Here is a 112,953-nt window from a genome sequence, read left to right on the forward strand (position 1 = left end):
CGAAGTGATCAAGGCCTTCGAGCACGCCTCGAACCGCAAGGTCGATTATGTTGTGGCCGGGCGCCGGCCGGGCGACGTCGCCGCCTGCTATGCCGATCCCTCGCACGCCAACGCCCTGCTGGGCTGGTCGGCGGAGAAGAACCTGCGCGAGATGTGCCAGGACATGTGGCACTGGCAAGCGAAGAATCCGAACGGGTATGCCGAATGAGCGGCTCCGGCGACGCCCCCTTGCCGCAGTGAGAATGAACGCACGGCCATGACAAAGGTCTCCGTCGTCATTCCGGTCTTCAATCGCCAGGAGAAGACGGCGCGAGCCGTGGCGTCGGTGCTGGCGCAGGATGTCGCCGAACTCGAGGTCGTCGTCGTCGACGACGGCTCGGAAACACCCTTCACACTGGCGGAGGCGGACGATCGGGTGCGTATCATCCGGCACCCCGAGAACCGCGGTGCCGCCGCGGCCCGCAACACGGCGATCCGCGAGGCCGCCGGTGAGTGGCTCGCCTTTCTCGACTCCGACGATGTCTGGCTGCCGGGCAAGCTCGCGCGCCAGCTCGACTTCGCCGAGGCGGATGCGGCCGGCAACGGGGCCAGGCCGCCTGCCTGCTATGCAACCGGCTTCGTGCTCGGCAATCCCGCCACCGGCAAGCGGCGGAGATTGATCCCGATTGAAAGCGGATCGGCGAGCGATTTCGCGGCGGCCTGCTGGTTCTGTCCCGGCTCGACCATGCTGATGCATCGCGACACAGCGCGTGCCATCGGCCCGATCGACACGACGCTGCCGCGCCTGGAAGACCTCGACTGGTTCCTGCGCTTCGGCCTGATCGGCGGCCGGCTGAAGGTCGCCCCCTTCATCGGCGCCGACATCGAGGTCGGCCACAAGCCCGATCCGGCGAAACTGGAGATCGCGGCCGCCGCCCTGCGCCGCAAATGGCTGGCCCCGGGCCGGGGAGAGCGGCTGCCGGCCGGTGCGGGGCGCAAGCTCGCGGCCTATCTGCAGCTCGAGCAGGCCTCCGCCCGGCTCGCCGCCGGCCATTATGCCGGCTTCGCCTGGCATCTGGTGCGGTCCATCCTTCTCGCGCCCCGCGCCCGGCTTCATCTGCGCCCGTGGTGGAGAGAAAGCCGACCGGGGCTAAGCCTGGACCCATCGATCCGACGCGACAGGTTCAGGCGGTGACGTTGCAGGCAACAAACGGTTCCCTCGATATAAACGCGACTTGTCAGCGCTCGACCATGCCAGTCTCCCTTGAAGATATCGTTGCTCAGCTGAATCCGGCCAGTTTCCGCGCGGCGTAGCTTCTCACCACAGGCAGGAAGCCGAGAGCACCGATCGCCCGGTTGCGGAGCCAGCGTGACGCCGGATCGGACAGCGTCGCGACGCGAGTGAGCCGGTCCGTCGTCGCGAGCACCTCGGCCGCGGCAGACCGGCGTGCGGCGGCATAACCGTCCAGTGCGGCATCCGAACCATTGCGAATGGCTTCGGCCAATGCCTGGCTCAGTGCGGCTGCATCGCGCAGGCCGAGATTCATACCCTGTCCGCCCGCCGGACTGTGAACGTGCGCAGCGTCACCGACGAGGAGGACGGAGCCGTCCCGGAAACGGTCGGCAAGCTTGTGGTGAACCTGAAAGCGGGAACCCCACAGGATTTCACGCACCCCCGCTCCCGACCGCGGACCGCGGGTATCGATCACCTTCTGGACGTCCGAGACCGTTGGAACCGACGGCGCGTCCGGCAGTTGCGCGACGACGCGGTGGCGATCACCCGACATGGGTGCAACGACCAACGTTCCGGCCTCGGAGAAGAACAGCGTGACCTCGTCCTTGGCAATTGGCCAGTCCATTCTGACGTCAGCGAGCAGGAACGATCCGTATGTCTCGCCCGGGAAGCCTATCCCGGCCTGGGTACGAACGGTGCTCTTCTCGCCGTCGGCACCGACGATATAGCGCGCCTCGATCACCAATTCACCGTGCGGGCCCACGCATCCGGCCCGGATCCGCCCGCCGGTGATCTCGATGCCTTGAAGGCGAACCGGACGCTCTACAACGTGCCCCAGCGCGGCGAGACGATCGATGAGGATCCGCTCGCTTTCGTCTTGCGGAATCATGAGCGCATAAGGCGTGGGCGAGGGGAGACCGGTGAAGTCGACATGCAGCAAGACGGAGTCGCGGTCGCGCATTCTGAAATTGGGAACCTTGATCCCCTGCGCGATGAGGCGGCCTTCGACCTGCAGTCCGCGCAGGCTTTCCAGGGTCGCCGCATGGATAACCGCCGCGCGCGAGGTGTTCTGCGCCTCAGGCAGTGCATCGACGATACGGAAATCGATGCCTCTCTGCGCCAGGCCTATGGCGGTGGCGAGCCCTGCCGGGCCCGCACCGACCACGAGGACGTCGGTGATGACAGCCATTGCGAACACTCCTTCAAGCATGTAAACAGATGTTTACTTAAGCCAGGCCCAGCCGCAAGTCAACAGTTGTTTACATCGGAGCGACGACAATGATCAGAGATGCGCAGGCGACGCGGAAACGGCTGGTCGGCGCGGCGCGCAAGGCGTTTTCGGAGCACGGCTACGAGGGGACGACGGTTCGCGAGATAGCAGCCGACGCGAAGGTGAATCCTGCCCTCATCAACCGCTATTTCGGAGGCAAGGAACAGCTTTTCGCGGAGGCGGTATCGATCGATCTGGCGTTTCCGGACCTTTCCAGGACCAAGCGGGACGAGTTCGGCAGAACTCTGATCGCCCATTTCTTCCGCCGCTGGGAGGGCGGCCATGACGATGACCTTCTACGTGTCCTGATCCGGACCGCCGCAACCAATCAGGAAGCGGCGTCGCGGGTGAGGGCGATCCTTGCCGAGCAGGTGAGCGCCATGGTCGAGCGGGTCGCCGGGCCGGCTCGCGCACGAGAGCGCGCATGTCTGATCGCGACCCAGATCCTGGGGCTGGCCTATGCGCGCTACGTACTCGGCATCTCGGACGCAGACGTACCGCATTCGACCATGGTGGACATGGTCGGCGGGACCATTCAGCGTTATCTCGTCGACCCGCTGCCGTAAGCAGAGGCTGCCGCGTCCGTCGGCTTGGGCGGCTCGGCGAGGGCGGACCGCTTTCAATTCAGATTGTCCGTTGCCGGTCGTGAGGTTCGGGCCGATGTTGCGACATCGGGTAGTCCAGGTCTGCCGATTGTGAAGGCGCAGCGTCGGGCCCCAAGCGATAAGCACGACCTCGCCTAGTCGACAATTCGTGCCTCCCACCGGCCATCGGTGACGGCAGCGCGAACAAGCTCCACCATCAGCTTTCCCACCATTTCGAGGGCGTAGGTAGCCGGGCGGTCGGCCATCTCGCAGATGTAGAGGGTGCGCGAAAGCTCCGGCTCGACGATTGGCCGATAGTGCAGCAGCCCGCTTTCGATATGCTCGTACATGAACAGCTTCGTGCCGATCGCGCAGCCCAGCCCGGCGGCCAGGGAGGCGCCTATCGCGTGCACGGAGTTCATCTGCAGCTTGGCGCGCCCCTCGAGCTTCTTGAGCAGGTTCGTGTCGTCCATAAGCGCACGTGCGGAAATTCCCTGGCGGAGCAGGATCATCGGCAGGTCGAGAATGTCGGCGAAACGAACCGGAGCATCGCTGTCGCCGATGATCTCCCGGGTGCCGACCAGCACCATCTGTTCTTCCAGCACCGCCTGCGTCTTCAGCCGAGGGTCGGCCGGCGGATTGTAGACGAGCGCGAGGTCGACTTCCGAAGCCATCAGGTGCAGCAGCGTCGATCCCGAAAGGCTCTCCGACAGAGACAGGCGCACCTTGGGATAGTCGTCGACGATACGGCGGCACAGGTCGACGCCGATCGCCTTCACGGCCGAGTAGGCCATACCCACCGACACGTCGCCCGACAGTTCGTCCCCGGCTTCGCGGATGTCCTTCTGTGCCGCGGACATCGCCTTGAGGATGGCCTTGGCATGCCCGTAGAGCCGCTCGCCGGCTGCGGTGGGACGAAGCCCCCGCGATTTGCGCACGAAGAGATCGGTGCCGAACTCTGATTCCAGATTGGCGAGATGATGGCTCAGCGCCGATACCGCGACGCGGCAGGTCTCCGCCGCGTTCGATAAGGTACCCTGCTCGTAGATGGCCGCGAAATAGCGCAGCTGCCGCGAATCCATGTCACGCGACCTTTCTGGATTTTCGAATGTTCGCTTAGAAACTTTATAATTTTCCGACCTCTCGGGCAACGCTAGGCTAGGGGCCATCGTGGAGGCGTGAATGGAACGGGACTTCCAGCCCCTGGAGGGTGTCAGAGTGGTCGAGATGACCCACATGATCATGGGTCCATCCTGCGGCATGTTCCTCGGCATGCTCGGCGCCGAAGTGATCAAAGTCGAGCCGCCGGAGGGCGACAAGACCCGCAATCTGACCGGAATGGGACGCCCGTTCTTCCCGCTCTTCAATCGCGGCAAGAAATCCGTCCAGCTCGATCTGAAGTCGGACAGTGGCCGCAAGGCGCTCGACGCGCTGCTGGCGACCGCCGATGTGTTCATCGACAACTTCCGCGATGCATCCCTGGCGAGAATGGGTGCCGATCCTAACGAACTGCGTCGCCAATATCCCAGGCTCGTGCTGGCCTCGCACAAGGGGTTCCTGTCGGGCCCCTATCAGGACCGCACGGCGCTCGACGAAGTCGTGCAGATGATGACGGGCCTGGCCTACATGACAGGGCCGACGGGACGTCCGCTGCGCGTCGGCTCCTCGGCCAACGACATCATGGGTGGGCTGTTCGGCGCGCTCTCGGTCGTGGCCGCCCTGATGGAGCGCAAGGAAACCGGCAAGGGCCGCAGCCTTCGGATCGGCCTGTTCGAAAACTGCCTGCTGCTCGTAGCCCAGCATATGGTGCAGTTCGAACTGGAGGGCGTGAACCCGCCCCCGATGCCCGAACGGACATTTTCGTGGCCGGTCTACGACATCTTCGACACCGCCGACGGAAAGCAGATGTTCGTCGGGGCAGTGACCGAGAGCCAGTGGGCAGCGCTGTGCCGATTGCTGGAACTGGACGACCTTCTCGCCGACCCAGCGCTGCAGACGCGGATGGACCAGATCAATGCCCGCGATCGCACCATACCGGTCGTGGCCGCAGCAATCTCCATGCGCCTCTCCGCCGAGCTCTCGGAGAACTTCGAGGCGCTTGGCATCCCCTATTCGCCAATCGCGAAGCCCTCGGACATGTACTCCGATCCCCATGTCATGCGACCGGGTGGACTGGCGGCGTCGCGAATGCCCGACGGACAGACCTTTCGCGCGCCGTCGCTCCCCGTCGATGTCGACGGCATGATGATGAATGCGGCAGGCGATGTCCCCGCGCTCGGGGCGGACACGACCTCGGTGCTGTCGGCGCTCGGGCTTGACGCGGAAGCGATCGGCAAGGCGCGGGGAACGGTGAGGAACGCAGCATGAGCCGCCTCGGGACCGCATATCCGCCGGACCGGGTGAGCCTGCGCGAAGTTGGCCTGCGCGACGGGTTGCAACTCGTCAAGTCCTGGCCGACCACGGAAGAAAAGCGGGACTGGCTCGTTCGCGAACATGCGGCCGGTGCAAGGCATTTCGAAGTGGGTTCGTTCCTGCCGGCGAGCCGGATGCCGCAATTCGCAGACGTTCGGGCGATGATCGAGGCGGTCGGCACGCTTGACGGCGCGCGTTCGGCCGCCCTCGCGCTGAACGAGCGTGGCGCAGCCGATGCGTTGGAAACGCAGGTCGACGAGATCGTCTGCGTCATTTCGGCGACCGAGGAGCACAGTCAGGCAAACATGCGCCGCTCGCGCGATGATGCGATCGGGCTCGTCCGCTCGGTTGCGAGAATGCGTGACGAGCGCGGCCACGGCGCCCTCATCAATGCCGGCATTGCCATGGCCTTCGGATGCTCGATCGCCGGAAGGGTGGAGCCCGATGAAGTCCTCCGCCTTGCTGAAGCGTGCATGTCTGCCGGAGCCGATGTGATCGGGATCGCCGACACGGTCGGGTTTGCCGGCCCCCGGCAGGTCACACGGCTGGCGAGCGGGATGCGCGTTCTCGTGGGCGACGGCGGGTTCATCATCCATCTCCACGATACGCGCGGCATGGGTATCGCCAACGCTTCCGCCGCGCTCGACGCGGGCTGCCGCATCCTCGACGGATCGCTGGGCGGGCTGGGCGGCTGCCCGTTCGCGCCGGGCGCGACAGGCAACGTCGTGTTCGAGGATCTGGTCTATCTGTGCGAGACGAAGGGCTTCGCCACCGGTATCGATCTTCCCGCGCTGGCAGCGGTTCGAAGCGTGGCGGAGAAGGCGATGCCCGGCGAAAGCTTCTATGGAGGAATTGCGCGCGCCGGCCCGCCTGCGACGCTTGACTGGCGGGCCTGAGCGAGGCCGGAGACCCCGTTCCGACATCCGAACATCATCTTTAGGGAGGAGTACAAATGAAACAAACGACACGATTGCTGGCTGCGGCCCTGCTGCTCTCCGCTTCCGCGGTCGGCATGGCCAACGCGCAAACCGCGATGCGCTGCAGCCACCAACTGCCGCCGGCCCACCACATCGCCAAGGTCGTCGACCAGTGGGCGGCGGAGGTCGAAAAACTGTCCGAGGGCGAGCTCGACGTACAGGTGTTTGGTGCCGACAGCCTCGTCAAGGCCAATGACAACATTCTTGCCGTCGCCAAGGGCGACATCGAATGTGCGTTCTCGTTGAACTTCCAGTGGGGCAAGACCCTGCCGCTGATGAACGTTACCGTGGGGCCGTACACCATGTCCTCGATCGAGGCCTGGAAGAAATGGCCGACATCGGAAGCGGCCGCCTTCCTGGAGGAGAAGCTTCTCGAGAAGGGCGTGAAGAACGTCGCCTGGATGTTCCAGACCAATGTCAGCGTGTTCACCTCGAAGGGCAAGGCGCTGGTCACTCCCGAAGACTTCCGTGGCATCAAGATGCGTGGCATCGGGCCGGCCTTCGATCGCGGCCTGACCGCAATGGGCGCGACGACGGTCTCGATGCCGGGCAGCGAAGTGTATCAGGCATTGGCGACAGGCGTCGTCGATGCGGCGATCACCGATGTCGCGGCCGCCTATTCGCGCAAATATTACGAGGTGCAGGACCACATGACCGTGGTCCCGGTGCTTGCCGCCTATCTGCACGGCTACGTCAATCCGTCCTGGTACGACGGTCTGAGCGACAAGTCCAAGGCGGCGCTCGATCAGGCCGGCAAGTCGGCCGCCCAGTGGGCGCTGGATGCCTCGGTCCAGGCGTCTGCCGACGCTCCGAAGCAGTTGGAGGAGAAAGGCGTAAAGGTGCATACCGCCACCGACGCGGAAAACGCGGCATTCAAGGCGGCGATGCAGCCGGCCTTTGCCGAGGGCTTCGCGGAAGAGACCGGCGACGACGGCAAGACTCTGCTCGGTCTCATCGAGAAGATCCAGTAGGCCGCGATGTCCGGCGAACCGGCAACGCACGAGGAGGCTCGGCGCGTCTCCTCGCTTCTGCAAGGAGGCGCGAAGGTTCTCTCCCGCATCGGCGGGGCCCTGAGCGCCGCCTTGATCCTCATCGTTCTGGCGGTCACCTTTGTGAGCGTGTTCAACCGCTACGTTCTCGGCAAGCCGATCATGGGGGTTGACGAGGGCACCGGCTTCCTGGTCGTGGCCATAGTCATGTTTGGCGCGGCGGAGGCTTTGCGGCGAGGCGACCATATCCGCATCGACCTGCTTTTCGACCATGCCGGACCGCGCATGCGCTGGCACCTGGAGTTGTGGTCGCTGGCCAGCGTGATCCTCTTTTCCGCCCTCCTCCTGGTTGCGGCGTGGCATACGGTCCTGTTCTCGCGGGCTTTCGGCGCCTATTCGACGGGGTACCTGTCGGTGCCGATGTGGATTCCACAATCGACAATGGTCGTCGGTGCGCTGCTGCTTATCGTGGCCGCGCTCGCCGCCTTGCTCGAGCACATTACGGGGCGGCGGACTTGACGATCCTGCTCATCCTCCTTTCCCTCGTCATCCTGCTTCTGACAGGCATGCCGATCTTCGCCGCGCTCGGCCTTTCGTCGGTCGCTGTCCTGCTCATCTTCGAGGGCAAGATCGATTCGATCGCGGACACTGTCTTTGCCAGCCTGAACAATTCGCTGCTCGCGACGATCCCCATGTTCGCCTTCATGGCGCATGTGATGGTCAAGGCGGAGGTCGTCGACGACCTCTATGACATGGCCAACAAGCTGGTGGGTCACGTGAAGGGAGGCCTGGGCTTCGCCACCATCCTGTCCTGCACGATCTTCTCGACGATCTCCGGCTCCTCGGTTGCCACGGCGCTGACGATCGGTTCAACGGCGATCCCCCAGATGCGACGCTTCGGGTATCGACCGCGAGAGACCTACGGGATCATCGCAGCCGGCGGTACCCTTGGCATTCTCATCCCGCCTTCCGGCCCGATGATCCTCTATGCGATCGTTACGGACGCATCCATCGGCGCTCTCTTTCTCGCCGGCATGATCCCCGGCCTGATAATGGCCTTCGTCTTCGCAGTCTTCTCCTGGATGCAGGCCAACAGGCACGGCGAAACGCAGACGCAGGCGTGGCCCGGAACGCGCGCGGTGGCACGGGCGCTGCTCAATTCGTTCTGGGCGGTAGCGATGCCCCCGATCATTCTGGGCGGCATCTATCTCGGCATCTTCACGGCGGCCGAAGCCGCCGCGGTCGGTGCCGTCTATGCGCTGGCGGTCGCCCTGATCGTCTATCGCAACGTATCGATTGCCGATCTGTGGGACTGCACCTGGCAGACGATGCGCACCAGCGCCATGCTGTTCATGATCATTGCGGGCGCAGGGCTCTTCGGCCATGCGGTGACGATCATCCGCCTGCCGGCGGAGATCATGGAGACGGTCACCGCCCTCGGCCTCTCCCAGACGGGCTTTATCCTCGTCGTCATGATCGCCATATTCGTGCTCGGCATGTTCCTGGAGACGATCGCGATCATCCTCATCACGACACCGATCATCCTGCCGGCGATGCTGGCACTCGATATCAATCCTATCTGGTACGGCGTCCTGCTCATGATCAATCTCGAGCTGGCGCTGATCACGCCGCCTGTCGGCATGAACCTGTTCGTCATCAAGGGCATAGCCAACGCGCCGCTGGCCGATATCATTCGCGGGTCGGCTCCCTACGTCGCGCTTCTGATAGGCGGGCTCATCCTGTTCTGGGCGTTCCCGCAGCTTTCGCTGTGGCTGCCGACCAGCGCGGGGTTCGGGCGATAGGTCTCGATGGCCCACGATGCCGGCGGAACCCGACTGGCCCACAGCAACGCTCCGGAACGACTGGTCGTGGCGCCAGGCGCCCCTGCCAAGGCCACGCTCTTCAGCTCCCGTGCGACGCTCTGGCACAATCGACCAGGACTTGTAATTGCCCCTGGCTTGCTCCAAATGAGCGTCCTGTCGTGCCGGAACGGGATATGTCGGCACGAAGGAACTGCGCGAAATGCGGGCCGCCCCTGGCCGTTTCGCCCCTGGATAGATCAAAATGTCTTCGCTCGACACCGCCGCGAAAGCGTCGGCGACCCCTTGGCGCGACGAGGTCCGCGCAACGCTCGTGCTGGCCTGGCCAATGGTCCTCACCAACCTCGCCCAGACGGCCATGACCGCGACCGACGTGCTCGTCATGGGACGGCTCGGGGCGGAGGCGCTCGCCGCCGGTGCGCTCGGGTCGAACCTCTATTTCGGGCCGATGATCTTCGGCCTCGGGCTGATGCTGGCAACCTCGCCGATGATCGCGACCGAGCTGGGCCGCCGGCGCCATTCCGTACGCGACGTGCGCCGCACCGTGCGCCAGGGTCTTTGGATCGCCCTCTGCGTCACCGTCCCGATCTGGCTTCTGCTGTGGCAGACCGAAACGATCCTGACGGCCATGGGCCAGGAGCCGGCGCTGGCGGCCATGGCCGGCACCTATGTCCACTGGCTGCAATGGGGACTGCTGCCCTATTACGGCTATATCGTCCTGCGCTCCTTCATCTCCGCCCTGCAGCGGCCCGGCTGGGCGCTGGTGGTGGCCTTCGGCGCGGTCGTCTTCAATGCCCTTGGCAACTGGGTGCTGGTGTTCGGCAATCTCGGCGCGCCGGCCATGGGCATCGCAGGCTCGGGCCTGGCGACCGCGCTGGCGAATCTGCTGATGTTCGCAGGCCTGACCGCGGTCGTTCTTTGCGACCGGCGTTTCCGGCGCTACCGGCTGTTCGGCCGTTTCTGGCGCACCGATTGGCCGCGTTTCCGGGGCCTGTTCCGGCTCGGCCTGCCGATCGCGGGCATACTGGCCTTCGAAGTGATGGTGTTCAACGCCGCGGCGCTGCTGATGGGCCTGATTGACGCCGCGTCGCTGGCCGCCCATGCCATCGCCATCCAGATCGCCTCGATCAGCTTCATGGTGCCTCTGGGGCTCAACCAGGCGGTGACGGTCCGCGTCGGGCTCGCCTACGGCGCACAGGACCGTGCCGGCGTCAACCGCGCCGGCTGGACCGCCTACGGCATGGGCGTCGGTTTCATGATGCTGACCGCGCTGGTCATGCTCGCATGGCCGCAGTCGCTGATCGGCGCCTTCATCGACACCCACGATCCGGCCAACGCAACGGTGGTCGCGCTCGCGGTCAGCTTCCTCGTCTTCGCCGCCCTGTTCCAGGTGGCCGACGGCGCGCAAGCGGTGGCGGCAGGCATGCTGCGCGGCCTGCACGACACCACCGTGCCGATGCTTTATGCGGCAGCCGGCTTTTGGGGCGTCGGCATGCCGCTCGGGGCGATGCTCGCCTTCCACTATGGCATGCGCGGCGTCGGCATCTGGATCGGCCTGTCGGTCGGGCTGATCGTGGTGGCGGTGCTCCTGCTGCTCCGCTGGCTGCGTCGCGACCGCATTTTGGCCAGGGCGCCTAAGGGATCGAGGCTCCTGACCGCACATTGACGGCAGCGAAACGTCCGGTTGCTGGCCAACAGGCCCTCAACCCGTCTATATTCCCGAGCGATCGTCATCGGTGCGAGCGGCGTCGATGAACTGCGCAGGCTGCGGCTACGAGCTTCAGAACGGCTTTGCCTTCTGCCCCCGTTGCGGGAGACGGCAATCGCAGTCCTGCGCCGCCTGCGGCTTCGTCTGCGCGCCTGATTTCTCCTTCTGCCCTAAATGCGGATCGCGGATCGGCGGCGAAGCCGCGACTGAACAGTCCCCCGTGCAGGCGCCGGAACAGTCCTCGAAGATGGCGGGCGCGGCTCTCCTGCGCCGCGAAACCGAGGGGTCCGACGGCGAGGCCGACCGTCGCACGGTCACCGTCCTGTTCGCCGATCTCAGCGGCTTCACCGCCATGAGCGAGCGCCTCGACCCCGAAATCATGCAGAGCCTGCAGAACCAGCTCTTCGAGGAACTGACCGATGCCGTGCAGGCCTTCGGAGGCTTCGTCGACAAATTCCTCGGCGACGCCCTGCTCGCTTTGTTCGGCGCGCCTGCCGCACATGAGGACGATCCCGAACGGGCGCTGCGGGCAGCACTCGACATGATGCGCCGGGCCGCGCGGGTCGGCGAGCGGCTCGACCTTGCCGCCGATGGTCCCCTGCGGCTGCATGTCGGCGTCAACACCGGACAGGTCGTGACCGGCGCATTCGGTGCGGGCGGGGCAAAATCCTATTCGGTCACCGGCGACACCGTGAACGTGGCGCAGCGGCTCCAGGCGCTGGCCGCGGCGGGTGAGATCCTGGTCGGTCCCCTCACCCACCGCCTCACCCGGCACGCCTTCTCCTATGCGGCGCTCGGCGATGTCGCCTTGCGCGGCAAGTCCGGCCGCGTGCCGGTGCATCGGCTGCTGGCACCGCTCGCGGCGCCGCGCGCGGCCCGTGGGCTCGAGGCGCTGGGGCTCACCGCGACGCTGGTCGGGCGCAACGCCGAGCTGTCGCGCCTGCTCGACACGCTCGGCATGGCCTGCGACGGCGCGGCGCAGCTCGTTCAGCTCGTCGGCGAAGCCGGCGTCGGCAAGTCGCGCCTCGTCGAGGAGTTCGTCGCGCGCATCAACGACGATGATCGCTTCGCGGCAGTGGCGGTTCGCCAGGCCACCTGTTCGCCCCTTGGAGAGCAGTCCTATGGCGCCCTGGCCGCGATCCTGCGCAGCGCCTATGGCATCGGAGATCAGGATTCCGCCGAAGAGACGCGTACGAAGCTTGTCGCCGCGCTCACCGATCTCGGGATTGCTCAGGACGAGGCCGCCCGCATGACACCGCTCTTCCTGCATGTTTGCGGCCTCGGCGATCCCACCGGGGCGCTGCGCCATGTCGAGCCGGATCAGCTCCGGCGCCAGATCCTGCATGCGATCCGCACCATCTTCGAGCGGCGCCTGGAACTGTCGCCGCTGCTGATCATTGTCGAGGACCTGCACTGGGCGGATACCGTTTCGATCGAGGCACTCCGTTTCGTGATGGATCGCCTCGAACGCCGACGGTTGATGCTCCTTGTCACGCACCGCCCGACGCTCGACATGGAGCAGCTCGATTCGGGACGGATCAGCCACTCGACCTTGCGCCTGGCGCCGCTCGGGACCGACGCCTCCCAGGCACTCGTAGACGCGCTGCTCGGCGGGAGTCGGAACAGCTCTTCTGCGGGGCTGCGCCGACGCATTCTCGAGCGCGCCGGCGGCAACCCCCTGTTCATCGAGGAGATCGTTCGCAGCCTGGTGGAGGACGGCTTGATCGTGCGCGACGGCCCGGCCTGGCGCGTCACGGCCGACGAAGCGACGGCAGCCATCCCGGCCAGCATCGAGACGATGTTGCTCGCCCGCATCGACCGGCTGCCGCAGGCGGTGCGCAGGCTCGCGCAGCAGGCGGCCGTCATCGGTCCGCGCTTCGACGCCGGCCTGCTCGCCGCCATCTCGCCCGGCACGGCCGATGTCGAGTTCGGCCTGGACCTTCTGTGCGATGCGGAGGTCATCCAGGAGAGCGAGGGTGCCGGGCCGCTCGAGGCCCGATCCTACCGGTTCACCCAGGCCATGCTGCAGGACGTGATCTATCAGAACCTTCTGCGGCAGCGCCGCACCGAACTGCACGAACGCATAGGGGCTGCCCTGGAGCGCATCTGCGGCGACGACCCGGCCCGGCTCGACGATCTTACCCGGCTCGGCCATCATTTCAGCCACGGCGTCGCCAAGGCGAAGGGGGCGTCCTATCTGGCCGCGGCGGGTGACCGGGCCCGGGCCATCCACGCCAATGACGACGCGCTGCGCCTCTTCAATCAGGCGCTCCGCGTACTGCCGGAAGGGGGCGCCCATCGGTCGCAGCGGCTTGCCCTGTGCGAGCGGATCGCCGACCTATGCGGGCCCGCGGGCAAGCGGGATGCCGCCCATGACCACTACCGGTCGGTGCTCGAGGCATTGACCGCCGATGGCGACCGGGTCGGAGCGGCCCGGGTGATCCGCAAGATCGGCAGCCTGTTGTGGGACGCCGGCAAACGCGACCAGGCGGCGGCGCGCTATGCCGAGGCCGCGGCGCTGCTCGACGGCATGAATGCGCCGATCGAACAGGCGCATCTCCTCCAGGAGCGCGGGCGACTGGCGTTCCGGCTCGGCGACCATCGCGCCGCCGCTCGCTATGCGAAGCAGGCGCTCGATGTCGTCCAGTCCCTGCCGGAAGACACGCCGGCGGGGATCCGGCTCGAGGCCGAGCGCGCGAGAGCCGAGGCCCTCAACACGAGGGGGGCCGCGCTTGCACGGCTCGGGCGTACGGACGAAGCCCTGAGGGATGTCGAAGACAGCGTGGCGGTGGCCGAGACGGCCGGCCTGCTGCGCGCCGCCTGCCGCGGCTACACCAATCTCGGCGTTCTCTACAGCGCGATCGACCCGGCAAAGGCGATCGACGTCTGCCGTCGCGGCCTCGACGTCGCCCGCCGTATCGGCGATCTCGGCATCCAGGCGCGGCTGCTCGCCAATCTGGCGGTCGCCTCCTGCACCTTCACCGATCGATGCGCCGACGAAGGCGCTCCGGCCGCGCAAGAGGCGATCGAGATCGACCGCGCGCTCGATCAGCGCGAGCACCTGGCCGTGCCGCTGATCGCGCTCGGACAGATCCACCAATGCCACGGCCAGCCGGATCTGGCGTCGCGTTGCTACAACGAGGCTCTCGAACTGGCCCGGGAAACCGGCGAGCCTCAGCTCCTGGTTCCATGCTATGATGGCCTTGCGACGCTCAACCTCGATCTGGATGAGCTGGACGAGGCGGAACGCTATTTCGGCCTGGCGCAGGATGTTTGCGCCAAGCACGGTATCGATCCCGGATCGTTCGTCGTGCTGCCGTTTCTCGACTAAAGCATGTCTCCCGAAAGTGGGAACCGGTTTTCGGGACAAAGACATGCGCAAGAACAAGGACCTAAAGCGCGTAAAGCGAATCTGAAAGATCGCGACGCGCTTCAGGGCGGCCGACACGCCGACAAGTCGGCGCTGCCACCCTGTCTGTTTGTTTGATCGAGCATCGGATCTTCCCGAAACCGGCATCCACTTTCGGGGCCGATGCTCCAGCCACGGAGGAACTGGGCATGTCCGAATCTCCTGCCGACAAGCCGCTGCAGCCGGGAGACCGCGCGCCCGACATCGTGCTCGACGCCATCACGCGCGACGGCAAGATCGCGCTGGCCGACTATCGCGGGCAGAAACCCGTGCTCGTCGGACTGTTTCGCGGACTGCATTGTCCGTTCTGCCGGCGCCACATCGCGGCCATGGCGCAGCTCGGGTCGAGCCTGCGCGAGAAGGGCGTGGAGACGCTTACGGTCGTCAACACGCCGATCGAGCGGGCCCGTCTCTATTTCCGCTTCCATCCGCACCCGAATCTCGTGGCTGCCGCCGATCCCGAGCGCCTCTCGCATCGCGCCTTCGGCCTGCCCAATCTCGAATTCACGGAGAACGAGGACGACTGGCCGTACAAGGTCAGCATGGCGCGAGCCGCTGCGCTGCCGGTCAGCATGCCTGGCGAACTGCCCGAGACCATGGGTTCTTTCGACGCCGCGGCAGCGCTCGACAAGAAGGACGGCTACGAGGTCATGGAAGCCGACGAAAAGATGATAGCGACCGGCCTGGGCCAACTCGTCGGCGAATTCCTTCTCGACCGCGACGGCGTCGTGCGCTGGTGCTTCACCGAGGTTCCCGACGGCGGCCGCCGGATGTTCCAGGCTCCGGGAGCGCAGGAGCTTATGTCGGCTGCGGCGCTGGTGTAGCGCCCCGCTGTCAGGCTCGACGGCGAAGACGGGCAGCGATGAGCGTGCCGACGGACCGATGCATTCGGGAATTCCTGCGACGGCCCCCCGGCCGCACAACAGCAGAAGATATGCGGGGACGCGCAACCGGGTCGATCGGCTTTCCTCGGCGTCAGCGATCCGCGGCCAGCTTCGTCAAACCGTGGCCGCGAAACGCAGGAGTTCGTCGTGGAACGACGCGCCCCGTTTGTGGAAGTCGATACAATGGCCGGCCCCGATGAAGACGCCGGTCTCGACCCCGGGGGCGTGCGAATAAAGCCCCGCGAACGCTTCACGATCGGCAATGTCCCAAAGCTTCTCGAACTCGGCAAGCTTGTAATAGACCGGCACGGTGACCCCCTTCAGAATCCCCGGCGCGCGGCCGCCCCATTCGAAGGCAATGTCGATTGCTTCAGCCCGAGGCATGCTCGTGTTCGCGGCATGGCTGGCGCCAGGCATGGTCGCGTCCAGCGTATCCGGCGGGCCGAACATAAGCTGATCCTTCATCTCCGTCGGCAGTTCGACGGAATACTGCTGAGGCAGAGCGGCGAACCCCTCGGCAAGGTGCCGAGGCAGATGCTGCGCGAACCCGGTCCCGGCGATACCCTTCAGCGTCCAGCTCGGCTGGCTTGCGGCGATGGTCGAGGCAATCACTCCGCCCATCGAATGCCCTATCAGCACGATGCCCTCAGCCGGCAGGCCGAGTCCGAGCAGCAATTCGGGCAAGACGGCCGAGATCCGGGTCGCATTGCGGTCGAGCATCGCGGGCCCGTCGTCCAGGGGCCGGGTCGTCCCGTAGCCGGGGCGATCCAGCGCGACGATGTCGAACCCGGCGGCCATCGACCGGTCGATCAGCGACGACCCGGGAATATCGAAATACGCACTATTGTATGTTCCGCCGTGAATGGCGATCAACAGACTCTGCTGCCGAGCGGAGCCGGCGGATGCGCGGCCGACGATCCCTGAGACGGACCTTCCTGCGTCGGCACCTCGAAGTGCTGTTTCACGACTTCCTCCCTTCAAGTTACGCTTCCTGCGCAGTGTCTCGCGTGCGAGGGGACCGTCCGACACCGGACTGCCCCGGCGCCAGGGCCTGATTGCCGCCTTGGCCTTCCGGCGTTGTCCGGAGCGTCGCACGATCCTTGTCTCAGAGCGGCCTGTTCGTTCCGATCACGCGAACCTCGTCCCGCCCCCATTCGGCGATCTCGCCGTTGAGCCCGCCTGTGAAAATGCCGTACCAGACAGCCGGCTTCATCATCATCGCCTTCCGGGAGAAGGTGAGCTGGGTGGGTGCCTGGATCGTCCAGTAACCCTTCAACGGGCCCGAAATCGTGACCTCGGGATTGTCGCGCTGAGTTTCGACCATCGGCCGAAACTCAGGTACGTCGATAACATGAACCTCGATCATCAGGCGCTCTCCCTGTAGGCATCGACCAGCTTGGCCTTGCGGCGCCAAACTGTGTCGATGTCCGGCATCAGGCGACCGGCCTCGCGGGATTCGGTCTCGATTTCCAGCGCGGCCTGAATCGTCAACCTCGCATCGACCTCGTCGATCAGCTCGGTTTCCCTCAGCCGCCGGGTGATCTCGACCGGGTAGCCGTTGGGATCGGTGAAGTAGATCGACTCGAGGATCTCGTGTTTCGTATAGGGCGAAACCTTGATGCCACGGTTTTCGAGCGTCTCCTTCCACTGGATGAGCTGGTCCTCGGTTTCCACCGCCCAGGCCGTATGGGTCGCGAAGTAGAAGTGATGCTCTTCGGGCACGTATCTCTCGGGCCGCTCGCTGCCGATGTAATAGAAGAACGCGATCGTTGCGCCCTTTCCGGCATCGAAGAAGAAATGCAGGAAGTCATGATGGCCCGGCGGTCCCCAACCGCGCGCGCTGATCGCGTGAACGAGCGGCAGGCCGAGGATGTCGCGATAGAACTCCACCGTCTCGTTCAGCTTCCATGTCGGCCGCGCGGTGTGGTCGACGCCGTGAAGCACAAGCTGCACACCATCCTCGGAAGCATGTCGGGTTCCCGTCAGGTCACCGGTGCCGACGCCCATCGCATCATTGAAACTCCTTGCGGACGACGCGTCGTCACGGGTTCCCAGTTTTTCTGACATTCCGTGTCTCCCTTTGCGAGTGGATCTTACCGATCTTTATTGATAGTATCTCAATTTAATCCGATTGCCAAGGAAATTGTGAGTATGGCAATAAAATGCAGATGAACGCAGTTCGTGAAAAAAGGCGCGGCCGCGGCCGGCCCCGGTCCAACGGTGACGCAGGCGAAGGGCTGGTAAACCGCCAGATGATCGTTGACCTGGCATACGACCAGGCGCGAACCCAATCGATCGACAATGTTTCGTTCGTTCAGATGGCCCGGGAACTGGGCGTGAAGCCTGGCGCGCTGCATTACCACATCGGCACCAAGGACGATCTCGCCTCTGCCATCCTAAATCGCTTCTACAAGGGCCTTCTTGCCCGACTCGATGAGTTACCAAGCAACCTCGGATGGCGGGAGCATCTGACACTATTTGCCCGCACGCTTATGAATTGCCAACGTGGCCATGTCGGCGCGGCAGAGCACATTCAACGGCATGCGAGGTTCCGAGTGTTCCAGAAAGTACGCGATGGTGAGACGGATTATGGGGCGCGGTATCTCGACCGGATCTTCTCGATGCTCCGCGACGCAGGCTTCGATGCAGAAACTGCCGCAGTGTTCTATCACACGCTGGCACTTCATTGCTTATCAGCTGCCACGTCAGCGAATACGCGACTCGAGCCCGCAGCCCATGAGAGTTTTCTCACGGAAAGGGCCAACGCCTATCGCCCGGGCGAGATGCCCGGGCTGGAGTTCGGGCTGCGCGCCTTTGCCCGGGTGCGCGCTGACGATGCCTTCGAGCTTGGGCTCAAGGCGCTCCTCGATCATTTCGAACCACTGCGCCGATCATAGCCGCGACGGTAGCCAAGTGGCCAGCAGCGGAAACGCCCATACCAGGACGAGCGTCAGAACGATCAGCCCGATGAATGGCCAGGACGCGGCATAGATATCTCTGAGACCTATTTCGCGCGGACTGGAGGCGCTAAGCGCGAAGAGTGCATAGCCGAATGGCGGGGTGATCGCTCCGAGCGTAAGGTTCAACAGGAACAGTGTCCAGAACACCAGGGGATCGAAGCCGAAAGTGTCCAAGAGTGGTTTGTAGATCGGAATCAGGATCAGCATGAGCGCGATCTGATCAAGGAACATGCAAAGAACAAAGGGGATAAGCATCAGCACTGCAAGCACTGCCACCGCCGGGAAGTCGAGCGCGGTGAAGACAGCGACGAGATCATTCGTCAGGCCGGAGAACGCCATGAGCTGCGTCAGAATCTTCGATGCCGCCATGATCAGAAGGATCATCGAGGACATCAGAATCGAGCCCTTGAGCGCCTCGATCAACATTGAAGTGGAGAGCTTGCGGTAGACCGCAGCAACGGCGAGAGCACCAAAGACACCACAAGCTGCCGACTCGTTTGGCGTGGCAACGCCGAGCAGGATCAATCCGAGGACCGCGAAAATCACGATTGAGAACGGTAGAAGCGACAGGATCGCCTTCCACATCGGACCACGCGGCTTGTCACTTGTACGCGTGATGTCGCGCGACGGATCGCGCCAGAGAAGCACCTGAACGTAGAGGAAGAACAGCCCACCCGCGACTATTCCGGGCAACACGCCGGCGGCGAGCAGGGCCGAGATCGAAGTCCCGGATAGCATCCCGATCAAGACCACGAGGAAGCTTGGTGGAATGATCGGAGCCAGGCAGGCACCTCCAAGTACGAGGCCCGACAAGAGCTTCTTGTCGCCGCCGCGTTCGATCCCCTCGGCCATAACGGTTCGGCCAAGCATTGCCGCGACAGCAATGGCGGAACCTGAGAGCGCCCCAAGCAGGACCGAGATGAGGACTATGATGACATATTGTCTCCCACGGATGCGGCCGACAATGTCATCAACCGAGTCGAACAGGATGGTAATACAGCCGGAGCGAAACAAGAGCTCGCCGAGCAGGATGAAAAGCGGCACGGTAACGAGTTCGGAAGTGGTGACGGTATCAAGGATCGAGGCCGAGAAGATCGACAGCATCTGCGGCCCCATGAGCATCAGCGCCGCAAGGATGTTGAAGCCGAAGAAGGCCGCAAAGACGGGTACCCCGAGAAAGAAAAGGGTGAGAAGGAGAACGCCAGCCGCCGAGATTGGCATGTTCAGAATCCTTCCGGGTCGGGGTGAGGGACGGCGAGGTCGGCGGGCCTACCGCCCAGAACTTCGCAAAGTATTCGCAGGACGTGCACGCTGGACGATGCAAATCCGTAGAAAACGAAAGCGAGAAGCCACCAACGCGGAATTGGGTATCCAGCTGCCGTCCACGTGCCGGCTCGATAGGCAGCGATGAGCGATTGCCAGACGACCCAGCTCATGGTGGCGAGGATTGCCAGCGTCAGAACAAGGGCCACACTGGCGAGAAGCCGCTGAGCGGCGGGCGCCGTAAGGTAAGTCGCCAGGATGTCCATGGCGACGTGTTGGCCGCGTCGGGTCACGGCGGGTGCGGTGACAAAGACCGAAGCGGCGAGCAAATAGCCGGCCCAATCCGGCACCCAACCAATCGGCGCAGACAGAAAGTAGCGCGACATGGTGGCGACGAAAGAAAGAAAGGCAACGGCGGCGAGCGCCGCAACGCCCAACCAGAGGCCAATCTCGCTGGAGCGATCGTGAGCTTTCCCGATCAATGAGAGCATTGCTTTCCTCCCCTTGCACCGCCGGACAGCACGACACCGCCCGGCGGCCGCGCAGATCTACTTGGTCAGCAGGTCCGCTTGCTCAATGGCGGCGCGAAGTTGCTCCGCGGCCGCCGCGTCCCGGCTTGCAGCGAAGCTCCACGAACCTTCGACGATCGCCTTGGAAAGCTTGGAAGCAGCTTCGTCGTCCAGCGCGAGTTGTTCCATGCCTGCGCCGGCCACCTTTTCCTGCTCTTCGGCGATAAGCTTGTCGTAGATCCGCGGGGTCTCATCCTCGAGAATTTTCGCTTGCTCGAGAAAGGTCTGACGGATGTCCTCGGATAGACCATCCCAGAAAGCCTGATTGGCGAGGATCACATGCGGAGAGGTTACCCCGGCGTCGAAATATCGATTCGTGACCTCCGGAAAACCATAGCCGGTCGCGCCCGCGGCAGGGAAAATAGCTCCGTCGACGACGCCCCGTTCGAGGGCGCTGAACATTTCCGGCGGGGGCAACACTACTGGTGTACCACCGATTGCCGTGATGTAGGGGTGCTGCGGCGGCAGGGCGCGGATCTGCATGCCGCCAAGGTCACCCGCCTCGGACAGCCCGTGCTTGAGAAACATCCAGTATCCATGGGCAAGCGGTACCGAAATGGCATAGAGGCCAAGTTTGCCGTAAGTCTCACGGACTATCTCCATAGCGCCGCTGGAACGGAAACGCTCGGGATCGGGCCGGATGCTTTCCAAACCTGTCAGCAAGGTTGCCGCACCGGTGTGGAAGCCGGGATACGTACAAAGCACCTGAAACAAACCATTCTGCGTGGGCTCGAGCTGTTCCAGCGGCGGGATGGTCTCGGGGCCTGACATCTGAACGACGATCACGCCCCCGGAGGCTTCGGTCAGGAGTTGCGCATAGCGGTCACAAATCACGACTGAACCCGGATAGCGCTCATCCCAGGTCTTCAGCATGCGCACCGTGGTTTCAGCCGATGCCATGTTGGCGATGGAGATGAGTGCGGTGCAGGCAAGCAGCTTTGCAAGGTTCTTCATTTGGGCTCCTCCCGTTGTTTGCGCCGATCGTCGGCGCCTTTGATTTGCTTTGAATTCAGACGGCCGGCTGTAGTGCGGGCGCAAGGATTGCCCCGGCGGCAGGGGCTACCGGCTCGAGGTTCAATTCGGTCAGCATCGCCCGGACTGTGCACGCGGCAGCCGAGGTGACCGGGATACCGAGGCGCGCCTCGACGGGTGCCAGCGCCGGCAGCGACGGCATCTGCACACAGCAGGACAGCACCACCGCGTCGACGCCGTTCGTATCGAGTCGCTTGACGTCCTCGACAAGGGCCATCGGGTCGCGGGCGGCGACCTCGAGATTGTCCTCGATCTCCAGCGCCAGGCTGTCATGGATCTCGAAGCCCTCGCTTGCGATGTAGTCAGTGACGCGGTTGGCCAGCGGCTTCGTGTAGGGCATCAGCAGGCTGACGCGCCTGGCGCGAAGTTCCTTCAGCCCCTCCACCAACGCACCGGCCGAGGACACGACTGGAATCTCCTTGCCCTCTTTCGCGATAGCGCCCTCCAGATTGGATTTCGACACGCGGTGATAGCCAAGGCCCTGGCTCATGATTGCGACGAGACATGTATACCCCATCACGTCCACGTCGGCGTCGGCGAGCTCCCGCGCACAGCGCAGCGAATCCCGGTCCATCGCCGTGAGCTCCTCTTGCGTCACTTTCTTCATACGCATGCGGCTCGAGTGGAAGGTGAACCTCTCCCGTCGGATCGTCTCGCGTGCTCGCAGCATTGCAGGGATCTCGGTTTCCATCGTGATGTTCGATGAGGGCACGATCTGGCCCACGCGATAGGCGCGCATCAGCTTTCCTCCTTCTGCGCAGGATGTGCCGCGGCGTATTCGGCCACCCGCTTCTTGAGACCCTGCGGCAGCGCTACTGCGGCGCGTGTCTGAAGGCTGACAGTCACGGGCGAGATCCGTGCAAGGAACGCCAGAGGACCCTGGGGCTTGCCCTCGGCCTCCAGCTTGTGGGCGCGGATCTGCAGATCGAACGTATGGGTGCGGATCTCGCCCACTCGCACCTCCATGTCGAATTGGCTGTCGAGTGGCAGACGCTCGCGGAAGTCGATCTCGACGCCCCGCACCGGGAAATCGACCGCGAGTTCGTCCTTGAACACGTGGATCGGCCCGCCAAGCATCAGGCTGACGAAGGCTTCGTGCGCCGAGACGACATAGTCGAGAAAGCGCGGCGTGTAGACGACGCCGGCCGGGTCGCAGTCGCCCCAGCGAACCACGCGCCTGAGCACCAGCGGCTCGTCCGATATGACTTCCTCGGTCGGCGGAAAGAACGCGTAGGGGATGGTCATTGCTCTATCCCTTCTCGTTCGGCCTCGCAGGCTGCCATGAAATCCGGGTGGTCGGCCGCGACACGGGTGGCATCGACACGGCTGGTGCGCGTGAGATAGGTGAAGGCGAAGCCATGCGGCGATCTGGCTTCGGCCATGTGCCGCCCCATCTCCTCGTACCAGGTGTAGCTTTCGCGCGCAGCGCCGATCAGGATGTCGGCCGCTGGTTTTCGGGCGGCAACATAGGCGGCGAGCGCTGCCTCGGTGTCATCTTCCTGCTTGAGCGCCTTCACCAGCGCGATCGAATCCTCCATCGCGATGCGGGTGCCGGAGCCGATCGAGAAATGCGCGCGCCGGACGGCGTCACCGATCAGCACGCGATGGCCGAAGGTCCAGTTGTCGTTCCAGACCGGCTGGAAGTTCCGCCATTCGGACTTGTTCGAGATCAACGACTGGCCTTGAAGATCCTCGGCGTAGAGGTCCTCGACGAATGCCTGGCGCTCATCGTCGGCCATATCTGCAAATCCGCAGCCGTCCCAGGCGGCCCGGTCGCATTCCATCACGAAGGTGCACATCCGGTCGGTGTAGGGATAGTAATGGGCACAGAAGGCACCGCCGCCGGCGTTGCGGAAGCTGAGCGTCGGCCGGTCATGCAGCCGCTCGGCGCCATACCAGGCGAAAGCGTTGGAGAGCTGGCTGCCATATGTGCCGAACTCGGCCTCGTGGGCGCGCCTCAGCGTGGAATTCGCCCCGTCCGCCCCGATTACGAGGTCGGCGTCTTCCAGCACGCGGGGATCGTTGATCTCGTCGTGATGTGTGACGTTCACGCCCGCTTCGGCGCAGATGTCTTGCAGCATATTCAGGAGCGTCAGCCGCTCGACCGCGCCGCCGTAGGCCGGCCCCTCGATCAAGACACGCTTGCCGTTCAGGATGATCTCCTGGTTGCCCAGAACCTTGGTGATTGCCTGAAGCCGGTCGAAGCTCTCGCCATCCGCCGCCTGAAGCCGCGCGAGACCAGCGCCCGCCAAGACCACGCCGAAACCGAAGGTCGCGTCGGGCGCGTTGCGTTCGTGGACGTTTATCTCGATGTCGCCCAGTTGCTTGCGCGCCAGATAGGCGAAATAGAGTCCCGACGGCCCGCCGCCAAGAATATTGATCTTCATGCCAGTGCTCCTTGCCGATGGGTGCGGTTCAGCCGTTTGCCGCAGCTTCCTCGGCCATGAGAGTGTCCGCGATCCGCTGTCTGAGCGCGCCCTTGTCGAGCTTGCCGACCTTGGTAAGCGGCAGCGCGTCGATGCGCTCTATCCGCTCGGGCCACTTGAAGATCGCGAGGCCCGCGTCCTTGAGGAACGCGCCCAGTTCCTTGACATCCGGCAGCGTCGCGCCCGGCCGCGCTACGGCGTAGAGGCAGATGCGCTCGCCATGGGTGGGCGACGGCATACCGACGACGGCGACGTCGCTGAAGGCCGGATGTGCCATCAGGGCGCGTTCGACCTCCTCGCAATTCACCTTTTCGCCCGCGCGGTCGATCACGTCCTTGAGGCGACCTTCGAACGAGTAGAATCTTACGCCGTCGATCAGATGGCACATCATCAGATCCCCCGAACGGTAGAAGCCGTCCGAGGTAAAGGTCTCGCCGTTGCGCTCGGGAGCGTTGTAGTACCCGCGGATCGTGTAGGGGCCGAAGACGGCCAACTCGCCGATCTCGCCCACCGGAACCTCGTCCTCGGCGCCAGGCTTGAGCAGCCGTACCTGGTCGTGCTCCGAGATCGGCGTCCCGCATGTCTCGAACCGCACGAAGTCGCTGTCGCCCTCGCGGGTAAACATGATCGTCCCTTCAGTCATTCCGAAGATGTGATGACCAGGCACGCCCATGTCCTTGCTGACGATCTCGGCGGCGTCGGTGGAGAAAATCTCGCGCAGATTGCCCGTCGGGATCCGGCCTTCGGCGATCTCGGCTTTCATCCGCATGACGATGGGCTTTGCCGCGCCCATGACCGTGGGCGACAGCGCGTTGTGCACATCGCGCATCGCGTCCTGATCGACGCGCGGCGTGGCGATCACAGTGCCGCCCGACATGATGAACGGGCCCCACCCGCAGCCCATGTTGAGGTTGTGTGCAAACGGCATCGGCACGAAGAGACGATCCTCGGCCGTCCAGCCTTTGAAGGCCATGACCTGACGCATGTTGTAGAGGTACTCTGCGTGGATCCGGGGAATGATCTTGGGCACCCCCGTCGTGCCGCCTGACAACTGGAAGGTCGCGACTTGCCAGGGATCTTGGGGAACCTTGGAGAGCCTGCGCCGGGCGTCTTCCAGATCGCTTGCCATCAGATCGGCAAGAGACAGGGCACCCCTGCCCGCTTCCCCCCGGGTCGAGACGATCAACTCCAGCCCCCGCACCTCGCCCTGCATCTTCTTTGCGAAGGCGTGGAAGTCGAACTTGGCAGCGTCGCTTTCGATGAAGTGCGCTTTCGCGCCACCGAAAGAGCCGAGGTAGCCGATTTCGGCTTCGCGGTGAGCCGCGAGCGTGCAGATGGGAATGATCCCGGCCTTCCAGCAGGCAAGAAACGAGATCAGCGTTTCCGGTGTGTTGGTCAGTTGGAACACCACGCGGTCGAGGGGCGCAAGCCCCAGACCCAGGAGACCAGCCGCAACCTTGTCGGTGGTCTCATCCAGCTCGCGATAGCTGATATGGCCCTCGAGCCAGATGATCGCGTCGCGGTCCGGGTGGGCCTGGGCGGCGGTACGGAAACCGTCGCCAAGCGATTCCAAGCTCAGCGCCCCTGCGTCGTACCAGCGTTCCAGATCCGCCGGATCGGGATAGACCACGCCTTCGATGGGATGTTTGGGCGCGAATGTCATGCTCTCCTCCCTCTGACCTCGTCAGGTCAACAGCCTGTCTTTGAGCCAGCTACGGATCGCCTTTCCCGCCAGCTCCTGACCGCTCGGTTCGCCCGCGGCGATGGGCTGGCCGTGATGGGTGCCGCGCACCACCGCGAGGTCTTTGTCGGTTGCGGCGAAGGCGCCGAAGATTTCCTCCAACTCCTCGGGGAATACACAGGCGTCGGCGGTATAGCGGATCACGAAAGTCGGCTGCTCGATGGTCGGGGCGCAGCGCAGAACGCCCGCCTTCGAAGTGAGACCGGACCATGTAGAAAGCCAGCTTTCGGGCGTGCAGACCTTGCCGAAGCCGACGCCGTTCATGTTCGTCTTGAACGGGTCGCGGCCCCAGAGCGAACCGAAACTCCTGTCTGTCGGGTCGATCGCGAGATCCCAGTTCCTGAGGTCGGCGTCGGTTCGCGGCACCTCGAACACCTGCTGCCAGCCGGCTGTCAGCCGGGTGATCTCGTCCGAGTAGCCAGCCCTTTCGGCCTTGCGCGCCGCCATGCGTACTCGGACCATTTCGCGGGCTTTCGCGTCGATCCGCTCGACTCGCGCCCGCTGTGCCGCGCGGTAGCGGGCGACGAATTCCGGCGCGTAGCGCGCGCCTTCCGGCGCATAACCGTTGGCTGCCGCGAACGGAAAGAGTGAAGAATCGAGCGACAGGGGGTCGTCTTCATCCGTGACAGAGGGGTCGAGAGAATTCATCAGAAGCAATCCCTGCCCCGGATGCGGCGCCACGAAAATCATGAGATCAGGGCGCGCCATTGGAGCGTCGGCAAGTTTCACCGGCCGCCCAGCAGGCGTCTTTGTTTCACGGTCGGCAGAGGCCAGGTTCGCTTGTTCGGCATAGTAGGCGTAGAGTCCGCCGCCGCCGGAATTTCCGACCAGCGCGATCTGGTCGTAGCCAGCGTCCCTGAGGAACGCCGTTCCCGCATCCACGTCGAGCACCGCCAGTTCGTGCTCCAGACGCAGGTCGTTGCCCGCGCTTCTGGAACCCTGGACCCAGACGGCGGCTCCGGCTTCCAGAAGCTCCGGCACGAGGTAGTGGGTCGCCAGAATCTCCCGCGGATGCATCAGACAGCAAACTGCCCTCTCTCCGCCACGGCGGTAGAGATAGCCCGTGGCGTTGGCCCCATCGACGGTCGTCAGCGTGTGCACGGTGGCAACGAGGTCTGCGGGAAGACGATCCTCGTTCCATTGCGCGCCCCGCAGGCCGGCCAGGGGTTGGAAAGCTTGTTCGGGCATATCACTGATCCTGTTCGCATCTCTATGAATCCACATATTTGACACCATGTCAATATAAATTGATACGGTGTCATTTTCTAAGATAGCGATTGGATATCAAATGCTTGATCTGCTACTGCGTTTATCGGGCTGTAGCCAGACGACCGCTTTCCCGGCAATGTTCGGCTGGTGCCACGAGGTCGCCCTGATCATCGGCGCGACGGTACAGTGACGGTGGCCCTTGTCCGGCACCGCCAGAGCCGCATGATGTTCTTGCGGACCTGTCCGCGCGAGACGCAGGAGATAATGTTCGAAGCCCACGACCGGTCTTCGCCGTCTTCGGTAGCGCCGCTTCAAACGATGTCTGACATGGGCAGCAGAAGCGAGGCTTCAGCGCTCGGTGAGCGCCGATATGTCCCAAGGCTGCCGAAAGCCCGGCGCGATCACACCTTCAGATCGGCCAGATAGGTGTTCTCGGCAGCCGAGGCTCGATAGGCTTCCGGCTCGATCCTGGCGAGGAGGAGCGCCTCGTTTCGGGCACCGGCCTTGGCGAGCAGGTTGCCGTCGGGCGCCGCAATGCCCGAAAGGCCGGCATAGGCGAAACGCTCGTCTGTGCCGCAATGGTTCACATAGGCGACGAATATCTGGTTCTCGAAGGCCCTGACCGGGATCATCTTCTGGGCGATCAGGGCGGCATGGTCGCTGGCCGGCAGTGCCGTCGGCACGAGCACAGCCTGGGCCCCGGCCTGCGCAAGACGCCTTACATTCTCCGGGAATTCGACGTCGTAGCAGATCAGCAGGCCGAGTTTCAGGCCGCCATGCTCTATGATGCCGGCGCTCGGCTTCTCCGGCCGGAACAGTGCGCGCTCGTAGTCGCCATAGAGATGCGACTTGCGGTAGACGACCGCCAGGCTGGCGCCATCGACGAAAAGCGCGCTGTTGTAGACCGCATTTCCGCCGCGCTCGGCAAAACCGGTCACGATCGCGACGCCGGCGGCGCGGGCGATCGCCCCCAGGCGCCCCGCCATCGGCCCGTCAGCCGGTTCGGCCAGGTCGAGGATGGCCTCGCCCGAACCGTAGCCCGTCACGGCGAGTTCCGGAGCGACGAGGATCGAAGCGCCTTTTTCCGCCGCCTCGGCAGCGGCTTTTTCGATGCGCGCGAGATTGGCGGCCGGATCGCCGGCCGCCGCCTGCATCTGGAGGGCCGCGATGCGCATCAGTTGCCGTCCGACGACATCGCACCCAACAGCCGCCTGATGTCGCCGAATCTGGCGATGAGGCCGAAGACGAGCGCGGCGATTGCGACGAAGAACACCGATACCGACGCCATGGTCGGCGTATAGCCGTAGCGCAGCGCGTTGAAGATTTTGATCGGCAGCGTCTCCATGGTGAAGCCGACCGTCATATAGGCGATGATATATTCGTTGAGCGACAGCACGAAAGCGAAGGCGTAGCCGGAAACCAGGTAGGGCAGGATCAACGGCAGGACCACCGTGCGCATCACGGTGCGGTCGTCGGCGCCCATGGTCGACGCCGCCTCGACCAGCGACCGGTCGATGGAGGCAAAGCCGAGCGACAAGGTGACCAGCGGCAGCGTCACGAAAAAGATCGAATGGCTGATCGCCGCCGTCCAGGGCTGACCGTAGAAACCGGTCGTCGCCCAGAAGCTCAGGAAGCCAAGGGCGGTGATGACGGGCGGAAGGATGAAGGGAGCGAGCCCCAGGACCTGGAAGACATTGGCCCAGGGCGCGATGCGCCGCCACATGAACCAGGCCAGCGGCAGGGCGATGGCGACGGCGATCGCGGCGGCCGTCAGCGCCAGGAGCAGCGACGCGATCAAGGCGCTCCGCCATTCGGGATTCTGGAAGATCTGACCGTACCAGGCGAGGGAGAAGCCTTTCGGTGGGAAGGCCAGATCCTGCTTCTCGTTCACCGAGACGCCGAGCACGACGATGATGGGTGCGGCCAGGAACAGCCCGACGGCGGTGAAATAGAGGCGGCGGAAGAAGCTCGGGCTCATGCGGCGTGCTCCCTGCGTCCGATGAGGAGGGTGAGGCCGACCAGCCCCAGCGAGATCAGCACCAGGAACACCGCCATCGCCGCCGCGAAGGGCATGTTGGACTGGTAGATCGCCTGATCGGTTATGAGCACGGACAGGGTCCAATGCTGCGGCCTGCCCAGGATCTGCGGCAACAGATAGGAGCCAAGCGCGAAGACGAACACCATGATGAGCGTGGCGACGATGGTGTTGCGCAGCGCCGGCACGACGACGTTGACGAAGGCCCGCGGGGGCGAGGATCCGAGCGTGCGGGCCGCCTCCAGCAAGGTCGGGTCGAGGCGCACCAGGGCGGGATAGAGGACGAGGATCGTATAGGGCAATGCCTGGTAGACCATGCCGGTCAGAACCGCGCCGAAGCCCGGCAGCAGCGCCTTCGGCTCCGACATCAGCCCGAGCGCGACGAACAGATTGGTGATCCCTGCCGTGCGCGAGAACAGCGTCGACCAGGCGAAGCCGATGATGACCTCGGACAGCGACAGGATCGACAAGAGCCCGACCAGCCACACGGTCTGCACGCGGCGCGACTGCTTCGTCAGGAGATAGGTGAAGGGAAAGGCTATGACCACGCAGGCGACCGCGACGGCGATCGCCAGCATCAGCGAGAAGGCCAGCACGCCGCCGAAGAAGGTGGACAGGAAGCGGGCGTAGTTGTCGAAAACGAAGTCGGGCGTGTAGAAACCCGACGGATTGCGCTTGAAGAAACTGACCGCGATCATGATCGAGAACGGGACCACGAAGAAGACGGTCAGCATCAGCCCCGGGAAGACCAGCGGCGTGTAGTCGGCAAGCGCCTTGGGGACCTCGCGTCTCATTGCTTCAGCACCACGCAGCTTTCGGTCGGAAGCTGCACGCCGACCGTCTGCCCGGCGACCACCTCGGGGCGCTCGCGCGGGGTCGAAACAGCAATGATCGTCGTGCCCGCGGCATCGACGAAGGTCTCGATGGTACCGCCGAGGTCGCGCACGAAGGTGACGGTCCCGTCGATGGTGCCCTGGCCGGGGGCGGTGATGCGGATGTCTTCCGGCCGGATCGAGACGGACGCCCTGGCAAGTCCAGCCGGCATCGCCAGGCCGGGAACGACGCGGCCGAGCACGGAGGCGCGGCCGGCGCCATCCGCCTCGACGTCGAGCAGGTTGGTCGAGCCGATGAAGTCGGCGACGAAGGTGTCGGCGGGCTTGCGGTAGATCTCGATCGGCGCGGCCGCCTGACGTATCCTGCCCTGGCCCATGACGACGACGAGGTCGGCCATGGTCATGGCCTCACGCTGGTCGTGGGTGACCACGATCGTGGTGATCCCCAGCTTCTGCTGCAGTTGGCGCAGTTCGACCTGCATGGACTCGCGCAGCTTGGCGTCCAGCGCCGAGAGCGGTTCGTCGAGAAGGAAAAGCTTCGGCGAGATCGCCAATGCCCGGGCAATCGCAACGCGCTGGCGCTGCCCGCCCGAGAGCTTAGCCACGGGCCGGTCGGCGAAACCGGGCAGATGGATCATCCTGAGGAGTTCCTCCACGCGCTTCGCCTGCTCGTCACGCGACGCGCGGCGGATGCGCAGCGGATAGGAGATGTTGTCGCCGACCGAGAGATGGGGAAACAGCGCCAGTGACTGGAACACCATGCCGAGATCGCGCTTGTGGGTGGGAACCGGCGTGATGTCCCGGCCGTCGAGAACGACCGTGCCCGCCGTCGGCTCCTCGAGCCCGGCGATCATTCTCAGAAGGGTGGTCTTGCCGCAGCCCGAGGGGCCGAGCAGGCATACGAAGGTGCCGTGAGGTACCGCAAGGTCGACATGATCGACCGCATTGAAGGTTCCGAACTGCTTGGTAACGGCGCTTAGCGTCAGTCCCGACATGTCTCATCCGCCTGATCAAAAGCGTTGCACACGGCCGCCGGGCCGGCCCCGGCGGCGTTCAAGGATGCGCGTCTGTCGATCCCGTCAGCCGACGATAAGCTCGGTCCACTTCTGATTGATCCAGTCCGCCTTGCTCGTATAGAGGTCATAGCGAGGAATGATCGGCGGGATCTCCGAGGAAACGGACGCGAATTCCTCGGCGCTGAGGTCGAGCACGTCGCGTTTCAGGGTCGGAGCGGTGCCGACATTGCGCGACATCAGGGCCTGCACCGCCGGCTGGCTCATATAGTCGATGAAGACATGCGCCTCATCGATTTTCTTCGACGCCCGCGACAGGACCCAGTTGCCGGAATCCTGTATGCCGCCCTCCTTGGGGAAGGTCGAACGGACCGGCTGGCCGTCCTTGGCGGCAAGGCCGGTGACGTCGTGGTAATACTGGCCCATCGGGATCTCGCCCGACTTCAGCGCCTGCTCGAACTGCGCCTCGTCACGATACCAGAGACGGACATTCGGCTTGACTTCCGCCAGCTTCTCGAAGGCCTTCAGGAGGCCCTCCTCGGTGTCGAGCGCGTTGGTGCCGCCCATGAAGGTCGTCGCGGTCACTTCGAGCAGGAACGAATTCGAGGCGAGCGCGAGCAGGCCGAGCCTGTCGGCATTGGCCGGATCCCAGAGTGCGGCCCAGGAGTCCGGTGCGGTCGGAAAGACGTCGGTGTTGGTCACGAGCGTGATGTACCATGCCACCGCCCCGATGCCGGCCACGCGGCCATCGGGATATTTGTTGACGAACTGCGGCAGCAGGCTGTCGAAATGCTTGAATTTCGACGTGTCGAGCGGCGTCCACAATTCGGTCGCCTGCCCCTTGAGCGTCGAGGTCTGCGACATCATCGACAGGTCGGCCGGCGCCTGCCCGGCCTTGGCGGCCTGCTCCAGTTGGACCAGCCAGGCCTCGCCGGTCGGTTCGGCCACCGATTCCACGGCGATGCCGGTGGCCTTGGTGAATTCCGGGAAGATGTGCTTGTCGAAGGAGTCCTTGAAGTAGCCGCCATAGACGCCCACCTTCAGCGACTTGTCCTGCGCACGCAGCACCGACGGCATGGCGAGCACGCCGGCGGTCGCCAGACCGGCGCCGAGCACCGTCCGGCGGCTGATCCTGCTATCGATGATCCTGTTCATCTATTTCTCCTCTGACTGATGCCGGACGCCCGGCAGTTCCCGTGCTTCGTTTTTTCTTTTTCTTGGACGTGACGTCAGCCGCGTTCGCCGTTCACGAAGCGGCTGAAGACCATCAGGCTCAAAATCTCGAAAAGCACCTGGGCGCCGGCATGGGCCGTATTCGTCGTGGCATCATACTGCGGAGCGACCTCGACGACATCCCCTCCGACGAGGTTGACGCCCTTCAGGCCGCGCAGGATCTCCAGGGCCTCGCGCGTGGTGAGTCCGCCGACTTCGGGCGTGCCGGTTCCAGGCGCGAAGGCCGGATCGAGGCTGTCGATGTCGAAGGACAGGTAGGTCGGCCCGTCTCCGACGACGCGCCTGGCCTTCTCGACGACGGCCGCGATGCCGAGGCCGGAAATCTCCTCGGCATGGATCACGGTCATGCCGGACTCGTAGCTGAATTCCCACAGATATTCCGACGAGCCCCTGATACCGATCTGGATGGTGCGGCTGGGGTCGAGGACGCCGTCCAGCACGGCGTTGCGGAACGGTCCACCGTGGTGGAACTTCGTCTGATCGAACGACCCGGCGGTGTCGCAATGGGCGTCGATATGGATCATGCCGACCGGCCGCTGCCTGCCGACGGCCTTGAGGATCGGATGGGTGATCGAGTGGTCTCCGCCGACCGAAAGCGGCACGACGTCGGCCTCGACGATCTGGGCGATGCGCCGCTCGATGTCGTCATGGCTCTGTTCGAGGCGGAAACGGCTGGCGAACGGCACGTCGCCTATGTCGGCGACCCGCAGATCGTGGGTCGGCGCGCAGTCGAGAACGTGATTGTAGGGGCCGATACGCTCGATGGCGCGCAGGGCGCGCGGGCCGAAGCGCGAGCCGTTGCGGTTGGTCACACCGAGATCCATCGGCACGCCGACGATAGCGGCCTGGAGATCGCCGAAATCGGGCTTGTCGGCATCGACGGCCAGATACGGCGCCGACAGGAAGGTGGGGACACCGGAATAGGGCGCCAGGCGGGTTCCGCTCTTGGAGAAGATCTTGTCCGCGACACGACGGAACCTGGGGTCGAAAACCTCTCCGCCATGGGCTTCGCCGAATTTGCGGCGCAGATCGTCGAGCTTGCGGGGATCCCATGTCATGCTTCGAACCCTCCCGATGCCGAGCAGCGATCGCAGATTCATGCCGCAGCGATATTGAAAAGACAATTGATATTGTTATAGGGTTATCTGTGAGGAAATCTCACAAATAGTAACAATGGCGAGACGCCTGCCGCCGCTCAATCCACTGCGCGCCTTCGAGGCCACCGCCCGTCATGGATCGCTGTCCAAGGCGGCGGCCGAGCTGAACGTCACACATGGCGCGGTGAGCCACCAGATCAAGGCGCTGGAGGCCTCGCTCGACGTCCAGCTGTTCGAGCGCCATGGGCAGAGGGTGAAGCTCAGCCCGCACGGCGCCGAACTGCTGCCGGCCGTGTCGAGCGCCTTCGACGGGATCGCGGCCGCCACCGCGCGCCTGCGCCGGCCGGTGAGTTCCGGCGCCTTGACCATCACTTGCGTGCCGGCGCTGCTCTCCTTCTGGCTGATCCCGCGGCTCGGCTCCTTCACGGCCCTTTATCCGGGCATCCAGCTGACGCTCAACGCGTCCAACGATCCCGGCGACATCAGATCCGCCGACGTCGATGTCTGCGTGCTCTATGGCAACGGGAGCTGGACCGACTGCTGGCTGAAGAAATGGTCCGAGCTGGAGCTCTTCCCGGTCGTCAGTCCGACGCTGATCAACAACCGGCCGATCCGAACGGTGCGCGACCTCGCCGGCCAGACGATCCTGCATGGCGACGACGGGCGCGAATGGCACACCTGGCTGGCTGCAGCCGACGCGCTCGATCTCGGCCGGTTCCAGGAACATCATTTCGCCGATGCGCGCCTGTCGGTCGAGGCCGCCGTGCACGGCAACGGGGTGGCGCTGGGCGACACCGTGACGGCCAGCACCTTGCTGGCGCGCGGCCAGCTTGTGTCCCCGTTCAACCTCTCCGTGCCTGCCGTAGACGATTTCTATGTGGTGTGCCGCAGCGACCTGCGCTCCGTGCCGGTGGTAAAGGCCTTCATCGACTGGATCTTCGCCGAAAAAGAGGTGGCGGCCGGCACGATCGAAGCACCGCTGGCGGGCCAGATCGCCATCCGCAAGAAGCGCGCGCCCACGCCGCGCAAGCAGACGCCACGCCTGGAATAGGCGGGCTGGTACGGTCGGACTTCCGCCGCGCAAGACGTTGCCCTGGAAACCGATGAAACGCTCCACCATCCGCAATTCACACATCTGTTTCACATGACGTGCGTTCCAAAAGCCGTTCCGATTTTCCGGCCGATGCGCTAACTGGCAGGAAGCTGCAAGAGGAGACAGCCGGTGACGCCCTTTACCTTCAATACGACTCCATCGATCGTCTTCGAACCCGAAGCTTCCGCGCGGCTCGGCGCTCTGGCCGGGAGGCGCCTCGGACCCTCGATCCTGTTCGTCACCGACCCCGGGCTTCGGCGGCTGGGCCTGTGCGAACCCGCACTCGCCTCGCTGGAGGCGGAAGGCGGGAAGCCGGCGGTGTTCGACGCCGTCGAAGCGGATCCCTCGCGGGCAACGCTGATGAAGGCGGTGGAGGCCGGTCGTGCGGCGGGCGCAACCGGCGTCGTCGGCTTCGGCGGCGGCTCGTCGCTCGACGTGGCGAAGCTCGCAGCCCTGCTCCTCGGTTCCGGCGAGGATCTCGACCAGGCCTGGGGCGTCGCCCAGGCCAAGGGCCCCCGGCTGCCGTTGGTGCTGGTGCCGACCACGGCGGGGACAGGCTCGGAGGTGACGCCGGTCTCCATCATCACCGTCGGCGATGACGAGAAGCGCGGCGTCTCCAGCCCGGTCATCCTGCCCGACATCGCCGTGCTCGATGCAGCCCTCACGCTCGGCCTGCCGCCTGCGATCACTGCCGCGACCGGCGTCGACGCCATGGTCCACGCGATCGAGGCCTATGCCTCGCGGAGCCCCAACAACAACCCGTTGTCGAAAATGCTCGCCCGCCAGGCCCTGCGGCTGCTTGGCGCCAACATCGAGAAGGCCGTCTTCGAAGGCGGCGACATCGAGGCGCGCGGCGCCATGCTGCTGGGCTCGATGCTCGCCGGCCAGGCCTTCGCCAATTCGCCGGTGGCCGCGGTGCATGCGCTCGCCTATCCGATCGGCGGCACGTTCCACGTCCCCCACGGGCTTTCCAACGCGCTTGTGCTGCCGCATGTGCTGCGCTTCAACGCGCCCGACGCGGCGCATCTCTATGCCGAGATCGCGGCCGACGCCTTCCCGCATCTGTCGCGGGAAGACGGCGACCAGGGGCGCTGCGCCGCCTTCATCGAGGAACTCGCTGGCCTTTCGAAGCGGCTCGGCATGCAGACGCGCCTTGCCGAGGTCGGCATCGGCGCCGACGATCTCGCCGGCATGGCGGCCGACGCGATGAAGCAGACGCGGCTCCTCGTCAACAATCCGCGTCCGGTGACGGAGACAGACGCGCTCGCCATCTACAAGGCCGCGCTTTGATGAGCAGGCCCGAACCGTCGCCCAGAAGCGCCTATCGAACCTTCCGCACGATCACCACGCGCTGGATGGACAACGATATCTACGGCCACATGAACAATGTGGTGCATTATTCGCTGTTCGATACGGCGGTTAATGGCTGGCTCATCGAACGAAACGCGCTCGATATCCATGCCGGCGACCAGATCGGCCTCGTGGTCGAGACCGGCTGCCGCTATTTTTCCGAGCTCGCCTTCCCCGATGTGGTGACCGCCGGACTGCGTGTGGCGAAGCTCGGCAGTTCCTCGGTGCGATACGAGGTCGGGCTGTTCCGCAACGCCGAGGAGCAGGCCGCCGCCGAAGGGTTCTTCATCCATGTCTATGTCGACCGGCAGAGCCGCCGGCCAAAGCCGCTCGCCCCCCGGCTGAGACAGGTACTGGAGGAGATAGCATAGAGCACCGCCTGTCAGCCTGGACGCGCAAAGGACGCTCTATCGCTGTCAATATCCCGGATCCGGCCGCGCCTTTTCCCTCGGAAGTGCCCAAAAGCTGACTTAAAGTGGCGGCAGCTTCGCTGCCGTTTCGCAAGGGGACTGCCATGCGCCACCTATTTTTGGGGGCATTCGCGACCCTCATTCTTTCGATTCCGGCCGGTCCGTCATTGGCTCAGGACACTGCCGCCCCGACCGTATCGGAGTCCCCGGCTGCTCCGGCCGACGCCGGAGGCGGTTTCTTCGTCGTGCAGGGCATTGCCGAAGGCGACCTGCTCAACATCCGGGAGGCCGCCTCGGCCACGGGCAAGCTCGTCGGCCGCCTGCCGAACGGCGCGGCGCTGCACAATCACGGCTGCAGTGAAACCAACGGCGTGAAGTGGTGCAAGGTGGAATCGGCCGAGGATGCCTCGGTGGCCGGTTGGGCTCCCGCCCGCTACCTGGTTGACGTGCCCATGGCAGACGTCGGCGCGGCCGACACCGGCACGGAGGTGGGTCCAACCGAAACACCCGAGCAGCAGGCGGCAGTGACATCTATGCCCGCCGAAGTTCCACCGCTCGCCCCGGATGGCGCGACGACCGAGATCCCCTGCTCACGCTACTACGGCAAGCCGATGAGCATGTGCGCGGCTATCGTGCAACGCGGCAGCGATGGCGAGGCGACCGTGACGGTGACCTGGCCCGACGGCGGCGAGCGCGTCATAAGCTTCCGGAACGGCCGCGCCGACACCTCCGATGCAGAGGAGCCGTTGAGCTGGACCCGCGAGGCCGATCTCAACATGATCCGCATCGGCAAGGCCGAACGTTTCGAGATACCGGACGCGCTTCCCTTCGGAGGGTGAGACCCGACACAACCCTCCCCGCAGCCTGATGAGAAGGTCGCTGGAAACGGTCATTCAATTGCATTACATTCGGTGTCGAGAAAGACATGACGATGGTTTCAAACGCACTGATCCAGACACGCATCGACGCCGATATAAAGGACCGCGCGACGGCTGTGCTCGAGAACATGGGCCTCACGGTCTCCGATGCTGTCCGCATTCTGCTGACACGTACCGCGAACGAAGGCGCCTTGCCGCTCGAACTCGTCACCAACAGCGAGGCCCATGATGCCTGGTTCCGCGCAAAGGTCCTGCAGGCGCTTGAGGATGCGCGGCCGGACGTGGACGACGACGAAGCGGAGACGCAGTTTGTGGCCCGACGGCTGGCCGCTTTGGGCAAGACCGGCAAACAGTGAAGCTTGTCTGGGCACAATTTGCCGTTACGGATCGCGTCAGAATCTTCGGCCACATCGAAGCCGACAATGCGAGGGCAGCGGTTCGAGTAGACGAGCAAATCGCTCGTGCGGTGAGGCGCCTGCTCGATTTTCCCGAAAGCGGACGTCCCGGCCGGGTCGCAGGAACACGCGAGATGGTTGTACCTCGCACGCCCTACATCGCTGCCTATGTCGTGACGTCCGACAGGATTCGCATCTTGCGTGTCCTCCACGGAGCACAGATCTGGCCGGACGAGATTGCCGACGACACCGATTTTCCGTGATGCCCCATCACGCCAAGCCGGACATTTCATCGCGCCAGCATAAATCGCCGTTGCGCCTTGCGCCCGGATTCGGTGCTATAGGCGGGCGGCGGACGGACGGGCCGCGACGGTGAAAGGCATATCATGGCGAAAACCGACATTGCGCGGCGGGTCTACAACCACACCTGGAAGCTCGATCCGATCGTGCGCAGCCTGCTCGACACCGATTTCTACAAGCTGTTGATGCTGCAGATGATCTGGGGCCTCTACCCCAAGGTCGACGCCACCTTTTCGCTGATCAACCGCACCACCTCGGTGCGACTGGCGGACGAGATCGACGAAGGCGAGTTGCGCGCCCAGCTCGACCATGCCCAAACGCTGCGTTTCTCCAAGAAGGAGATGATCTGGCTTGCCGGCAACACCTTCTACGGGCGCAAGCAGATCTTCGAGCCGGAGTTCCTGACCTGGCTCGCAAATTTCCAGCTTCCCGAATACGAGCTGAGGAAACGGGACGGCCAGTACGAGCTCGAATTCAGCGGGCCCTGGATGTACACGACGCTCTGGGAGATCCCGGCGCTCGCCATCATCAACGAACTGCGCTCGCGCTCCGCGATGAAGGCCTTCGGTCCGTTCGCGCTCGATGTGCTTTACGCGCGCGCCAAGGCCAGGATGTGGGCCAAGACCGAGCGGCTCAAGGCACTGCCGGGCATCAAGATCTCGGATTTCGGCACGCGCCGCCGCCACAGCTTCCTGTGGCAGCGATGGTGCGTCGAAGCGCTCAAGGAAGGCATCGGCGACGCCTTCACCGGCACCAGCAACGTGCTGCTCGCCATGGACACCGACCTCGAAGCGCTCGGCACCAATGCGCATGAGCTGCCAATGGTGCTCGCGGCGCTGGCGAGGACCGACGAGGAACTGATCCAGTCGCCCTACAAGGTGCTGCAGGACTGGCAGCGCTATTACGGCGGAAACCTGCTGATCGTGCTGCCTGATGCTTTCGGCACGGCAGCCTTCCTGCGCAACGCACCCGACTGGGTGGCGCAGTGGACCGGCTTCCGCCCGGACAGCGCGCCGCCGATCGAGGGCGGCGAGCGCATCATCGACTGGTGGCGCAAGCGCGGCTACGACCCCAAGCAGAAGCTGCTGATCTTCTCCGACGGGCTCGACGTCGAAACCATCATCGACACCTACCGCCATTTCCGCGGCAAGGTACGCATGGGCTTCGGCTGGGGCACCAACCTGACCAATGATTTCGAGGATTGCGCGCCGGTCGATACTGACGGGCTCAAAGCCATCTCGCTGGTCTGCAAGGTGACCAGCGCCAATGGCCGGCCGGCCGTGAAGCTCTCCGACAACCCGGCCAAGGCCACAGGGGACAAACGCGAGATCAAGCGCTATCTGAAGCTGTTCGGCGAGGAGGATCGGGTCGAGCACGCGGTCTATGTCTGACGACGGACGGCGTCGCCGGAGTACGGTGGGCCGGCTGCTGTTCCCGGCGGCCGCCATGCTGGGCGGCCTCGGCGGCAAAGCCTCGGCGCATGTGTCGGACCGTGGTTTCGTCATGCTCCTGCCGACCGGGCACTATTTCGCCGGCGGCGCGCTCGCCGTCGCGGCGAGTTTCCTGGCGCTGGTGCTGCTGCCGCCGGACGCGGTCGAGCGGCAGGCCGAAAGGCGGCTCACGCTCTTCACCGGCCTGGCGCCGCGGGGACGAACGGCCGTCAGCCTGTTTTCCTTCGCCGTCTTCGTGACGCTCATCCTGGCGGGTTGGTGGGGAAGCCGCGATCCGCTCTCCAATCCCCTGCCGCTCACCGTCTGGACCCTGCTCTGGGTCGGGCTCACCATCGTCCAGGGCGTGCTCGGCAATGCCTGGTCATGGCTCAACCCGTGGTACGGACCATATCGCATCGTCCTGCGGCTTCTTGGCCGCCGCGACGGTGCGCCTTTTCTGCCCCTGCCCGCGGCGATCGGGTACTGGCCGGCCGTCCTGCTGTTCCTCGCCTTCGCCTGGTTCGAGCTGATCGATCCGGCCCCTGACGACCCGGCTCGCCTGGCTGACGTCGCCACCGTCTATTTCACGGCGAACCTGCTCGCGATGCTGGCATTCGGCCATGCGAACTGGAGCCGTCATGGCGAATGCCTTTCCGCCTTCTTCAGCCTGATCGCCCGCTTCTCGGTGACGGAATGGTCCGACAAGGACGGGCGGTCGTGGTTCGCGCTCTGCCTGCCCGGCGCCAAGCTCAATTACGCTGCGCCCCTGACGCTCAGTGGCATCCTGTTCCTGCTCCTCACCTTGGCGTCGGTGTCCTTCGACGGCCTGTCGCGCACCTTCCTGTGGCTCGGTGCCAACGGCATCAATCCGCTCGAATTCCCCGGCCGCACAGCGATGACCGGCATCAATACGGCCGGCCTGCTGCTCAGTTTCGCAACACTGTCCGCCGTCTTCCTGGCGACAGTGGCGCTGGGCGAATGGCTGGCGCGCGGCAAGCACCGGCTGGTCGTGGCGGCCGGCCTGCTCGTCTGGTCGATCGTGCCTATCGCGCTCGCATACCATTTCGCGCACTATCTGACCGTGCTCCTGATCAACGGCCAATATGCGATGGTCGCCCTGTCGGACCCTTTCGCCCGAGGCTGGAACCTGTTCGGCACCGCCCAGATGCAGATATTCACCGGCGTCACCATGGGACCCGAGGCGGCGAGGCTGATCTGGAACCTGCAGGCCGGCGCGATCGTGCTGGGGCATATGCTGGCCGTCCTGGCGGCGCATATGATGGCGTACCGCCTGCACCCGGAAGGGCGGATCGCGACGATAAGCCAACTGCCTCTGACGCTGCTGATGATGGGCTACACGGTGTTCGGACTATGGCTTCTATCGACGCCGACCGGAGCATGACGAGAGCCCCTGTTCGGTTGCAAGGCAGCCCTGACTTCAGTTCCTATTGCCATGCAAAAGTTTGATGGTCTAGCTTGCACGGAACGAAACTCCAGCCCGGACAGGCGGCATGCGGCTGGACCGGGACCATGTTCGATAAGGGGTACAGGGATGAACGATCAGAGCCCATCCAGGAAAAGCCTGCTCACAAGAAAACTGTCGCGACGCACCGCGCTCAAGGGCCTCGGCGCGTCAGCCGGCCTCGCGCTGGCGCCCGGCTTCGTGCGCTATTCCCAGGCGCAGAGCTCGGCACCCATCAAGATCGGTTTCCAGGCTCATCGCACAGGCATCGGCGCCTCTTATGGACGCTGGTACGAAAAGACCACCAACGCCGCCGTCAAGCTGATCAACGAGGCCGGCGGCATCAACGGCCGGCCAGTCGAGATCATCGTCGAGGACGATGGCACCGACCCCAAGCGCGGCGCGGAGGTGGTCGGCAAGTTCGCCACCCAGCACAAGACCGACGTCGCCTACGGCACCCTCTTCTCGCATGTCGTGATCGGTTCCGCGCCGGTCGCCGGCGAATTCAAGCTGCCCTACTATGTCGTCAGCGAGGGCCATCATGTGGCCTCCACCAAGCTGAACCGCTACTGCTTCCAGCCCGGCATCACCGACGTGAAGAGCCAGGTGATCTCGATGGCACCGTGGATCGCCGCCAATGTCGGCAAGAAGGTCACGATGATCTTCCCCGACTTCGCCTTCGGCCACGACCACCGCGACTACCTGCCGCCGGCGCTGAAGGCCCAGGGCGCCGACGTGATCGGCCAGATCGCCATCCCGCCGACGGAAACCTCCTTCACGCGCTATTTTCCGCAGATCCCGGCCGAAACCGAGGTGCTCTATCACGTGATGGTTGGACCCGCGGTGCTGACCTTCGTGAAGGAGCTCGGCGAATTCTACGGATCGAACCGGCCGCAACTCTTCGGCTTCATCGATTCCCTCGAGGCCGTCGACATCAACAGCCCGGGCCTCGAATTCCTCGACGGCAGCCATTTCTGGGAAGGTTCGCCGCGCTATTCCCAGCCCGACGACACCGAAGCGCAAAAAGCCTATCGCGCCGCGGTCGGCATCGACGACAACGGCGCCGCGATCGGCGACCCCAAGGACGTCTCGACCGCGGCTCACATGTTCGGCTGCTGGGAGACGCTCTACGTCATCAAGAAGGCGATGGAGGATGCCGGCTACAGGGGACCGGAGGACCGCGCGAAGCTCGTCGAGGCGACCGAGGCGCTCACCGCCTTCGCCTCGGGACCGGAGCATCCGCAGGGCGACAAGATCTTCAACGGCAAGATCCATCAGTGTTTCGGCCACCAGAACATCTCCAAGGTCGAAGGCGGCAAGCTGGTGGTCGTCCATCGAACGTCGATCCAGGACGGCATGTACGAGCCGGAAGGCGACTACACGACGCAGCCGCTGTGAGCCGGCTGGACCCGGCGGGCCTGTAAGGGACCGAACGACGACGGATGGCCTTTGGTCCCCACCTCCTGCTCGCCGCACTGGAAGGGCTCGTCACCTCGGCGGTGCTGGCGCTGATGGCGCTCGGCCTGTCGCTGGTCTTCGGCGTCATGCGGGTCGTCAACGTCGCCCATGGAGAGTTCTTCATGCTGGGCGCCGTGCTCGCCTGGTGGGCGTCCTCCCTCGCCACGGGCCATCCGGCGTTGGGCTTCCTGCTGGCGCTCGTCATAAGCCCCCTGGTCGTGGGCGCGATCGCGCTTTTTGCCGAACGGCTGGTGCTGAGGCGTCTCGACTACAATCCCGAGGCCACCATCGTGGCCACCATTGGCCTGCTCTACATCATCCAGCAGCTCGCCCTGACCTTCTACGGCCCGGATGCGCGGCCGGTCCAGGCACCGTTCAGCTATCGGGTGCTGTTCCCGTGGTTCGGCTATTCCGGCTACAAGCTGTCGATCATCGCCGTTTCGGCGCTGCTGCTCACGGCAACCTGGTTCGTGCTGACGCGCACCCGCCTGGGGCTCGTGATGCGCGCCACCCAGTATGACCGCGAGACGGCGCAGGCCTTCGGCATCCCGGTGGACAAGGTCTATGCCGGCGTCTTCGCGCTGGGCGCAATGCTCGCGGCGGTCGCCGCCGTGCTGATCGTGCCGATCAGCCAGGCCCACTATCTGATGGGACTGGATCCGCTTCTCCTGTCCTTCATCGTCGTGATCATCGGCGGGCTGGGTTCGCTGCGCGGCACCGTCGTCGCCGCCGTCCTGATCGGTTTGAGCGATGGCATCATCTCGGCCTTCTTCCAGCCGACACTGGCCAAGATGATCGCCACGCTGCTCGTCGCGCTGGTGCTCGTCTTCCGGCCGACCGGCCTGTTCGGAACGGCGGTGCGATGAGCGACAGACGCATCGTCGCGCTGCATGCAGGCGTCATTCTCCTGCTTTTTCTGCTGCAGTTCGTCCTGCCCGACTATCACCATGGCGTGCTCGCCCGCGTCATGGTGCTGGCGGTCTTCGCGATGGGCTACAATCTTCTTTTCGGCTATGCGGGGCTGCTCAGCCTCGGCCACGCGATGTTCTTCTCCGCCGGCCTCTACGGGGCCGGCCTGCCGCTCTATCATTTGGGTTGGGGCACCGCGACGGCCTTCGCCTCGGGCGTCGCCGCGGGGGCGGCGCTGGCGCTGCTGATCGGCTTGCTCGCCTTGAGGACAACCGGCGTCGCCTTCATGATCGTGACCATGATGTTCGCCCAGGTACTTTATCTGACGACCTTCTATTTCGGCTCATGGACCCGCGGCGACGAGGGGCTGGTGCTGCCGCAGCAGCAACGGGTGTTCAGCCTGGGCGCCACGCATTTCGACTTGACCGACCCGACGGTCCGGTATTTCACGGCGCTTCTTTTGTTCTCGGTCGTGCTTGTCGCCCTGCTCGCTGTGGTTCGCGCCCCTGTCGGGCGCGTGCTGGTGGCGATCCGCGAGAACGAGGAGCGGACGCGGATGCTCGGCTACGACACCTTCGCCAACAAGCTGATCGCCGTGGTCTTGTCGGGGACCGTCTGCGCGGCAGCTGGTGCGATCTATGCGCTGCTCTTCGGCTATGTCGGCGCGACCTTCGCCTCGGTGCAATATTCGATCCTGCCGCTGCTGTGGGTATTGCTCGGCGGGGCCGCCACGACCCTCGGCCCGCTCGTCGGCACGCTGTTCATGTATTACGTCGTCGACATCACCAGCGGTTTCACGACCGCATGGCTGCTGGTCGTCGGCGTCGCGCTTATCCTGCTTGTACTGTTCTTCCCGAAGGGCCTGTTGGGCACGATGCGCGAGAAATGGCTGCCATGGCTGCCGTGACGCCCCTGCTCGCGACGCGGGAACTGAGGCGCAGCTTCGGCGGGCTGCGTGCCGTCGACGGCGTCGACTTCAGCCTCGCCGCCGGCGAGATCCGCGCCATCATCGGGCCGAACGGCGCCGGCAAGACCACCTTCGTCAGCCTGATCTGCGGGCGCATCGAGCCGAGTTCGGGCTCGGTCGTCTTCGACGGCGAGGACATCACCACGCTTCCCGCGCATCGGCGGGTGCGGCGCGGCATCGCCTACACGTTCCAAGTCACCAGTATCTTCTCCCATCTGACCGCCTTCGACAATGTGGCGCTTGCCGTCGAACGACGGCTGCTCGACCGGCGGGGCGAGCGCCCCGGGGCAAAGGCGCTGCGCGCCGGCGTGATGGAGGCGCTCGAGCGGACCGGCCTTGCCGGACGCGCCGGGCACGTCGCGGGCAATCTGTCCTACGGCCACCAGCGCCTGCTCGAAGTGGCGATGGGCCTCGCCCTGCGGCCACGGCTGCTGATCCTCGACGAGCCGACGCAGGGGCTCTCCGACGGGGAGATCGACAATTTCATCGGACTGGTGCGCGAAATCGCCCGGGATGCGACGGTGCTGCTGATCGAGCACAACATGCCGGTGGTGATGGCGCTCGCCGGGCGCATCACCGTGCTGAATGCCGGCAGGGTGCTGGCGGAAGGCACGCCGGAGGCGATCCGCGCGGATGTCGCGGTCCAAGAGGCCTATCTCGGGACGGGAGCGCATGGCTGAGGCGCTCGCCATCTCCGGCCTGATCTGCAGCTACGGCGCCGTGCGCGTCTTGCATGGCGTGGATCTCGTCCTGCGCAAAGGCGAAGTGCTTTGCCTGCTCGGCCGCAACGGTGCCGGCAAGACCACCTTGCTCAAGGCGATCATGGGCCTGGTGCCGGCCGACGCGGGTTCGATCCGCCTCGGCGATCGCGAGTTGACGGCATTGCCGGCGCATCAGGTGCCGAAATCAGGCGTCGCCTATGTCCCGCAGGGCCGCCGGCTCTTCGCGGAACTGACCGTCGCCGAGAACATCGAGATCGGCCTGATGGCGCGGGGCACCGGCAAGGCGACGCGCGACGCGGTGCTCGACCTCTTCCCGGTGCTGCGCGAAAGGCTCGGCCAGCGCTCCGGCACGCTGTCGGGCGGCGAGCAGCAGATGCTCGCCATGGCGCGCGCGCTCTCTATCGAACCGCAGGTGCTGCTTCTCGACGAGCCGACCGAAGGATTGATGCCCTCGATGATCGACCGGATCCGCGAGGCGGTGGCGGAACTGCGCAGGCGCGGCGTCTCGACCATTCTCGTCGAGCAGCGCGTCGACGCGGTCCTGCCCGTCGCCGACCGCGTCGCCTTCATCGAGAACGGCCGCAACCGCGAGACCGTCGAGGTCGCAGCCCTGCGCGCCGACCCCGGCATGGTCCGGCGCTATGTCGGCGTGGGCTGATCGGCGGCTTCACCCACCGAAGAAGATGAAGCTCGCTATGAGGAAGCTCGGGATCAATATCGCTCCCGACCACAGCATGTAGCCGAAGAAGCTCGGCATCCGGATGCCACGTTCCCGGGCAATCGCATAGACCATGAAGTTCGGCGCATTGCCGATATAGGTGTTGGCGCCCATGAAGACTGCGCCAGCCGAGATGGCCGCGAGCGTGTTGGCATATTCCGTCATCAGGCGCTGAGGATCCCCGCCCGCCAGTTCGAAGAACACGAGATAGGTCGGCGCATTGTCGAGGAAGGAGGACAATATGCCTGTCAGCCAGAAATAGGCCAGATTGTTCGGCCCTCCCGTCGGCGTGGTGACCAGCGCGACCAGCGGCGCGAGCACGCCTTCCGGCCCCGCCCGCAATATAGCGATGACGGGTACGATGCAGATGAAGATGCCGGCAAAGAGCTTGGCGACCTCCACGATCGGCCCCCAGGAGAAGCCATTCGCCCGGCGATACTCCTTGCGCGTGGCGACCAGCGAAACCAGGGCAAGCACGACGATCACGCCGTCGCGCACCAGGTTCTGCAGTTCGACCGGCACGCCCTGGATGGTGAAGGCAACGCCGGGCTTCCACACGGCGGAAAGCAGAACCATGGCAATCACGCCGGCGAGAAGCGGCACGTTGACGAGACCGCGAATGCGGATTTTGGAATCCGGCGTCGGATCCTTGACCTTCGGCAGGCCTGCCTCGCGGTAGTGGAGGAAGGTATCGAGCGCGAGGAAAGCCGCGAGCACGATGCCGCCGACCAGCAGCATCTCGTAGAAGAGGTGCTCGAATGTCCAGAAGAAGCCGACGCCGCGCAGAAAGCCGACGAAGAGCGGCGGGTCGCCGAGCGGCGTCAGCGAGCCGCCGATGTTGGACACCAGGAAGATGAAGAAGACAATGACATGCGCGTTGAACGGGCGGTTGTCGTTGGCGCGGATGATCGGCCGGATCATGATCATCGACGCGCCCGTGGTGCCAACAAAGGAAGCCAGCACCGCTCCGATAACCAGGAGTGCCGCGTTGACCAGAGGCGTGCCATGGATGTTTCCGGCGACCAGGAGCCCGCCCGAAATCGTGAACAGACCGAACAGCAGAATGATGAACGACATGTATTCGAGCAGCAGCGTATGCAGCACCGCGCCCGACGCGGCCGCCCAGCCGAAGGACGCCGCGAGCGGCAGCACGATCAGAGCCGCCCAGGCCGCGGTGATCTTGCCGTAGTGATGCTCCCAGAAATGAGGATAGAGCAGCGGACCGGTTGCGATCGACAGGAGCAGCCCGAGGAAAGGCAGCGCCCACAGGAGCGACATGGCCGCTCCCGGCAGCGCGTGTTCCTCGGCGGCGAAAGCCGCCGGAGCGCCCGACAGCAGCATGATCATCGCGGCACCTGCCACGATGCTTCTCGACTTCAGCATCAGCAGTCCATCCCCCGGATCGAGCGCCGGCGAGATGCCGGCTGAGCGGTTTGGTTGAGGGCGCTTAGCCCATGCGGTCCGCCCGGTCCACCCTTATCCGGCCGGCGGCGACATCAATTCGAGGCGAGCGTGACGCCGGCTTGCCGCATGCGGCCCAGCATCGCGTCCAGCGAGCCGCCGAGGTCGATAGCCCGGCAGGCGTCGAGGCGCACCGTCGTGGCGAAACCCTGCGCGACGGCATCGAGCGCCGAATAGGCGACGCAGAAATCCGTCGCCAGCCCGACCAGCGTGATGTCGCGGATACCGCGTTCGCGCAGATAGCCGGCGAGCCCGGTCGGCGTCGTGTGATCGTTCTCGAAGAAGGCCGAATAGCTGTCGATGGCGGGGCGGAAACCCTTTCGGATGATGAGTTCGGCCTTGGTTCGGTTGAGGCCTGGATGGAACGCCGCGCCGCCCGACCCCTGGATGCAATGGTCGGGCCACAGGGTCTGCTCTCCATAGGCCATCCGTACCGTTTCGAAGGGCTGGCGCCCGGGATGGCTGGAAGCGAAGCTCGAATGGTGATGCGGGTGCCAGTCCTGCGTCAGCAGGACATGCTCGAAATGTTGCGAGAGCCCGTTGATGACGGGAACGACCTCGTCGCCGCCAGCCACGGCCAGCGAGCCGCCGGGGCAGAAATCGTTCTGAACGTCGATGATGATGAGAGCAGAACCGGCCATGGACGCCTCCAGTCGCTAACGGCCTGCGTGGCTTCGCCCACGCATCACCTGCCTAGCTTATTCCTTTGCCGCAGGTTTTCATCGGAAAACCGCGGAACATTTTACCGAAACCTGCTTCGACCGACCGAAACCACGGGAACGAAAAAGCCGGGCCGCGTCAACCGCTTTCGGCAAGAACCCTGCCGGCCGGGGAAACACGACGTCCTCTTTGACAAGCGCGGCCACCTTGATATCATTTGCGTGCAAACAATTCTCCGGTGCCGGAGGCATTGCGTGATCCGTTACGCGAAACCCAGGGCGATCGATGAAGCGCTGCGGCTCCTCGGCGAGGATCGGTGGCGGATCCTGGCGGGCGGCACGGATTTCTACCCTGCGCTCGGCAACCGTCCGTTGCGCGAGAATGTGCTCGACATAAACGGCCTCGATGGTTTGCGCGGCATCTCCGAGACCGCGGAACATTTCGTCATCGGCGCGCGCACGACATGGACGGAGCTCTTGCGCCAGCCACTTCCGCCGGCCTTCGATGCCCTGAAGCTGGCAGCGCGGGAGGTCGGCTCCGTGCAGATCCAGAATGTCGGAACCGTGGCCGGCAATCTCTGCAACGCCTCGCCTGCCGCCGACGGCGTGCCGGCGCTGCTGATCCTCGACGCCGAGGTCGAGCTCCGCTCGCGCGACGGCATCAGGCATGTCGGCCTCCCCGACTTCATCCTTGGCAACCGGCGCACGGCACTGAAGGACGGCGAACTGATGACTTCCATCCGCATCGGCAAGCAGTCCGCCACCGGCAGGTCGGCCTTCGTGAAGCTCGGCGCCAGACGCTATCTGGTCATCTCGATCGCCATGGCTGCCGCCCGGATCGTGTCGGCCCCGGACGGAACCATCACAGGTGCGGCCGTCGCGGTCGGAGCCTGCTCGGCGGTCGCCCAGCGGCTCGGCCTGCTGGAGCAAGAGCTGCTGGGCCGCACTGCAGCCTCCGCGCCCGGTATCGTTGAAGGCGGACATCTGGTACCCCTCGCGCCCATCGACGATGTGCGCGGCAGTGCCGACTATCGGCGACAGGCGGCGCGCGCGATCGTGAAACGCGCGCTTGCGACCGCCGCCGCCGAACCTCTCGAAGGCGTCGCGGCATGAGCGCCGAAACCAGTTCGATCGGTTGCGAGATCAACGGCTCGCCGGTCAGCCTCGACGTTCCGCCGCTCGCCCGGTTCTCCCAGGTCCTGCGCGACGAGTTGGGACTGACCGGAACCAAGGTCGGCTGCGATGCCGGCGATTGCGGCGCCTGCACGGTGCTGGTCGACGGCGACCCGGTCTGTGCCTGCCTGATGCCCGCCGCCTCGGCCGCCGGCCGGAAGGTGCGCACGGTGGAGGGCCTGGCCAATGGCAGGCTGTCGGCGTTGCAGGCTTCCTTTCTGGAGCACGGAGCGGCCCAGTGCGGAATCTGCACGCCGGGGCTGCTGGTGGCCGCCACGGCACTGCTCGAGCGCAAGCCACATCCGAGCGAAACCGAAGTGCGGGACGCGCTGGGCGGCATTCTCTGCCGCTGCACCGGCTACCAGAAGATCGTGCGCGCCGTGATGCTGGCATCCTCCCGCACTGCCGATCTCGACCTCCGCATGCCCGGCGCCGGCCATGCGATCGGTGCGTCGCCGGTCCGGCTCGACGGCGTCGCCAAGGTCACCGGGACGGACCGGTTCGGCGCCGACGGCTTTCCCCGGGATGCGCTTGCTGTGCTGGTCGTGCGTTCGCCGCACTGGCATGCGCGTTTCCGTTTCGGCGATCTCCAGGCCTTCGTCGCGACACATCCCGGGCTGACGACAGTCTACACCGCGTCCGACCTGCCGGGGGAAAACCGTTTCGGTGCGATACCGGCCTTCGCCGACCAGCCGGCACTGGCAGAGGGCATCGTCCGTTTCCGCGGCGAGGCCGTAGCCGTGGTCGCCGGCGAGCGCGACACGATCCGCGACCTCGACCTTTCGGAGTTTCCGGTCGAATGGACCGAACTGCCGCCGCTTCTCGATCCCGCGGAGGCCCGGTCTGCGGACGGCTTTCTGCTTCATCCGCACCGACCGCACAATGTGCTGGCCGAAGGCATCGTTGAGAAGGGGAATCCCGAACAGGCGCTGGCCGGCGCGGCGGCAACCGTCACCGGCAGCATCGAAACGTCCTATGTCGAGCACGCCTATGTCGAGCCCGAGGCGGGATGGGCCGAGATGGAGGGCGACACGCTCGTGGTGCGGGCTTGCACGCAGGCGCCCTATCTGGACCGCGACGACACCGCCAAAGTGCTGGGCCTCGATCCGTCAAAGGTCCGCATCGTGCCCATGGCGACGGGCGGCGGCTTCGGGTCCAAGCTCGACCTTTCGGTTCAGCCTTTCATCGGTCTCGTCGCGCTGAAGACCGGCCGCCCTGCCGCGATTGCCTATACGCGCGCCGAATCGATGATGTCGACCACCAAGCGGCACCCGGCCTCGATGAGCGCGACGATCGGCGCCGATGCCGACGGCATGGTGACCGGCATGGTTTTCGAGGGCGACTTCAACACCGGGGCCTATGCGAGCTGGGGGCCGACGGTAGCGAACCGGGTGCCGGTTCACGCTTCGGGGCCCTATCTGACCCCGAACTATCGCGCGCGGGGCCGGGCGGTGCACACAAACGGGCCGATCTCCGGCGCCTTCCGCGGCTTCGGCGTGCCCCAGGCGACGATCATGCAGGAGACGCTCTATGACGAGCTCGCCGGCCAGCTCGGCATCGACCGCCTGGAGTTTCGCCTGCGCAACGCACTTCGCAACGGCTGCGAAACGGTCACGGGCCATCGTCTCGAGAAGGGCGTCGGGATAGCCGAGTGCCTCGGTGCGCTGGCGCCGCACTGGCGTCGTGCAATGGCGGAAGCCCAAGCGTTCAATACTTCGCATGACGGCGTCAAGCGCGGCGTCGGCGTCGCGTCCTGCTGGTACGGCTGCGGCAACACCGCCCTGCCGAATCCGTCGACCATCAAGATCGGCATCTCGGCCGACGGCGCTGTCGTGCTCCACCAGGGAGCGGTCGACATCGGCCAGGGCGCGAACACCGTGATCACCCAGATCGCCGCCGACGCGCTCGGCCTGCCGCTCTCGGCCTTCCGGCTGAAGGACGCCGATACGGCGGTCACGCCTGATGCCGGCAAGACCTCGGCCTCGCGGCAGACCTTCATTTCGGGCAAGGCGGCCGAGACGGCTGCGCGTGCCTTGCGGGACGACATATTGCGCTTTGCCAATGTCTCGGCGCAGGCGACGCTGGCGTTCGAGAGCGACGCGCTCATCATCCGCGAAGGCGAGGCGATGCGCCGGATCGCGCTCTCCTCCCTTCCCCGCAACGGCGAGGGGTACGTCTTCGTCGCGGAGGAGACCTATGACGCGCCCACGCAGGCGCTCGACGAGAAGGGACAGGGCCGCCCCTACGCGGTCTACGGCTACGGCGCCCAGATCGCCGAGCTGGAGGTGGATATCGCGCTCGGCACGGTCCGGTTGGTGAAGATCATCGCCGCCCATGACGTCGGCAAGGCGATCAACCCTCTGCTTGCCGAAGGGCAGATCGAGGGCGGTATCGCGCAGGGTATCGGCATGGCGCTCATGGAGGAATATGTGCCCGGCCGCACCGAGAACCTGCATGACTATCTGATCCCGACCTTCGGCGACATCCCGCCGATCGAAACCATTCTGGTCGAAGTTCCGGATCCGGAAGGACCCTTCGGGGCCAAGGGCTTGGGCGAGCATGTGCTGATCCCGACAGCGCCGGCGATCCTGAACGCGATCCGCCATGCGACCGGGGTGCTGGTGACCAAGGTGCCGGCGACCCCGAGCCGCGTGCTGGCGGCGATCCGGGCGACCGCGGAGAGTGCTCCATGAGCGAGCTCGCCGAACGCTTCGAAACCCATGAGCCCGGCGCCAAGCAGGCGGGCGAGAAGATCCGCTGCGACGCCTGCCCGGTCATGTGCTACATCGCAGAAGGACGGACCGGAGCCTGCGACCGCTACGGCAATGTGGGCGGCAGGATCGTCCGCTCGGATCCGCTCGTCATCCTCAACCACGCCGAGGAAGCCGGCGGCGCCATCGTGCCCTTCCTCGGCGAGGACGAATGGGCCGGCGCGCTGCTGAACACGGGCCCCCGCTTCGTCACGGCCATCGGCGCGGGGACAACCTATCCGGACTACAAGCCGGCGCCCTTCATCGTCTCGCAGGAAGTCGAGGGTGTCGAACTCGTCACCGTGGTGACCGAGGGCATCTTCAGCTATTGCGGCGTCAAGGTGAAGATCGATACGGACCGCCATATCGGCCCCGAGACCGCCACAGTACGTGCCGAGGGGGAAGCCGTCGGCCATGTGACGACGGGCGAATACGGCTCGCAGATGCTGTCGCTGGGCGGCGTCACCCATCTGACCGGCGGTTCGAAATCCGAGGGGCGCGTCACCTGTGACACGCTGCTCAACCTCTGCAACCGCAAGCCCGTCGAGCTTGCGATCGACGGCGGTGCGACCGTGATCGTCGAGGCGGGCAAGGCACCCGTCATCGACGGCAAGGCCGAGCACCGGATGCGGGTCGGCTGCGGCTCCGCCACCATCGGCATGTTCGCAACGCAATGGCGCGGGCTGGTGGACGAGGTGGTGGTCGTCGACGACCACATCACCGGCGTCGTCTCCGAGCACCAGGCCGGCAAGGTGCTGGGCTGGGAGGACACCGGCATCAGGATCATCGGCCGGCGGTCGACGCCCGGCCGCTATTTCAAGGTGTCCGAACCCGGCCTCGGCTGGGGCGGCACGACGATCTCCGACCCGCTTGCGATACTGGGCGAGTGGAACCCGAAGAAGGGCGCGCGACCAGGCCTATCCCTGCTGATGGTTTCGACGACAGGCGAGCAGTTCGCCTATTACGAGCTCGACGAGCAGCTGAAGCCTGTCGAGAAAGCGTTTCCCGAACGGCTGCGCAAGTCTGTCGGCCTGATCGAGGACAATTGCGAGCCGGCCCTTTGCACGGTTCTCTTCATCGGCGGCGCGGGCGGGTCGCTGCGCGCGGGCGTTACCGAAAATCCCGTCAATCTCACCCGCTCCGTGCAGCGGCTGCAGACCTATGTCACCGTCGGGGGAGCGCCGGTCTATGTCTGGCCGGGCGGCGGCATCACGCTGATGGTCGACGTCACCCGCGTCCCGGAAAACGCTTTCGGCTACGTGCCGACCCCCGCGCTCGTCGCGCCGATCGAATTCACCATGCGCCGTGACGACTATGTCAGGCTCGGCGGCTACGCGGCGGAGATCCGAAGCGTCGACGATATCGTTTCGCATGGCGGGGAATACGCCAATCCCAGGCATGGCGCTGTTGCTTCCGGGCGGAATCCCTGGCCGCCGCTGGCGCAGCTCCAGCGTTTCGCGGTGGATGGGCGGAAGCCATGAGCGGCAGATTTCATTCCGCGTCCGGAATAGATGCAAAGGTTACCCCTCATCCGACCGCGCTTCGCGCGGCCACCTTCGTCCACAAGGGGAGAAGGCTGGCGCCCGGCAGAAACGTTTTCGCCAATCTTCGGCGTCGGCGACTGGCAATGGCGTCGATGCAAGGCTCCAGCCTTCTCCCCCTGTGGGAGAAGGTGGCCGACTCGGAGCTTGCGGAGGGGCGGACGGATGAGGGGTGCTCGCAGAAGAGCCGAGTTCCCCGCATGGACAGACGGCCATGACCGGCCCCCAGGCGAGCCTGCTGCCGGACGGCCGCCGGCTGCACCTCAATCATGGGCCGATCGACCTCATTATCGAGGCATTCGGGGCAGTGGAGGAGCGCAAGGCGGCCTATCTGCAGGCTACGGCGCGATTCCGAACCATTCTCGGCGAATTGGTCGAGGAACTGGAGGAGCTACGTCGGCCGGCCGGGCCGATGCTCCGCCCCTTCCTGGGCCCGACCGCCCGGCGCATGGAGGCGGCCGTGTCGCCTCATTCATGCTCGTTCATAACGCCGATGGCGGCGGTTGCCGGCTCGGTGGCCGACGAGATGATGGCCGCGATGCTCGCCGGACGAAGGCTCGAGAAGGCCTATATCAACAATGGCGGCGACATCGCCCTCCACCTTTCCCCGGAATCGGAAGTTCGCGCAGCAATCGCCGGTACCGGTCATGGCTTCGCCGACCGCTTGTTGATCCGCCACGCCGATCCGGTGCGCGGCATAGCCACCAGCGGCTGGCGCGGCCGCAGTTTCTCGCTGGGCATCGCCGATGCAGTGACGGTATTGGCCGGGAATGCGGCAGAAGCTGATGCGGCGGCGACGGTGATCGCCAATGCGGTCGATCTGCCCGGCCATCCGGCGATTGCCCGCCTGCCTGCGCACAGCCTTTCCCCGGACAACGATCTCGGCGACCGGCTGGTCACCCGAGGCGTCGGCAAGCTTCAGCCGGAAGATATCGCCAAGGCCCTCGACAGGGGTTGGACCGTCGCCGAAGAAATGCGCGACAAGGATCTTGTTGTCGCTACCGCCTTGTTCCTGTGCGGCCACAACCGTATCAGCGGCCCGATGATGCTGGATGCGTCGGACCGCGGCAACGCGAGGATCCGGCAGGAGGAGCTTTCCCATGGTTGAGTTTCCGATCCGCAAGATCGCGATGCTCGTGGAAGCGATATTCCACGAGGGTGGGCCGGCAGCAGATCAACCGCGCCGGCGCGGGGCGGCCATGGCGCTCGTCGGCAACCCGTTCGCAGGCCGCTATGTCGCGGAAGTGCAAGGCGCCATGGAAGACCTCAAGCCGCTCGGCCTCATGTTGTCGGACAGGCTGATCGACGCGCTCGGCGGCGATCCCTCTATCATCGACGGCTACGGCAAGGGCGCCATAGTGGGAACGGCGGGCGAACTCGAGCATGGTGCGCTCTGGCACGTGCCGGGCGGCTATGCGATGCGCGAAAGGCTGGGCGAGGCCAAGGCCATCGTTCCGTCGGCCAAGAAGGTCGGCGCCTTCGGTGCGCGGCTCGACGTGCCGCTCGGTCACATCAACGCGGCCTATGTGCGCAGCCACTTCGACGCCATGGAGGTCGGCATCAGCGACGGCCCCCGCCCCGACGAGATCCTGTTCGTACTGGCCATGAGCTGCGGCCCGCGCATCCACAATCGCATGGGCGGCCTGGAAGCCAAGGACATAAAGGCATGGGACGGCCTGCGGTGACGAGCGGCGAGAACATGCTGCGCCGGATCGAAAGCGACAGGGCCGACGACGGCTATCATCTTCAGGATCAGGTGGGCTTCATCCTGCGCAAGGCGCATCAGCGCCATGTGGCGATCTTCGCCTCACATATCGGCGACCTCACACCGCCGCAATTCGCCGCACTCGCCAAGCTTCAGGACATCGGCGAGACCTCGCAGAACCAGCTCGGCGCGCTGATCGCCATGGACGCCGCGACGGTCAAGGGCGTCATCGACCGGCTCAAGGCGCGCGGTTTCGTAGAGATCGCCAAGCATGACGGCGACAAGCGCCGGCTCCTGGTGAGCCTAACCGACGAAGGGCGGCAGGCGGTCGAGCGGCTGATCCCGCTTGCTCAGAAGATAACCGCGGAAACGATGGCGCCGCTGTCGCCGAAGGAGGCAGGAACGTTGTTGAGGCTGTTGGGGAAAATAGCGAGTAGCGAGTAGCGAGGTGGGTTGGCGTAACTGGTTTCCCCCCGCAACCCTTTTCTCCCCTATTCGCTACTGGCTACTCGCTATTCGCTAATTCCTGTATTGCGGCTCCTGCTCATCCAGGATCGCTTTCAGTTCCGCCAGATGCCGTATTGCCTGGCCGAGATAATCGTCCAGTTCGCTCGCGGTCTTTTCCGCTATCTCGTCGGAAAGCATGCGCAGCGGACGTCCCGTCCACAGCGCCTTGATGTAGGTCTCGGCCGCACGCTCGAAATAATACATGCGGTTGAAGGTGTCGGCGACCGGATCCCCGATCACGAGCACGCCGTGATTGCCCATCACCATGACCTTGACCTTCGGATCGGCAAGCAGTTTCGAGCAACGCTCGCCCTCTTCCTCGAAGGCCAGTCCGCCATAGAGCCCGTCGACGACATGGCGGTTGAAGAACATCGCCGAATTCTGGTCGATCGGCGGCAGCCTCGAATCCGCGAGCGAGGCAAGCACGGTCGCATGGATCGAGTGGACATGCATGACGCAGCGCGCATGGGCGCAGTTGCGGTGAATGGCGCCGTGCAGCCCCCATGCGGTTGGGTCGGGCGCGTCGGGCCGGTTCATCGTCTCCGGATCGTCGGCGTCGATCAGCAGCAGGTCGCTCGCCTTGACGCGCGAGAAGTGGACCTGGTTCGGGTTCATCAGGAACCGCCTGCCCTCGTCGTCCACGGCAAGCGAAAAATGATTGGCCACAGCCTCATGCATGTTGAGCCGTGCCGTCCAGCGGAAGGCGCAGGCGAGATCGACCCTTTCCTCGTAATAAGGAAGGTTCGAATGGACGGGCAGACGGGCGATGCTCACGGGACCTCCCTGGCAGCGGCTTCGGATTTTCCCTCGACACTGCAGTGCGCTCGGCCGTCTCGCAATCCCAAATCCGACAGCGTCGGGGCCTGGACCAAGCGATCGTCCGGCTGCACCGCGCCGCTTGTCCAGCCTCAGGCCGCCATCCTCGACGATGAAGGCGACGACCTCAGCCAGACCCTTGCCGCGCCACATGCGGGTGAAGCCGAAGTGCCTGATTGCTCTTCTCGATGACGAGGGAGGTCCGACAGGTGATGCTCCCGAGAACACGTTGAGCGCGAGATCGGCGATGTCGGGCAAAGCGGGGGGTTCCGATCACGATGTTGCGAGTCCCTCGAAGGCCAGAACCGCAAGGGCCGCCCCGACCACGAGGCAGAGCGGCGAATAGTAGCGCGCGTCGAGCCGGGCGAACGGCATTTCCGGCGTGAGCCGCCGCCAGTAGGAGGTAAAGCCGAGGAGGCCGCGGAAGAGGAAGACGAGCGCCACGAAAAAGGCCGCACCGGCAAGGGATTGCCGTGCGAACGGAGAGGCGAAGAGGTCGCCCAACGCCAGCACGACCAGTGTCACGGCGACGACCAGGCCCGCAACCGCGAAGCAGGCGGCCGGGGACGGCATGGTGTCGATGCCCTTGAAACCGGCCACGGCGCGGGCGCAGGACCTTTGGTCGGCGCCCGGCCAGACGCCGCCAATACCCCAATAGGCGTGCAGCGCGGCGATTGCCGTGAGCGGGACCGCGATGATGACGGCCAGCAGGCTCATATGCGAAACAGCTCCGATCCGCTCCGGGGAAACGGCGAACACTTTCCGCCACTCCCAAACATGCTCGCGCGTCGCCGCCTTTCGCCGCGAGCGGGCACGGCGACGTCGAAGGGTTCGGCCAGAGGGGTTCCGCTCCCGCGCCTGACAGCTACCGCATGCACCATCACTTTGCCCCAACGGTCTGGGCCCGCGCCCGCGCCGGGCGCGACAGGACGCGATCGAAATAGGCGTTGACGTTGTCGGACTCGATCGCGAACTTGCCGCCCCGCGCCCAGGCGCCCATATCGCCCAACAGCACGTCGACAGCGCTGAAACGATCCCCCAGCGCATATTGCCTGTCGCCGAGGCGCCGTTCCAGGGTCTGGACCTCTTCACGGAAATCGTGGGCCGTCGCCGGCCCGACGTCGACCCGCAGTTCGGCCGGCAGGATGAAGCGATGGCGCAGCTTGTTCCAGAGCGGCGCTTCGAACTCCGACTGCGCATAATGCATCCAGGAATCCATGGCGGCGCGGCCGGCGCGGCCGGGCTCCGCCCCCATTCCCTTGTCGGGATGCCGGTCCGCCAGATAGACGCAGATCGCCGCGGAATCGGTCACGACGACATCGCCGTCGACCAGGGCCGGCGACTTGCCAGACGGGTTCAGCGCATACATCTGCGGCGACCGGATGTCGGCCTTCACGAACTCGTAAGGCACCCCGAGTTCCTCCAGCATCCACAGGACGCGTCCGACACGGGAACCGGGCGAACCAACGGCTTTGTACATTCGGAATCTGCCTTTCCTGACCACAGAGGGGAAGACTATTTCACAATGATACGTGTAGGCAAAGCGAGGCCGCTCAGACGATCGTGTCGAAGAGCCGCAGGATCCAGGAGACCTGGTAGAGCAACGTTCCGGCGACGAAAACGGCCTGAAATGCGCGGTTCTTCGTCCATGCGGCAGCGATGCAGAGGGCGACGAGGATCGGCGTGCGGACAAGATATTCCGTACCGAAACGCGCGAAATGCGCCTGGCCCTTGATCAGCGTGTCGACGATGTCGAACACGTAGGTTGCGGCCAGCACGCCGAAGAACCAGGTCCGCCGCGAGATGAAGAAGTCCTCGTAGCCGGCATAGTCGTACATGCTGTCGGGGAAAAGCAGAGCCGCCAGCAGGAACAGCAGCACCGCATAGGCGATGATGAAGAGATAGGCGCCGAAGGTCCATTGCGTGATGCCGAACAGGCCGAACTCCCACCACCAGAAGTGGACAAGCATCAAAAGCACCGAAGCCACCCACGCCAGATGCACGGGATAGAGCCGGTACTGGGCCGGGTGCTGGATGATGCGGGCGACACCGGAGAGCAGCCGCGTAACGCCGAGGCCGATCACCATGCCCATGACGATGCGGATATGCGGAAAGGCTTCCGCCCCGGCCGCCAGATGCTCTCCCGCCGCCATCAGAGCCGGACCGTCAAGAGGATGACGCCGCCAGCGATCATGACGACGCCAAGCCAGTTGGCTGCCGACAGCTTCTCCCCGAGAACAAGAACGCCGAACGCGGCGACAAGTACGACGCTCAGCTTGTCGAGCGGCGCGACGCGGGCGGCATCGCCAAGTTTCAGCGCTCGGAAGTAGCACAGCCACGAGGCGCCGGTGGCAAGGCCGGACAACAGCAGGAAAAGATAGGTGCGGCCGGAAACGGAGCCGGAAGCCTGCCATTGCCCGGACGCGAGCAGGATGCCGCCCAGCGCACCCAGGATGACGATGGTGCGCACGAAGGTGGCGAAGTCGGAATTGACGTTCTCCACGCCGACCTTGGCGAAGATGGCCGTCAGCGCGGCGAAACAGGCCGACAGCAATGCCCAGAACTGCCAGGATGCAAGCAAGGATTTCATGCTGTCTGTCTAGACCAATCGTTGGTCGGGTTGAACCACCCCCTAGCCCGTCAGGCAAGGAATAAGCGCTGCGCCAGAGACATGCCGGGATTTTGCCCTCGCCGGCGATACCCTCGGTGCCCGACCGGCTGCCCACGTTGGCATGCGGTGCACCGCAAAGAACTGCCGCACCTCATTGCCGCCAAGGAATGGTCACGCAATGACCCGCTCGTGACCAGCTTCTGTCCCCATTTCGCGTATGAGGTGCTCCCGCCACCCGAACTGTTCGTCTGCCAACCGATGGAAAGGAAGATCCATGCGCACAATGACGATCCTTGCGGCCGGTGCTGCCCTCATTTTCGTTTCGGCCGCGAGCGCCCAGGAACAGCCGGCCGCGCCGCCGGCGGGTTCCGCTCCGACGGCGCCGAGCGCACAACCGGCCCGGCCGAGCATTCAGAGTGTGAACATCGTCGACATCAAGGAACTGCCCGAGGCCACCCAGACGCAGGTCAATGAGGTTGTCGACAAGACCAGCGATGCCGATCTTCAGAAGCTGCGCAGCACCGTCGACGCGACACCCCAAGTCAAGTCCGCACTCGAAGCCAAGGGGCTTTCGTCCGCGCAGGTCGTCGCTTTCAGCATGGGCAACGACGGCGTACTGACGCTGATAACCAAGAAGCCGGGTTGAGTATCCGGACGGACGGGCCGATCTGCGGCCCGTCCGTCGCATCACAACTGGAACCACAGGCGGCCGGGATTCGTTTCGGTTCTTTCGAAGCGTCGAATAGCAGGCCACAGGGAGCGCGTGATGCCGTTTCTCGACCTCAGAAGCACAACCGCCGTCGCAATCGCCGCCCTGCTGGTCGGCGTTGCACCCGAGGGCTGGGCGCAAGGGCTCGAAAGCAAGGAAACGGTTGAGAAGATCGTCGGCTCGGAGGTCAAGGAAGAAGAAGCACGCGCCGCCGCCGACGCCGAAAAAGTCATCGCCGCGATCGACAGGACCAGCGAAAATATCGGGACGGTCCGCAAGATCTCCAGGCTCGACAAGATCGACATCGTCTTCCTGGCCGATGCGGCCGTCACTGAAGGCGGCCCGCCGCCGCAGATCGAGGCGAAGGTGAAAGAGCACGAAAAAGAGATCGCCGACCTGCGGAAGGAGATCGAGGGCAACGCCATGCTGTTCCATGCGATCGACTCCAGGCAGATCCTGACCCGGGATGTGCTGGCAATAGACTTCGACAGCCCCAACACCGCAGTCATCTACGCGGCTGCGAAACCTGCGCAATAGTCGGTTCGGATCCCCGACCGCAGACCCGACCGCGCGGCAGCATCGTCGAACCTGCAGGCATTGATCGGCGGCCAGCAAGCGACTATCTGGGTTCTGCACTTTCCAGCCTCACCCTCCCCGCCATCCGAGGAATCCCCATGGCCGATCTCTCCGCCTTCCCGATCAACACGCGCTGGCCGGCCAAAAATCCGGACGTGCTGCAGCTCTATTCGCTGCCGACCCCGAACGGCGTCAAGGTATCGACCATGCTGGAGGAGATCGGCCTCCCCTACGAGCCGCATCTCATCGACATCGGCAAGAACGAGAGCTGGACGCCGGAGTTCCTGTCGCTCAATCCGAACGGCAAGATTCCGGCGATCGTCGACCCCAACGGGCCCGGCGGCGAACCGATCGGCTTGTTCGAGTCAGGCGCGATCCTCGTCTATCTCGCCGAGAAGACCGGGCTCTTGATGCCGAAGGATCCGGCGCGCCGTTACGAGACCCTGCAATGGGTGTTCTTCCAGATGGCGTCGGTCGGTCCGATCTTCGGACAGGTCGGCTTCTTCTACAGGTTCGCCGGCCGCGAGATCGAGGACAAACGCCCGCTGCAGCGCTACGCCGACGAATCCAGGCGCCTTGTCGGCGTGCTCGAGACACGGCTCGCCGATCGCAAATGGATCATGGGCAACGACTATTCGATCGCCGATATCGCAACCTTCCCCTGGGTGCGCACGCTGAAGGTCTATTACGAGGCGGACGCGCTTATCGGGTTCAAGGATTTCCCCAGGACCATGGCATGGCTCGACCGAGCCCTGGAGCGGCCAGCCTCGCAGCGCGGCCTCAACATCCCGGCGCGAGGCTGAAGGACAAGTGAAGATAGCCGGCAGCGGGCGGGCTCCTCCGACGGAGCCTCCCGCTCTCGGCCCTACTCCTCGCGGAAAGCCCGCTCGATCTGGTCGCTCAAAGGCTTGACCAGATAGGACAGGATGGTGCGGTCGGTCGTGCGGAAGAAGACCTCGGCCGGCATGCCCGGCGTCAGCGTGAGCCCCTTCAGACGCGCGACCTGTTCCTTCGGCAAGATCACGAAAGCGGTGTAGTAGGCCGCCCCGGTGCGCTGCTCGATGGTGAGATCGGCCGAGACGTTGCGCAGCACACCGTCGAGCTCGGGCGTGGTGGTCATGTTGAAGGCCGACAGCCTGACGGCCGCCTCCTGCCCGGGCCGCAGCTGGTCGATGTCCTGAGGCGCGACCTGCACCTCGATGGTGAGATCGTCCGAGACCGGCACGATCTGCATCAGCACTTCGCCTGGTGAGATCACCCCGCCGACCGTATGGACGGCAAGCTGATGCACCACGCCGTCCTGCGGGCTGCGGATCTCGATGCGCTTGAGCTGGTCCTCGGCGGCGACGCGGCGCTCCGCGAGCTCGGAGAGCTTGCCCTGGGCTTCGCGCAGCTGGCCGGCGACCTCGCTTCGCATCTCCTGGCCGATGTAGATGATCTGAAGCTCGATCTCGCTGGCGCGTCCCTTGGACTGGGCGATCGCGGCGGTGAGCTGCCCGAGCTCCCCGTCGAGCCGCACGGCGTCGCGCTCCAGCGCCGTCATGCGCTCGAGCGACACCAGCTTCTTCTGCCAGAGCTGACGGACGCTCGCCAGCTCTTCCTTCATGATCTCGATTTCCTTGCTCTTGGCCGATTTCTGCAGCTCGAGACCGGAGACCTCCTCGCCGAGCTGCGCGATGCGCTCGCGCAGCTGCGATTTCTGTCCTTCCCGCGCCGACCGGCGGAACTCGAACAGGGACCGCTCGCCGGCGATCATGCGCTTGACGACCGGATCGTCCTCGCGCTCCAGCAGCGCGGCCGGGAATTCGACGGTCTCGGCGCCGTCACGCTCCGCCTCGAGGCGGGCGACACGCGCCTGGAGCTCGTCGATGCTCTTGGAGACGACGCCCAGATTGGCGCGGGTCAGTGTCTCGTCGAGCTTGACGAGAACGTCGCCCTCCTTGACGGAGGTGCCTTCGCGCACATTGATCTGGCCGACGACGCCGCCGGACGGATGCTGGATCTTCTTGACGCTGGAATCGACCACCATGCGGCCGCCCGTGATGACCGCCCCGGACAGCTTGGTGGTCGCGGCCAGACCGCCGATCCCGCCGATGAAGAATACCGCCGTCGCGACACCGGCAATGAGATAGCGCCGGATCGACTGCTCGATCGATTTGTCGTTCGCGGACATCAGCCGTTACCTTCCTCTGCGGTCGCCACCACCTTGAGTGGCACCTGCACCGGTCCCGGCCGCATCACCTTGCCGAGGACCTCGTTCTTGGGACCGAAGGCCTGGGCGCGGCCGCCGGCCATGACCAGCACCAGGTCGAGACTGGCCAAGGCGCTCGGCCGATGCGCCACCACCACGGCGATGCCGCCACGGCTGCGCACGCTCTGGATGGCCCCCATCAGAGCCTCCTCGCCTTCGGCGTCGAGATTGGAGTTGGGCTCGTCAAGGATGACCACGAACGGATCGCCGTAGAGGGCGCGGGCCAGTGCGACGCGCTGCCGCTGCCCCGCCGACAGGCCGGCCCCACCCTCGCCGATCCTGGTGTCGTAGCCTTCCGGCAACCTGACAATGAGATCGTGCACGCCCGCCGCGGCCGCCGCCTTCAGGATCTTGTCCGACGGCGCGTCGGGCTCGAAGCGGGAGATGTTCTCGGCGATGGTGCCATCGAAGAGCTGCACGTCCTGCGGCAGATAGCCGATATGAGGACCGAGCTCCTCCGGCGTCCACTGCTCCAGCGTCGCACCGTCGAGGCGCACGGTGCCGCGCGCCGGCACCCAGACGCCGGCAATGGCGCGGGCGAGCGAAGACTTGCCCGAGGCGCTGGGGCCGATGACGCCGAGCCCGGCGCCCTTTTCGAGGCTGAAGTTGACGTCCTGGACCACCAGCTTCCTGTCGCCGGGCGGCACGATGGTGACGTTCTCCACGGAGAGCAGACGCTGCGGCGCCTTGAGTTCGACGCTGACCGGGGTCTCCGGCAGCAAGGCGAGAAGCTGCTTCAGCCGGCTCCAGCTCTGTCGTGCGGATACGAAACCCTTCCAGTGGGCGATCGCCAGCTCGATCGGCGCCAGGGCGCGGCTCATCATGATCGAGGCGGCGATCATGATGCCTCCGGTGGCCTGACCGAGCACCACCAGATAGGCGCCGATGGCGAGGATGCCCGACTGCAGCACGAGCCGCAGGATGCGGGAGACGGTGCCGAGCGTGCCGGCAACGTCGCTGGCCTTGGCGTGCGAGGCGAGATAGTCCGAGTTGATGGTTGCCCAGCGTTCTCCCATGCGAGCGCCGAAGCCCATGGCCTGCAGCGCCTCGTTGTTGCGGCGCGTCGCCTCGGCCAGCGACTGGCGTCCCTGCGCGAGCTGCCCGGCTGCCTTGGTGGGTTCCCTGGTCAGCATTTCGGCGAGCAGGGTGAGGGCAAAGAGGATGATGGCGCCGGCGAGCGCGGTAACGCCGATCCAGAAATGGAAAAGGAAGCAGATGCCGATATAGAGCGGCATCCAGGGCAGGTCGAACAGCGCGGTCGGCCCGGCGCTCGACAGGAAGGAACGGATCTGGTCCAGGTCGCGCAGCGGCTGCAGGCCGTCGCCGTTCATCTTGGTGCGCAGCGGCAGGCGCATCAGGGCCGAATAGACCTGACCGCTCATCTGGCCGTCGAGCGCGGCGCCGAGGCGTACCATCAGACGGGACCGGATCAGCTCGAGCACGCCCTGGAAAGCGAACATGGTGCCGGCGACGAGCATCAGGCCGACCAGGGTCGGCAGGCTCTTGGAGGGAATGACGCGGTCATAGACCTGGAGCATGAAAAACGAGCCCGTGAGCGCCAATATGTTGATGACGCCCGTCATCAAGCCAACGCCGCCAAAGGCTTTGCGGAAAGACATCAACGCCTTTGCCAGCGTCATGCGCGTGGTATCGTTCGAGCTCTGTTGCATCTTCTTCACCGGTTGTCCGACCACGACGCCAGCACGTCGCGGGCGATACGGTTGAAAGCTTGTTCTGGGCTTCTTTATGACTTCGACGAGTATGCCGGAAGGCCGGGCCAATAGCGCAATGACAACCGCCCGACAATCATCTTACCCCGGTAACGTTTTATCGCAGATTAATACAAGGGTACAGACGGTTGTGTGATTGCAGCTTGAATATGGCCGAGGGTCCGGCAAGCATTGCGTGCAAAGGATTCCAGCCCTCCGATCGCCCGCCACCCCGCTGATCGGCCGCGCGAAGGGGGCCGCCCGCCGCAGATGCCGCGACGGTGTCGCCACGGCCCTGGCCGGCGGGCCGGACCTCGGCCGTCCTGCTCAGCCCTCGCTTCGGCAAAGGCTTGAATCACGGGTGGTTTTGCATTCCACTGCGGTGTATGCGGATGCAGCCGAGGAGCCACCGGGAAGCGCATTCCCGTCACAGCAGGATCGTTCAGAGAGCCAAGCAAATGTTCCAGCATGTCGAAGCCTATCCAGGCGACCCGATCTTCGCGATCGTCGACGCGTATCAGAAGGACCCTCGCCCGCATAAGGTGAATGTCAGCATCGGGCTCTACTACGATGGCGACGGTAACATCCCGGTGCTGTCTTCGGTGAAAAAAGCCGAGGCAATGCGGGCACTCGACACCAGCCCCCGCGCCTATCAGCCTATCGAAGGGGCGACGAACTACCGCAGGGCCGTGCAGCAACTGGTGTTCGGCGCCAGCCACGAGGCGGTCGTCTCCAACCGTATCGCCACCATCCAGACCATCGGCGGCTCCGGCGCGCTCAAGGTCGGTTCCGACTTCCTGAAGCGCTATTTCCCGGACAGCCAGGTCTGGGTCAGCGATCCGACCTGGGACAACCATCGCGTCGTCTTCCAGGGCTCGGGCTTCACCGTGAACACCTATCCCTACTACGACCCCGCCACCGGCGGCGTGCGCTTCGAGGCGATGCTGGACGCCCTGAGGAAATTGCCTGCCAAGAGCATCGTGCTGCTCCATCCCTGCTGCCACAATCCGACCGGCGTGGACCTGACCCGCGCGCAGTGGGAGGAACTGATCCCCCTCATCGCCGAGAAGCAGCTCATTCCCTACATGGACATAGCCTATCAGGGTTTCGGCGATGGGATCGAGGAAGACGCCTTCGCGGTGCGCGCCATGGCCGATGCCGGCGTCAGCTTCCTCGTCAGCAATTCCTTCTCGAAGAACCTCTCCTATTACGGCGAGCGTTGCGGCGGGCTCTCTGTGGTCTGCGCCGACGCCGACGAGGCGGGGCGGGTGCTCGGCCAACTCAAGCTCACCGTGCGCGCCAACTATTCCAGCCCGCCGACCTTCGGCGGCCAGGTCGCGGCAACGGTCATGCTCGACCCTGATCTGCGCGCCGAATGGGAAGGCGAGGTGACGGCGATGCGCGAACGCATCAAGGCGATGCGCAAGACGCTTCACGACGTGCTGACCGCGCGCATCCAGGACCGGGATTTCGGCTATCTGCTCAGCCAGCGCGGCATGTTCAGCTATACCGGACTGACGCCCGAACAGGTGGATCGTCTGCGCGACGAGTTCGCGGTCTATCTGGTTCGCTCCGGCCGCATGTGCGTGGCCGGCATCAACGAGAAGAACGCCGCCACCCTCGCCGAGGCCATGGCCGCGGTGATGGCGAAGTAACGGCCGCATTCTCCCGGCGGCTCGCATTGACCGCAGCCGCCGGGCCCCGTGCTTTTCCCGTATTCCACACCGTGGCGTTCCGGCTCGCTGCGCTCGCCCGCGGGCCCGAGGATGAACGAAGGGAGGGCCGAACAGGTTTGGCCCCGCTTGCAGATTCTCATAGAGCCATGAATTCCCTCCCGGCGTCATCACACACCAGGCAGGGAGGACGTCCTCTTCCTGGCCTCGCCGGACTCGCCCTTCATGGTCGGCTGCGCTGTGCCGGTCGACGGCGGCGTGACGGCGCAATGATCGGGTCCGCAGTCGCGCGTCCGTTGCGCCGGCAGCGCATGCAACCCTGCGTCCATCATCCTTAGGCGTTAGGCCGGGAAAGGGAACCCCGGCGCGGCTCAAACGTTCCTTCTCCTCGAAGATACGCCGCGCGCCCGCAGGCGCACGGGGGATATGTTGGATGCGCACATCGTGCTTCCGAAGATCGCTTGCGACCTTGGGGGCCGGCCGATGCGCCGGACACGCCAGATGGGGAGTCTGGACCATGAAGCAGTATTTCAGCCCGGGAGACATATTGCTCGAGGCCGCTTGTGTAGTCGCCGTTCCGGCGACGCTTCTGTTGACGGTCGTTCTCGCCGGCTTTCTCATTCTCTGAGGCAGCGGCTCGTCTGTGAAGCCAAGGCTTCTTGATCCATTTTCGAGCCACCGATCGCGCTGCGGCTGGTGGGGCAAACGCGCGCATGCGAACCGGTTAACTCGCTTTCGGTTGACGAGCGTCGCCCACCAAGCTTTGATGCCGATGTGATGGGCGCGACTCGAATGCCGCGCTGACATCGGCGTCAATTGCCATTATTGGTCAATGGCTTGCGCGGGGGCAACCACGGCAGCACATGACGCACGTTGCGCCGAGGATATTCTTCCCGCTGCCGCATCACACCCATACATAGAACGGATCGCCCAAGCGAAGCATGACCGATGCGAACCTCCTCCTGCTGCTGATCTTCCTGCCTTTCCTGGGAAGCGCCTTCGCCGCGATGCTGCCGGCCAATGCGCGCAACGCCGAGGCCTGGCTTTCGGCAGCGGTCTCGGCGCTCGCTTTCGCATCGGCGATTCTGCTTTATCCGACCATCGCGACCGGAACCGTGGTGCGCAGGGAGATCGCCTGGCTGCCCGAGCTCGGGCTGAGCGCCACGCTGCGGATGGACGGCTTCGCCTGGCTGTTCTCGCTGCTCGTCACCGGCATCGGCTTCCTGGTCATGGTCTATGCGCGCTATTACATGTCGCCGAAGGACCCGGTGCCGCGCTTCTTCTCGTTCCTGCTCGCCTTCATGGGCTCGATGCTGGGCGTGGTGATCTCGGGCAATCTGATCCTGCTCTCCATCTTCTGGGAACTGACCAGCATCTTTTCCTTCCTGCTGGTCGGTTATTGGTACCACAACGCGTCGGCCCGCGACGGCGCGCGCATGGCGCTGACGATCACCGGCGTCGGCGGCTTCTGCCTGCTGATCGGCCTCATTCTCGTCGGCCATATCGTGGGGAGCTACGATCTCGATGCGGTGCTGGCTGCCGGAGAGCGCATCCGCGAGCATGCGCTCTACACGCCGGCGCTGTTGCTGATCTTCCTCGGCGCGTTGACCAAGAGCGCGCAGTTCCCGTTCCACTTCTGGCTGCCCAATGCCATGACCGCGCCGACGCCCGCCTCGGCCTATCTGCATTCGGCGACCATGGTGAAGGCCGGCGTCTTCCTGCTCGCCAGGTTCTGGCCGGTGATGTCGGGAACCGACGAATGGTTCTTCGTTCTCGGCTTCGCCGGCATGAGCACGCTGCTGGTCGGCGCCTATTTCGCGATCTTCCAGCAGGACCTCAAGGGATTGCTGGCCTATTCCACGATCAGCCATCTCGGCCTGATCACCATGCTGCTCAGTCTCGGCAGCCCGCTCGGCGCCGTGGCCGCCATCTTCCACATGATGAACCACGCGACCTTCAAGGCCTCTCTGTTCATGGCTGCCGGCATCATCGACCACGAGGCGGGAACGCGCGACATGCGCAAGCTGAACGGCCTGTTCAGCTCCATGCCGATCACCGCCACGCTTGCCATGGTGGCCGCCGCGGCCATGGCCGGCGTGCCCCTCCTGAACGGGTTCCTGTCCAAGGAGATGTTCTTCGCCGAGACGATCGAGACGCACCGCGCCTCCCTGCTCGACACCTTGCAGCCTTATGTGGCGACCCTCGCCGGCGCCTTCGCCGTGACCTATTCCATACGTTTCATCCATGCCGTCTTCTTCGGGCCCAAGTCCGTCGACCTGCCGCGCGAGCCGCACGAGCCGCCGCGCTGGATGCGTTTGCCGATCGAGCTCCTGGTGCTCGCCTGCCTGGTCGTCGGTATGATTCCGGGTCTGGCGATCGGCCCCTATCTGCACATCGCCGTCGTTTCGGTGCTGGGCGACCGCACGCCGTACTACAGCCTGGCAGTATGGCACGGCTTCAATACGCCCCTGATCATGAGCCTGATCGCCACGGTGGGCGGGCTGGCGCTTTACATCGTGCTCAGGCGCTATCTCGCGCAATGCGAGCCGGATCCGCCCGGACTGCGCGGCCTCAAGGGTCAGCGAATCTTCGACCGCATCCTGGTGACTGTGTCCTGGCGCTGGGCGCGCTGGGTGGAGACGCATCTCGGCACCCGCCGGCTGCAACCGCAGCTGCGCGTGCTGGTGGCGATTGCCTTCGTGGCCGCGCTGCTGCCGATCCTTCGCGGCGGCCTGACGATCAGGATGCCTGATCTCGACGGCTTCGATCCCGTCTTCGCCCTGGTTTGGGCCGTGGGCATCGTCTGCGCCGTCGGCGCGGCGGTGCTGGCCAAATACCACAGGCTGGCGGCGCTGATCCTGATCGGCGGCGCCGGGCTCGTCACCTGCATCACCTTCGTCTGGCTGTCGGCGCCCGACCTCGCCGTCACCCAGCTGGTCGTCGAGATCGTCACCACGATCCTCATCCTGCTCGGACTGCGCTGGCTGCCGAAGCGGCTGGAGGAAGTGGACACGGTGGTGAGCATATGGGGAAGGCTGCGCCGCTACCGCGACGCCATCCTCGCCATCGTCAGCGGCGCCGGCATGGCGCTGGTCTCCTACGTGATGATGACGACGCCCGTCGTCGAGACGATCGGCGACTACTTCCTCGAGCGGGCCTATCCCGAGGGCGGCGGCACCAATGTGGTCAACGTCATCCTCGTCGATTTCCGCGGCTTCGACACGATGGGCGAAATCACCGTGCTCGCCATCGTCGCGCTCACCGTCTTCGCGCTGCTGCGCCGCTTCCGCCCCGCCGCCGACAGCGTCGACATGCCCGAGCAGCAGCGCGTGCAGAACCAGTATGACGACGCCGAGCCGGATCGCGAGATGGGCGAAACGCTTCGCGAATATCTGATGGTGCCGTCGGTGATCATGCAGTGGATGTTCCCCGTCATCATCACGCTCGCCGCTTACGTCTTCCTGCGCGGGCACGATCTGCCGGGCGGCGGCTTCGCGGCCGGCGTCATCATGTCCATCGGCTTCCTGCTGCAATATCTGGCCGGCGGCACGCTCTGGGTCGAGGACCGGCTGCGCATCCTGCCCGTGCGCTGGATCGGCGTCGGCCTGATGCTGTCGGCCCTCACCGGACTCGGCGCGTGGCTGTTCGGCTATCCCTTCCTGACCTCCTATTTCCGCTACCTGGAACTGCCCGGCATCGGCAAGATGCCGATGGCGAGCGCCTTGCTCTTCGACCTCGGCGTCTTCTCGCTCGTGGTCGGCGCGGTCGTGCTGATGCTGATCGCGATCGCCCACCAGTCGCTGCGCAGCCACCGCGTGCGCGTCGAGGCGGCGAAGGAAGAGGAGCCCGTCTGATGGAGCTTGTTCTTTCGCTGGGCATCGGGGTTCTGGTCGGATCCGGCGTGTGGCTGCTTCTGCGCCCGCGCACCTATCAGGTGATCATCGGGCTCGCCTTGCTCTCCTATGCCGTCAACCTGTTCATCCTCGGCATGGGCAGGCTCTGGTCGAACGCGCCGCCACTGGTCGAGGGGGGCAAGCCGGTCGATCCGTCCGCATTTGCCGATCCCGTGCCGCAGGCCCTGGTGCTGACCGCGATCGTGATCTCCTTCGCGACGACGGCCCTGTTCCTGGTCGTGCTGCTGGCCTCGCGCGGCCTGACCGGGACCGACCATGTCGACGGCAAGGAGCCTGAAAGATGAGCTTGGCTCCCCAGCATCTCGTCATCGCGCCGATCCTCATCCCTCTGATCGCAGGCGCGCTGCTGCTGTTCTTCGACGACCGCGAACGGCGCCTGAAGGCGACGATTTCCGTGGCGGCGACGCTCGCTTTGCTCGCAGTCGCGATTGCCCTCCTGCGCATCGCCCATGCAGGCGACGGGCGCATCGCGGTCTATCTGCTCGGCAACTGGCCGCCGCCCTTCGCCATCGCCCTGGTGCTCGACCGTCTGTCGGCGATGATGCTGGCGCTGACGGCGGTGCTGGCCATTCCGGCGCTGATCTTCTCGCTTGCCCGCTGGCACAAGGCGGGCCCGCATTTCCACACGCTCTTCCTGTTCCTGCTGATGGGCTTGAACGGCGCCTTCCTGACAGGCGACCTCTTCAATCTCTTCGTCTTTTTCGAAGTGATGCTGGCCGCCTCCTACGGGCTGGTCCTGCACGGCTCGGGACCGTTCCGCGTGAGGGCGGGGCTGCACTATATCGCGATGAATCTCGCCGCCTCGCTGCTCTTCCTGATCGGCGTGGCGCTGATCTACGGCGTGACCGGAACGCTCAACATGGCGGACCTGGCGCTCAGGATCCCCGAAGTCGCGGCCGGGAACCGGATGATGCTGGAAGCGGGCGCGGCCGTGCTCGGCGTCGCCTTCCTGATGAAGGCCGGCATCTGGCCGCTGAGCTTCTGGCTGCCCACCGCCTATACGGCTGCGGCCGCGCCGGTGGCCGCCGTCTTCGCCATATTGAGCAAGGTCGGCATCTACACGCTGCTGCGCCTGTCACGGCTGTTCTTCGGCGAAGGGGCCGGGGCGTCGGCCGGTTTCGGCGCCGACGTGCTGCTCTTCGGCGGCATGGCCACGATCACCTTCGGCATGCTCGGGGTCCTGGCCTCGCAGGCGCTGGGCCGGCTCGCCGGCTTCTCGATCCTGGTCTCGTCGGGGACCCTGCTCGCCGCGATCGGCCTGTCGCAGGCCGGCGTGACGGCCGGCGCGCTGTTCTATCTGGTCAGCTCGACGCTGACGATCGGCGCCTTCTTCCTGCTGATCGAGCTCGTCGAGCGAGGCCAGGACGCCGCCGCCAACGTGCTGGCGGTGACGATGGAAGCCTATGGCGACGGCGACGAACCCGAAGAAGAGGATGAGGAGGTCGGCGTCGCCTTCCCCGGCACGATCGCCGCACTCGGCATCAGCTTCGCCGCCTGCGGCGTCCTGCTTGCCGGCCTGCCTCCGCTGTCGGGCTTCATCGCCAAGTTCGCGATGCTTTCGGCCATGCTCAACCCCGGCGGGCTCGGGCAGGATGCGGCCATCCCCGCGGCCTCGTGGTGGCTCGTGGCGCTGATCATCCTGTCGGGCCTGTCGGCGCTGATCGCCATGAGCCGCGCCGGCATCCGCGCCTTCTGGGCGCCGGTCGAAGCGCAGACGCCACGCGTGCAGGTGATCGAGCTGGCGCCGGTCGCGGCGCTGCTCGCCCTGACGCTGGCGCTGACCTTGCAGGCAGGGCCGACCATGCGCTTCATGGAGGCGACCGCCGCGGGCCTGCGCGCGCCCGCTTACGTGGAAGGCGTGATGGAAGCGCCGCGCGCGGCGCCGCGGGAAAGGACGCCATGACGAAGTTGTTCCCCTACCCGCTGCTGATCCTCTCCCTGATCGTGATGTGGCTGCTCTTGACGAGCTTCTCGCCCGGCCAGCTCATCGCCGGGACCGTGGTGGCGCTCCTGGCCGCGCAGGGCATGGCCGCGCTCCACCCCGCCAAGCCGCGCATCAGGCGCTGGAGCCTGCTGCCCGGGCTCGTCGCGATCGTGCTCTACGACATCATCCGCTCGAACATCGCCGTTGCCCGGCTGATCCTCCGCGAGGGCAACCAGCGCCGCGTGTCCGGCTTCCTGACCATTCCGCTGGAGCTGCGCAGCCCGATGGGGCTCGCGGTCCTCGGCATCATCGTCACGAGCACGCCCGGCACGGCCTGGCTGGACTACAACGTGGCCCGCGGCACGCTGCTGCTCCATGTCTTCGACCTGGTCGACGAAGACGCCTGGCGCACGCTGATCCGGGACCGCTACGAGCGCCTGCTGCTGGAGATCTTCGAATGAGCGCCACCATCCTCCTGTGGGCCGTCACCTTCGCGCAGGTCGCGCTGGCGCTCGCCATGGCGCTGGCCCTCCTGCGCATGCTGCGCGGGCCGAGGGCGCAGGACCGCGTCCTGGGCCTCGATGCCCTTTATCTCAACTCGATGCTGCTGCTGCTCGTCTTCGGCATCCGCACCGGCAACACGGCCTATTTCGAGGCGTCGCTCGTCATCGGCATCCTGGGCTTCGTCGCGACCGTGGCGCTCGCCAAGTTCCTGATGCGCGGCGAGGTGATCGAATGAGCCACGCCGCCCAGCTTCCCGCCTGGGCGGCGATCCTGGTCGCCGCCTTTCTCGCACTGGGCTCCGGCCTGACGCTGCTCGGCTGCATCGGTCTCCTGCGCCTGCGCTCGTTCTACGACCGCATCCATGCGCCGACGCTCGGCGCAAGCTGGGGCACGGCCGCGATCGTCATGGCCTCGATGATCTTCTTCACCGTGCTGGAGAGCCGCCCGGTCCTGCACGAGATCCTGATCGGCATCTTCGTCACCGTCACCACGCCGGTGACGCTGATGCTGCTCGGCCGCGCAGCGCTCTACAGGGACCGGGCCGAGAACAGCCCCGACGTGCCGCCGAGCAACGTGCTGCAGTCGGCTCCGACGGGGGGTGGAAGGACGGATCCGAGGGAGCGCGTCCTGTAAAATACTGGATTTTTACAGGATGGACGCGCGTGGCCGCTTGGGCAACGCTGCGCCCAAGTTACCCCTCATCCGACCGCGCTTCGCGCGGCCACCTTCTCCCACAAGGGGAGAAGGCCGGAGCTTTGCATTGCCGCCACTGCAGATCGCCAACGTCGGCGACTGGCGGAAGCATTGCCGCAGCGTTCCCTTCTCCCCTTGTGGGAGAAGGTGGCCGCGCGAAGCGCGGTCGGATGAGGGGTTCCCTTCACGAAGCTTGCAAGTTGCGTGCGAGGGCGGGTCGGCGGCCAACGGCTATCTCGAATGGTACGGTCGGCGCCCGCCGCAGCAAAGCAATGGTCCAAGCGCAATACTTCCGAAAGTGAAGCTCTGCGTCGGAAATTCGGCGAGCGGGCGGAGAAAGTCAATCGAAACAGCGGTGGGTCAGCAAGAAGTGATGCGTCGGCGTTACGGCTAACGATGATGGACCGGTCGATCGCGACGCGTCGTGGCGGAGCACGCAGAAGAACATGGCAAGGGTCGCGCCCCCTCCTCCAGAGACAGCAACCGAAGCCTCCGGCGACGCAAACCTGACCTTACCTACGAAGGATGAAGCGGTGGCGGCTTTGATCTGGCGCAAGGCGGGGCAATCGTCGAGGGCGCCGGCAAGGACGACGCCCGACGGGCTGGCGTAGAAGGACGATGCGAGCAGTCGGCCGATGTGAGCCGAACCAGCGAAATGCAAGGCTGATGCCGCTGCCGAGCGCCGACGGGCCGGAGCGGAAACCGGCCGGCGCCATGCCGGATACACGCCGCGCCCGGCAATGCACGTCGTTCTACGGCTGGACTCGACAGCGAAGGGGCCGCGGCCGACGGATCATCGAAGAAAGTCGCGTCAGCGGCTGGAGCTGAGCCCGAGGACCTGACCATCGCCAGTGTCACGATCCTCGCGGCTGCCGGCAGCCGCCATGCGGGCGCTTCGTGTTCCTCCACTGGACTGATCGCTTCGCGGATAGGCGGCGGTCTGAGGCCTGGCATCCAGCAAGCACGTTGCCATCGAGCGCACAAATCGCGATTGCCTGGAATCGGCGCGATAGCCGAGGAAGAAATTGCAAGGCATGACAGGCCTGAACGGGCGAAGCACCAGATCGATGTTGCCCAGGCCTTCAACGGACATCGGGTTCACAAGGCCGACCCCAACGCCTGCGCTGATTATCGACAGGAGGGTCATGCACATGGGAGATTCAGCGATGACGTTGAATTTGTAACCCTCCGCTTCCATAAGATCTGCCAACGCACGCCTCAGCCTTGCAGCCGGCGTGTGGGCAACATACTCGACCTCGTGAAGGTCGGCCGGCGTAATGACGTCCTTGCTTGCCAGCCTATGTCGAGGCGACATGGCGCACATGGCAGCGTCGCCTGAAAACGGCTGATACTCGATCCCCACGATATCCGTTTCCTTTGGAGCCACGCCAATGTCGACCTGGCCGGTTGCCACTGCCGTCCAGACTTCCGCGGTAGACATCAACTGCGCAGCGACGGAAACTTCAGGATGCATCTGACGGAACGCCGTGACCGCCCGCGACACGATCGGCAGACCGATGCCCGGCATGTTCGCGATCCGGACAATTCCCGGTCCCCGCTCGCGGATCTGGGAAGCTGTGTGCTTCAGCACTTCCAGACCGACAAATGTACGCTCGACATCGGTGTAAAACAGGCGGCACTGCGGCGTCGGCTCCAATCGCCCACGCGTCCTGTCGAACAGAGGAAACCCGATGGTCTTCTCGAGCTCCGAAACCAACCGACTTACAGCAGGTTGCGTGATTCCCATGGATTCAGCCGCGCGTGAGGCCGAGCCGGATATCATGATCGCTCTGAATGCTTCGATCTGGCGGATGTTCATGGTCGCCCGGTATAAGATTTGGTAATAGGGGCGCGTGAAATCCGAATTTGATTTCCACTGCAACGCACCTAAGCTTCTCTCGGCCAATGAGTTCGTCAATCGCTCGGCGATGATCGTCAGGATCATCGGCGCGGGACGTCGACGTCCAACCGGATACACCGCTTGTTCGGGTCCTGCGAAACATCCCGGGTCTGAACGGCACCAGATTCGGTTGCCGCATGTCGCGGCCCCAGGACTTCGCTGCCCCTAGTAACGGCGTAGGTCAGCTCGATTAGCTTAGAGGGAGCGACTATGAGTGACAAGTCAGATATGACCCATGCGACCCGACCGGTTACCCCGACCGACATGTCCCGGCGCGACGTCCTTACGCTTGCCGGTGCCACGGCTTCAGTCTCGGTCATTCCAACGCTGATAGACAACGCGGCGATGGCCGAGACCGTCGCGGTGTCAGCAACCGTGCCGGTGAGTTTCAAGGTCAACGGTCAGCAGCAGCACCTGAACATCGATCCCAGGCAATCCTTGCTCGATGTGCTGCGCGAGAAGCTCGACCTCACCGGTACCAAGAAGGGCTGCAATCAGGGCGCCTGCGGCGCATGCACCATCCTGGTCGACGGCAAACGCATCGTCTCCTGCCTCACCCTGGCAGCCATGTATGACGCTGCGGACATCACGACGATCGAAGGCCTCGAGGCGAATGGCGAACTGCATCCGCTGCAGGAAGCCTTCATCAAGCATGAAGGCTTCCAGTGCGGCTACTGCACGCCGGGCCAGATAATGTCCGGCGTCGGGTGTATCGCCGAGGGTCACACCGGTTCGGCCGAGGAGATCCAATTCTGGATGAGCGGCAACATATGCCGTTGCGGCGCCTATCCGGGCATCGTGGCAGCGGTCGCCGACGCTGCCGGGAGGGCCTGATCATGATGCCCTTCAAGATCACCAGTGTTGGCTCCGCGCAGGACGCGATCCAAGCGGCTGCAGCAGGCGGGCGCTACATTGCCGGCGGCACTACGCTCATCGACCTGATGCGCGAGGAGGTCGAGCGACCCGAGCGCCTGATCGACATCAATGCGCTCCCGTTCCGGCAGATCCGCGCCGAGGGCTCCGATCTGGTGATCGGGGCGCTGGCCCGAATGTCCGACGTGGCTGCCCATCCCGACACGCTGCGCCTCCATCCGGTGATCGCGGAGTCCCTCGTCGAAGGCGCGTCGCCCCAGCTTCGGAACATGGCGTCGATGGGCGGCAACCTGCTGCAGCGGGTCCGTTGTCCATACTTCCGGATGCTGGATGCTCCCTGCAACAAGCGGACTCCCGGCTCCGGCTGCTCTGCGATCGACGGGCTCAATGTCGGCCATGCGATCCTCGGCACGAGCGACCACTGCGTTGCCACGCATCCGTCCGACGTCGCGGTCGCGCTCGTCGCGCTCGATGCGACCATGCGGGTGCGGGGACCGCAGGGCGAACGAACCTTCCCGGTGGAGGAACTGTTCCGCCTGCCGGGCGACACACCGCATCTCGAGCATACGCTGCTCCCGGGCGAACTGATTGTCGAGATACGCGTTCCCGGCCTTCCCTACAGCCGGAGAGCCCGTTATCTCAAGGTCCGGGACCGCGCCTCCTACGAGTTCGCGCTGATCGCGGCAGCCGCCGTGCTCGATCTCGACGGCGGGGTGATCCGTCAGGTGCGTCTTGCCGTCGGCGGGGCGGGCACGAGGCCCTGGCGCCTGCGGACCGCCGAGCAGGCCCTGACCGGCAAGCCCTTCGAACGCGCTACCCTCGAAGCGGTCGCGCATACCGCGCTCGCGGGTGCACGCCCCCTGTCTGGCAACCATTACAAGGTCGAGTTGCTGCCCCGGACCATCGTCCGCGCGCTCGAAATGGCGGGAGAGATCGCATGACAACCCACGTCATCGGCAAGCCTGTCACACGCGTGGACGGGCGGGACAAGGTTACGGGCCGCGCGCGCTACGCCGCCGAATTCAACCAGCCCGACCAGGCCTACGCCGTAATCGTCAACGCCACCGTCGGCCTCGGCCGCATCACCGCGATCGACCACGCAGCAGTCGCGAAGATGCCTGGCGTCGTCTCGGTCCTCAGCCATCTCAACGCACCGAAGCTGGCCTATCGGCCGCACAAGGGATCGATCGATCCCAAGTCCGGCGAACGTCTTCACGTCCTGCAGGATGACGCAGTCCGTTTCCGCGGCCAACCGGTCGCGCTCGTCGTGGCGGACACCCTCGACAATGCCGAGCGCGCGGCGGCCGCGCTCCGCATCACCTACGAGGCGCGACGCCCGGTCATCGACATCGCCGACCCGGAAGCGCGGGCTATCGTTCCGGAGATCAGCTCGGACCGCAGCCGCGGCGATGCCGAAACCGCCTACGCAAACGCGCCCGTGAAGCTCACGGCCGCCTACGACATCGCGCGAGAGAACCACAATCCGATGGAACCTCACGCGACCGTCGCGGCCTGGCAGGGCGACAGGCTGACCCTGTGGAGCAAGAGCCAATACGTCGTCAACGAGCAGGCCGAGATCGCCGCAATTTTCGGGATCCCGGTGGAGAATGTGCAGGTGATCTGCCCGTTCGTCGGCGGCGCGTTCGGCACCAGCCTGCGCACGTGGTCGCACGTCACCCTGGCTGCGATGGCCGCGCGCGTGACGCGGCGTCCTGTCAAGCTCGTCCTCACCCGCAGACAGATGTTCTTCGCAACCGGCCACCGTCCGCGCACCCTGCAGCATGTGTCGATCGGGGCAACGGAGGACGGCAAGCTCACCAGCCTGATCCACGACGGAACCGGGGAGACCAGCCGGTACGAGCAATTCGTCGAGGCGTTGGTCAACAGTTCGAGCTACATGATCTCGTGTCCGAACGTGACGACGCGCTATCGGCTGGCCCCGCTGGACACGGGCACCCCGGTCTACATGCGCGGCCCGGGCGAGGCGAGCGGCGTCTTCGCCCTCGAATCGGCGCTCGACGAGCTCTCCTATAAGCTCGATATCGACCCGATAGAGTTGCGCCGCCGGAACGAGCCCGAAATCGACGAGGACGAGAACAGACCGTTCTCCAGCCGATCGCTTCTGAAATGCTACGACGTTGGAGCCGAGCGGTTCGGCTGGTCACAGCGCACGCCGAAGCCGCGTTCGATGCGCGATGGCCGCCTGCTGATCGGGATAGGGGCGGCCTCGGCCACCTACCCGGCCTATCAGGCGCCGTCGAGCGCGCGTGTCCGCCTGCTGGCAGACGGCAGCGCCGAGGTGGAGGTCGCCGCCAGCGACATGGGGCCGGGAACCTACACCTCGATGACGCAAGTGGCGGCGGAAACGCTGGGACTGCCCCTCGACAAGGTGCGGTTCAGCCTCGGCCGCTCGGACTTTCCGCCGGCTCCCTCGCATGGAGGTTCATGGACCATGGCGTCGGTCGGCTCCGCGATCCAGGCAGCCTGCATTTCGGTGCTCAGGGAAGCCGAGAAGCGACCCGCAGACGAGCGACCGCTGGAAGCGACCGCCTCGACCCAGCGCGACGCCGAAATCGCCGGCCGTTTCTCCATGCACGCCTTCGGGGCCGTCTTCGCCGAGGTCGCGATCGACCCTGACGTCGGGACGATCCGGGTGCGCCGTGCGCTCGGCGTCTATGGCGCCGGCCGCATCGTCAACCCGTTGCTGGCCAGGAGCCAGTGCACCGGGGGCATGATCGGCGGCATCGGCATGGCCCTCATGGAAAGGACGGTGCTCGATCGTCGGGACGGCCGGCCGGTCAATGCCCACATGGCCGACTACCTCATGCCGGTGAACCTCGACATAGCTGAGATCGAGGTTCGGTTCGTCGACGAGGTCGATCCGCACGTCAATCCGCTCGGGGTCAAGGGACTCGGCGAGATCGCTCTCGTCGGCATGGCGCCGGCGATCGCGAACGCGGTCTTCCACGCCACCGGCAAGCGCATCCGGAGACTGCCGATCCTGCTCGAGGACATGCTTGACGCGTAGCCGCTTCCGGATCGGGCGGCCGCAGCATCTCGCCGACGCGACGAGGACGGCATCGGCGCGCCCGACCTTCCCGCCGCGTGGCCAATCGACAACGCTATATGTCTTCCCCGGATAGACCTGCGCAGGGGATTCGACGATTTCTTCGCCACGCCGGAAGGCAAGATGGACCCGACGGAGATGATCGACCGCATGATCGAAATCGTGCCGGCCGACAGCGGCAGGTACCGCAACGTGGTGCCGAAGGAGATCGAGGATATGTCGAAGGCGCACCAGTTCGCCGCTTGAGAAAACCAGATCTTAGCCCTTCGACGGCGCGCTGTGCTACTGGTCCGCGCCCGTCCGCTCAATGCGCGGTGGCCGGGTGCCGCGGCGCCTTTTGCAAGGCGGGAGCAATCGTCGAGGCCGCCGCAACGTCAGGCACCATCTCGAAGTCGGCGCTGATCGACATCGCCGTGGACTTGCTCACCTCAGCACGAATGAGCTGGCGCGTCGAATGGCATACGGCCTCCTCGACAATCAAGGTAGCCATTCAGCGTGCCAGCGGATGCCGGGCTCTTACTGGCCCCTCAATCAAAGATGGCCCTGACGTTCAGCGCGCCGACGTGAAGAGTTTCGGACGCCCGCCCGGTGCCGTCGCCATCAATGCACTGCCCGGCACCCGAAGCCCTTGATGGCACGAGACCATCTGGTTCGATGCTCCCACATCCGGTTCTCAGAACTTGACCTGGGGCATTGCATTTGCCGGCACAGCGGGCTGCGCCGATGCGGCCCTCCGGCTTTCGAAAAAGAGCCTGGCGTAGCCGCGCTGGTCGTTGAGCCAGGTCATGATCTCGTCGGCCATGCTTTCCGATCTGGCTCGGTCCGCTTCCATCTGTTCGGCAACCTTGGCGACCTGTTCGGCCCACTGCTTGATCTGTGGGACCTGCGGATCGGCGCCGGTCGTGAACTGGCCCATGCCTTCCGATCCGGGCAACACCGGGTAGGTCGCATACCAGACCCCGAGGATCGGAGGGCAGAAGTCTGAAAGAGGCTTGTCCTCTCCATCAACCGCCGACGCGAAGTGGTATGCACTGCCTAGAACCGGGTAGTGCCTCAGAAACGACGGCGGCTGGGCGGGCGCTCCGGCCTCGTCGCGCCACCAACGACCGCTTTCCGCGTGCTGGCTGAGCTGCCCGCAATCCTGTCGTTCGTGCTTGACGTCCCGCCAGAGAAAAACGACGCCCTTGTCGCTTGTTCCAGTCGGGTAGACCTCCTCGATCGCGTTTGGGGCTCCATAGCGCTCCGTGAGCGTCGCTTTGAGGGCTGTCGGGTCTACCGAGCCCTTGGGAAGGCGGAGCCTTCTCCACACTCCCAGGACCACGCCAGGCGCCGCCGGCGGCTCATCGAAAATGGCGATCGCTTCGTTCTCGGACCGGGAGACGAAGAGGTGTCCGGAACTGTAGGGCTCGAGGTTTCCACTCGCCAGGCCGATCTGCCCCGCCCGGTCCGCCTTGAATACTCGCCCGACTTCCATATGCTCTCGAATGAGCCGCTCGGCGTCCTCGAAGGACATGCCAAGCCTTATGCCCAGGACATCGAGGTTCCGAACATTCGAGCCCGATGTTTCGAGCAGCGCCTCAGGCAAGGGGCCCGGCGCGGCAAGCGGTGGCTCGGCGACCGTCGCGCCCGTCTCGCTGTTAACCACCCGGGCGGCAATCGCTTTCGCCTCGACCATCAACCAGCGGCCGGAAAGCGGAGTTTCGTCGGGTTCCATGACGATACCCAGCCCATGCTCGTCATCGAAGGGACTGGCGCGGCGGTTGGCTCCCCGCCAGATGGTGTGCGGCCGGGCCGTAAGCGGAATCACGCCGGTCGGAGCGACGTCGATTTCGAGGACGAGTTCGCCCTCGAGCTTCCGGGTCGCCTCGTCGAGCGCTGGAAGCCGGTCGAGCCTCACCAGATCATTGGGAGGAGGGAGACCGAGTTCCTGCCGCACATTGGAGGCATAAACCGCATGTTCGGGGCAGTACCGCTCCCCACCGCAATCGTAGCGAAGGCCGCGGCCCTCAGAGACGCCCTCGTCAAAAAGGACAGGCTCGGGAGCCGACCAGGCCGCATCGAGGTAAGCACACAGCTTCGCGGCCATCGCGTCCTTCTCTGTGAGCGAGCCTTGCGTTGCCATCTGCGCATCGGACCTGGCGTCTGCACTCTGGCACTCTATCGCGTGCGGGCCTCCGTGCGGGTGTTCGAAGGGCGCGACGCCGTTCCGCAATTCCAGAGTGAGCGTCAGTCTTTCAGGCAACGAACCGGCGCGCTTTTGCGACCATTCCCGGAAGCTGGCCAGGCGCTTCGTCCGCTCGGCCCCATCGAGCGGCTTCGACGGATCGCGGAAGAACCAGGCGCCGACCGGCACTTCGCCAAGCTTCGCCATGGTGGCTTCGTAGTCGTGGCGGGCGATCATCATCAGCTCGATCATGCGGTCGTCGACTGTGTCCGGCAGATAGCGAAGTTGAAGCAGATCCATCGCCTCCGCGTTGAAGGGAAAAGCCGCTGCCGAACGGGACACGGACGCTCCGGAAGGCGCGCTGCCCGGCGCTGCCGCTACGATATCGGAAACCTCTGTGTCGGGATGCCTGCTATCAAACGTCGCGGAAGCGATCTCGGCTCCGCCCAGTGCACGCGCCGTAACGCGCGCCTTGACCGGCTCGACATAGAGCGCCGCCAACGGAGACTGGTTTTCATCCGTGTCGATGCGGATGTCGCGCACCCTGAGATCGACATGGACATCGAGATAGTCCCCGCCGGTCTTGGCATCCGGGTCGATCTTGACGGTGAACTGATCCCGGGCCGCCGGAAGTGCAAAGACGACCTCCGCCGCACCCAGGCCTGCGAGGCCTGCCGAAAAATCGTGCTGGCCCGGCACGAACAATTGCTCCGGAGGAAGGTTCAACCGCGGCATGACGGCGGCAAATGCCGAGTTGTCGGATGGCTCCGGGAAAATCCGCGCACCCTCCGCAGGACTCTTGCGCTCGAGCAACCAGTCGAGCGTCGCCGTCTGAGTGTTGACGGTCAGCGTCTCCGGCAGCGCATTCGCCCGCGCCCGATTCCATTCGACGAAGTTGGCGAGCAGCTCCGGTTCCGGCTGGGCACCGGAAGCCAGATCGTCTGCGATCTGCTCGCGGAAAAACGGCGTCCAGGGGTCCGGGTGGCCCGATGACTCGCGATAGGCGCGCTGGCGCGCCCAAGCGGCGAAGTCGATATCGTCAATGTCCACCGCGCTGCCGGAAAGCAGCAGTAGACTGACCGTGTCCCAGTCGACCGGCACCGGTCCGGTCGGCGCCGTGCCGACCGTGTCCACAGACGGGATTGCGATCAGCGGAAGCCTCCCGATGGGCTGCGAAAGGTCGTTGTGCCGAAACAGCAGTGTTCCTTCGACCTCAATGCCGTATTCGAGCCGCCGGATATTGCTGTCCGATTTCTTTTCCCTCAATGCCACGATCCGTGCTTCGATGCCGAGCATGGGGTATTCGTTTCCCTGAGGGCCCATGATGCTGCGCTTGTATCCCCGTGCCTGGTCCAGAGGTACCGAAACGTGTTCCGGCAAATAGGCGGTGACCACCGGTGCCGCGACCGACATATCGCCGAGATCGAACCCCCTTATATCGACGGAGTCGCAGTCTCCGCCGGGATGCTCGAGCGGGAAGTGCTGATGCTCGAAATCGTACTCGCCGAGCGATACTGTGCAAAGGATCAGGACCGGGAGGGAAATGCGGCTCAAGTGCCACGATCGGCGGAACCTCCGCCCGTATTGACTGCAGCAGAGCCCGCCTCTCGAACTCGTCCAATCCTTGCCAATATCTGTATCGAACTCCCATGACCTTGTCGGCGGCAAGGCCCGCGGACGCGACGATCCGGCGCTGTGTCCCGGCATCCAGATGGAGAAGCGAGGCGAATGCGAAATTCTCATCCTCGAACATGTCGGGGAACTGGCTGAGCGCCAGACGCGCGGTCATCCGGCCGAACTCCGTAACCGCCCCGTCGGAGAGAATGTTCTGCGGTCCGCGTCCGCGGACGAGCAGGCGCCCGTTCAGGGTCGGGATGCCGGATTGGGAGATCTGCGCTAAGGCCGGGCTCGTCCTGACGCCATCCGCGGCGGCTTGCTTGATGCCGGAGACAGCAGCGGCGAACCGCACGCGCTGCGGTACCGAGTCCTTCAGTATGCAGACACGTGCTTGCGCGTTGTAGGTGAATGCCTGGCAGCGGTCGTCATCGGCGCAAAGTTGCTGGCATCGAGCAGCCGGGATGTCCCTGAGGGCCGGCTCGGACATTCCTGACCGGTAGTCGCCGTAGGGGAGGTCATAACCGGGAAGGATGGCAAAAGAACCGGCTCCGGCCGATTGCAGGCTCCCAAGGGAGCTGGAAGCAGCCGATGCTGCGGAATCCGCCGACGATGCAGGAAGGCGTGCAGTACCGGTCGGCTGAAGCGCACGAAGCGCCGTCAGGAGAGCGCGGTCTGCTCTACCGGTGATCGCCATGCCCGCATCTCGCTGGAAATCGGCGATCGCGCGGCGCGTTTTCGAGCCCATCCTGCCGTCTATGGCACCGGGGGAATAGCCCAGCCGGGTCAGAAGCGCCTGCACCTCGGCCACCTGGCTGCTACTGCCTTGCGCCGGACGCACAGGCCTTGCATGGGCACCCGGCGTTCTGCCGACCGGCGGCTCCGAGGGCCTTGCCGCTTCATTCAGAATGGTCTCGAGCCCCTGGCGAAGCAAACTCTCCGGGTTGAACTGCGCCAAGCCCGAGAACGCACTCCAGATGCTGATCGACAGGACGGTCAATATCACGAACAGCAGTCTGCGCATATCGCAGAATACCGAGCGCCTTCCGCGACGTAAATTACCTGATTGATCTAGCCAGGCCAGTTATACTTAACGGCAGCATGCCTAATCTAATGCATGTCTTCCGAACGTGGGTACCGGTTTCGGGAGACGTGCTTTAGCTCGAACCCCCCTGCTCGGCGCGAACGATCGCGGCACCCTCGGCCATCGCCTTCATCTTGCCGAAGGCGACGGCGCGCGGCAGGTATTTCAGGCCGCAGTCGGGCGCGATCATCAGTTTCTCGGGTGCAACATGGGGCAGCGCCCGGCGGATACGGCCGGCGACGATCTCGGGCGTCTCGACTTCGTGCGTCGACAGGTCGAGCACGCCGAGGATGATCGTCTTTCCGGCGAGCTTCGCCAGCACAGAGCAGTCCAGATTGGACTGGGCGGTTTCGATCGAGACCGCCTTGACCGCCGTGTCGGCCAGTTCCGGCAGGAAGCTGTAGCCGCTCGGCCGCTCGTGGATGATCGCGGCATAGCCGAAGCAGATGTGCAGCGCCGTCTCGCCCTCTATGCCGTCCAGCGCGCGTGCCAGTGCCTTCAGGCCGTATTGCCGGGCTTTCTCGGGCCGGGCCTGCATATAGGGCTCGTCGATCTGGACGATGTCGGCGCCGGCCGCGAAAAGATCCCTGATCTCCTCGTTTACCGCGGCGGCGTAGTCGACGGCCAATTCCTCGTCGCTCTCGTAGAAATCGTTCTGCGCCTGCTGCGACATGGTGAAAGGGCCGGGAACGGTGATCTTGATCGTGCGGTCGGTATTGGCGCGCAGGAACCGCACGTCGCGCGCTTCCACTGCGTGCCTGCGCTTCACCTTGCCCACCACGCGCGGCACCGGGTTCGGATGCCCGGAGCGGTCGAGCGCGGTGCCGGGATTGTCGATGTCGACGCCCTCCAACGCGGTGGCGAAGCGGTTGGAATAGCTCTCGCGCCGCATTTCGCCGTCGGTGATGACATCGAGGCCCGCCCGCTCCTGGTCGCGGATCGCAAGCAGCGTCGCGTCGTCCTGTGCCTCGTCAAGGAACTCCGGCGCGACGCGCCAGAGTTCCCTTGCCCGCACACGGGGCGGGAAGCGCCCCGCGAGCTTCTTGCGGTCGATCAGCCATTCAGGCTGGGCGTAGGAGCCGACGAGAGAGGTCGGGAAGAGCGGCAAGCCGGCGAACATGTTTCGGTATCCTCCTTTGTTGCGCAATTCCGGACGCAAAACCGCTGCGCACTTTTGCTGGAATTGAGCTTGTCTCACGCAATTCCGGACGCAAAACCGCTGCGCACTTTTGCTGGAATTGCTTTAGTTCCTGAACACGTCACGGTCGATGCCGGAGGCCTCGAACAGATGGTCGCGGCTTGCTTCCAGTTCGGCGCGCAGCTTCGGCAGATCGACATCAACCAGACTGCCGCGCCACTTCCGGATCCTGCCCGCCACCATCACGGTGTCGACATTCGAGCGCTCCATCAGGGTCACCACCGCGCCGGTGGCGTGGTTCAGCGGCGCGACATTGATCGCCGAGGCGTCGAGCAGCACGATATCGGCTTCCTTGCCGGGCGTCAGGCTGCCGGTCCTGCGGTCAAGCTTCAGGCCTTTGGCACCTTCCAGCGTCGCGAAGCGCAGCACGTCGCGCGACGTGACCATCGCGGCGCAGTCGGTCCTGCCGCCGAGCGCCTCCTCGTTGATGAAGGCGCGCTGCAGCGTCATGGCCGAGCGCATCTGGGTGAAGGGATCGGCGGTCATGGTGCATTCCACATCCGTCGAGAGAGAAGGCTGCATGCCGAGGTCGAGCGCCTTCTGGATTGGGGGCATGCCGTGGCGCATCGTCATCTCGATCGGCACCGACAGCGACACGTGCGACCCGGCATCGGCGGCCGTCTTCCATGCCAGGTCCGACATGCCGGTCATGTGGATGAAGATGTTGTCGGGACCGAACTGGCCCGACGTGGCCAATTCGTCGAAGGTCGGGCGCATTCCGAAGGTGCCGACCACATGCAGCGCGATCGGCAGGCCGAGCTCGCGACCGATCGCCCAGGCTTTCTCGTGGCCGGGAATATAGATCTCGCCGCCCATGACCATGCTGAGCAACTGGTCGTCGGATGAGAAATACTGCTCTCTCAGACGGCGCGCATCCTCAGGGTATTTCGCGCGGTCGCCCCAGCCTTCGAAGTAGCCGAAGACGGCGCGGCGGCCGGCGTCGCGCAGCGCCTCTACGGCCGCGTCGGAATGTTCGGGCGAATGGTGGATCTGCGAGACGTCCATGACGGTCGTCACGCCGGCGTCGATCTGCGACAGCGATCCGAACAGCTCGTTGATGTAGACGTCCTGCGGGCGGTAGACGACGGAGAACTTCTGCAGCATGTGCTCGTAATAATTGTAGAGGCTGTGCGGCTGGCCGTCGTTGATCAGGATGCAGTCCGCCAGGAAACCGCGCAGCGCGGTCTCGAACTGGTGGTGATGCGTATCGACGAAGCCGGGGATGACGATCATATCAGTCGCATCAACCACCACCGCATCGCCTGCTTCCAGGCCGGTGCCGACCGCCTCGATGCGTTTGCCCGAGACCAGGACGTCGCCACCCGCGAAATCGCCCACTTCAGGATCCATCGACAGGACATGGCCGCCGCGGATGAGAAGCTTGCGCCCGTCCTGCCCGGACCATGACGGCATGACGCCCGCCGCTGGTTTGCCGCCCTGCGCGGCAGCGGATGCTTCGCCCGCGGGGCCGAAATGCATGCCGGGGCGCCCTTCAGCACAAAATCTGCACATGATTTCTCCTCCCAAAGAAAATCGAAGTGTCTGTCGGCGGCTGCGCCGCCTCATTCCAGTGGCCTCAATCGCCGGCGCGGCCCATCCGGGCCGCTTGGCTTTCGCGCCAACGGCGCGGCGCGCGGTCGCGCGCTCCAACGGTCGATATCGACCGTTGGAAAAATGCCCCGTCACGTCTCCACGGTCGGGTACTCCTTGCCGCGCCAATGCTGCAGCCGCTGTGCGAAGTGGCGCTGGAAGGCGAGCGGGCCTTTCTCCTTCATGTAGGGTTCGTCGTAGATGCCGATGAAAAGCGTGAGGTTGAGGAAGAAATGCGCGCCCATCTCGAAGAGCGCGACGAAATCGTGCTCCTCGAGCGCCTTGCGCTCTTCGTCCGTGAAGCCATGCACGGTCGACAGCTCGACCTCGTTGAGGCGCGGCCCGATCGACTGCTCCCATGTCGCGACGAAATTCTTCGGATCCTCGGCGTAGCGCTCGAGGAAATCGGGATTGCGATCGACCTGGAACAGGAACTTGTCGACGTAATATCTGCTCATGCCGCGCGCTCCTCTATCCCGGCCCGGGGGTACCAGGTGAGATAGGCTTCCATCGTGTGGAAGAGGTCGAGATTGTCGACATAGTCGGCCCTCTCGGGTCCGGCGACGCCCAGCATCAGGATGAAGTTCAGGAAGCCGTGGGTGGCGTTGCCGCTCTTGGCCATGCTCTCATGGGTGACGTTCGCCAATATGGCGTCGATATCGCCATTGCGGAGCCATTCGATGGCCTGGCGGTCGAATTCCGGATCGGGCCCGGTTTCCATGAACTGGCGCGGGCCTCCGAGTTCCAGCGACAGATGCCCGGTGCCGATGGCGGCGATGCGCTTGTCGGAGGGATAGTCGTCGATCGCCTTCCTGATCGCGCGGCCGAGGTCATAAAACCGTTTCGGCGAGGGCAGCGGTGGGGCGAAGATGTTGGTGTAGATCGGCACCACGGGCAGATCATTGTCCGGGCGCACGGTGATGATCGGGCAGATGATCGAATGGTCGATCTTCAGCTCGTTGGAGAATGCGAAGTCGAACCCCTGGTCCATCAGGTGACGATGCATGAAGCGCGACATGTCGACGTCGCCCTCGAGCCGGTATTTCGGGATGCCGAACTCGCGCTCCTCGTTCCAGAACGTCGCGTCGTAGCGCTCCGCCTTGCCGATGAGGAACTGCGGATAGTTGTCGAGGAAGATCTGATGGAAGTGGTCCGAACCCACCATCACCAGGATATCCGGCGCGGTACGGGCAAGCGTCTCGCGATAGGCCTCGACCTTGCGCTTCCATTCTGGCGCCTGCGGGATCTGTTGTTCGGGCGGCATGGTGGTCGCCCGCAGGTAGAACGGGTGATGGGTCGAAGCCAGGGTGGCGACAAGCTCAGCCAAGGCGATCCTCCTTTCGTCCGGGACGGTGGTCGAACCGTCCATCTATCGAAGCGTCCCGCGATCCGGCCTGGGTTTCAGGCGCTTCAAGGTCCTGCCCGCCATGCATCAGCGCGCCCTCCATATCGTTCAGGCGCCCATGACGGACTGCAGGACGGGGTAGCGCTTGATCATATGGCCGATGCGCGATGCCGCCGCGCGCAGCGTCGGCAGGCGCTCCGCGACGAGCATCTCCGGCGTCACCACGCCGGTGTAGCCCGACGTGTTCAGCGCCGCGACCGTGTTGCCGTCGGGGCCGCGGATCGGCACGGCGAGCGCCGTGATGCCATAGTCGAGCTGATCGACCGTGGTGGCGTATCCGGCCTTCCGCACGGCGAGAATCTCGCGGCGCAGTTCGGACGGATCGGTGATCGTCTTCGAGGTGAGGGCTTCGGGCCGCACGGTGTCGATATAGGCGTCGAGCGCGGCATCCGGGAGACCGGCAAGCAGCACGCGCCCGAGCGAGGTGGCGCAGGCCGGATAACGCGCGCCGACAACCGCCGCCGCGCGCCGTGCCCGCTGGACCGAATTGTGGGCGATGTAGATCACGTCCTGGCCTTCCAGCGTGCCGACGGACGACGCGTCGCCGAACTGCCGAACCAGCTCGCGCAGATCGGGCTGCAGCACTTCGTCGATGCGGGCGGCGAAATAGAAGGCCGACCCGAGCGTCATCACTTTGGGCCGCAGGTGAAACCGCTTGTTCTTCTGCCCGATATAGCCGAGCGCCTGCAGCGTGATGAGACTGCGCCGCGCCGCCGCCGGTGAGAGCCTTACACGCCTGGCCACCTCGCTCAGCGTCATTTCCGCATGTGAAGCATCGAAGCACTCCAGGACCGCCAGTCCCTTGGCGAGAGCCTCGACGAACTCAGCCGGCCGGTCCGCGCCCGCCTCGACATCGCCGGCGTCCTGGACGGCTTCGCCCGCCAACATGCGCATTCTCTCCTCCATGCGGTCGCGCCCCCTTCGTCCCACCGCAAGTTCAAGCTTGACGCTACGCTAGAGGAGCTTTAGCTTTTCGGCAAGTGCAATTTTTTTCGGCATGCGAAAACTCATATGCGAATCGGAAAGCAGGAACAGGCCTTCACGGCCATTGCCACGTCGGATGCGGACACGATCACGATCCGGGGCCACGACCTGTGCTCCGAGCTGATCGGCCAGATCGATTTCACCGCCTATTTCTGGCTGCTCGTGACCGGCAACAAACCGACGGAAACGCAGATCGCCGTCACCAATGCCTGCCTCGTCGCGATTGCCGAGCACGGCCTCGTTCCCAGCGTCCAGGCGGCGCGCATGACGCTCGCCGCCGCCCCGGAAGCCTGGCAGGGCGCAATGTCGGCCGGGCTGCTCGGCATGGGCACGGTGGTGGCCGGCAGTTCCGAGGTCGCGGGCCGTTACATTGCCGGCATCCTCAACGCAAGCCGCGCGCCCGGCGCCGATCTGGACAGTGCGGTGCGGGCCAGTCTCGCGGACCTCAAGGCGCGGCGGGAAAAGGTGCCCGGCCTCGGCCACCCGCAGCACAGCGCGGGCGACCCCCGCGCCAACGTGTTGCTCAGCTTCGCCGACGACCGGGGCGTGTCGGGCGACGCCGTCGCCTGCCTGAGGGCGCTCGGGCGCATCGCGCCGGAATTGATGAACCGGCCGCTGCCGATCAACGTGTCGGGCGCTATCCCGGCGCTCATGCTCGACGCGGGATGGCCGGTCGAGGCAATGAAGGGCATTCCGCTGCTGGCGCGCGCGGCCGGCCTGGTCGCGCATCTCCACGAAGAGGCGCAGCGGTCGATCGGCTTCATCATGTCCCACCAGGCCGACCTCGCCATCAGCTATGACGGCCCTGGTGCCGCCACCTCGACGAAGCAAAGGTGAGGCCCCTGGCATGAAGATCCTCAAGGACGTCCGGGTCGTGGAGATGGGGACCTACATCACCGGTCCGGCAGCGGGCATGCATCTGGCCGACCTCGGCGCCGACGTGATCAAGGTGGAGAGGCCCGAGACAGGCGACCCGTTCCGCGCCTTCAAGGGCGGCCTCTACTCGCCCCACTACCAGACCTACAACCGCAACAAGCGGTCGATCGCGCTTGACACGAGCAAGCCGGACGACCGGGCGGTCTTCCATGAGCTGATCGGGACCGCCGACGTCTTCATCCAGAACTTCCGTCCCGGCGTGGCGGAAAGGATCGGAGCCGGCGAGAAGGAGTTGAACAGGCTCAATCCCGGCCTCGTCTACTGTGCGATCTCGGGGTTCGGCCAGAGCGGGCCGTCGCGCGACCGCCCCGCATTCGATACCGTCGCCCAGGCCGCCAGCGGCTACCTTCGCCTGCTCACGCCGCCGACCAATCCCCGCATCATCGGCCCGGCGATCGCGGACGCCGTCACCGGCCACTATGCCGCTCTCGGCATCGTCTCGGCGCTGCTCGAGCGCGTGAAGACGGGCAAGGGCCGCCGCCTCGACATCTCCATGCTGGAGGCGATGTGCCATTTCAACCTGGACAGCTTCACCCACTACTATTCCGTCGGCGAAGTGATGGGGCCGCTGAGCCGGCCCACGGTCTCGCAGTCCTATACATTCGCCTGTTCGGACAAGAAATGGATCGCCATCCACATGTCCTCGCCGCCCAAATTCTGGGAAGGCCTCGTCTCGGCGGTCGGCATGCCCGAATTGGCGACGGACCCGCGCTTCGCCGAGCGCATGGCGCGCATCGGGCACCAGAGCGAGCTGATCGAGGTGCTGACGCCCGTGTTCGCCGGGAAGACGCGCGAGGAATGGTGCGACCTGCTGCTGAAGCACGAGGTGCCGCACGCGCCCGCCTACGATTCCGACGAGGCGCTCGAGGATCCGCAGGCCGTTCACCTCAACATCAAGGTGGGCGCCGAGCACGCTGAGATGGGGCCGTTCACGACGGTGCGCGCGCCCTACAATTTCGACGGCGAGGCGGACCTCTCGATCCTGCCGCCGCCGATGCTCGACGAGCACGGCGCGGAAATCCGAGCCGAGCTCGAACGCAAGGCGGGTTGACGCACGATGGCGCGGGCACCGGAGAAGATCGTGACGAGGGAACGATGAAGCTCGGCGTGCCGGGCTGGAAATCAAGCGGTTTGGAACTGGGAGGAAACCGACATGCATAGACTAAGAGGACTGCTGCTCGCCGCGGCGATGGCATTTCCAGCCGTCGCCCACGGCCAGGAAGAGATCGAGCTCACGGTCGCGTCCAGCCACCCGCTGGTCATCCCCTGGGTCGGGATGATCAAGTCGGTCTTCATGGCCGAGACCGATCGCCAGCTCGCCGAGAAGGGCAATTACAAGATCAAATGGAACGAGGCGTTTGGCGGCTCGCTCTACAAGGCCAACGCCACGCTGACCTCTGTCCAGGAGGGTGTCACCGACGTCGGCTGGGTGTTCTCCTTCCTGGAAGGGGCCAAGCTGCCGCTCAGCCAGGCCTCGACCTACGCCCCGTTCGCCACCGCCAACCCGCCGGTGCAGCTCGAGGTGATGTCGGATCTGCTTGAGAACAACGAGGCCTTCAGGAACGAATGGGAGCAGTATGACCTGAAGGTGCTGGGCCTCACCGGCACGGACGACTATGACATCTATACCAAGAAGCCGATCGAGGGCGTCGCCGATCTGAACGGCATGAAGCTTTCCGCGCCCGGCGTGCTGGGGCAGTGGCTGCGCGGCACCGGAGCGAACGCTGTCGACGGCTCCCTGCCGACCTTCTACACCGACATCCAGACCGGTGTGTCCGACGGCGTGCTGTCGCTCGCGCTGGGCGTCCTGCCGGCCAAGCTCTACGAGGTCGCGCCCTACATCACGCGGGTGCGCATCGGCACCGCCTTCTCCGGAGCAGTGGCCATCAACAAGGACAGCTGGGACAGCCTGCCCGAAGAGGTTCAACAGGCGATGATCGCGGCGGGCAAGGCGTATACCGAAGCGCACGGCAAGGACCTGCTCGAGCGCCACGAAGCGGCCTTCGCCAAGATGGTCGAACTCGGCAAGGGCCAGAACCCGCCGGTGACGATCTCCGAACTGCCCGAAGGCGACCGGCAGAAGTGGGTCGACGGCCTTCCCGACATCGCCGGCGAATGGGCGGCCGATGCGGAAGCGCGCGGTCTTCCCGGCAAGGCATTCATGAAGGCCTATATGGAGGGCCTTCGTGCCTCCGGCGAGAAGCCCGCGCGGGACTGGGACAAGGACATGTAAGCGCTCGCTGGAGCGGCGGACGCACGGATGGAACCGGTGCTGCCGCTCCATCCATTGGTTCGGCATCGGATCCTCCCGGAACCGGGACCCGGTTTCGGGTCCGATGCTCCAGCGCAGGGGCAAGACATGCAGGTTGAACCCAACAGGACCGGCGCGGCGACGAATGGCCCGCCCGGCCGCAGGAATCCGATGCCGTTGTGGAACAGATGGGTCGACGGGCTGGCGGCCCTCGGCACCATCATGATCGTCTTCCTCATGGCGATCATCGTCGCCGACGTGATCGCCCGGAACATCATGGGCGCGTCCCTGCCCCTGATCGCCGAACTGGGAGCGCTGACCGTCGTCCTCATCGTCTTCCTTCAGCTTGGGACGGCGGTCCGCAACGACCGGCTGGCCAGCACCGAATTCTTCATGACCGCGATGTCGGAGCGGTGGCCCGGCATCGCTGCCGGGATCCGCGCCACCTGGGACCTCGCCGGGGCTGTTCTGTGTGCAGGCATCGCATGGTCGAGCTGGGGCATCTTCCGGCGCGACGTCGAGCACAGCGAGTTCATCGGCGTCATCGGCGTGCTGACCATGCCGACGTCGCCGTTCCGCGCGCTGATCTTCCTCGGCGCCGCGGTCGCGTCCGCGCAGTTCCTGCTGATGGCGGCGACCCGTCTGCGCCGGGCGGCAAAGCAGGAAGGCGGCGCGGAATGACCGGTATCGAGATCGGCATTGCCGCGATTGCCGTCCTGCTCGTCCTGATCCTGCTGGGGATGCCGATCGGGGTGGCGATGATGGTCTCGTCCTTCGGGGCCGTCGCCTTCATCCGCAACGAGACCGTCGCCTTCAGGATGCTCGGCTCCGTCGCCAACGACAGTCTGGAGGAATATCTCTACGCCATCGTGCCGCTGTTCGTGCTGATGGGGCTTCTGGTCACCATCTCCGGCGTCGGCAAGGATACGTTCGATCTCTTCGAGCGCATGCTGCGGCGGTTCCGGACCGGACTGGGCATCGCCACCGTCTTCGCCAACGCGATCTTTGCTTCGATCACAGGCATATCCGTCGCCTCGGCATCCGTGTTCTCGCGCATCGCGGTGCCCGAGATGGTGCGGCATGGCTACACGCCGAAGTTCTCCACCGGCGTGGTGGCCGGCAGTTCGGTGCTTGGCATGCTGATACCCCCCTCTCTGCTGATGGTCGTCTATGCGGTGCTGGCGGAGGAATCGGTCGGCCGCATGTTCCTGTCGGGCGTGGGTCCGGGCATCCTCTTGTCCATCCTTTTCGCGGTCACCATCATGCTGATGGCATGGCGGCGGCCCGCCTCGGTGTTCGAACGGGAGGGGACGAGGGTCGATGGCCGCGAGACGATCGGCCTGCTGGACGGCGTGCGCAAGGGCGCGCCCATCCTCGCGCTGATGACGGTCGTGCTCGGGGGCCTCTATGGCGGCTTCCTCAATCCGACCGAGGCCGGCGCCATGGGCGCGCTCGGGGCATTGCTGATCGCTCTCGCGCGGCGATCCCTGACCCCGTCCAGCTTCTGGTCGTTGCTGGTCGAAACCGGTCAGATCACCGTCTCGGTGCTGTTTCTGATCGTGGCCGCGACCTTCTTCAGCCGGATGCTGGCGATGTCCGGCCTGCCGCTGGCGCTGGCCGAGTTCCTCATCGGCGGGACGCTCGGGCCATGGGGCTTCATGCTGGTGTTCATCTCCCTCGTCATCCTGATGGGATGTTTCATCGATTCGATCTCGATCATGCTGATCCTGCTGCCTATCGCACTGCCGGTCGCCCAGGCTGCCGGCTTCGACATGATCTGGTTCGGCGTCATGACCGTCATCGCGGTCGAGATCGGGCTGCTGACGCCGCCGTTCGGCCTGTCAGCCTACACGGTCAAGTCGGCGCTCAACGACCCCAGGCTGAGGGTCGGCGACATCTTCCGCGGTTCCTTTCCTTTCGTGCTCACCATGGTGGTGTGCCTGATCGTCCTGGCGATCTTCCCGCAGATCGCGACCTGGCTCGCGAGGCTCTGACGATGCACTCGATCCTCTGTCTTTGCGGCAGCCTTCGCGCCGCATCCTCGTCCAAAGCCGTGGTGGAGACGATCTGCCAGAAGCTTGCCGGCGAGGCCGGCTTCACCCGCTTCGATATCGGCTCGCTGCCGCACTACAATGCCGACCTCGACCCTCTGCCGGACAGCGTGGCCGCGCTGAAGAACGCAATCGCGGCCGCCGACGGCGTCATCATCATCACGCCGGAATACAACTATTCCGTTCCGGGCGTGCTGAAGAACGCCATCGACTGGGCATCCCGCCCAGCATACGCCTCGGTGCTGAAGGACAAGCCGGTCTTCATCGCTACCGTCTCGGGAAGCGCGATAGGCGGCGTGCGGGCGCAGGCGCATCTGAAGAACGTGCTCGGGGCCGTGCTGGCCAGGACCTTCGTCTGGCAGGAAGTGGCGATAACCCATTCCAACACCAAGGTGCGGGACGGCTATCTCGCGGACGAGGCCACGGAGACGTTTTTGTTCGAGGCGCTTCGTGCGTTCTTTCGTTCTCTCGGAAGACCGTGAAGCCGCCAGATTGCATATCGTCTCGCCCCAACGAGATTCTTAGGTACAAACTGTTACCTATTTCTCCCGGCCGGACAAAATTGGAGTGGTAGAGAGAACGGGATTCGAACCTCCGCCACAAAGACTTGAGATCCTGTCGGGATTGCACCTTGTCCAAATTTGGACTATGTTCGAATCAGGACACAAGAGATCGCCATGCCTCACAATCTTCAAACGAAACCGGCGCCCGCCGAGGCCGGACCTCAGCGTCTTGATCTCTCGCGATTTGCATCAGCGAACAGGAAGCGGCTGAGCGCGCCGGGTTTGCGGACTTTTCTTGCGATCGCCGATCTCTGGAGCCTGAACGAGGAGGAGCGGCGACTGGTTCTCGGCTATCCTTCTCGTTCGACCTATCACAACTGGGCAAAACTGGCACGGGAGCATCGGGAATTCACATTGGATGTCGACACGCTCACGCGCATTTCTGCAGTGCTGGGTATCCACCAGGCATTGGGGATCCTTTATGGGACCGAGCCGGAGGGGGTGGCCTGGCTGCGCGGACCGAACTCCGCCACGGTCTTTGGCGGAAATCCGCCGCTTGCGCTGGTGACCAGCGGCTCCTTGGATGCTCTGCTGACCGTTCGGCGCTTTGTCGACGCCGCACGCGGCGGAATCTATATGGCGCCGAATGCTGTGGATGAGGCTTTTGTCCCCTATGACGATGCGGACGTTGTGTTTCGGTGACGGAGATCGTTGCCCCAGCGCCGCAACCAACCTACCGCCTGGTTCCGTCTCGATTTCCTCCGATAGGGCTGTTCGACACCGTCGCGACGGCCGCTGATCTGGCGGCGATCATGGAACTGGTGGGCTGGACGAATGATCGGCTCGTTGCGGACAGGATTGATCGACTTCCGCGTCATGAATGGGTCTACGGTCGACCCAATGCGAGCGTTGTCATGGCAGCGTTCCTTCACGTTGCTCCAACTGGCATGCGCTTCAATTCCTCGGATCTCGGCGCGTGGTATGCAGCAGCCGAACTGAAGACGGCGGCGGTCGAGGTTGCCCATCACCTACGCCGTGAGGCTGTGGCTCGGAGCCTGTCTCAAATCAGGCGAACCTACCGGACGTACACTGCTCGGCTGGACGGCGCGTATGTTGACACTCGTGACTTGCACGCGACGAGAGCGGAGCTCTGTTCGCCGACAAGCTATGTCGCGTGCCAGCAGTTTGGGGAAGAGATCCGCGCGGCGGGTGGCGATGGGATTCTTTATAGCAGCGCGAGATTTCGCGGGGGTACAAACGTCGTGGCATACCGGCCCACGAAGGTAGAGAACGTCGTCCAGACCGATCATTTTGAAATCTCGGTTCATGCCCAACGGAAGACGATCGACGTGAAAAAACTGGCCTCATGACAAGGCGGGGCGTCAGCACAATTTTGGTTCAGTGGCTTTCGTCATCAAGGGACCTGAAGAAGCTCGACGAGATCTACGGCGAGATGCGCCTATGGCCAGGTGACCGCTGAAGCCGTCCCGAACGGCCTGGGCAAGCGGACACCCCGCTACGAGACCGAATCACGACGGACGACTGACGATTTCACAAGGTGAGGGTGAAACTGGCGGGTTTTCGCCAACGGCAACGCTCTCGTCGACCGCTCCGGGATCGAGACCGCTTATCCCTTTCGGATGTCTGGTGTCTTGAGCTGGCGCAGCAGCCGTGACACTGGCGAGGAGCTCGCTCAGAAGGGCGCGCCGCTGTTCACAAGGGCGCCGGCACAGATCCTTGCCGTCGAGCGACAGGAGATCGAAGGCACAGAAGACCAGGCGATCACCACCTGCGGCGATGTGGCGTCGCAACACATGGAATACTATTGGCGGGTGCGTTCTATCTTGAAGTGTGACTTTGCAGCGATATCAGTGGCTTATCGCATGCAAGGAATCACTCGTGAAGCGCACCTACTCCCAGCTCGATTTGGACGAACGCCGCAAGATCGAACGGTGGCGACAGGCCGGCGTCGTCGTTGAGGTCATTGCCGAGAAGCTCGGCCGCCATCGCTCAACGATTTTCCGTGAGATAGTGCGGAACAAGTTCGAGGACGCCGAGTTGCCGCAGCTGAGCGGCTATTTCTGCGTGGCGGCGAATGGCAAAGCAAAGGAGCGCCGCAGCAGCCATCGCAAATTGGCTCGGCATCCCGAGCTCCGTGCGTGGATCATCGAGCGGATCAAGCACGGCTGGTCGCCCGAGAAGATCGCCGGTCGATTGGCTTATGAAAGAAGCAGCGTCCGCGTCTGCCACGAGACGATCTACCGCTTTGCCTATTCGAGCGATGGCCAGGAGCTCAAAAAACTGTGGCGCTATCTGCCGGAGAGCCGCGCCAGACGCCAGCCGAGACATGCCAGGCGCCGCCCTGGCCGCCGGTTCAGGTTCGCTTCAGCCCGGAACTGAGCATTTTGCGCCGTCCGGACATCGTTCGGGATAGAAAGCAGTTCGGCCAGTGGGAATGCGATCTGATCCAATTCCGCACGAAGTTCGGCAAGGCGAACATCACCTCGCTGGTCGAACGCGTCGGCCGCTTCAGCGTCTTCCTGCGCAACAACGGCCGCCCGTCGCGATCGATCATGGAAGGGCTGATCGATGCGCTGGGTCCCCTTCGACATGCGGCGCGCCGCTCGCTCACCTTCGACCGTGGCACAGAGTTCACGGACTGGCCGTATCTGCAAGCCGGCCTCGGCGTCGAGACCTGGTTCTGCGACCCCCAGTCACCATGGCAGAAAGGCACGGTGGAGAACACCAACCGACGGGCGCGCAGATGGCTCTCGATAGACACCGGCCCGTTCTCGATCGACGATCGCGACCTGCATCAAGTTTGCGCTCACCTCTACTCAACACCGCGCAAGTGTCTGGGCTTCAGAACGCCTGCGGAAGTGTTTCGACAGAAGCTTGTGGCCGCCCGGCGGTGAAACGGCTATCCTGCTTCGGCTGTAAAGTCGCACTTCAGCGAGAACTCACAATGCCAGCTGCGCCGCCGCGGCATATCGGTCGGCGAGCCAAGTGCACATCCGCTCGATCCTCTGGCGCGAAGCGTCGCAATAGTCCATCGCACGCAGGTAGCCGTGGATGAGCCCCTCGCCGTCGTCCACCTCGACGGGAACGCCGGCGGCCCGCAGCTTGTCGGCATAGGCGTAGCCGTCGTCACGCAGCGGATCGTATTGGGCGACCGCGACGAAGGCCGGCGGCAGGCCCCGATGGCTCTCCGCATGGAGCGGAGCCGCGAGCGGATTCTTCCGGTCCGCCTCGTTCGGGCAATACATCGCGTTGACCCCCGGCATGCCCTTCGTCTGGAGCAGCGGGGCGTCGGCATTTTCCTGGTAGGATGGCAGCGACATCTCGAAATGGACGCACGGGTAGACAAGCAGTTGCGCCAGCGGCTCGTGCGACGTGCCGCGCAGCGCAATGCAGGCGGATGCCGCGAGGTTGGCGCCCGCGCTGTCCCCACCGATCGCGATCCGTACCGGATCGATGCCGAGTTCGGCCGCATGATCCCGGACCCAGGCAAACGCGTCGCGGCACTCGTTGGCCGCCCGGGGGAACGGATACTCCGGCGCCAGCGCGTAGTCGACGCTGATCACCGTCTGGCAGTTGGCGGCCGCGATGCGCATGGTGATGTCGGCATGCGTCATCGGGCTGCCCTGCATCCAGGCGCCCCCATGCATGTAGACCAGGCACGGCTGCTGCCCGCTGCAGTCGAAGCGATCGACCCGCACCGGCACGAGACGACCGCCGCTCGGCACGAATCTAGCCGAGGTGCGCACCCCTTCGGGGCGTGGCAGAGCCATGTCGTTGGCGATGTACTCGAACAGGATGCGTCGCTCGCGCGGGGTGGCGCCAGCCGGAAGAACGGTCCAGCTCCCGTTCCAGGTCTCGAGAAACGCTTCAAGTTGCGGATCCAACATGCCTTGTCCCTTGTATGGCTTTAGCCCTGATACCCGAACAGCCGGGGCAGGAAGAGTACGAAATTCGGAAAGAAGGTGATGAGCGCGAGCGACGCGAACAGTGCCACCAGGAACGGCACCAGGTCGCGCACGATGCGCGCCATCGGCTGTCCCGTAATGTTGGCGACGATGAACAGCAGAAGGCCGTAGGGCGGGGTCACCAGGCCGATCATCGCGTTGACGACCACCACGACCCCGAAGTGAAGCAGGTCGACGCCGAGGGCCTGGGCGGTCGGAATGAAGATCGGAACCACGATGAGCAGGATCGCGCCGCCCTCAAGGATGCAGCCGAGCGCGAGGATCAGCAGGTTCATAGCGATCAGGAAGCCCCATTTGGAAAGCTCGAACTGGGCCATGAAGTCGGCGAGAGAGTTGGGCACGTTCTCGCGCGCGATGACATAGTTGAGGGTCAGGGCCCCGGCGATCAGGATGCCGACGGACGCCGTGGAGCGCGAGCTGTTGAGCAGGGTCGTGTAAAACTGCCTGAACGAAACCGAGCGGTACACCAGGAAGGAGATGACGAGCGCGTAGAACGCGGCGACTGCTGCCGCCTCTGTCGGCGTGACGACGCCGCTGTAGATGCCGCCGAGCAGGATCACCGGCAGCATCAGCGCCGGAAACGCCTGACCGGTAATGCGCGGGATCTCCGCGAGCGGAACCTTCTCGTCGACCTGGAAGTTGCGTCGCCTCGCGACGATCACGTTGGTCAGCGCCATCAGGGCCGCCATCAGTAGGCCAGGCGCCATTCCTGCCGCGAACAGGTAGCCGACCGACTGGTCCGAGACCAGCGCGTAGAGCACCATCGGGATCGATGGCGGGATGATCGGGCCGACGGTCGCGGTGGCGGCCGTGATCGCTGCGGCGTAGCTCGCGGTGTATTTGCCGCCCTTGGTCATCATGTTGATAATGATGCGGCCCATGCCGACCGCGTCGGCGACGGCCGATCCGGACATGCCGGAAAAGATCACCGACGACACGACGTTGACGTGGCCAAGGCCGCCCCGGAACCGACCCACCAAAGCCTCGCAGAAGCGCAGCAGCCGGTCGGCCAGGCTGCCGACGTTCATGATGTCGGCGGCGAGGATGAACAGCGGGATCGCCAGTAGCGTATAGCTATTGAACAGGCCCTGCAGCAGCGTCTCGGCCGCGATCGAGGCGTCGAAGCCCTTCAAGGCAAGATAGACGGTCGAGCCGCAGATCATCGCAATGCCGATCGACAGGCCGCAGATGGACAGCGCCGCGATGAGCAGAAGCGACATCGTGAACGGATCAATCATGGTCATGCGCCTCGGCGGTCGCGCCCGAATTGTATCTTGGGTGGGTGCCGGCAATCGCCTGCCATGCGTTGATCAGGCAGCGCACCGCGACGGAAATCGCGAAGGGTAGGTAGATCGCAAACAGATGGTCGAAGCGGATGCGCAGGAACGCCGTCCGCTCGACGGCCATGAAGGTGACATAGTCCCAGACCGCCGGGAGCGACCACAGGAAGATCGCCGCGCAGGTCAGGCCGGTGAACACGTCCATTGCCCGCTGGACAGAGGTCGGCACGGCCGAATAGACGATGTCGAAACGGATGATCTCGCAGTCGCGCGTCACGTAGGCGTAGCCAAACAGGATGCCCCACAGCCAGGTGATCGAGACGTATTCAATCGTCCAGCCGAGGGGCAGGTTGAGGAAGTAGCGGAACACGATCTGGATCAGGAACGTGACGAAGAGGCTCGCCATCATCAGGGCGAGTACCTCCTCGGCACGTCGGCCGAGCCAGGTCTTCAGGGAAGCCAGACGCTGCATGGATGCTCCGCCGAAGCGGCCCGCCGGTCAGGCGCCGGCGGGCCGGGTGCCGACTACAGGGCGTTGATCTTGTCGAGCAGCCCTTCGGGCCACTCGGCGGAGTACTTCGAGGCCTTGTAGACCTCGAGCACGTGGTTGCGGAACGCTTCCTTGTCCGGCTCGTAGACGTCCAGACCCTCGGCCTTGAAGAAGTCGACCAGTTCGGCTTCCTGGTCGAGCGTCACCTTGTCGAGGGCGTTCTGGAAGTTGGTGGCGCACTCCTGCACCTTCGCCTGCTGGTCGGCGTTCATGCTCTCCCACTTGGACAGCGCGATCGCGAACTGGTTGTTAGCGATCAGATGCCCGGTAAGCACGATCTGGTCGGTCACTTCGTAGAACTTCATCGCCTTGTCGGCGGGAAGCGGATTGTCCTGGCCGTCGATCGCGCCGGTCTGGAGAGCGGTATAGACCTCGGTGAAGGCCAGCGGCGTCGGATTGGCGCCCAGCGCCTCGCCGACGAACTGCCAGCCCTCGCCGCCCGGCATGCGCAGCTTGACGCCGGCGAGGTCGGCCGGAACCATGGTCTTCTTGTTGCCGCGAATGTTGACGTGGCGCGTGCCGATATAGGGGTTGGCCAGGATCTTGACCTTCGCCTTCTCCTCGATCTCTGCGTAGAGCTTGGCGATGGCGTCGCCGTCCATGACCGCGCGCATGTGGTCATAGCTGCGGAACAGGTAGGCGGTGCCGAGAATGGTCGTGTGCGGCACCTGATTGTAGAAGTCGAATACGGCGAGCGAGGCCATGTCGAGATTGCCGCGCTGCATGGCGGTCAGCTCGGTACCCTGCTTGAACAGGGTAGCGCCGTGGTAGGACTTGAAGTCGAACCCGTCGCCGAGGCAGGCGCCGAAAGCCTCGCGCAACGTGGCCGTGCGGATGTCGGTCTCCGGCACCGTGTCGGAATAGATCAGCTCGATCTTGTCCTGGGCAAAGGCAGCGGATGCCGCCACCGTCAATGCGATGGCAGCGATGCCGGTCGCCAGTCTGTTCATCGTCCTGCGCATGGAAGCCTCCCTTGGTTGCGCTTCAGCTTGGCCGCAGCCAGACTTTCTTTTCCGCGTCGGTCGCCGCATCGGCGGTCGCGCCGACATTCATGCAGCTGCGGTTTCTGCAAAGGCAGCGAACGCGGCCTTCATCCGATCGACGTTCGGCACGAGGCCGGTGAAATGCTCGAAGGCGCGCGCGGCCTGGTAGACCGCCATGCCCTCGCCTGACAGCGTCGCGCAGCCGAGCCGCCGTGCGGCGCGCAGAAGCTCGGTTTCGAGCGGAAAATAGACGATGTCGGCGACCCACTGGCACGGCCGCAGCAGATCGACCGGAATCGGCGTCCCCGGCATCTTCGCCATGCCGACGGGCGTGGCGTTGACGATGCCGTCGGCGAGGCCGCCGGCGGCGGGGAGGTCGTCGCAGCGCCTTACCCGCCTTGCGCCGAAACGCTCCCGCAACCGCGCGGCGAGCGCCTCGGCACGGCCCGCCTCGATATCGTGGACCACAAGGCATTCGACGCCCAGATCTAGGAGCGCGTAGGCGACCGCGACACCCGCCCCGCCCGCTCCGAGAAGCAGGACATTCTCGCGGGCGGCATCCGGCATGCCGAGCCGGAAGTTCTCGCGAAATCCCCACATGTCGGTGTTGTGGCCGCGGCGCTTTCCGTTCCTGAGCACGACTGTATTGACCGACCCGAGATCGGTGGCCGCGGGCGAGAGTTCGTCGAGCAGCGGCAGCACTTCCTGCTTGTAGGGAAACGTGACGTTGAAGCCGGAAAAGCCGAAATACTCGGCGAAACGGATGATTTCGGCGAGCGACGGCGCCGGATTGTCCATGCGGTCGGCGTCGAGCAGCCGGTAGACGTAAGAGAGCCTGTTGGCCAGGCCTTCCGCTTCGTGCATGCGGGGCGTGCGGGACAACTGGATTCCGCGACCGATCAGGCCAACCAGAACGGCGCCGGGCACGGCGGACAAGCCTGTCGTGCGAACGGCTTCCGCCGCAGCTGCGCTCACCTTCGATCCTCCCTGCGGCGAGTCTCCTGGCTCGCGACACACCCGTCGCGGCGCCCTCGCCTTGAAATTCTTTTGAACTATCCAGTTAATTCAGTCAAGCACTATGTACCAGCCCGCTAATTGGTGTAGACCGATCTCAAACGAACGCAGGGTGCGCATGCTCGATCAGCAGCCGGACAAGTCGGCGGCGCGTGGCGGCTGGAAACAGGACCCAGCCGGCGTGCAGGCCAACATCATCAGCGTGGCAACGGCCGAATTTGCCCAGAACGGCCTTTCCGGCGCGCGGATGGATGACATCGCGGCCAAGACGCGCACGTCCAAGCGCATGATCTACTATTATTTCGGCGACAAGGACGGGCTGTACCGGCGGGTGCTCGAGGAGGCTTACCGCAAAGTGCGCGACGGCGAGCAGAAGCTCGATCTAGACCACCTGCCGCCGGTCGAGGCGCTCAGCCGGCTGGTCGAATTCACCTTCGATCATCACAGCCGCAATCCGGACTTCATCCGGTTGGTGATGATCGAGAACATCCACCACGGCGCCTACATGGCGCAGTCGCCGGTGATCCGCGAACTGAACGCGGGCGCGATCCGCAACCTTGAAGAGATCTGCCGTCGCGGGCGCGAAGCCGGGCGATTCCGTGCCGTCGAGCCGGTGGAACTGCACTGGCACATCAGCGCGCTGTCCTTCTTCAACGTATCGAACCGGGCGACCTTTTCGGGCATCTTTGGCGAAGAGCTCTTCACCAGGTCCGGTCAGGACATGCTGAAAAGGCACGTCGTCGACCTCGTGCTTCGCTATGTGCTCAAGGCAGGGCCCTAGCCTGCGTCGCGAACGACCGGCTGCGCGGCGCGCTATCGCGTGTCGGCGAGAAGCTGAACGCGGCTTTTCACCGCCGGCATAACTGATGTGACGAGCCGATCTGGAAAGTCGTGCGGCAGCGCGGCGATGACGGCGTCTGCCTGTTTTTCGGCGTTTGCGCCGAGGTCTTCGAAGATAGCGCGCATCAGCGACGCGCCGACGCGCGCCAGTTCCGCAGTCTGCAGGAAATGACGCGGCATGATCCCCTCGACCGGGTAGTGCCGGTTCTTGCCGACGGACATGGCGAGCTTGAATTTCTTCTGCTGGATCTGGCCGGCATCAAGGCTCGGCTGCGCGGTCAGGACGTCGTAGAGCGGGGTCAGGCGGAAACGCCCGCCGGGGCCTAACGTAGTGCTGAAATTCTTCGCATGGCCATCGGCGGCGCCGAGCGTCCAGAACAGGATGCAGGCGCGCATGAAGGTGGCGATATCCTGCTCCGGCGTGTCGCTGCCCTTCAGTAGCTCGATGATATCACGCATCCCCGGGCCGCCGTCGGACTGGTATTTGCGCGTGGGCGGCACTGAGAGGGCCTGGCAGATATCCTCCTGGGGCAGTCGCAGCAGCCGACCGTCATTTGTCCAGCGGCGGTCGAAGCGCTCAATGACGAGCGTCTTGCGCCCCCCGAAATCGGCGATCTCTGCATCGGCTGTCGGCACGCCGAGGGCGGCGAGCAACTTCAGGCAGAAATATTCGTTCTCGACGCTGTTCGAGAGATCGATGCCGTTCGGCAGCTGGCCGATCTGCGGCTTGAGGATATGGGTGGTGGCAGTGGTGCCGACGGGTTTGAACCACTGGCCGTCTTTGCGCAGCAAGGCTGTCTTTTCCTGTGCGCCTGCGATCGAAATGCGGAAATCCTCATCCTCGCCCATGCCCAAGGGCGCGATTGCGAGATTGTTGATGATGGCGGCGACCTCATCATCCGTGACGGGTTTGCCGTCGACGGCGCCGGCCTTGCCGGGGTCGATGCCGTCGGGAAGGAATTGCAGCGCGCCAACGCAGTCGTGGCCGAGCGCCGTCAGCAGGCTGTAGGCATCCGTGCCGCCCGCGACGACGCGCTCGGCGACGCCCTTGCGGATCGCGTCGCTGTCCGGAAGCAGATTGTCGAAGACGTTGATGACGGGTGCGCCGACATAGCGGTCTTCGCGCAAAGGGAGCGAGAGCGACACCGGGAAGGTGTTCTCCCAGTCGAGCCAGTCTTCTGCGTATTGGAAGTCGATCGCGCCGGTGGATTCACGGCGCAGCACGCCGACGAGGCGGCTGTTCAGAAAGACATTGAGAGGCACATGGGCCCGGCGGCGCGCCATCAGAACAGGTCGTCGATGTCGGCGGCGCTGGCCTTGCTGCGCGGCCGGACGACGAGTTCGAGGTGAAGGGCGGATAATGCTGACATCAGCGTGCGCAGCTGGACGGCGGGCTCGCCCGCCTCCAGGCGGGAAACGGTAGCTTGACGCAGGTGGATATGATCGCCCAGTGCGCCTTGCGTCAGTCCGGCGTTCTTGCGGGCGCGGCGCAAGATGGCGCCGAGCTGTCTTTCGTTGCGGACGATCTGGTCGGTCATGAGAGCCTCCATGACCGGTATACGCGAGTAGGTATAAAACATCAATATACGGGTTTGCGTATGCAGATGCCTTATACGCAGTTGCGTATAAGTCTTCATTATACGCAACTGTGTACAGCTGTCTAATCTAAGGCGAAATGCCGACTGACTTTCACTCTTGTCGAGGGATCAACCAGCCTGACGCATCGGCCACTTGCAGATCGGATCTGTGTCGCCCGAGGCGCCTTTTGAGGCTCGTCAGTTTTTGAGCCTTGAGCAAGGCGAGGAAGTCCTGCGCCGAAACACCTGACTTCGAGAGATTGCGCCGCGCATTGGCAAGCGACCCCACGACAAAGTCCGGCACCTGATCATAGAGGTTGGCAAGAAACGCATCGGGCGTCACGCGGACCAGCCGTGTTTCTTGATCGCATTCACCGGAAAGTCCCGCAGATTCCAAGTGGGGATGTGAGAGGCGTTCGCTTCGATTGCGGCGGCTATGACGTGGCGGTCATGGGGATCGGGTAGTTTGACGCTGTCGATATGACGATGAAAACCGCCGACCAGCGCCTCCGGTAGGGCAAGTTCCATCAGACGCCGCGTGGTCTGAAGCCGGTCAAGTGGGATCGCCGGAACATTGGCGATAAGGTTGCGCATCCATTCGTCGTGAATCTCATCCGTCCACCGCGCGTCATACCGGCCGTCGACGGAGAGCACGGCTCAATCTCATCGCATTCCCCTCAGGCAACCGACCAATGGGCACCGGACAGCCCTTCGCCAAGAGTCCTGCCTAGGGACCTCCTCCTACCCGAGGACGAATTCCCTGATCGGCGCCACCCAGCTCTCGATCGTCCGGTACATGTCGACGAACCAGGTTTCGACGGCGCCGAGCTGCGGACCGAAGTAGATCAGAAATCCGACCACAACGAATGCAAGAATGGCAATCGCGACAAAGCCGTCCGGCCGATCTTCCGAGCCCTCTGGCGGCGGAAGCTGTTGGAAACGCCAGTCATCCCTCACGATTGCCTCCTACCGCTCGCGACCGTCTCGTTCGCGCTCCTGACGATCCTCGATCTCCAGTTCGATCTGGCGCTGGCGCGGCACATGCTGCTGCGGTGGATCCGACCTGGAGACCTCTGCCTCGATGGACGACTGCCTCTCCGCATTCTTGTCGTTGCGCCCCTCGCCCGTTGCAGCTGTTCTGCAGGCAGCGGATCCTGCCGATCATTGATACGCTCTTCCCGGCCTTCGGATATCGACCACCTCGCGCGCCGCCGCGGCGACCTCCTCGAAGTCGACCCGATCGGAGGCTTCGACCGTTCGCTCCACAGAGGCGAGGACCGCCTCCACCCACTTCTCATAGGCTTCGAATTCAGGACGCGTTATCTCTCGCATCTGGTCCACCTTGCCTTCAATCAGCTCATTCAACAATGCCATACTGGTGTTGTTTTTTGTACCTTCAGGACAGCCTTGGGCTCGTCGGTGCCGGCCGCGTCGACCGCCTTCAGGTAGTTCGAAACGGCCGAATAGGTCCCTGCGGCGATCCAGCCCGGCGCATTGCCGGTGATTTCCTTCATCCGCAGACCGAATTTCGTCGACGCCTCGTTCTTGGTCCAGAACCAGGGGGCCGCGAAGCGCACGCCCTTCATGGCTTCGACGCCGATGGCGCGCGCGTCGGACTGGTGCAGCGCCGGCAGGGCGACCTTCATGCCGCCGGCCATGATGCCGAACTCCTGCACCTGCTTTACCGCGCTGACGAGGTCGGGTCCGCTCACGTTCAGGATCAGTGCCTCGGCGCCGGACGACTGCGCCTGCAGCGGGTAGGACGAGAAGTCCGCGGTTCCGAGCGGCGCCTCGATGGTACCCTTGACGGTCCCGCCGCCGACCTCGACGGCTGCCACCTCGGTCGCTTCCTGGATCTTCCCGGCCTCGTAGTCGGGTGAGAGGATGTGGAAGGTCTTGACGCCGTCGGCGAGTAGCGCCTTCACGGGACTCGTGTATGGCGCGACAATCTGGGTGAGATCCTCAGGTCGCGGTCACGGGCAAATTGTCATGGTGATCGTTGCGCCACAGGGCACCAAGCCGATCGTCGGAATGCGCCTGAAATCAGGCGAGTGGCTCAGATTGCCGTCACGTGAGGACAGTAGTCGACCACACTCCGCGCCTATGTCACGGGTGCCGCCAAGAGCTGTTCTATGAACCGGAAGGCCGCCGGTCGGTTCTCCTCCCAGGTCGGTAGGATCTGGTCCGGCGGCAGGATGAAACCGCCTTCCTGGAAGGTGCGCGGCCTCAGTTCAACTGTGAAGGACGGTATGCCGTAGGTCCCGTAGGTCCAATCCGTCGTGTCGCCCGCAGTCGGGTAGAGCTCGGACGATTGCTGCGGGACATAGACCTTGCCATGCACCTCCTGGATAAGGGTTTGCATCTCCTGGGCCATCCCCACCATCTGCTCCCGGTGCTCAACGTCCGGGACAGGTCTGTCCGTGTAGCCCCAGGGGTAGAGTATGAGCTGAGAATAGCTGTGATAGGTGATCACGCCGGCGAAGCGTTCGCAGCCTATGAGATTGCGGACCGCCTGCGTCTCCGGCTCGGAGAAAGCCCGCGGGCCGACATAGGTCTCGTCGCTCGGCACGTGGCTGGAGGTGGAGACATCAAGGGTGCCCCACATGTAGCCATAGTTGCGGTTCGGGTCGACGCCGAACGATCCGTCGTCGTTCCTCCGGCGGTTCTTGCGCCAAAGCCGTTCCTGCGCCCGACTGTGTTCATGGCCGTCCGGGTTGACCATCGGGGCAACCCAGACTTCTCCGCTCGTAAGCCAGCCCGCGATCGTCGCCTCGTCGGCCCGCTCGACGAGTTCCTTGGCGAGCAGGAAAGGCACTTCCACGGCGATCCACTCGCGCGCGTGGTGGCAGCCCATGAACAGGACTTTGGGAACACCGCCGCGACGGTCCCCGATCCGCATGGCCAGTATGGGCCGGCCCTCGATGCTCCGACCGATCTCGATCAGCTGGGCGATGTCCGGCCTCGCTTCCGCGAGCTGCCGCAGTTCCTCCTCCAGGCCGGCGGCCGAGTGATATTGCTCCGTTGCCTCCGCCCTGGCGAAGGCGGACAAATGCCGCTCCACATCCTCGATCTGCTCGACGAGGTAGCCCATGTGGGACAGGCGGTCCAGCTGAGCCTCGGTTCCACGAAGGATCAGGTGATCCGGCTTGACCTCCCAGACGTCGATGCCCAGCGGTACTCGAAGAACGTTCCCAAGTGGCTTCTGCGGTCCCGAAGACGTGACCTTGGCGATGAGGCTCATATGTCCATTCCTCCCTTCGACAGAGCCAGCCCGATCAGGGACCCCCCGGTTGCCCGTCGGGGTGACAGGAGCTGGGTACGCCACTTTCCAGGTCGGCAATCGTGCGGAGGCGCTCGACGCCAGCCATTCGCCGGCGCTCGAGTTCGGCAATCGTCTGCTCGGAGACGGCCGCCACGACGGCGTCGGCTTCCCGTTCCCAGACGTCGAAGCTCAGTGGAACCTTCAGGAGATCGTCGACTGTGCGACCCGCGGCTGGAGTGAGACGAACCAGCCAGCGGACCGTCGCGCGCCCCGCCATATCAGGTGCTCCTCGGCCATGCAGCCTGTCGCAACTCTAGCGCCTCCCGAAGAGAGCTGCAACGCCGCGCCCCGACATGCCGCACCCCGAACCGGTAGGCGCACGCCCTGGGCGGCGACGCGGGCTGCCTGCCGGCGGCCAGCCGGATACCCATCGCAAACTTCTCCTCGTCAAACGCCCGGTTGGCTCACGCCGCGAACAGATGCGCCTGCGCCGGGTCAAACCGGAACGCTACGGCACTACCCGTCTCGAAAATCTCGTCCTGGGGTATGGCAGCCAGCGCCCGCGCGCCGGATTCGGTGTCGAGGCTGACGATCGTCTCCGCGCCCAGCCGCTCGACCAGCGAGACGGTGCCGCATATCGTGCCGTCCCGATCGGACATGGCCTCGCGCCGCAGCGCCTGCGGGCGCACGCCCAGGACCGCGCGCTTGCCGACGGCAAGGCCGCCGGCGGCGACGGAGACCGGTGCGACCGCGGCCGACTCGACCGTGGCCATGCCGGACGCGACATCCGTCACGGTCACGTCGAAGAAGTTCATCTTCGGGGATCCGATGAAGCCCGCGACGAACCGGTTGGCCGGCTTCTTGTAGAGCTCGATCGGCGCGCCGACCTGCTGCACCTTGCCGCCCTCGAGCACCACGATCTTGTCCGCGAGCGTCATCGCCTCGACCTGGTCATGGGTGACATAGATCATCGTTGCGCCGAGTTCCTTGTGGAGCCGCGCGATCTCCATGCGCATGTCCATGCGCAGGGCGGCATCGAGGTTCGACAGCGGCTCGTCGAAAAGGAACACGCGCGGTTTGCGGACGATGGCACGGCCGATGGCGACGCGCTGGCGCTGGCCGCCGGAAAGCTGCGCAGGGCGGCGGTCAAGGAGTTGCCCGAGCTTCAGGATGCGCGCCGCCTCGCGCACACGCATCTCGATCTCGGCCTTCGGCGTGCGATTGAGCGTCAGGCCGAAGCTCATGTTGTCGTATACGCTGAGATGCGGATAAAGCGCATAGGACTGGAAGACCATGGCGATGCCCCGGTCGCGCGGTTCCATGTCGTTACAACGCTCGCCGCCTATGAAGAGGTCGCCACCGGAGATGTCCTCCAGTCCGGCGATCATGCGCAGCAAGGTCGACTTGCCGCAGCCGGACGGGCCAACGAAGACGACGAACTCGCCATCCGCAATCTCCAGTTCGACGCCCCTGATGATCTCAACAGCGCCGAATGTCTTTCGAAGCTTGTCCAGTCGCAGGCCTGCCATGTCATGTCTCCGGGGAATCGATATTGCGGATGGCCCGCGCCGTCTGCTGCAACGCTTCGAAAGCTGCGAGCCGTCTCGAATGGATGGCCGCCGTGTCGACTGCCGGCTGGAACATATGGGGGCCGCCGGTCATCGCCGCCATTGCATCCGGCAGGCTCGCGAAAGCGCTGGCCGTCGTGCCGAGCAGAACGGGCCCGCCCATGCCGGTTTCGACGTCGACTCCGATGAAATGATGCCTCACCATGCGCGTATCCCGATGCGTAGCGCCGGCATCACGCCGACGCCTGTCCGGTCAGGCGGCTGGCGCCAGGTCGGCCACCGACGCGCGGCTGCCATCCGGATTGCGCAGGTAGACGCCATGCTCGAGCTGCTGGCGGCGTAGCTCGCCGACATCGATGTCTGCCGGGGTACGATTGCCGCGAACCGAGATCTTCGCTGCGCGTCCGACCGCCTCGCCCATCGCCATGCAGGTCGCCATGACACGGATCGCACCCATCGCCTCGTGTGTCGCCGAGATCGAGCGGCCGGCGACGAGCAGGTTCGTCACCTTCTGGGGCACGAGCGAGCGGTACGGGATGTCGTAGCAGTCGCCGCACCAGATCAGCGTGCAACCCTGGTCGCCTGGACGGTGGATGTCGATGGGATAGGAAGCAACCGCCACGGCGTCGTCGAAATGGCGGCAGGCGAGCACGTCCTCCTGCGTCATGACGTATTGACCGACGATGCGCCGCGTCTCCCGGATGCCGAGAAAGGGTGCTGTCTTCGTGAAGTAGGCCTGTTCGAAGCCCGGCACATAGTTGACGAGATAAGTGATGATATCGTCTATCTGGGCTCTGCCCTCGATCTCGCCATTGGTGAGGCTGCGCGCGTCGGTGCCATCCGTGCCGGCGACCCGCGTCATGTTGATCCAGACCTCGCCCTTCTTGAGGCCGGTGATGATGATCGTGCGCTCATTGGGGATCTTGAGGCCGCGCTCCTCCTTGGCCTTGGCCATCAACTCGCGCAGGCCCACCACGATGAACTGGTGGTTCTGGCCGAAATACTCTGCCGGAATGAAGTCGGTGAGATAGGTGCGCGCCTGCGGCGGCGCGTTCGCGATCGACATGCGCAGCTTGTCGGTATCGACCCCGCCAAGGCAGAACATCAGGGTTGGCGGCTGCATGCCGCCCTCGGCATTGCCCTTCTCGGTCGGCACACCGGCCCGATAGGCGACATCCGCGTCGCCGGTGCAGTCGATCACGACCTTCGCAAGAATTGCCGAGCGGCCGCTCTTGCTCTCGGTGACGATGCCGCGGATCGTGTCGCCATCCATCACGACACCGGCGAAGAAGGTGTAGAACAGCACGTCGACGCCGGATTCAGTCAGCATCTCGAGCGCCACCGTCTTCACAGCTTCGGGTTCCACCAGGGTGATGCCCATGTGCAGCGGGCATGGCCGGTGCTCGCTGGCACCGTCTCGTTCCCTGCGCAGGCGCTGGATGAACTTCTCCGGCAAGCCGTCGATGATCTGGTTGCCCTTCTGGCCGAGAAAGCCCAGCACCGGCAGGCCGATCGTCATGTTGCCGCCGACGAAGCTGCGGCTTTCCACCAGGCCGACCCGCAGGCCGTCCTCGGACGCCGCGAGCGCGGCCGTGAGGCCCGACGGGCCACCGCCGACCACGAGAACGTCGTATTCGGCCGAGATCGGGATTGAGCGGGCCGGTTCCTGGATGGAGCGGACTGCGGAGCTGGACATGTCTGTTTCCTCGGGTTTTGCCGGCCGCCACCTGGCACCGGCAAGGCATTTCCTGTTTGATCCAGCAGCCCGGGCCGTCGCCGGCCCGGGCGCACGTTCATCGCTGCTGTCAGGCTGGCAACAGCGGCTTGACCCGTTCGATGATGGCGGCCACCGCATCCTTCACCGGCTTGCGGCCGATTACGGCAAGCTGCACCTCTTCGAGCATGGTCGCCTGCGCGCGTGCCGCCTCCGGGAAGGGCGGGAAGGCGCCGCGCGCGTTTGCAAGCACCTTCGCCTCGACCTCGGCCACGGGGTTCTTCTGTGTCAGTGCCGGATCGGCATAACTCGACACGCGCACCGGGCCGTTGCCGTTGAGCGCCATGCCAAGCGTGACCCGCTTGCTCGACACCTCCTTGATGTAGGACCAGGCGAGTTGCTTGTCCTTGGCATTCTTCGGAATGACCATCGCCCAGGCCTCCGTGACCGATGCCATCGGCATCTTGCCGGCCAGGATGGCCGAGATCGGGAACTCGATGGCCTTGATCCTGCCCGGGTACTTGCTCTGCTCCGGATTGTTGAGCTGGGCATTGCGGGCGAAAGGGAGCACGGTGAAAGCTGCACGGCCTTGCTGGATCCACGTCACCTGGTCATCGTTCTTGGTGGTGGCGTAGTTGCGGGGCAGGGCGCCTGCTTCGAACATGCCGCGAAGCGTTTCGAGCCCCTGCTCCATGGCGGCCGGATCCGGCACGAGCTGGAAGTCCCTGGTGATGAAATCGCCGCCGAAAGCGCGTGCGAACATCACCGGGAAAACTGCGAGGTCGCTGGCGAGGATCATGCCGGTCACCGGGGTGCCGGCCGCCGAGGTGAAGGTCGTCTTCTTCGCCTGTTCGACGAGTTCCTCGAGCGTGGCCGGCGGCGCGGAGATGCCGGCCTCCTCAAGCAGTTCCTCGTTGTAGAACAGGCCCTGGGTGGCGTGGCGCACTGGAATGCCGATGAGCTTGCCGTCGACCGTCATGCCCTCGACGAGGCCGGGCGCGATATCCCCGAAATCCTCTATCGGATCATCCTTGAGCATGCCATCCAACGGCTCGAACAGCGAAGCGATCTCCGAGGTCGGCCGGTTGTCGACCATGTAGCCGACGCCGTAGTCGGTCTCGCCCAGGCTCGCCTCGCGGAACAGGCGGTCCATCAGCGGATTGGAATCGAGGGTCGTGAAGACGATCTCGGCGGCGTTGTCGGCCCTCCAGCCTTTCATCAGGTCGCTGTCGGTTCCGGTGCCCAGAACTGTCTCGTGCACCTTGTGGCTGAGCACGTTGAGCGTCTTGCCCGCTGCCCGCGATGGACTGACGGCAAGTGCTGCCGCACCGCCCAGCGCGGTTCCGAGAAAGCCGCCCCTCGTAATGTCAAGATTGAACGCTTTCATGGTCGTTTTCCTCCCTTGCAGACGGATCTTCATCCCTTGGTAGCGCCGGCCGTCAGCCCGGCGACGAGATAGCGGTTCATGAGCACGACGAAGAGCAGGACGGGCGCGAGCTGCACCGTGGAAGCCGCGAACAGGATCCCCCAGTCGACGCCGTCGATGGAGCCGATCATTTCCGAAATGACCAGCGGCGTGGTCTTGGCGTTGGTCGCGATGAAGATGAAGGCGAATAGGAACTCGTTCCAGGCGAACACCACCACGAAGACGGCGACCGCGAGGATGCCGGGAGCGGCCAGCGGCACCACGACGCGCCGCAGGATGGTGAGACGCCCTGCCCCGTCGATCTCGGCGGCCTCGTCCAGCTCGCGGGGGATCTGGTCGATGAAGGTGCGCATCAGCACCGTGCCGAGCGAAACGAAGAAGGTGGCGTAGAGAACCATCAGCACGACATGGGTGTCGTTGAGTCCCATCGCATTGACGATCGGGAACAGCGGCAACGTCACCACGATCGGCGGGATCAGTCGCACGACGATCAGGAACATCACGCTGGCATTGAGGAACCGGCCGGAGTTGCGCGAATAGACGTAGCCGGCGCAGGTGCTTGCGATCACCGCCAGCGCCGTCGCCCCGGCCGTCACGATCGTGCTGTTGATCAGCCCGTCGAAGAACACGCCCCAGCGGTTCCACAGCGAGGCATAGTGCTCGAAGGTGGGCGTGAACAGGTAGGCCGGCGGGACCGCGAAGATCTCCTGCCCCGGCTTCACCGACGACATCACGATGAAGGCGATCGGGAACAGCGACCAAACGAGCAGTGTGACCACCGCCGCAGCCTTCCCCACCCCGATGACAAGCCGTTTAGTGCGCATTCGTAGCCACCTGTCTGCGCAGAAGGAAGACGTAGCCGGCGGCGAGCAGCAGCGAGGCGACGACCATGATCCAGGCGGTCGCGGCGGCGGTGCCGAAGGCGTTGTAGCTGAAGGCTTCCTGGTAGAGATAGACGGCCACCACTTCGGTCGACCGGGCCGGCCCTCCGCCCGTCAGCAGCCACACCTCCGAGAAGATGCGGAAGGCAAAAATGTAGCGGAAGAGCAGCGCCACCGCGATCGCCGGCCCCAGCAGCGGCAGCGTAACGCGCCGGAAGGCCTGGAAGGCGGTCGCACCGTCAATTCGCGCTGCCTCATAGAGGTCCCTGGGTATCGCCAGCCGCGCGGCATAGAGGATGATGAAGGT

Annotated in this window: 112 protein-coding genes and 1 pseudogene (2 of these 113 running past the window's edge); 55 read left to right on the forward strand and 58 right to left on the reverse strand. The window is 64.8% G+C overall.

What is annotated here, in order from left to right; all coding sequences use genetic code 11:
- Positions 1-208, forward strand: the end of a protein-coding gene (gene galE, locus JN302_RS02360) for a UDP-glucose 4-epimerase GalE (protein ID WP_202309924.1). 803 nt of this gene lie to the left of the window's left edge; 208 of the gene's 1,011 nt are visible here — the last part of the coding sequence; the start codon falls outside the window, past its left edge; it ends in the stop codon at positions 206-208.
- 48 nt (positions 209-256) lie between these two features.
- Positions 257-1,174 (forward strand): glycosyltransferase family 2 protein, encoded by a 918-nt coding sequence (locus tag JN302_RS02365; RefSeq protein ID WP_202331504.1) that lies wholly within the window; start codon positions 257-259, stop codon positions 1,172-1,174.
- Positions 1,175-1,259: 85 nt separating this feature from the next.
- Here the strand turns inward: JN302_RS02365 and JN302_RS02370 are convergent, their stop codons facing one another.
- Positions 1,260-2,402: an FAD-dependent monooxygenase gene (locus JN302_RS02370; protein ID WP_202331506.1), complete on the reverse strand. Its 1,143-nt coding sequence runs from the start codon at positions 2,400-2,402 to the stop codon at positions 1,260-1,262.
- Between the two features lie 89 nt (positions 2,403-2,491).
- Between JN302_RS02370 and JN302_RS02375 the strand changes: the two genes are divergently transcribed.
- Entirely contained in the window at positions 2,492-3,049 is a 558-nt protein-coding gene (locus tag JN302_RS02375; protein ID WP_202309927.1) for a TetR/AcrR family transcriptional regulator, read from the forward strand.
- Between the two features lie 173 nt (positions 3,050-3,222).
- Here the strand turns inward: JN302_RS02375 and JN302_RS02380 are convergent, their stop codons facing one another.
- Complete coding sequence (locus JN302_RS02380; protein ID WP_202309928.1) at positions 3,223-4,149, reverse strand: LysR family transcriptional regulator; 927 nt, start codon at positions 4,147-4,149, stop codon at positions 3,223-3,225.
- Positions 4,150-4,249: 100 nt separating this feature from the next.
- Between JN302_RS02380 and JN302_RS02385 the strand changes: the two genes are divergently transcribed.
- The 8 genes from JN302_RS02385 to JN302_RS02420 all read left to right on the forward strand — a co-directional run bounded on the left by JN302_RS02385 (position 4,250) and on the right by JN302_RS02420 (position 15,206).
- Positions 4,250-5,434, forward strand: coding sequence for a CaiB/BaiF CoA transferase family protein (locus tag JN302_RS02385; protein ID WP_202331508.1), 1,185 nt, complete (start codon positions 4,250-4,252; stop codon positions 5,432-5,434).
- Entirely contained in the window at positions 5,431-6,375 is a 945-nt protein-coding gene (locus tag JN302_RS02390) for a hydroxymethylglutaryl-CoA lyase (RefSeq protein ID WP_202331510.1), read from the forward strand. Before JN302_RS02385 ends, JN302_RS02390 begins: the two co-directional genes overlap by 4 nt.
- 56 nt (positions 6,376-6,431) lie before the next feature.
- Positions 6,432-7,427 (forward strand): TRAP transporter substrate-binding protein, encoded by a 996-nt coding sequence (locus JN302_RS02395; protein WP_202331512.1) that lies wholly within the window; start codon positions 6,432-6,434, stop codon positions 7,425-7,427.
- A gap of 6 nt (positions 7,428-7,433) precedes the next feature.
- Positions 7,434-7,964: a TRAP transporter small permease gene (locus tag JN302_RS02400; RefSeq protein ID WP_202331514.1), complete on the forward strand. Its 531-nt coding sequence runs from the start codon at positions 7,434-7,436 to the stop codon at positions 7,962-7,964.
- Positions 7,961-9,247, forward strand: coding sequence for a TRAP transporter large permease (locus JN302_RS02405; protein WP_202331516.1), 1,287 nt, complete (start codon positions 7,961-7,963; stop codon positions 9,245-9,247). Before JN302_RS02400 ends, JN302_RS02405 begins: the two co-directional genes overlap by 4 nt.
- Before the next feature lie 262 nt (positions 9,248-9,509).
- Positions 9,510-10,931: an MATE family efflux transporter gene (locus JN302_RS02410; protein WP_202331517.1), complete on the forward strand. Its 1,422-nt coding sequence runs from the start codon at positions 9,510-9,512 to the stop codon at positions 10,929-10,931.
- An 85-nt stretch (positions 10,932-11,016) separates the two neighbouring features.
- The gene (locus JN302_RS02415) at positions 11,017-14,304 is read left to right on the forward strand and encodes an adenylate/guanylate cyclase domain-containing protein (RefSeq protein ID WP_202331519.1); all 3,288 of its coding nucleotides are present in this window, start codon (positions 11,017-11,019) and stop codon (positions 14,302-14,304) included.
- Between the two features lie 227 nt (positions 14,305-14,531).
- Entirely contained in the window at positions 14,532-15,206 is a 675-nt protein-coding gene (locus JN302_RS02420) for a peroxiredoxin-like family protein (protein WP_202331521.1), read from the forward strand.
- Between the two features lie 174 nt (positions 15,207-15,380).
- On the opposite strand, the gene JN302_RS02425 is transcribed toward JN302_RS02420, so the two are convergent.
- From JN302_RS02425 to JN302_RS02435, 3 genes are all read right to left on the reverse strand, one after another.
- Entirely contained in the window at positions 15,381-16,139 is a 759-nt protein-coding gene (locus JN302_RS02425) for an alpha/beta hydrolase (RefSeq protein WP_202331523.1), read from the reverse strand.
- A 232-nt stretch (positions 16,140-16,371) separates the two neighbouring features.
- Positions 16,372-16,632 (reverse strand): hypothetical protein, encoded by a 261-nt coding sequence (locus JN302_RS02430; protein WP_202331525.1) that lies wholly within the window; start codon positions 16,630-16,632, stop codon positions 16,372-16,374.
- Entirely contained in the window at positions 16,632-17,333 is a 702-nt protein-coding gene (locus JN302_RS02435) for a VOC family protein (RefSeq protein ID WP_202331527.1), read from the reverse strand. Before JN302_RS02435 ends, JN302_RS02430 begins: the two co-directional genes overlap by 1 nt.
- A gap of 95 nt (positions 17,334-17,428) precedes the next feature.
- On the opposite strand from JN302_RS02435, the gene JN302_RS02440 reads away from it, so the two are divergent.
- Positions 17,429-18,163 (forward strand): TetR/AcrR family transcriptional regulator, encoded by a 735-nt coding sequence (locus JN302_RS02440; RefSeq protein ID WP_202331529.1) that lies wholly within the window; start codon positions 17,429-17,431, stop codon positions 18,161-18,163.
- Here JN302_RS02440 and JN302_RS02445 read toward each other — a convergent pair.
- From JN302_RS02445 to speB, 14 genes are all read right to left on the reverse strand, one after another.
- Positions 18,158-19,447, reverse strand: a complete 1,290-nt coding sequence (locus JN302_RS02445; RefSeq protein ID WP_202331531.1) for a TRAP transporter large permease — start codon at positions 19,445-19,447, stop codon at positions 18,158-18,160. The two genes, JN302_RS02440 and JN302_RS02445, sit on opposite strands and share 6 nt — an antisense overlap.
- Positions 19,448-19,449: 2 nt before the next feature.
- Positions 19,450-19,980 (reverse strand): TRAP transporter small permease, encoded by a 531-nt coding sequence (locus tag JN302_RS02450; protein WP_202309942.1) that lies wholly within the window; start codon positions 19,978-19,980, stop codon positions 19,450-19,452.
- A gap of 57 nt (positions 19,981-20,037) precedes the next feature.
- Entirely contained in the window at positions 20,038-21,012 is a 975-nt protein-coding gene (locus tag JN302_RS02455) for a TRAP transporter substrate-binding protein (protein WP_202331533.1), read from the reverse strand.
- 55 nt (positions 21,013-21,067) lie between these two features.
- Positions 21,068-21,832: a maleate cis-trans isomerase family protein gene (locus JN302_RS02460; RefSeq protein WP_274609271.1), complete on the reverse strand. Its 765-nt coding sequence runs from the start codon at positions 21,830-21,832 to the stop codon at positions 21,068-21,070.
- On the reverse strand, positions 21,829-22,335 hold the full coding sequence (locus JN302_RS02465) for an acyl-CoA thioesterase (protein ID WP_202331535.1): 507 nt from the start codon (positions 22,333-22,335) through the stop codon (positions 21,829-21,831). The genes JN302_RS02460 and JN302_RS02465 overlap by 4 nt, the downstream gene beginning before the upstream one ends.
- Positions 22,332-23,477, reverse strand: a complete 1,146-nt coding sequence (locus JN302_RS02470; RefSeq protein WP_202309945.1) for an FAD-dependent monooxygenase — start codon at positions 23,475-23,477, stop codon at positions 22,332-22,334. The genes JN302_RS02465 and JN302_RS02470 overlap by 4 nt, the downstream gene beginning before the upstream one ends.
- A 28-nt stretch (positions 23,478-23,505) precedes the next feature.
- Positions 23,506-25,179: an AMP-binding protein gene (locus JN302_RS02475; protein ID WP_202331537.1), complete on the reverse strand. Its 1,674-nt coding sequence runs from the start codon at positions 25,177-25,179 to the stop codon at positions 23,506-23,508.
- 21 nt (positions 25,180-25,200) lie between these two features.
- Positions 25,201-26,445 (reverse strand): hypothetical protein, encoded by a 1,245-nt coding sequence (locus JN302_RS02480; RefSeq protein WP_202331539.1) that lies wholly within the window; start codon positions 26,443-26,445, stop codon positions 25,201-25,203.
- Between the two features lie 422 nt (positions 26,446-26,867).
- Positions 26,868-27,644, reverse strand: a complete 777-nt coding sequence (locus tag JN302_RS02485; protein ID WP_202334160.1) for a carbon-nitrogen hydrolase family protein — start codon at positions 27,642-27,644, stop codon at positions 26,868-26,870.
- Positions 27,641-28,444, reverse strand: a complete 804-nt coding sequence (locus JN302_RS02490; protein WP_202309948.1) for an ABC transporter permease — start codon at positions 28,442-28,444, stop codon at positions 27,641-27,643. Before JN302_RS02490 ends, JN302_RS02485 begins: the two co-directional genes overlap by 4 nt.
- Positions 28,441-29,295 carry an ABC transporter permease gene (locus tag JN302_RS02495; protein ID WP_202331541.1) on the reverse strand — a complete coding sequence of 285 codons (855 nt, stop codon included), beginning with the start codon at positions 29,293-29,295 and terminating at the stop codon, positions 28,441-28,443. The genes JN302_RS02490 and JN302_RS02495 overlap by 4 nt, the downstream gene beginning before the upstream one ends.
- Positions 29,292-30,329: an ABC transporter ATP-binding protein gene (locus JN302_RS02500; RefSeq protein WP_202331543.1), complete on the reverse strand. Its 1,038-nt coding sequence runs from the start codon at positions 30,327-30,329 to the stop codon at positions 29,292-29,294. The genes JN302_RS02495 and JN302_RS02500 overlap by 4 nt, the downstream gene beginning before the upstream one ends.
- Positions 30,330-30,413: 84 nt before the next feature.
- On the reverse strand, positions 30,414-31,502 hold the full coding sequence (locus JN302_RS02505; protein WP_202331545.1) for an ABC transporter substrate-binding protein: 1,089 nt from the start codon (positions 31,500-31,502) through the stop codon (positions 30,414-30,416).
- A gap of 74 nt (positions 31,503-31,576) precedes the next feature.
- A complete protein-coding gene (gene speB, locus JN302_RS02510) occupies positions 31,577-32,638 on the reverse strand; it encodes an agmatinase (protein ID WP_202331547.1) in 1,062 nt (353 codons plus the stop codon).
- A gap of 115 nt (positions 32,639-32,753) precedes the next feature.
- On the opposite strand from speB, the gene gcvA reads away from it, so the two are divergent.
- The 13 genes from gcvA to JN302_RS02575 all read left to right on the forward strand — a co-directional run bounded on the left by gcvA (position 32,754) and on the right by JN302_RS02575 (position 44,709).
- Positions 32,754-33,728: a transcriptional regulator GcvA gene (gene gcvA, locus JN302_RS02515; RefSeq protein WP_202309953.1), complete on the forward strand. Its 975-nt coding sequence runs from the start codon at positions 32,754-32,756 to the stop codon at positions 33,726-33,728.
- A 171-nt stretch (positions 33,729-33,899) separates the two neighbouring features.
- Complete coding sequence (locus JN302_RS02520; protein ID WP_202331549.1) at positions 33,900-35,060, forward strand: iron-containing alcohol dehydrogenase; 1,161 nt, start codon at positions 33,900-33,902, stop codon at positions 35,058-35,060.
- Positions 35,060-35,491, forward strand: a complete 432-nt coding sequence (locus tag JN302_RS02525; protein ID WP_202309955.1) for an acyl-CoA thioesterase — start codon at positions 35,060-35,062, stop codon at positions 35,489-35,491. The genes JN302_RS02520 and JN302_RS02525 overlap by 1 nt, the downstream gene beginning before the upstream one ends.
- Before the next feature lie 104 nt (positions 35,492-35,595).
- Positions 35,596-36,369: an SH3 domain-containing protein gene (locus JN302_RS02530; protein WP_202309956.1), complete on the forward strand. Its 774-nt coding sequence runs from the start codon at positions 35,596-35,598 to the stop codon at positions 36,367-36,369.
- Between the two features lie 92 nt (positions 36,370-36,461).
- Positions 36,462-36,764, forward strand: coding sequence for a type II toxin-antitoxin system RelB/DinJ family antitoxin (locus tag JN302_RS02535; RefSeq protein WP_202314476.1), 303 nt, complete (start codon positions 36,462-36,464; stop codon positions 36,762-36,764).
- Positions 36,761-37,066, forward strand: coding sequence for a type II toxin-antitoxin system RelE/ParE family toxin (locus JN302_RS02540; protein ID WP_202331551.1), 306 nt, complete (start codon positions 36,761-36,763; stop codon positions 37,064-37,066). The genes JN302_RS02535 and JN302_RS02540 overlap by 4 nt, the downstream gene beginning before the upstream one ends.
- Before the next feature lie 123 nt (positions 37,067-37,189).
- Positions 37,190-38,494, forward strand: coding sequence for a nicotinate phosphoribosyltransferase (gene pncB / locus JN302_RS02545; protein WP_202309958.1), 1,305 nt, complete (start codon positions 37,190-37,192; stop codon positions 38,492-38,494).
- Between the two features lie 55 nt (positions 38,495-38,549).
- Positions 38,550-39,935, forward strand: coding sequence for a hypothetical protein (locus JN302_RS02550; RefSeq protein ID WP_202314477.1), 1,386 nt, complete (start codon positions 38,550-38,552; stop codon positions 39,933-39,935).
- A gap of 150 nt (positions 39,936-40,085) precedes the next feature.
- Positions 40,086-41,393 (forward strand): ABC transporter substrate-binding protein, encoded by a 1,308-nt coding sequence (locus tag JN302_RS02555; protein ID WP_202309959.1) that lies wholly within the window; start codon positions 40,086-40,088, stop codon positions 41,391-41,393.
- Positions 41,394-41,437: 44 nt separating this feature from the next.
- Positions 41,438-42,319 carry a branched-chain amino acid ABC transporter permease gene (locus JN302_RS02560; RefSeq protein WP_202309960.1) on the forward strand — a complete coding sequence of 294 codons (882 nt, stop codon included), beginning with the start codon at positions 41,438-41,440 and terminating at the stop codon, positions 42,317-42,319.
- A complete protein-coding gene (locus JN302_RS02565; protein ID WP_202331553.1) occupies positions 42,316-43,269 on the forward strand; it encodes a branched-chain amino acid ABC transporter permease in 954 nt (317 codons plus the stop codon). The genes JN302_RS02560 and JN302_RS02565 overlap by 4 nt, the downstream gene beginning before the upstream one ends.
- On the forward strand, positions 43,266-44,009 hold the full coding sequence (locus JN302_RS02570; RefSeq protein WP_202334161.1) for an ABC transporter ATP-binding protein: 744 nt from the start codon (positions 43,266-43,268) through the stop codon (positions 44,007-44,009). Before JN302_RS02565 ends, JN302_RS02570 begins: the two co-directional genes overlap by 4 nt.
- Complete coding sequence (locus JN302_RS02575) at positions 44,002-44,709, forward strand: ABC transporter ATP-binding protein (RefSeq protein WP_202309962.1); 708 nt, start codon at positions 44,002-44,004, stop codon at positions 44,707-44,709. The genes JN302_RS02570 and JN302_RS02575 overlap by 8 nt, the downstream gene beginning before the upstream one ends.
- 9 nt (positions 44,710-44,718) lie before the next feature.
- Here the strand turns inward: JN302_RS02575 and JN302_RS02580 are convergent, their stop codons facing one another.
- Complete coding sequence (locus JN302_RS02580; protein ID WP_244846558.1) at positions 44,719-46,116, reverse strand: sodium:proton antiporter; 1,398 nt, start codon at positions 46,114-46,116, stop codon at positions 44,719-44,721.
- A 149-nt stretch (positions 46,117-46,265) separates the two neighbouring features.
- Positions 46,266-46,871, reverse strand: a complete 606-nt coding sequence (pncA, locus tag JN302_RS02585) for a bifunctional nicotinamidase/pyrazinamidase (RefSeq protein ID WP_202331557.1) — start codon at positions 46,869-46,871, stop codon at positions 46,266-46,268.
- A gap of 273 nt (positions 46,872-47,144) precedes the next feature.
- Between pncA and JN302_RS02590 the strand changes: the two genes are divergently transcribed.
- From JN302_RS02590 to JN302_RS02615, 6 genes are all read left to right on the forward strand, one after another.
- Positions 47,145-48,002: an FAD binding domain-containing protein gene (locus JN302_RS02590; RefSeq protein WP_202331559.1), complete on the forward strand. Its 858-nt coding sequence runs from the start codon at positions 47,145-47,147 to the stop codon at positions 48,000-48,002.
- Positions 47,999-50,755, forward strand: coding sequence for a molybdopterin-dependent oxidoreductase (locus JN302_RS02595; protein WP_202331561.1), 2,757 nt, complete (start codon positions 47,999-48,001; stop codon positions 50,753-50,755). The genes JN302_RS02590 and JN302_RS02595 overlap by 4 nt, the downstream gene beginning before the upstream one ends.
- Positions 50,752-52,293, forward strand: a complete 1,542-nt coding sequence (locus JN302_RS02600; protein ID WP_202331563.1) for a 6-hydroxynicotinate reductase — start codon at positions 50,752-50,754, stop codon at positions 52,291-52,293. The genes JN302_RS02595 and JN302_RS02600 overlap by 4 nt, the downstream gene beginning before the upstream one ends.
- Positions 52,294-52,567: 274 nt before the next feature.
- Positions 52,568-53,461: a UPF0280 family protein gene (locus JN302_RS02605; RefSeq protein WP_202331565.1), complete on the forward strand. Its 894-nt coding sequence runs from the start codon at positions 52,568-52,570 to the stop codon at positions 53,459-53,461.
- Complete coding sequence (locus JN302_RS02610) at positions 53,454-54,038, forward strand: amino acid synthesis family protein (RefSeq protein ID WP_202331567.1); 585 nt, start codon at positions 53,454-53,456, stop codon at positions 54,036-54,038. The genes JN302_RS02605 and JN302_RS02610 overlap by 8 nt, the downstream gene beginning before the upstream one ends.
- Positions 54,020-54,502 (forward strand): MarR family winged helix-turn-helix transcriptional regulator, encoded by a 483-nt coding sequence (locus tag JN302_RS02615; protein WP_202331569.1) that lies wholly within the window; start codon positions 54,020-54,022, stop codon positions 54,500-54,502. The genes JN302_RS02610 and JN302_RS02615 overlap by 19 nt, the downstream gene beginning before the upstream one ends.
- A 75-nt stretch (positions 54,503-54,577) precedes the next feature.
- Here the strand turns inward: JN302_RS02615 and JN302_RS02620 are convergent, their stop codons facing one another.
- The 5 genes from JN302_RS02620 to JN302_RS02640 all read right to left on the reverse strand — a co-directional run bounded on the left by JN302_RS02620 (position 54,578) and on the right by JN302_RS02640 (position 57,971).
- Complete coding sequence (locus JN302_RS02620; RefSeq protein WP_202331571.1) at positions 54,578-55,339, reverse strand: class II aldolase and adducin N-terminal domain-containing protein; 762 nt, start codon at positions 55,337-55,339, stop codon at positions 54,578-54,580.
- Positions 55,340-55,654: 315 nt separating this feature from the next.
- On the reverse strand, positions 55,655-56,140 hold the full coding sequence (locus tag JN302_RS02625) for a DUF3995 domain-containing protein (protein ID WP_342215910.1): 486 nt from the start codon (positions 56,138-56,140) through the stop codon (positions 55,655-55,657).
- 121 nt (positions 56,141-56,261) lie between these two features.
- Complete coding sequence (locus JN302_RS02630; protein WP_202331573.1) at positions 56,262-56,861, reverse strand: glutathione S-transferase family protein; 600 nt, start codon at positions 56,859-56,861, stop codon at positions 56,262-56,264.
- 73 nt (positions 56,862-56,934) lie between these two features.
- Complete coding sequence (locus tag JN302_RS02635; RefSeq protein ID WP_202331575.1) at positions 56,935-57,534, reverse strand: hypothetical protein; 600 nt, start codon at positions 57,532-57,534, stop codon at positions 56,935-56,937.
- Positions 57,534-57,971, reverse strand: coding sequence for an EamA family transporter (locus JN302_RS02640; protein WP_202331577.1), 438 nt, complete (start codon positions 57,969-57,971; stop codon positions 57,534-57,536). The genes JN302_RS02635 and JN302_RS02640 overlap by 1 nt, the downstream gene beginning before the upstream one ends.
- A gap of 295 nt (positions 57,972-58,266) precedes the next feature.
- Here JN302_RS02640 and JN302_RS02645 point away from each other — a divergent pair, with 295 nt between their 5' ends.
- From JN302_RS02645 to JN302_RS02655, 3 genes are all read left to right on the forward strand, one after another.
- Positions 58,267-58,638, forward strand: coding sequence for a hypothetical protein (locus JN302_RS02645; RefSeq protein WP_202309976.1), 372 nt, complete (start codon positions 58,267-58,269; stop codon positions 58,636-58,638).
- A gap of 120 nt (positions 58,639-58,758) precedes the next feature.
- Positions 58,759-59,238, forward strand: a complete 480-nt coding sequence (locus tag JN302_RS02650) for a hypothetical protein (RefSeq protein WP_202331580.1) — start codon at positions 58,759-58,761, stop codon at positions 59,236-59,238.
- Positions 59,239-59,375: 137 nt separating this feature from the next.
- Positions 59,376-60,080: a glutathione binding-like protein gene (locus JN302_RS02655; RefSeq protein ID WP_202331582.1), complete on the forward strand. Its 705-nt coding sequence runs from the start codon at positions 59,376-59,378 to the stop codon at positions 60,078-60,080.
- A gap of 62 nt (positions 60,081-60,142) precedes the next feature.
- Here JN302_RS02655 and JN302_RS02660 read toward each other — a convergent pair whose 3' ends face one another.
- On the reverse strand, positions 60,143-61,450 hold the full coding sequence (locus tag JN302_RS02660; RefSeq protein WP_202309979.1) for an HlyD family type I secretion periplasmic adaptor subunit: 1,308 nt from the start codon (positions 61,448-61,450) through the stop codon (positions 60,143-60,145).
- On the reverse strand, positions 61,450-63,198 hold the full coding sequence (locus JN302_RS02665; RefSeq protein ID WP_202331584.1) for a type I secretion system permease/ATPase: 1,749 nt from the start codon (positions 63,196-63,198) through the stop codon (positions 61,450-61,452). Before JN302_RS02665 ends, JN302_RS02660 begins: the two co-directional genes overlap by 1 nt.
- A gap of 497 nt (positions 63,199-63,695) precedes the next feature.
- Here JN302_RS02665 and JN302_RS02670 point away from each other — a divergent pair, with 497 nt between their 5' ends.
- From JN302_RS02670 to mnhG, 7 genes are all read left to right on the forward strand, one after another.
- Positions 63,696-64,892 carry an amino acid aminotransferase gene (locus tag JN302_RS02670; RefSeq protein WP_202331586.1) on the forward strand — a complete coding sequence of 399 codons (1,197 nt, stop codon included), beginning with the start codon at positions 63,696-63,698 and terminating at the stop codon, positions 64,890-64,892.
- Between the two features lie 959 nt (positions 64,893-65,851).
- Positions 65,852-68,764 carry a monovalent cation/H+ antiporter subunit A gene (locus tag JN302_RS02675; protein WP_202331588.1) on the forward strand — a complete coding sequence of 971 codons (2,913 nt, stop codon included), beginning with the start codon at positions 65,852-65,854 and terminating at the stop codon, positions 68,762-68,764.
- Positions 68,764-69,108 carry a Na+/H+ antiporter subunit C gene (locus JN302_RS02680; protein ID WP_202309983.1) on the forward strand — a complete coding sequence of 115 codons (345 nt, stop codon included), beginning with the start codon at positions 68,764-68,766 and terminating at the stop codon, positions 69,106-69,108. The genes JN302_RS02675 and JN302_RS02680 overlap by 1 nt, the downstream gene beginning before the upstream one ends.
- Entirely contained in the window at positions 69,105-70,727 is a 1,623-nt protein-coding gene (locus tag JN302_RS02685) for a monovalent cation/H+ antiporter subunit D (protein ID WP_202331589.1), read from the forward strand. Before JN302_RS02680 ends, JN302_RS02685 begins: the two co-directional genes overlap by 4 nt.
- Positions 70,724-71,209 carry a Na+/H+ antiporter subunit E gene (locus tag JN302_RS02690; protein WP_202309985.1) on the forward strand — a complete coding sequence of 162 codons (486 nt, stop codon included), beginning with the start codon at positions 70,724-70,726 and terminating at the stop codon, positions 71,207-71,209. Before JN302_RS02685 ends, JN302_RS02690 begins: the two co-directional genes overlap by 4 nt.
- A complete protein-coding gene (locus JN302_RS02695) occupies positions 71,206-71,487 on the forward strand; it encodes a K+/H+ antiporter subunit F (protein WP_202309986.1) in 282 nt (93 codons plus the stop codon). The genes JN302_RS02690 and JN302_RS02695 overlap by 4 nt, the downstream gene beginning before the upstream one ends.
- On the forward strand, positions 71,484-71,885 hold the full coding sequence (gene mnhG / locus JN302_RS02700; protein ID WP_202309987.1) for a monovalent cation/H(+) antiporter subunit G: 402 nt from the start codon (positions 71,484-71,486) through the stop codon (positions 71,883-71,885). The genes JN302_RS02695 and mnhG overlap by 4 nt, the downstream gene beginning before the upstream one ends.
- A gap of 871 nt (positions 71,886-72,756) precedes the next feature.
- On the opposite strand, the gene JN302_RS02705 is transcribed toward mnhG, so the two are convergent.
- Positions 72,757-73,890, reverse strand: a complete 1,134-nt coding sequence (locus JN302_RS02705) for a LysR family transcriptional regulator (RefSeq protein WP_202331591.1) — start codon at positions 73,888-73,890, stop codon at positions 72,757-72,759.
- A gap of 300 nt (positions 73,891-74,190) precedes the next feature.
- Here JN302_RS02705 and JN302_RS02710 point away from each other — a divergent pair, with 300 nt between their 5' ends.
- The 4 genes from JN302_RS02710 (at position 74,191) to JN302_RS39530 (ending at position 78,031) form a co-directional block, all read left to right on the forward strand.
- Positions 74,191-74,679 carry a (2Fe-2S)-binding protein gene (locus JN302_RS02710; protein ID WP_244743452.1) on the forward strand — a complete coding sequence of 163 codons (489 nt, stop codon included), beginning with the start codon at positions 74,191-74,193 and terminating at the stop codon, positions 74,677-74,679.
- Positions 74,680-74,681: 2 nt separating this feature from the next.
- Positions 74,682-75,659: an FAD binding domain-containing protein gene (locus JN302_RS02715; protein ID WP_202331593.1), complete on the forward strand. Its 978-nt coding sequence runs from the start codon at positions 74,682-74,684 to the stop codon at positions 75,657-75,659.
- The gene (locus JN302_RS02720) at positions 75,656-77,746 is read left to right on the forward strand and encodes a xanthine dehydrogenase family protein molybdopterin-binding subunit (RefSeq protein ID WP_202331595.1); all 2,091 of its coding nucleotides are present in this window, start codon (positions 75,656-75,658) and stop codon (positions 77,744-77,746) included. Before JN302_RS02715 ends, JN302_RS02720 begins: the two co-directional genes overlap by 4 nt.
- Positions 77,747-77,908: 162 nt before the next feature.
- Entirely contained in the window at positions 77,909-78,031 is a 123-nt protein-coding gene (locus tag JN302_RS39530; protein ID WP_274609249.1) for a hypothetical protein, read from the forward strand.
- Between the two features lie 58 nt (positions 78,032-78,089).
- Here the strand turns inward: JN302_RS39530 and JN302_RS02730 are convergent, their stop codons facing one another.
- The 8 genes from JN302_RS02730 to JN302_RS02765 all read right to left on the reverse strand — a co-directional run bounded on the left by JN302_RS02730 (position 78,090) and on the right by JN302_RS02765 (position 87,734).
- Positions 78,090-78,266, reverse strand: a complete 177-nt coding sequence (locus JN302_RS02730; protein WP_202331597.1) for a hypothetical protein — start codon at positions 78,264-78,266, stop codon at positions 78,090-78,092.
- Between the two features lie 192 nt (positions 78,267-78,458).
- Entirely contained in the window at positions 78,459-81,245 is a 2,787-nt protein-coding gene (locus tag JN302_RS02735) for a hypothetical protein (protein WP_202331599.1), read from the reverse strand.
- Positions 81,163-82,587 (reverse strand): peptidoglycan-binding protein, encoded by a 1,425-nt coding sequence (locus JN302_RS02740; protein ID WP_202331601.1) that lies wholly within the window; start codon positions 82,585-82,587, stop codon positions 81,163-81,165. Before JN302_RS02740 ends, JN302_RS02735 begins: the two co-directional genes overlap by 83 nt.
- A gap of 133 nt (positions 82,588-82,720) precedes the next feature.
- Positions 82,721-83,767, reverse strand: a complete 1,047-nt coding sequence (locus JN302_RS02745; protein ID WP_202331603.1) for a uroporphyrinogen decarboxylase family protein — start codon at positions 83,765-83,767, stop codon at positions 82,721-82,723.
- A gap of 123 nt (positions 83,768-83,890) precedes the next feature.
- Positions 83,891-85,357 (reverse strand): amidohydrolase family protein, encoded by a 1,467-nt coding sequence (locus JN302_RS02750; RefSeq protein ID WP_244846170.1) that lies wholly within the window; start codon positions 85,355-85,357, stop codon positions 83,891-83,893.
- A 170-nt stretch (positions 85,358-85,527) separates the two neighbouring features.
- A complete protein-coding gene (locus JN302_RS02755; protein ID WP_202309994.1) occupies positions 85,528-85,893 on the reverse strand; it encodes a hypothetical protein in 366 nt (121 codons plus the stop codon).
- Positions 85,890-86,762 carry a DODA-type extradiol aromatic ring-opening family dioxygenase gene (locus JN302_RS02760; RefSeq protein ID WP_202309995.1) on the reverse strand — a complete coding sequence of 291 codons (873 nt, stop codon included), beginning with the start codon at positions 86,760-86,762 and terminating at the stop codon, positions 85,890-85,892. Before JN302_RS02760 ends, JN302_RS02755 begins: the two co-directional genes overlap by 4 nt.
- Positions 86,763-86,888: 126 nt before the next feature.
- The gene (locus JN302_RS02765) at positions 86,889-87,734 is read right to left on the reverse strand and encodes an IclR family transcriptional regulator domain-containing protein (protein ID WP_244846171.1); all 846 of its coding nucleotides are present in this window, start codon (positions 87,732-87,734) and stop codon (positions 86,889-86,891) included.
- Positions 87,735-87,851: 117 nt separating this feature from the next.
- Between JN302_RS02765 and JN302_RS02770 the strand changes: the two genes are divergently transcribed.
- The 8 genes from JN302_RS02770 to JN302_RS02805 all read left to right on the forward strand — a co-directional run bounded on the left by JN302_RS02770 (position 87,852) and on the right by JN302_RS02805 (position 94,935).
- Positions 87,852-88,661 (forward strand): citryl-CoA lyase, encoded by an 810-nt coding sequence (locus JN302_RS02770; protein WP_202309996.1) that lies wholly within the window; start codon positions 87,852-87,854, stop codon positions 88,659-88,661.
- Positions 88,662-88,671: 10 nt separating this feature from the next.
- Positions 88,672-89,811, forward strand: a complete 1,140-nt coding sequence (locus tag JN302_RS02775) for a CaiB/BaiF CoA transferase family protein (protein WP_202309997.1) — start codon at positions 88,672-88,674, stop codon at positions 89,809-89,811.
- A 102-nt stretch (positions 89,812-89,913) separates the two neighbouring features.
- Positions 89,914-90,993, forward strand: a complete 1,080-nt coding sequence (locus JN302_RS02780; RefSeq protein WP_202331605.1) for a C4-dicarboxylate TRAP transporter substrate-binding protein — start codon at positions 89,914-89,916, stop codon at positions 90,991-90,993.
- Positions 90,994-91,119: 126 nt separating this feature from the next.
- Complete coding sequence (locus JN302_RS02785; protein ID WP_244742836.1) at positions 91,120-91,692, forward strand: TRAP transporter small permease subunit; 573 nt, start codon at positions 91,120-91,122, stop codon at positions 91,690-91,692.
- The gene (locus tag JN302_RS02790; RefSeq protein ID WP_202331607.1) at positions 91,689-93,005 is read left to right on the forward strand and encodes a TRAP transporter large permease; all 1,317 of its coding nucleotides are present in this window, start codon (positions 91,689-91,691) and stop codon (positions 93,003-93,005) included. The genes JN302_RS02785 and JN302_RS02790 overlap by 4 nt, the downstream gene beginning before the upstream one ends.
- 2 nt (positions 93,006-93,007) lie before the next feature.
- Positions 93,008-93,544, forward strand: a complete 537-nt coding sequence (locus tag JN302_RS02795) for an NADPH-dependent FMN reductase (protein WP_202310000.1) — start codon at positions 93,008-93,010, stop codon at positions 93,542-93,544.
- Positions 93,545-93,739: 195 nt separating this feature from the next.
- Complete coding sequence (locus JN302_RS02800; protein WP_202331609.1) at positions 93,740-94,267, forward strand: antitoxin Xre/MbcA/ParS toxin-binding domain-containing protein; 528 nt, start codon at positions 93,740-93,742, stop codon at positions 94,265-94,267.
- Positions 94,264-94,935: an RES family NAD+ phosphorylase gene (locus JN302_RS02805; RefSeq protein WP_202331610.1), complete on the forward strand. Its 672-nt coding sequence runs from the start codon at positions 94,264-94,266 to the stop codon at positions 94,933-94,935. The genes JN302_RS02800 and JN302_RS02805 overlap by 4 nt, the downstream gene beginning before the upstream one ends.
- A 159-nt stretch (positions 94,936-95,094) precedes the next feature.
- On the opposite strand, the gene JN302_RS39870 is transcribed toward JN302_RS02805, so the two are convergent.
- Positions 95,095-95,379 carry an ATP-dependent DNA ligase gene (locus JN302_RS39870; protein ID WP_446720709.1) on the reverse strand — a complete coding sequence of 95 codons (285 nt, stop codon included), beginning with the start codon at positions 95,377-95,379 and terminating at the stop codon, positions 95,095-95,097.
- A gap of 85 nt (positions 95,380-95,464) precedes the next feature.
- Between JN302_RS39870 and JN302_RS02810 the strand changes: the two are divergent.
- Positions 95,465-96,480 (forward strand): annotated as a pseudogene (locus tag JN302_RS02810) (IS30 family transposase).
- A 45-nt stretch (positions 96,481-96,525) separates the two neighbouring features.
- On the opposite strand, the gene JN302_RS02815 reads toward JN302_RS02810, so the two are convergent.
- From JN302_RS02815 to JN302_RS02835, 5 genes are all read right to left on the reverse strand, one after another.
- Positions 96,526-97,473 (reverse strand): alpha/beta hydrolase, encoded by a 948-nt coding sequence (locus JN302_RS02815; protein ID WP_202331612.1) that lies wholly within the window; start codon positions 97,471-97,473, stop codon positions 96,526-96,528.
- A gap of 20 nt (positions 97,474-97,493) precedes the next feature.
- A complete protein-coding gene (locus JN302_RS02820) occupies positions 97,494-98,795 on the reverse strand; it encodes a TRAP transporter large permease (RefSeq protein ID WP_202331614.1) in 1,302 nt (433 codons plus the stop codon).
- Positions 98,782-99,303 carry a TRAP transporter small permease gene (locus JN302_RS02825; protein WP_202331616.1) on the reverse strand — a complete coding sequence of 174 codons (522 nt, stop codon included), beginning with the start codon at positions 99,301-99,303 and terminating at the stop codon, positions 98,782-98,784. The genes JN302_RS02820 and JN302_RS02825 overlap by 14 nt, the downstream gene beginning before the upstream one ends.
- Before the next feature lie 53 nt (positions 99,304-99,356).
- The gene (gene dctP / locus JN302_RS02830) at positions 99,357-100,343 is read right to left on the reverse strand and encodes a TRAP transporter substrate-binding protein DctP (protein ID WP_202331618.1); all 987 of its coding nucleotides are present in this window, start codon (positions 100,341-100,343) and stop codon (positions 99,357-99,359) included.
- Positions 100,344-100,430: 87 nt separating this feature from the next.
- The gene (locus JN302_RS02835) at positions 100,431-101,300 is read right to left on the reverse strand and encodes a shikimate dehydrogenase (RefSeq protein ID WP_202334165.1); all 870 of its coding nucleotides are present in this window, start codon (positions 101,298-101,300) and stop codon (positions 100,431-100,433) included.
- Positions 101,301-101,496: 196 nt separating this feature from the next.
- Here JN302_RS02835 and JN302_RS02840 point away from each other — a divergent pair, with 196 nt between their 5' ends.
- Complete coding sequence (locus tag JN302_RS02840) at positions 101,497-102,159, forward strand: TetR/AcrR family transcriptional regulator (protein ID WP_202331620.1); 663 nt, start codon at positions 101,497-101,499, stop codon at positions 102,157-102,159.
- 32 nt (positions 102,160-102,191) lie between these two features.
- Here JN302_RS02840 and JN302_RS02845 read toward each other — a convergent pair whose 3' ends face one another.
- The 15 genes from JN302_RS02845 to JN302_RS02915 form a co-directional block, all read right to left on the reverse strand.
- Positions 102,192-103,502: a type II toxin-antitoxin system HipA family toxin gene (locus JN302_RS02845; RefSeq protein WP_202331622.1), complete on the reverse strand. Its 1,311-nt coding sequence runs from the start codon at positions 103,500-103,502 to the stop codon at positions 102,192-102,194.
- Positions 103,502-103,756: a helix-turn-helix domain-containing protein gene (locus JN302_RS02850; protein WP_202331624.1), complete on the reverse strand. Its 255-nt coding sequence runs from the start codon at positions 103,754-103,756 to the stop codon at positions 103,502-103,504. Before JN302_RS02850 ends, JN302_RS02845 begins: the two co-directional genes overlap by 1 nt.
- A 151-nt stretch (positions 103,757-103,907) precedes the next feature.
- Positions 103,908-104,138 carry a hypothetical protein gene (locus tag JN302_RS02855; RefSeq protein ID WP_202331625.1) on the reverse strand — a complete coding sequence of 77 codons (231 nt, stop codon included), beginning with the start codon at positions 104,136-104,138 and terminating at the stop codon, positions 103,908-103,910.
- The gene (locus JN302_RS02860) at positions 104,135-104,449 is read right to left on the reverse strand and encodes a hypothetical protein (RefSeq protein WP_202331627.1); all 315 of its coding nucleotides are present in this window, start codon (positions 104,447-104,449) and stop codon (positions 104,135-104,137) included. Before JN302_RS02860 ends, JN302_RS02855 begins: the two co-directional genes overlap by 4 nt.
- A gap of 87 nt (positions 104,450-104,536) precedes the next feature.
- The gene (locus JN302_RS02865) at positions 104,537-104,752 is read right to left on the reverse strand and encodes a hypothetical protein (protein ID WP_202331629.1); all 216 of its coding nucleotides are present in this window, start codon (positions 104,750-104,752) and stop codon (positions 104,537-104,539) included.
- A 204-nt stretch (positions 104,753-104,956) separates the two neighbouring features.
- A complete protein-coding gene (locus tag JN302_RS02870) occupies positions 104,957-105,160 on the reverse strand; it encodes a hypothetical protein (RefSeq protein ID WP_210382582.1) in 204 nt (67 codons plus the stop codon).
- A complete protein-coding gene (locus tag JN302_RS02875) occupies positions 105,157-105,720 on the reverse strand; it encodes an ABC transporter substrate-binding protein (protein ID WP_244846172.1) in 564 nt (187 codons plus the stop codon). Before JN302_RS02875 ends, JN302_RS02870 begins: the two co-directional genes overlap by 4 nt.
- Before the next feature lie 176 nt (positions 105,721-105,896).
- Complete coding sequence (locus JN302_RS02880; RefSeq protein ID WP_202331633.1) at positions 105,897-107,036, reverse strand: M14 family metallopeptidase; 1,140 nt, start codon at positions 107,034-107,036, stop codon at positions 105,897-105,899.
- A 34-nt stretch (positions 107,037-107,070) separates the two neighbouring features.
- Entirely contained in the window at positions 107,071-107,334 is a 264-nt protein-coding gene (locus tag JN302_RS02885; protein ID WP_202331635.1) for a hypothetical protein, read from the reverse strand.
- Positions 107,335-107,521: 187 nt separating this feature from the next.
- Positions 107,522-108,586, reverse strand: coding sequence for an ABC transporter ATP-binding protein (locus tag JN302_RS02890; protein WP_202310003.1), 1,065 nt, complete (start codon positions 108,584-108,586; stop codon positions 107,522-107,524).
- Position 108,587: 1 nt separating this feature from the next.
- Complete coding sequence (locus tag JN302_RS02895) at positions 108,588-108,830, reverse strand: hypothetical protein (RefSeq protein WP_202310004.1); 243 nt, start codon at positions 108,828-108,830, stop codon at positions 108,588-108,590.
- A 48-nt stretch (positions 108,831-108,878) separates the two neighbouring features.
- Complete coding sequence (locus JN302_RS02900) at positions 108,879-110,321, reverse strand: FAD-dependent oxidoreductase (protein WP_202310005.1); 1,443 nt, start codon at positions 110,319-110,321, stop codon at positions 108,879-108,881.
- A 109-nt stretch (positions 110,322-110,430) separates the two neighbouring features.
- The gene (locus JN302_RS02905; protein ID WP_202331637.1) at positions 110,431-111,726 is read right to left on the reverse strand and encodes an ABC transporter substrate-binding protein; all 1,296 of its coding nucleotides are present in this window, start codon (positions 111,724-111,726) and stop codon (positions 110,431-110,433) included.
- A gap of 29 nt (positions 111,727-111,755) precedes the next feature.
- The gene (locus JN302_RS02910; protein WP_202310007.1) at positions 111,756-112,589 is read right to left on the reverse strand and encodes a carbohydrate ABC transporter permease; all 834 of its coding nucleotides are present in this window, start codon (positions 112,587-112,589) and stop codon (positions 111,756-111,758) included.
- Positions 112,579-112,953 carry the 3' portion of a carbohydrate ABC transporter permease gene (locus JN302_RS02915; RefSeq protein ID WP_244846173.1) on the reverse strand. The gene runs 501 nt beyond the window's last position, so the window shows 375 of its 876 coding nt (coding positions 502-876); its start codon lies off the right edge, out of view; it ends in the stop codon at positions 112,579-112,581. The genes JN302_RS02910 and JN302_RS02915 overlap by 11 nt, the downstream gene beginning before the upstream one ends.

The organism is Mesorhizobium sp. L-8-3, from assembly GCF_016756615.1.
GTDB lineage: Bacteria > Pseudomonadota > Alphaproteobacteria > Rhizobiales > Rhizobiaceae.

Coding starts and splice junctions, on each gene's coding strand:
- JN302_RS02365 (WP_202331504.1), top strand. CDS start 257: ATGACAAAGGTCTCCGTCGTCATTCCGGTCTTCAATCGCCAGGAGAAG.
- JN302_RS02370 (WP_202331506.1), bottom strand. CDS start 2,402: ATGGCTGTCATCACCGACGTCCTCGTGGTCGGTGCGGGCCCGGCAGGG.
- JN302_RS02375 (WP_202309927.1), top strand. CDS start 2,492: ATGATCAGAGATGCGCAGGCGACGCGGAAACGGCTGGTCGGCGCGGCG.
- JN302_RS02380 (WP_202309928.1), bottom strand. CDS start 4,149: ATGGATTCGCGGCAGCTGCGCTATTTCGCGGCCATCTACGAGCAGGGT.
- JN302_RS02385 (WP_202331508.1), top strand. CDS start 4,250: ATGGAACGGGACTTCCAGCCCCTGGAGGGTGTCAGAGTGGTCGAGATG.
- JN302_RS02390 (WP_202331510.1), top strand. CDS start 5,431: ATGAGCCGCCTCGGGACCGCATATCCGCCGGACCGGGTGAGCCTGCGC.
- JN302_RS02395 (WP_202331512.1), top strand. CDS start 6,432: ATGAAACAAACGACACGATTGCTGGCTGCGGCCCTGCTGCTCTCCGCT.
- JN302_RS02400 (WP_202331514.1), top strand. CDS start 7,434: ATGTCCGGCGAACCGGCAACGCACGAGGAGGCTCGGCGCGTCTCCTCG.
- JN302_RS02410 (WP_202331517.1), top strand. CDS start 9,510: ATGTCTTCGCTCGACACCGCCGCGAAAGCGTCGGCGACCCCTTGGCGC.
- JN302_RS02415 (WP_202331519.1), top strand. CDS start 11,017: ATGAACTGCGCAGGCTGCGGCTACGAGCTTCAGAACGGCTTTGCCTTC.
- JN302_RS02420 (WP_202331521.1), top strand. CDS start 14,532: ATGTCCGAATCTCCTGCCGACAAGCCGCTGCAGCCGGGAGACCGCGCG.
- JN302_RS02430 (WP_202331525.1), bottom strand. CDS start 16,632: ATGATCGAGGTTCATGTTATCGACGTACCTGAGTTTCGGCCGATGGTC.
- JN302_RS02435 (WP_202331527.1), bottom strand. CDS start 17,333: ATGTCAGAAAAACTGGGAACCCGTGACGACGCGTCGTCCGCAAGGAGT.
- JN302_RS02440 (WP_202331529.1), top strand. CDS start 17,429: ATGCAGATGAACGCAGTTCGTGAAAAAAGGCGCGGCCGCGGCCGGCCC.
- JN302_RS02445 (WP_202331531.1), bottom strand. CDS start 19,447: ATGCCAATCTCGGCGGCTGGCGTTCTCCTTCTCACCCTTTTCTTTCTC.
- JN302_RS02450 (WP_202309942.1), bottom strand. CDS start 19,980: ATGCTCTCATTGATCGGGAAAGCTCACGATCGCTCCAGCGAGATTGGC.
- JN302_RS02455 (WP_202331533.1), bottom strand. CDS start 21,012: ATGAAGAACCTTGCAAAGCTGCTTGCCTGCACCGCACTCATCTCCATC.
- JN302_RS02465 (WP_202331535.1), bottom strand. CDS start 22,335: ATGACCATCCCCTACGCGTTCTTTCCGCCGACCGAGGAAGTCATATCG.
- JN302_RS02470 (WP_202309945.1), bottom strand. CDS start 23,477: ATGAAGATCAATATTCTTGGCGGCGGGCCGTCGGGACTCTATTTCGCC.
- JN302_RS02475 (WP_202331537.1), bottom strand. CDS start 25,179: ATGACATTCGCGCCCAAACATCCCATCGAAGGCGTGGTCTATCCCGAT.
- JN302_RS02480 (WP_202331539.1), bottom strand. CDS start 26,445: ATGCCCGAACAAGCTTTCCAACCCCTGGCCGGCCTGCGGGGCGCGCAA.
- JN302_RS02490 (WP_202309948.1), bottom strand. CDS start 28,444: ATGAGCCCGAGCTTCTTCCGCCGCCTCTATTTCACCGCCGTCGGGCTG.
- JN302_RS02495 (WP_202331541.1), bottom strand. CDS start 29,295: ATGAGACGCGAGGTCCCCAAGGCGCTTGCCGACTACACGCCGCTGGTC.
- JN302_RS02500 (WP_202331543.1), bottom strand. CDS start 30,329: ATGTCGGGACTGACGCTAAGCGCCGTTACCAAGCAGTTCGGAACCTTC.
- JN302_RS02505 (WP_202331545.1), bottom strand. CDS start 31,502: ATGAACAGGATCATCGATAGCAGGATCAGCCGCCGGACGGTGCTCGGC.
- speB (WP_202331547.1), bottom strand. CDS start 32,638: ATGACATGGGATCCCCGCAAGCTCGACGATCTGCGCCGCAAATTCGGC.
- gcvA (WP_202309953.1), top strand. CDS start 32,754: ATGGCGAGACGCCTGCCGCCGCTCAATCCACTGCGCGCCTTCGAGGCC.
- JN302_RS02525 (WP_202309955.1), top strand. CDS start 35,060: ATGAGCAGGCCCGAACCGTCGCCCAGAAGCGCCTATCGAACCTTCCGC.
- JN302_RS02535 (WP_202314476.1), top strand. CDS start 36,462: ATGGTTTCAAACGCACTGATCCAGACACGCATCGACGCCGATATAAAG.
- pncB (WP_202309958.1), top strand. CDS start 37,190: ATGGCGAAAACCGACATTGCGCGGCGGGTCTACAACCACACCTGGAAG.
- JN302_RS02550 (WP_202314477.1), top strand. CDS start 38,550: ATGCTGGGCGGCCTCGGCGGCAAAGCCTCGGCGCATGTGTCGGACCGT.
- JN302_RS02555 (WP_202309959.1), top strand. CDS start 40,086: ATGAACGATCAGAGCCCATCCAGGAAAAGCCTGCTCACAAGAAAACTG.
- JN302_RS02560 (WP_202309960.1), top strand. CDS start 41,438: ATGGCCTTTGGTCCCCACCTCCTGCTCGCCGCACTGGAAGGGCTCGTC.
- JN302_RS02565 (WP_202331553.1), top strand. CDS start 42,316: ATGAGCGACAGACGCATCGTCGCGCTGCATGCAGGCGTCATTCTCCTG.
- JN302_RS02575 (WP_202309962.1), top strand. CDS start 44,002: ATGGCTGAGGCGCTCGCCATCTCCGGCCTGATCTGCAGCTACGGCGCC.
- JN302_RS02580 (WP_244846558.1), bottom strand. CDS start 46,116: ATGATCATGCTGCTGTCGGGCGCTCCGGCGGCTTTCGCCGCCGAGGAA.
- pncA (WP_202331557.1), bottom strand. CDS start 46,871: ATGGCCGGTTCTGCTCTCATCATCATCGACGTTCAGAACGATTTCTGC.
- JN302_RS02595 (WP_202331561.1), top strand. CDS start 47,999: ATGAGCGCCGAAACCAGTTCGATCGGTTGCGAGATCAACGGCTCGCCG.
- JN302_RS02600 (WP_202331563.1), top strand. CDS start 50,752: ATGAGCGAGCTCGCCGAACGCTTCGAAACCCATGAGCCCGGCGCCAAG.
- JN302_RS02605 (WP_202331565.1), top strand. CDS start 52,568: ATGACCGGCCCCCAGGCGAGCCTGCTGCCGGACGGCCGCCGGCTGCAC.
- JN302_RS02610 (WP_202331567.1), top strand. CDS start 53,454: ATGGTTGAGTTTCCGATCCGCAAGATCGCGATGCTCGTGGAAGCGATA.
- JN302_RS02615 (WP_202331569.1), top strand. CDS start 54,020: ATGGGACGGCCTGCGGTGACGAGCGGCGAGAACATGCTGCGCCGGATC.
- JN302_RS02630 (WP_202331573.1), bottom strand. CDS start 56,861: ATGTACAAAGCCGTTGGTTCGCCCGGTTCCCGTGTCGGACGCGTCCTG.
- JN302_RS02635 (WP_202331575.1), bottom strand. CDS start 57,534: ATGGCGGCGGGAGAGCATCTGGCGGCCGGGGCGGAAGCCTTTCCGCAT.
- JN302_RS02640 (WP_202331577.1), bottom strand. CDS start 57,971: ATGAAATCCTTGCTTGCATCCTGGCAGTTCTGGGCATTGCTGTCGGCC.
- JN302_RS02645 (WP_202309976.1), top strand. CDS start 58,267: ATGCGCACAATGACGATCCTTGCGGCCGGTGCTGCCCTCATTTTCGTT.
- JN302_RS02650 (WP_202331580.1), top strand. CDS start 58,759: ATGCCGTTTCTCGACCTCAGAAGCACAACCGCCGTCGCAATCGCCGCC.
- JN302_RS02655 (WP_202331582.1), top strand. CDS start 59,376: ATGGCCGATCTCTCCGCCTTCCCGATCAACACGCGCTGGCCGGCCAAA.
- JN302_RS02660 (WP_202309979.1), bottom strand. CDS start 61,450: ATGTCCGCGAACGACAAATCGATCGAGCAGTCGATCCGGCGCTATCTC.
- JN302_RS02665 (WP_202331584.1), bottom strand. CDS start 63,198: ATGCAACAGAGCTCGAACGATACCACGCGCATGACGCTGGCAAAGGCG.
- JN302_RS02670 (WP_202331586.1), top strand. CDS start 63,696: ATGTTCCAGCATGTCGAAGCCTATCCAGGCGACCCGATCTTCGCGATC.
- JN302_RS02675 (WP_202331588.1), top strand. CDS start 65,852: ATGACCGATGCGAACCTCCTCCTGCTGCTGATCTTCCTGCCTTTCCTG.
- JN302_RS02680 (WP_202309983.1), top strand. CDS start 68,764: ATGGAGCTTGTTCTTTCGCTGGGCATCGGGGTTCTGGTCGGATCCGGC.
- JN302_RS02685 (WP_202331589.1), top strand. CDS start 69,105: ATGAGCTTGGCTCCCCAGCATCTCGTCATCGCGCCGATCCTCATCCCT.
- JN302_RS02690 (WP_202309985.1), top strand. CDS start 70,724: ATGACGAAGTTGTTCCCCTACCCGCTGCTGATCCTCTCCCTGATCGTG.
- JN302_RS02695 (WP_202309986.1), top strand. CDS start 71,206: ATGAGCGCCACCATCCTCCTGTGGGCCGTCACCTTCGCGCAGGTCGCG.
- mnhG (WP_202309987.1), top strand. CDS start 71,484: ATGAGCCACGCCGCCCAGCTTCCCGCCTGGGCGGCGATCCTGGTCGCC.
- JN302_RS02705 (WP_202331591.1), bottom strand. CDS start 73,890: ATGATCCTGACGATCATCGCCGAGCGATTGACGAACTCATTGGCCGAG.
- JN302_RS02710 (WP_244743452.1), top strand. CDS start 74,191: ATGGCCGAGACCGTCGCGGTGTCAGCAACCGTGCCGGTGAGTTTCAAG.
- JN302_RS02715 (WP_202331593.1), top strand. CDS start 74,682: ATGATGCCCTTCAAGATCACCAGTGTTGGCTCCGCGCAGGACGCGATC.
- JN302_RS02720 (WP_202331595.1), top strand. CDS start 75,656: ATGACAACCCACGTCATCGGCAAGCCTGTCACACGCGTGGACGGGCGG.
- JN302_RS39530 (WP_274609249.1), top strand. CDS start 77,909: ATGGACCCGACGGAGATGATCGACCGCATGATCGAAATCGTGCCGGCC.
- JN302_RS02735 (WP_202331599.1), bottom strand. CDS start 81,245: ATGCTCGGCATCGAAGCACGGATCGTGGCATTGAGGGAAAAGAAATCG.
- JN302_RS02740 (WP_202331601.1), bottom strand. CDS start 82,587: ATGCGCAGACTGCTGTTCGTGATATTGACCGTCCTGTCGATCAGCATC.
- JN302_RS02745 (WP_202331603.1), bottom strand. CDS start 83,767: ATGTTCGCCGGCTTGCCGCTCTTCCCGACCTCTCTCGTCGGCTCCTAC.
- JN302_RS02750 (WP_244846170.1), bottom strand. CDS start 85,357: ATGTGCAGATTTTGTGCTGAAGGGCGCCCCGGCATGCATTTCGGCCCC.
- JN302_RS02755 (WP_202309994.1), bottom strand. CDS start 85,893: ATGAGCAGATATTACGTCGACAAGTTCCTGTTCCAGGTCGATCGCAAT.
- JN302_RS02765 (WP_244846171.1), bottom strand. CDS start 87,734: ATGCGCATGTTGGCGGGCGAAGCCGTCCAGGACGCCGGCGATGTCGAG.
- JN302_RS02770 (WP_202309996.1), top strand. CDS start 87,852: ATGCGAATCGGAAAGCAGGAACAGGCCTTCACGGCCATTGCCACGTCG.
- JN302_RS02775 (WP_202309997.1), top strand. CDS start 88,672: ATGAAGATCCTCAAGGACGTCCGGGTCGTGGAGATGGGGACCTACATC.
- JN302_RS02780 (WP_202331605.1), top strand. CDS start 89,914: ATGCATAGACTAAGAGGACTGCTGCTCGCCGCGGCGATGGCATTTCCA.
- JN302_RS02785 (WP_244742836.1), top strand. CDS start 91,120: ATGCAGGTTGAACCCAACAGGACCGGCGCGGCGACGAATGGCCCGCCC.
- JN302_RS02790 (WP_202331607.1), top strand. CDS start 91,689: ATGACCGGTATCGAGATCGGCATTGCCGCGATTGCCGTCCTGCTCGTC.
- JN302_RS02795 (WP_202310000.1), top strand. CDS start 93,008: ATGCACTCGATCCTCTGTCTTTGCGGCAGCCTTCGCGCCGCATCCTCG.
- JN302_RS02800 (WP_202331609.1), top strand. CDS start 93,740: ATGCCTCACAATCTTCAAACGAAACCGGCGCCCGCCGAGGCCGGACCT.
- JN302_RS02815 (WP_202331612.1), bottom strand. CDS start 97,473: ATGTTGGATCCGCAACTTGAAGCGTTTCTCGAGACCTGGAACGGGAGC.
- JN302_RS02820 (WP_202331614.1), bottom strand. CDS start 98,795: ATGACCATGATTGATCCGTTCACGATGTCGCTTCTGCTCATCGCGGCG.
- JN302_RS02825 (WP_202331616.1), bottom strand. CDS start 99,303: ATGCAGCGTCTGGCTTCCCTGAAGACCTGGCTCGGCCGACGTGCCGAG.
- dctP (WP_202331618.1), bottom strand. CDS start 100,343: ATGCGCAGGACGATGAACAGACTGGCGACCGGCATCGCTGCCATCGCA.
- JN302_RS02840 (WP_202331620.1), top strand. CDS start 101,497: ATGCTCGATCAGCAGCCGGACAAGTCGGCGGCGCGTGGCGGCTGGAAA.
- JN302_RS02845 (WP_202331622.1), bottom strand. CDS start 103,502: ATGGCGCGCCGCCGGGCCCATGTGCCTCTCAATGTCTTTCTGAACAGC.
- JN302_RS02850 (WP_202331624.1), bottom strand. CDS start 103,756: ATGACCGACCAGATCGTCCGCAACGAAAGACAGCTCGGCGCCATCTTG.
- JN302_RS02880 (WP_202331633.1), bottom strand. CDS start 107,036: ATGAGCCTCATCGCCAAGGTCACGTCTTCGGGACCGCAGAAGCCACTT.
- JN302_RS02885 (WP_202331635.1), bottom strand. CDS start 107,334: ATGGCGGGGCGCGCGACGGTCCGCTGGCTGGTTCGTCTCACTCCAGCC.
- JN302_RS02890 (WP_202310003.1), bottom strand. CDS start 108,586: ATGGCAGGCCTGCGACTGGACAAGCTTCGAAAGACATTCGGCGCTGTT.
- JN302_RS02895 (WP_202310004.1), bottom strand. CDS start 108,830: ATGGTGAGGCATCATTTCATCGGAGTCGACGTCGAAACCGGCATGGGC.
- JN302_RS02900 (WP_202310005.1), bottom strand. CDS start 110,321: ATGTCCAGCTCCGCAGTCCGCTCCATCCAGGAACCGGCCCGCTCAATC.
- JN302_RS02905 (WP_202331637.1), bottom strand. CDS start 111,726: ATGAAAGCGTTCAATCTTGACATTACGAGGGGCGGCTTTCTCGGAACC.
- JN302_RS02910 (WP_202310007.1), bottom strand. CDS start 112,589: ATGCGCACTAAACGGCTTGTCATCGGGGTGGGGAAGGCTGCGGCGGTG.